The organism is Pseudomonas sp. RIT357, from assembly GCF_000632245.1.
GTDB classification, from domain to species: domain Bacteria; phylum Pseudomonadota; class Gammaproteobacteria; order Pseudomonadales; family Pseudomonadaceae; genus Aquipseudomonas; species Aquipseudomonas sivasensis.
On sequence record NZ_JFYX01000010.1, the window covers coordinates 1 to 105,518 of the forward strand.

The following is a 105,518-nucleotide window of genomic DNA, read 5'->3' on the forward strand; positions in this document are numbered from 1 at the left end:
CCCCAAATCCCTTAATTTCCTACCCCTACCGGAAGCCTCTCCAGGCCCCCGGCTGCGCCCGCTTTTTAACGTTGGGCGCACAGCGCATCCGATTCAAACGGCAGCTGAAAACGGACTTTCTCCTCCACCGTGACTTACCAGGCAGGTTACCCCCATGCAGTTCAGCGAATTATTGGCAGCGATTTCCACTCATGCGATCCGTCTGCAACTGGAAGAGGGCGATCTGATCATCCTCGGTGACGATGAGGCGTTGGATGACCGGCTGTGGGATCAGTTGATCGCTCACAAGCCCCGACTGCTGGCGCTGGTGGCTGAGCATGGCGGTGATTGGCTGAGCCCGGCTTACCGCATCACGCCTGAGATGTTGCCGTTGGTGAGCCTTGATCAGACGGCCATCGACCGTATCGTCGCGGCCATCCCCGGTGGTGTGGCGAATGTGCAGGATATCTACCCATTGGCGCCGTTGCAGGAGGGCATGCTGTATCACCACCTCTCGGCCGGGCAAGGCGATCCTTACGTGCTGCATGCGCAGTTTGTGTTCGACAGCCGCGCGCGCCTGCACGCTTTTGCCGAGGCGCTGCAATGGGTGATCGACCGTCACGATATTTTGCGCACGTCCATGGTCTGGGAGCGCTTGGACGAGCCGCTGCAAGTGGTGTGGCGCAAGGCGACGCTGGCGTGTGAGGAAGCGCATTTCAGCGGTGGCGATGCCCTGGCTCAACTGATCGCCCGCTACGACGCCCGGACTTACCGGATGGACTTGGGTCAGGCGCCGCTGCTGCGCCTGGTGTTTGCCGACGACCCAGGCAATCAGCGGGTAGCCGCGATGTTGCTGTTCCACCACACCATTCTCGACCACACCGCGCTGGATGTGGTGCGCCACGAGATCCAGTTGTACCTGGCCGGCCAGCAAGCCCAGGCCGCTGAGCCGGTGGCGTTTCGCAGCTATATCGCCCAGGTGCGCCATGGCGTCAGCGAGCAGGCCCATGAAGGGTTTTTCCGCGAGATGCTGGGGGACATTGATGAGCCGACCCTGCCGTTTGGCTTGCAGGATGTGCAGGGCGATGGCCAGGGGATCGACGAGGCGCGCATGCCTGTCGACGCTGATCTGAGCCGCCGCCTGCGCAGCCTCGCGCGGCCCTTGGGCGTCAGCGTGGCAAGCATGATGCACGTGGCGCTGGCCCGGGTATTGGGCGTGGTCTCGGGCCGTGAAGCCGTGGTGTTCGGTACCGTGATGCTCGGCCGCATGGGGGCGGGCGAGGGCGGTGAGCGGGCGTTGGGGATGTTTATCAATACCCTGCCGTTGCGGGTGGATGTGGGCGAGCAGAGCGTGCGCGCCGGGGTCAAGGCCACCCATGAGCGGCTCACCACATTGCTCAATCACGAGCATGCATCCCTCGCGCTGGCCCAGCGTTGCAGCGGGGTCGCCGCGCCGACGCCGCTGTTCAGTGCGATGCTCAACTATCGCCACAGTGCCGCGACGGATATGGCCGAGGTGATCGAGGTGGCCGAGGGCATCCAGGTGCTGGGTGCCGAGGAGCGCACTAACTATCCGCTGACGGTGAATGTGGATGACCTGGGCGAAGGCTTCGCGCTGACGGTGATGGTGGACGCCTCCATTGGCGCAACCCGTGTGGCGAGCTACCTGCACACAGCGCTCCACAGCCTGGCCGACGCCCTTGAACAGCGACCGGAGATGCCGCTGAGCGGCCTGAACATCCTGCCTGAGACCGAGCGTCATCACCTGCTGCACCATCTCAATCACACCCCCCGCGCTTACGCCGACACCGCCCTGATCCACCAGCACGTCGAAGCCCACGCCGCGGCCCACCCCGACGCCATCGCGCTGCGTTTCGAGCAGCAACGCCTCAGCTATCGTCAACTCAACGAACGCGCCAACCAGGTTGCCCATCGCCTGCTGGCCCAGGGCGTGCGCCCCGATGACCGCGTGGCGATCTGCGTGGAGCGCGGCCCGGAAATGATCATCGGGCTGCTGGGCATCCTCAAGGCCGGCGCGGGGTATGTGCCGATCGACCCGGCGTATCCGCTGGAACGCATCGCCTACACCCTGCACGACAGCCAACCGCTGGCGGTGCTGGTGCAGGCCAACACCCGTCACTTGGTGGGCGAACTGGCGCAGATCGACCTCAATGGCCTGCGCGGTGAATCCCTGATCAACCCGCACGTTGCGGTCAGCCCGCAGCACCTGGCCTATGTGATCTACACCTCCGGCTCCACCGGCCAGCCCAAGGGCGTGATGATCGAACACCGCCAGGTGGCGCGACTGTTCAGCGCCACTGAGCAGTGGTTCGGCTTCGACCACACCGATGTGTGGGCACTGTTTCATTCCTTTGCGTTCGACTTCTCCGTGTGGGAAATCTGGGGCGCGTTGATGCACGGCGGCCAGTTGCTGATCGTGCCGCAATTGGTCAGCCGCTCGCCGGACGAGTGCTACACGCTGTTGTGCGAAGCGGGCGTGAGCATCCTCAACCAAACGCCAAGCGCCTTCCGCCAGTTGATTGCGGCCCAGGGCAACAGCCCCCAGGCCCACTCGCTGCGCCAAGTGATTTTCGGCGGCGAAGCCCTGGAGCCGGGCATGCTCAAGCCGTGGTACGCCCGGGCGATCAATGCCGGCACCCAACTGGTGAACATGTACGGCATCACCGAAACCACGGTGCACGTGACTTATCGAGCGCTGCACGCGGCGGATGCGCAGTTGGTGGGCGTGAGTCCGATTGGCGTGCGCATTCCCGACCTGCAACTGTATGTGCTGGACGCACAGCGCGAGCCGCTGCCATTGGGCGTGGTCGGCGAGTTGTACGTCGGTGGTGCCGGTGTGGCGCGGGGGTATCTGAACCGCGCCGAATTAACCGCCGAGCGCTTCCTGACGAACCCAACCACCGGCCAGCGCCTCTACAAAACCGGCGACCTCGGCCGCCTGTTGGCCGATGGCAGCGTGGAATACCTGGGACGTAACGACGACCAGGTAAAAATCCGTGGTTTCCGTATCGAGTTGGGCGAAATCCAATCGCGCCTCGCCACCGCTCAAGGTGTGCGCGACGCCGTAGTCATCGCCCGTGAAGACACGCCCGGTGACCAGCGCCTGGTGGCCTATGTGATCGCCGAAGGCGACATCAACGTCGCGATGCTGCGTGATCATTTGCGGCTGAGCCTGGCTGACCATATGGTGCCCAGCGCCTTCGTGTTGCTGGACACCTTCCCGCTGACCCCCAACGGCAAACTCGACCGCAAGGCCTTGCCCGCGCCGGATGCCGACGCGTTGGCCCGACGTGATTACGAGGCTCCACGCGGCCCCGTTGAAGTAGCCATCGCGACCCTCTGGCAAGACCTGCTCAAACTTGAACGCATTGGGCGCGACGACAACTTCTTCGAACTGGGCGGTCATTCCCTGCTGGCAGTCAAGCTGATTGAGCGTATGCGCCAGGTCGACCTCAGCGCCGATGTGCGCGTGTTGTTCGGCCAACCCACTCTGGCCGCACTCGCCGCGGCGGTGGGCGGGCAACGGGAAGTGCGGGTGCCGGTCAACCAGATCCACGCAGACAGCCCCGTCATCACCCCGGACATGCTGCCGCTGATCGAACTCGAACAGGCCGCCATCGACCACATCCTGCAACAGGTGCCCGGCGGCATCGGCAATGTGCAGGACATCTACGGCCTCGCGCCGTTGCAGGCCGGCATCCTGTATCACCACCTGGCAACCACCGACGGAGATCCCTACGTGTTGCAGGTGCAGTTGGGTTTCAACGATCAAGCGGCGTTGGACGCGTTTATCCAGGCGCTGCACAGCGTGATCGAACGCAATGACATCCTGCGCACCGCGATCCTCTGGGAAGGCCTGGACGAACCGGTGCAAGTGGTCTGCCGCCAGGCGCCGTTGGCCGTAGAGCGGGTCGAAACCCCAGGCGTGGATGCCCTGGCCCACCTGCAACAGCGTTTCGACCCACGCCACTACCGCCTCGATCTGTCCCGCGCCTCGTTGATGCGCCTGGCCTACGCCGAAGCGCCGGGCGGCTTCGTCGGCATCCTGCTGCTGCACCATATCCTGCTCGACCACACCGCCCTGCACGTGCTGGTGCAGGAGATGAGCGCCAGCCTGTCCGGGCGCAGCGCGCAACTGCCTGACGCGGTGCAGTACCGCACCTACGTGGCCCAGGCGCGGCTGGGGGTGAGCCAGGCCCAGCATGAAGCGTTCTTCAGCGAGATGCTGGGTGATATCGACGAGCCGACTCTGGCCTTCGGTTTGCAGGATGTACACGGCGACGGCAGCGGCATTGTCGAGGCGCACCTGCCGTTGGACCCGGCCCTGAGCCTGGGCCTGCGCGAACAGGCGCGGCAATTGGGCGTGAGCACGGCGAGTCTGGTGCACCTGGCCTGGGCGCATGTGCTGGGGCAAGTCTCCGGTCAGCAGGACGTGGTGTTCGGCACCGTGCTGTTGGGCCGTATGCAGGGCGGCGAGGGTGCCGACCGCGCCCTGGGGATGTTTATCAACACCTTGCCGCTGCGGGTCAGCGTCGGCGCAGTCGGCGTACAAGCCGCCGTGCGCGCCACCCACGCGCGCCTGGCGCAGTTGCTCGGGCATGAGCACGCGTCGCTGTCCCTGGCCCAGCGTTGCAGCGGGGTGCCGGGCTCATTGCCGTTGTTCAGCACGCTGCTCAACTACCGCCACAGCGCGCCGGATGAAGCGCCGGGAGACAGCCCGTTTGCGGCGTCCGGCATCCAGATCCTGAGCTCCGAGGAGCGCAGCAACTACCCGCTGGTGCTCAACGTCGATGACCTGGGCACAGGCTTCGCGCTGACCGTGCAAGGCGTAGCCACGCTGGACGTGCAGCGTGTCGGCGACTACATGCTCACGGCCTTGCGCCATCTGGTGACCGCGTTGCAACAAGCGCCGACCACGCCAGTGCAAGGCGTATCGATTGTGCCGCCTGCCGAGCGCAACCAACTGTTGGTGGAATTCAACGCCACTGCCCGCGATTACCCATCGCAACTGACCGTGCACCAACTGTTCGAAGCCCAGGCCCTGGCGCGTCCCGAAGCCGTGGCGGCGGTGCAAGGCCAGTTATCCTTGAGCTATCGCGATCTCAATCGCCGCGCCAATCGTCTGGCCCATCACCTGATCAACCAGGGCGTGCAACCGGGGGAAAGCGTGGCGATTGCGTTGCCGCGCTCCCTCGATCTGCTGATCTGCCAACTGGCGATCCTCAAGTGTGGCGCCGTGTACGTGCCCCTGGACGTGAATGCGCCGCTGGAACGCCAGGCGTTTATCGTGCAGGACAGTGGCGCGCAGCGGGTGCTCAACTCCCTGGCCGGGCTGAATCTGGACGCGCTGTCCCCGCGCAACCTCGACTTGGTACTTTCCTCCCACAGCGTGGCGTACATCCTCTACACCTCCGGTTCCACGGGTGCGCCCAAGGGCGTGCAGGTACCACACCGCGCGATCTCGCGCCTTGTGCTCAATAACGGCTACGCCGAGTTCAACCCTCAGGACCGCGTGGCCTTCGCTTCCAACCCGGCGTTCGACGCCAGCACCCTCGACGTGTGGGCGCCGTTGCTCAATGGCGGCTGCGTGGTGGTGGTCGAACAGGCAGTGCTGTTGTCCCAGGCCGCGTTTGCCGCGCTGTTGCAGGAGCAATCCGTCAGCGTGTTGTGGATGACCGCCGGGTTGTTCCACCAGTACGCCGATGCGCTGCTGCCGGTGTTCCCGCAGTTGCGTTATCTGATCGTCGGGGGCGATGTGCTCGACCCGCACGTGATAGGCCGCGTGCTCAAGCACGGCAAGCCCCGGCACTTGCTCAATGGCTACGGGCCGACGGAGGCCACTACGTTCTCCACCACCCATGAAATCACCCACTTGGGCGAGGGCAGTATTCCGATTGGCCGGCCGATGGCGAATGCCCAGGCCTATGTGCTGGATGTGCGCCAGCAACTGTTGCCATTGGGCGCGGTCGGCGAGCTGTATATCGGTGGCGCGGGCGTGGCCAAGGGGTACTTGAACCAGCCGCAACTGACCGCCGAAAAATTTATCCCGAACCCGTTTGGCGAGGGCGTTCTGTACCGCACGGGCGATCTGGCGTGCTGGCAGGCCGACGGCACCTTGCTGTACCAGGGACGCAATGACCTGCAAGTGAAGATTCGCGGGTTCCGCATCGAGCCGGGTGAAATCGAAGCCTGCCTGGGAGCCTTCGCTGGCGTGAACGACGCAGTGGTGCTGGTGCGCGAAGACGAACCCGGCGACAAGCGTCTGGTGGCGTACTACACCGCCGCCGCGCCGCTGCCAATCGAAGCGCTGCGCGCCCACCTGCAAGGCCAGTTGCCGGATTACATGGTGCCGTCGGCCTATGTCTGGCTGGCGCTGATGCCGCTCACCGCCAACGGCAAGCTGGACCGCAAAGGCCTACCGGTGCCGGATGCAGGCGCGCTGCTCAGCCGTGGTTATGAAGCGCCGGAAGGCGAGGTGGAAAGCCTGCTGGCGCAGATCTGGCAGGACCTGCTCAAGCTCGACCGTGTGGGCCGGCATGACCATTTCTTTGAGCTGGGCGGGCACTCGCTGCTGGCGGTCAGCCTGATCGAACGCATGCGTCAGGCGGGCCTGAGCGCGGATGTGCGGGTGCTGTTCAACCAGCCGAGCCTGGCGGCGCTGGCGGCGGCGGTGGGCAGTGGTCGGGAGGTTGTGGTGCCGGCCAATGGCATTCCCTCGGGCTGCACCCACATCACGCCAGCGATGCTGACCCTGGTGCAACTCGACCAAAGCGCCATCGACCGCATCATCGCCAACGTCCCCGGCGGCGCGGCAAACGTGCAGGACATCTACCCGCTGGCGCCCTTGCAGGAAGGCATCCTGTACCACCACATCAGCGCCGAGCAGGGCGACCCGTATCTGCTGCAATCACGCATGGCCTTCGACAGCCTTGAGCGGTTGCACGGTTTTATGGGCGCGCTGCAACAGGTCGCCGCCCGTCACGACATCCTGCGTACCGGCGTGGTCTGGGAAGGCCTGGACAGCCCGGTGCAGGTGGTCTGGCGTGAGGCGCAGCTGGTGGTGCAGGAGGTGAACCTTGATCCCGCCGAGGGCGACATCCTCGAACAGCTGCACGCCCGTTTCGATGCGCGGCATTACCGCCTGGATATCACCCAGGCGCCGCTGTTGCGCATGGTTTACGCCCAGGATCCAGTGAACGGGCATGTGGCAGCTATCCTGCTGTTCCACCACTTGGCGCTGGACCACACCGCCATGGACGTGGTCGGTCAGGAGATGGGTGCGTTTTTGTTCAACCACGGCCAGGACTTGCCGGCGGCCGCGCCATTTCGCAACTACGTGGCTCAGGCGCGCCTGGGTGTGAGCGTCGACGAGCATGAGCGGTTCTTCCGCGAAATGCTTGCCGACATCAATGAGCCCATCTTGCCCTTCGGCGTGCAGGACGTGCAGGGCGACGGCCGTGATATCGAAGAGGCCGAACAGGCCCTGACCATGGCGCTGGCCCAACGCGTACGTGAACAGGCGCGGCGCCTGGGCGTGAGCGCGGCAAGCCTGATGCACTTGGCTTGGGCCCAGGTGCTGGGACTGGTCTGTGGGCGTGACGACGTGGTGTTCGGCACCGTATTGATGGGCCGTATGCAGGCCGGCGACGGTGCGGATCGGGCCTTGGGGATGTTCATCAACACCTTGCCGCTGCGGGTGGACACCGCAGTCAGCGCGGTCGCCGCCGTCAAGGCCACCCATGCACGGTTGAGCGCCTTGCTCGGCCATGAACACGCGTCCCTTGCGCTGGCCCAGCGTTGCAGTGGGGTGGCGGCCTCTACGCCGCTGTTCAGCGCGTTGCTCAACTACCGTCACAGCCATCCCGGCGCCATGGCCCGCGACGGCCAAGGTATTTGGGAAGGCGTGCAGTTGCTGGGCGGTGAAGAGCGCAGCAACTACCCGCTGACCCTGAGCGTCGACGATCTGGGCGAAGGCTTCTGCCTGACCGTGCTGGCCTTGCCCCGCATCGGCGCCCAGCGCCTGTGCGAGTACATGGCCAATGCCGTTGAACACTTGGTCGATAGCCTGGAAAACACCGCGCAAACCCCGCTCAATCAGTTGCCTATTCTCCCCGCCAGCGAACGCGAAACCCTGCTGCGCGAGTTCAACGCCACGGCTGAGGATTTCCCGAGCGGCCACACCGTGCAGGGTGCCTTTGAAATCCAGGCCGACCGTCAACCTCATGCCATAGCCGTGGTGCAGGACGGCGAGTCGCTGACGTATCAGCAGCTCAACCACCGTGCCAACCAGTTGGCCCATCACCTGATCGCACAGGGTGTGCAGCCGGACGACCGCGTCGCCCTGTGCTGCCGTCGAGGGCCGCAGATGCTGGTGGGGTTGCTGGGGATTCTCAAGGCCGGCGCCGGTTATGTGCCGATTGACCCGGCGTATCCCGCCGAGCGCATTGCTTACTTATTGCAGGACAGCGCACCGGTAGCGGTGCTGGCCGAAGCGAGCACCCGCGACTTGCTGGGCGCGGTCACCAGCATCGACGTGCACGCAACCTGGCACCACCCCGTCAGCAATCCGCAACTCGCCGCCCTGACACCGGCCCACCTGGCCTATGTGATCTACACCTCGGGCTCCACCGGCCAGCCCAAGGGCGTGATGGTGGAACACCGCACCGTGGAAAACCTGGTGCATTGGCACTGTGAAGCCTTTGGCCTGCACGCCGTCAGCCACACCAGCAGCGTGGCCGGCTTTGGCTTTGATGCGATGGCCTGGGAGGTATGGCCAGCGCTGTGCGTGGGCGCCACCCTGCACCTGCCGCCGGAGGATGTGGGCAACGAAAACATCGACGAACTGCTCGCCTGGTGGCTGGCGCAGCCCTTGGACGTGAGCTTCCTGCCCACGCCGGTGGCCGAATACGCGTTCAGCAAGGACTTGCAGCACCCCACCTTGCGCATCCTGCTGATCGGCGGCGACCGCCTGCGCCAGTTCAGCCAGGAGCGACGCTTTGCGGTGATCAACAACTACGGCCCCACCGAAGCCACCGTGGTCGCCACCTCGGGCCGCGTGCGTGCCGGGCAGGCGCTGCATATCGGCCGACCTATCGCAAATGCCAGCGTCTACGTGCTGGACGCGCAGTTGCGTCCGGTGCCGGTGGGGGTGGCCGGTGAACTCTATGTGGGCGGCAGCGGCGTGGCGCGGGGTTACCTCAATCGCCCGGACTTGAGCGCTGAACGCTTTCTGCAAGACCCGTTCAATGACGGGCGCATGTACCGCACCGGCGACCTGGTGCGCTGGTTGCCCGATGGCAATATCGAGTACCTGGGACGCAACGATGACCAGGTAAAAATCCGTGGCGTGCGCGTTGAACTGGGCGAAATCGAAAGCCGCCTGGCGGCACTGCAAGGCGTCGGCGACGCGGTGGTGCTGGTGCGCGAAGGCCGCTTGATAGCCTGGTTCACCGAGCAACAGCCGCTGCTGATTGAAAGCCTGCGCGAGCAACTGCAGGCGCAGTTACCGGAGGCTTTGGTGCCGGTGGCCTACGTCAAACTCGACGCGCTGCCCCTGACGGCTAACGGCAAACTCGACCGCGGTGCCTTGCCGGCACCGGATCAGGCCGCGTTGCTGACCCGTGACTACGAAGCGCCTCAGGGTGAAGTGGAAACCACCCTGGCCGTGATCTGGGCTGAGGTGTTGCAGGTTGAGCAGGTGGGTCGCCACGATCATTTCTTTGAGCTGGGCGGCCATTCGTTGCTGGCGGTCAGCCTGATCGAACGCATGCGCCAGGTCGGCCTCAGCGCCGATGTGCGCGTGTTATTCAGCCAGCCGACCCTGGCCGCGCTGGCGGCAGCGGTGGGCAGTGGGCGCGAAGTGCAGGTGCCCGCCAACCGCATCCCGATCGACTGCCAGCGCCTGACCCCGGACCTGTTGTCGCTGGTGGAACTCGACCAATCCACCCTTGATCAAGTGGTGGCCCAGGTGCCCGGTGGCGCAGCCAATGTGCAGGACATCTACCCGTTGGCGCCGTTGCAGGAAGGCATTCTCTACCACTACCTCACCGCCGAGCAGGGCGACCCGTATCTGCTGCAATCGCACCTGGCGTTCGACAGTGTCGAGCGCCTGCACGCCTTCGCCCAGGCGCTGCAACAGGTGATCGACCGCCACGACATCCTGCGTACCGGCGTGGTGTGGGAAGGGCTGGTGCAACCGCTGCAAGTGGTGTGGCGCAAGGCCCGGTTGCCCCTTGAACAGCTGCAGCTTGAAGGCGATGTACTGGCCGGCCTGCATCAACGTTTTGATGCACGCCGCTACCGCCTGGACATCAGCCAAGCGCCGTTGATTCGCCTGGCCTACGCCGACGATCCGGCCAACCAGCGTGTGGTTGTGGTGCTGCTCTATCACCATATCGCCCTCGACCACACCGCCTTTGACGTGGTGCTGCGGGAAATGCAGGGTTATCTGCTGGGCCATCCGGCGCCGACCGCTGCACCGATGCCGTACCGCAACTACGTGGCCCAGGCGCGCTTGGGGGTGAGTGAGCAGGAGCATGAAACGTTCTTCCGCACCCTGCTCGGCGATGTCGACGAGCCAACCCTGCCATTCGGCCTGCAAAACGTGCGCGGCGACGGTAACGCCATCGAAGAGCACCGCCTGCACCTGGACAGCGACCTCAACCGCCGCCTGCGTGCCCAGGCCCGTTTGCTGGGGGTGAGCACCGCGAGCCTGTTCCACCTGGCCTGGGGCCAAGTGCTGGCGGCCACGTCCGGGCGCCAGAGTGTGGTGTTCGGCACTGTGTTGGTGGGGCGTCTGCAAGGCGGTGAAGGGGCCGACCGTGCGCTGGGCGTGTTCATCAATACGTTGCCGCTGCGCCTGGATATCGACGGTCAGGGCGCACGCTCCGCCGTACGCGCCACGCATGCGCGGCTCACCGCTTTGCTCGGTCATGAGCACGCTTCCCTGGCCCTGGCCCAGCGTTGCAGTGGGGTGGCTGCACCTGCGCCGTTGTTCAGCTCAATGCTCAACTATCGCCATCGCGGCGGCGCCACCCGTTCCCAGGAGGCGCAACACGCCTGGGAAGGTATGCAGACCCTGGTCAACGACGGGCGCACCAACTATCCGCTGACCTTGAACGTGGATGACCTGGGTGATGGCTACGACGTGACTGCGTTGGCCCAGGTCGATGCGCAACGCGTCTGCGGGTACCTGCAAGTGGCCCTGTCCGGGCTGGTCGAGGCCCTGGAGCAGGCACCGAACCAGGCGCTCAATCGCCTGCCGATTCTGAGTTCCGAGGAGCGACACACACTGCTGGTGACGTTCAACGCCACGGAGGTGAACTACAACCTCGACCAGACCCTGCACGGGATGTTCGAAGCCCAAGTTCAGCGCACGCCGCACGCCATCGCGGTGAAGGCGGGCGAGCAGCAGCTTACCTACCAACAACTCAACGAGCGTGCCAATCGCCTGGCCCATCATCTGCGCACGCTGGGTGTGCAGCCGGATGCCCGGGTGGGGATTTGCCTGGAGCGGGGCCTGGACATGGTCGTCGGCCTGTTCGCCATCCTCAAGGCCGGTGGCGGTTATGTGCCGCTGGACCCGGCGTACCCGCTGGAGCGTATCGCCTACATGCTGCACGACAGCGCGCCGGTCGTGGTGCTGGCCCAGAACGCCACCGTAGGCTTGCTGGGCGACGTGCCGCTGCTCAATCTGGACCTGGACACCTGGCAGCATCAGCCGCTGAGCAACCCCGAGGTCCCGGGCCTGACCGCCCGGCATCAGGCCTACGTGATCTACACCTCCGGCTCCACTGGCCAGCCCAAAGGCGTGATCAACGAACACGCCGGGGTGGTCAACCGGCTGCTGTGGATGCAGGACGCTTATGGCCTCAACGCCGATGACGCGGTGTTGCAGAAAACCCCGTTCAGTTTCGACGTGTCGGTATGGGAATTCTTCTGGCCGCTGTTCGCCGGCGCACGCTTGGTGATGGCGCGCCCCGGCGGGCATAAAGACCCGGCGTACCTGTGCGAAGTGATCCAGGCGGAGCACATCACCACGTTGCACTTTGTGCCGTCGATGCTTGATGTGTTCCTGGCCCATGGCGATGTGAGCCAGGCGGCTGGGCTGGTGCGGGTGATGTGCAGCGGCGAAGCGCTGCCGGGCAGCCTGGTGCGGCGTTTCAAGGCGCAGTTGCCGGGGATCGGCCTGTACAACCTGTACGGCCCGACTGAAGCGGCGGTGGACGTGACCGCCTGGAACTGCGCACGCCCCGACGTGCCGGACAACACCCCCATCGGCAAGCCCATCGCCAATACGCGCATGTACGTGCTGGATGCGCAGTTGCAGCCGGTGCCGCTGGGTGTGGTCGGCGAGCTGTTTATCGGCGGCGTGCAAGTGGCGCGGGGTTACCTGAACCGCCCTGAGCTGACTGCCGAGCGCTTTCTCGACGACCCGTTCCACGCGGGTCGGATGTACCGCACCGGCGACCTTGGCCGCTACTTGCCCGACGGCACTATCGAATACCTGGGCCGCAATGACGACCAGGTCAAGATCCGTGGCCTGCGTATCGAACTGGGGGAAATCCAGGCGCGTCTGCTTGAGCACTCCCAGGTCAGCGAAGCGGCGGTGGTCGCCCGTGAGGATCGCCTCGTCGCCTACTACACCGGTACGCCAACCGAGATCGAGGCACTGCGCGCTCACCTGCTGCAACACCTGCCGGACTTTATGGTGCCCGCGCTGTTCGTGCACCTCGACGCGCTGCCCTTGAGCCCCAACGGCAAACTCGACCGCAAGGCTTTGCCAGCGCCCGGCCTGCACGCCTTGAACGTGCGTGAGTACGAAGCGCCGGAAGGCGACACCGAAATCCTGCTGGCGCTGCTGTGGGCCGAGTTGCTCAACGTGGAGCGGGTCGGGCGCCAGGATAATTTCTTTGAACTGGGCGGGCACTCGCTGCTTGCCGTGAGCTTGATCGGGCGCTTGCGCCAGGAAGGCATGGAAGCTGACGTCCGGGCGCTGTTCGAACAGCCGACCCTGGCCGGCTACGCCGCAATGACCGAACGAATGGAGATCGTCCTGTGAGCCTCTTAGAGCTGCTGGCAACCCTGAAAACCAAGGACATTCAACTGGCGCTCAAGGGCGAGCAGTTGTCGGTGCAAGGCAACAAGCAAGCGTTGAGTGACCCGGCGATCCTTGCCGCCTTGCGCGAGCACAAACCGGCGCTGATCGAGCTGATTAAGGCCGGCGAGTATTCCGCCACCAAGGCCGGTGAAGTCGACGTACCGGCCAATGGCATCCCGGCCGGCGCCCAGCACATCACACCGGACATGCTGACGTTGTCCAGCCTCAGCCAGGACGAGATCGACCGCATCGTCGCCACCGTCGACGGCGGCGTGGCGAATATCCAGGACATCTACCCGCTGGCACCGTTGCAGGAAGGCATCCTGTTCCACCATGTCAGCGCTGAGCAGGGCGACCCGTACGTCATGCAATCTCAGTTCGCGTTCGACAGCCTGGCGCGCTTCGAGGCGTTCGCCCAGGCGCTGCAAGCGGTGATGGACCGCCATGACATCCTGCGCACCGGCGTGGTCTGGGATGGCCTGCAACAGCCGTCGCAAGTGGTGTGGCGCACGGCGCGCCTGCCGGTGCAGGCCTTGCAACTCGACCCGGCGGATGGCGAGATCGCCGCCCAACTGCACGCCCTGTTCGATGCGCGCCACTATCGCCTCGACGTGACCCAGGCGCCGTTGCTGCGCTTGGTGCGTGCCGATGACCCGGCCAATGGGCGTATCGTCGCCACTTTGCTGTTCCACCACATGGCCCTGGACCATAGCGCCCTGGAAGTGGTGTGCCATGAAATGCAGGCGTGCCTGCTGGGGCAGGGCGCGGCGTTGGGCCAGGCGGTGCCGTTTCGCAACTATGTAGCCCAGGCACGGCTGGGCATCAGCGAGCAGGAACACGAAGGCTTCTTCCGCCAGATGCTTGGCGATATCAGCGAGCCGACCTTGCCGTTTGGCTTGCAGGATGTGCAGGGCGATGCGCGGGGTATCAGCGAGCTCAGCCTGCCCTTGGCGGCGCTATTGAGTCAGCGCTTGCGCACCCAGGCGCGGCAGTTGGGGGTAAGCGCGGCAAGCCTGTTTCACCTGGGCTGGGCGCAGGTGTTGGGAGCATTGGCCGGCAAGCAACAGGTGGTGTTCGGCACGGTGTTGATGGGCCGTATGCAAGGCAGTCATGACACGGACCGCGCCTTGGGCATCTTCATCAACACCTTGCCGTTTCGCGTGGACGTGGACGGCCAGGACGTGCGCGCCGGGGTCAAGGCCACCCATGGTCGGCTCACCACACTGCTGCGCCACGAGCATGCGGCACTGGCCCTGGCCCAGCGCTGCAGTGGGGTGATCGCGCCGACGCCGTTGTTCAGCGCGCTGCTCAACTATCGCCACAGCGCGCCCGCCGCCAGCGCCGAAGCCGTCTCGGCGTGGCAAGGCATCGCCGCCCTCAGTGCTGAAGAACGCACCAACTATCCACTGACCCTGAGCGTCGATGACCTGGGCGAAGGCTTTGGCCTGAGCCTGCTGGCCAGCACCCAGGTGGACCCGCAGCGGGTCTGCGCCTACCTGCAAACTGCCCTGGAAAACCTGGTGACGGCCCTGGAGCAGGCGCCGGACACCGCGCTCAATCAAGTGCCGGTGGTGCCCGCCGTCGAGCAGCGGTTGCTGTTGGAACAGTTCAACGCCACCCAGGCCGAGTTCCCCCAGGGCACCACCTTGCATGGGCGTATCGAAGCCCAGGCCGTTCTCACGCCGCATGCCATCGCGGCGGTGCAGCTTGAACGCTCGCTGACCTACGCTGAGCTCAACGGGCAAGCCAACCTGCTGGCCCATCACTTGCTGGCGCTGGGCGTCAAACCCGATGACCGCGTGGCCATCGTCGCCCGTCGTGGACTGGACACCCTGGCCGGGTTGCTGGCGATCCTTAAAGCCGGCGCCTGCTACGTACCGGTGGACCCGTCCCACCCGGCCGAGCGCCTCGCGTACCTGCTCAGCGACAGCGCCCCAGTGGCGGTGCTGACTCAGCACGCGTTGCTCGAACGCCTGCCCGAGCTGGACGTGCCGGTGATCAACCTGGACCGCTACACCTGGCACCACCACGCGGCGAGCAATCCCAGTGTCGCCGTGACCCCGGCGAACCTCGCCTATGTGATCTACACCTCCGGCTCCACCGGCCTGCCCAAAGGCGTGATGGTGGAACACCACACCGTGACCAACCTGGTGGATTGGCATTGCCGCGCCTTCGACCTCTGCGCCGGGCGCCACACCGCCAGCGTCGCCGGGTTCGGCTTTGATGCCATGGCCTGGGAAGTGTGGCCGGCGCTGTGTGTCGGCGCGACCCTACACCTGCCACCGGCCCACGACGGCCCCGAAGACATCGACGCGTTGCTGGCCTGGTGGTGCGCGCAACCGCTGGATGTGTGCTTCCTGCCGACGCCGGTGGCCGAGTACGCCTTCAGCCAGCACATCGAGCACCCGACGCTGCGCACCTTGCTGGTCGGCGGCGACCGCCTGCGGCAGTTCGGGCGGGCGCAGCGGTTTGAGCTGATCAACAACTACGGCCCTACCGAAGCCACGGTGGTCGCCACCTCCGGAAAGGTCGAGGCGGGGCAGGCGTTGCATATCGGCAAGCCCATCGCCAATGCCACGGTGTACGTGCTGGACGAGCAACAACGGCCGGTGCCGCTGGGCGTGGCGGGCGAGTTGTATGTGGGCGGCAAGGGCGTGGCGCGTGGCTACCTGAACCGTCCGCAACTGACCGCCGAACGCTTCCTGGACGACCCGTTCAACGTCGGACGCATGTACCGCACCGGTGACCTGGTGCGCTGGTTGCCCGACGGCAACCTCGATTACCTGGGCCGCAATGACGATCAGGTGAAAATCCGTGGTGTGCGCATCGAACTGGGGGAAATCGAAACCCAACTCAACCAACTGCCGAGCTTGCAGGAAGTGGTGGTGCTGGTGCGTGACGAGCGGCTGGTGGCGTACTACACCGAAAACCCGCAACTTGACTCATTGGCGGTGGGCGATATCCGCGCCCATCTGGTGGCGCACCTGCCGGACTACATGGTCCCGGTCGCCTTCATGAAGCTTGACGCGCTGCCCTTGACCGCCAACGGCAAACTCGACCACAAGGCCCTGCCGGCGCCGGATAGGGCCGCGGTGTTTCCCCGCCAATACGCGACGCCCGAGGGCGAGATTGAAAGCAGCCTGGCGCAGATCTGGGCCGATGCCTTGCAGGTAGAACGCGTCGGCCGTTACGACCACTTCTTTGAACTGGGCGGGCACTCGCTGCTCGCCATGCGCATGGTGTCCCAAGTGCGCCAACGACTGGGCGTGGAGCTGTTGCTCAGCGACCTGTTTGCCAATGCCGAACTGGCCGCCGTTGCCGACGTGCTGGCCCAGGCCGGTCGCAGCACTTTGCCGGCGATCCTGCCGGCCAACCGCGATGAGCCGGTGCCGCTGTCGTTCGCCCAGCAGCGCTTGTGGTTCCTGGCGTTGATGGAAGGCGCCAACACGGCCTACAACATTCCCATCGGCTTGCGCCTGCGCGGGCAACTGCATGTGCAGGCCTTGCAACGGGCGCTGGCGCGGATCGTTGCGCGGCACGAAACCCTGCGCAGCCGCTTCGCCCAGCACGGTGACGACGCCCAGGTGCTGATCGTCGCGGCCGACGACGTGCTGCCGCTGCAAGTGCAGGACTTGCGCCGCCACCCGCAACCGCAACAGGCGCTGGATGCGTTGATCCACGGCGAAGCGTCGGCGCCGTTCGACCTCGAACGCGGCCCGCTGCTGCGCGGGCGCCTGGTGGTGATGGCCGACGAGCACCATGTGCTGTTGCTGACCCTGCACCATATCGTCTCCGATGGCTGGTCCATGGGCGTACTCACCCGCGAACTGATGGCGCTGTACCAGGCCTTCAGCCATGGGCAGCCCGACCCGTTGCCGCCACTGCCGATCCAATACGGCGACTTTGCCGTGTGGCAACGCTTGTGGCTCAGCGGCGAAGTACTTCACCGCCAGAGCCGATATTGGCAACAGGCCCTGGCTGGTGCGCCAGCGTTGCTCAGCCTGCCCACCGACCGCCCGCGCCCGGCGCAGCAGGACTACGCCGGCAGCAGCGTGGAGATCCGTCTGGACGAGCGCCTCACCGCCGGGCTCAAGGCCTTGAGCCAACGCCATGGCAGCACGCTGTACATGACGGTAATGACCGCCTGGGCGTCCTTGCTCGCGCGGCTCTCGGGGCAGGCAGATGTGGTGATCGGCTCGCCGGTCGCCAACCGTACGCGCACTGAAGTCGAAGGCCTCATCGGCCTGTTCGTCAACACCCTGGCGGTGCGCATCGACACCTCGGGCGCCCCCACTACCGAAGCGCTGCTGGCGCGGGTCAAGGCGCTGACCTTGGCGGCCCAGGCCCATCAAGACCTGCCCTTCGAGCAAGTGGTCGAAATCACCCGGCCGGTACGCAGCCTGGCCCACAGCCCATTGTTCCAAACCCTGTTGGCCTGGCAGGACAGCAGCGCGCCGATCCTGGCCCTGGGCGACCTGGCCCTGGAAGGCATCGTGGAGAACAGCCACTTTGCCAAGTTCGACCTGTCGCTGAACCTCGGCGAAGTGCAGGGCACGATTATCGGCGCGCTGGAATACGCCGTGGCGCTGTTCGATGAAGCGACGATGCAGCGTTACGTCGGCTACTTCACCCGCGTGTTGCAGGCCATGGTCGATAACGACCAGGCGGTGTTGGAGCATGCGCCGCTGCTGGACGAGGGCGAGCGCCGGCACGTGCTGTTCGATTTCAACGCCACCCAGGTGGATTACAACCTCGACCAGACCTTGCACGGCATGTTTGAAGCCCAGGTGGCACGCACGCCCCATGCGATTGCGCTCAAGGCTGGCGAACAGCAACTGACGTACGCCGAGCTCAACGCGCGGGCCAACCAACTCGCCCATCACTTGCTGGCGCTGGGTGTCCAGCCGGATTCGCGGGTGGCGATCTGCGTGGAGCGCGGCCTGGAGATGGTCATCGGCCTGTACGCGATCCTCAAGGCCGGCGCCGCTTATGTGCCGCTGGACCCGGCTTACCCGCTGGAGCGCATCGCCTACATGCTCAGCGACAGCGCACCCGCTGTTGTACTGATCCAGGGCGCTACTCGTGCGCTGGTGGGCGCGGTGCCGGTGGTCGATCTGGACCAACCGAGCTGGCACGCGCAATCCGTGGATAACCCCGCGGTGCAGGGCCTGAGCGCCTATGTGATCTACACCTCCGGCTCCACTGGCCAGCCCAAGGGCGTGATCAACGACCATGGCGGCGTGGTCAATCGCCTGCTGTGGATGCAGGACGAGTATGGGCTCACCGCCCAGGACCGGGTCTTGCAGAAAACCCCGTTCAGCTTTGATGTGTCGGTTTGGGAATTCTTCTGGCCGCTGTTCACCGGCGCCTGCCTGGTGATGGCCCGTCCTGGCGGGCATAAGGACCCGGCATACCTGTGCGAGGTGATCGAGGCCGAACACATCACCACGTTGCACTTTGTGCCGTCGATGCTCGACGTGTTCCTGGCCCATGGCGACGTCAGCCAGGCGGCCGGGCTGGTGCGGGTGATGTGCAGCGGCGAAGCGCTGCCGGGCAGCCTGGTGCGCCGGTTCAAGGCGCAGTTGCCGGGGATCGGCCTGTACAACCTGTATGGCCCGACCGAAGCGGCCGTCGACGTGACGGCATGGAACTGCGCGGGCCCGGTGACGCCGGACAACACGCCCATCGGTAAGCCCATTGCCAACACCCGCATGTACCTGCTGGACGCGCAGTTGCAGCCGGTGCCGCTGGGCGTGGTCGGCGAGCTGTTTATCGGCGGCGTGCAAGTGGCGCGGGGGTACCTGAACCGTGCGGAACTGACCGCCGAACGCTTTCTTCAAGATCCATTTACCAGCGGCCGCATGTACCGCACCGGCGACGTCGGCCGCTACTTGCCCGATGGGAATATTGAGTACCTGGGCCGCAACGACGACCAGGTGAAAATCCGTGGCCTGCGTATCGAACTGGGCGAGATCCAGGCGCGCCTGACCGAGTGCCCAGCAGTCAACGAGGCCGCCGTGATCGCCCGCGAAGACCGTCTGGTGGCGTACTACACCGGAGCCTTCACCGACATCGACGTGCTGCGCAGTCAGTTGCTGCATCACCTGCCTGAATTCATGGTGCCGGCGATCTTCGTTCATCTCGACGCATTGCCCCTGAGTCCCAACGGCAAACTCGACCGCAAGGCGCTGCCCGCGCCGGGCCAGGATTCGGTTGTGGTGCGCGAATACGAAGCGCCCCAGGGCGACACGGAAATCGCCCTGGCCAGCCTGTGGGCCGAGTTGCTCAAGGTGGAACGTGTGGGCCGTCACGATAACTTCTTCGAACTGGGCGGGCATTCGTTGCTGGCGGTGAGCCTGATGGGGCGCATGCGCGGCCTTGGCTTGTCGGCGGACGTAAAAGTGCTGTTTGGTCAGCCAACCTTGTCGGCACTGGCGGCGGCGTTGGGCACTGGTCGTGAAGTGGCGGTGCCGGTCAATGGCATCGTTGACGGTTGCACGTCGATCACGCCGGGCATGTTGCCCCTGATCGCGCTGGAGCCAGTCGCCATCGACCGCCTCGTCGCCTGCATCCCCGGCGGTGCGGCGAATGTGCAGGATATCTACCCCCTGACGCCGTTGCAGGCCGGCATGCTCTATCACCACCGCGCCGTGCAGGAAGGCGATGCCTATGTGTTGCAGGCGCGGTTTGCCTTTGACAGCCGCCAACGTCTGGACGCGTTTGCCCTGGCGTTGCAGGCGGTGATCGAGCGCCACGACATCCTGCGTTCGTCGTTCCACTGGGACGGCCTGGAAGAACCGGTGCAGGTGGTCTGGCGCAAAGCGTCGCTGCGGGTTGAAACCGCGCCGCTGCCGCAACGCCTCGACCTGTCCCAAGCGCCGTTGATGCGCCTGGTGTGCAGCGAAGAAACCCCGCGTGTGGTCGCCACCTTACTGTTCCATCACTTGGTCATGGACCACATCGCCCTGGAGATCCTGCAACACGAGATGCAGGCGTTTCTGTTGGGCACTCAACACCGCCTGGGAACGCCTGTGCCGTATCGCAACTATGTGGCGCAGATGCGCTTGGGCGCAGACGATCACGAAGGGTTTTTCCGCGAAATGCTCGGTCAGATCGACGAACCCACGGAAGTGGCCAAGCTGGGCATTGATGAGCAGGCCCGTCTGACGATTGCTCCCGAATTAAGCCAGCGCCTGCGCACTCAGGCGCGCCAATCCGGCGTCAGCGCCGCCAGCCTGATGCACCTGGGTTGGGCCCAGGTGCTGGGCAAGGTGTCCGGCCGTGAGCAGGTGGTGTTCGGCACCGTGATGCTTGGCCGCTTGCAAGGCGGTGAAGGCGCCGAGCGGGCCATGGGCGTCTTTATCAATACGTTGCCGTTGCGGGTCGACCTGGGCGAGCACTCGGTACGCCACGCCGCGCGTGCCACCCATGGGCGGCTGAGCCAACTGCTCAGCCATGAACACGCGCCGCTGGCATTGGCCCAGCGTTGCAGCGGCGTGCCGGTGACCACGCCGCTGTTCAGTGTGCTATTCAACTATCGGCACAGCGCGCCGCAGGCCGGTGCAGTCGCCGAGGCATGGCAAGGTATTGAGCTGCTCAAGGCCGAGGAACACAGCAACTACGGCCTGTCGATGAGCGTGGATGACCAGGGCGATGGCTTCACGTTGAAAGCCACGGGGCAGGGCGCCCGGCGCCTGTGTGAGTACCTGAATGTGGCCCTGGAGCAACTGGTGCAGGCGCTGGAACAGGGCAGCGATGTCGCCATCAGCCGCTTGCCGATCCTGCCCGCCGCCGAACAGCACCAACTGCGGCTAGCGTTCAATGCCAGCACCCGCGACTTCCCCCGTGAACACACCGTGCAGCGTCTGTTCGAAGCCCAGGCCCAGGCGCGTCCGGACGCAGTGGCCGTGGTGCATGGCGAGCAGCGCCTGAGCTACGGCGAGCTCAATACCCGCGCCAATTGCCTGGCCCATTACCTGTTAGGACTGGGCGTAAAACCTGGCGACAACGTGGCAATCCTGCTGCCGCGTTCTGTTGCGCTGCTGGTCGGCCAACTGGCCGTGTTGAAGTGCGCGGCCGCCTATGTGCCGCTGGACATCAACGCGCCCGCCGAACGTCAGGCGTTCATGGTGCAGGACAGCGGTGCGCGCTGGTTGTTGACCCACAGCGACGCGGTGATCGAATACGCGGCGCAACGCCTGGACGTGGACACCCTGGCCCTCGATCCACAACCTAGCCATAACCCGGATTTGTCGCAGTCTTCGGACAGCGAGGCGTACATCATGTACACCTCCGGCTCCACCGGCGTTCCCAAGGGTGTGCTGGTGCCCCACCGGGGCATTACGCGGTTGGTGCTCAACAACGGCTATGCCGATTTCAATGCCAGCGACCGCGTGGCCTTCGCCTCCAACCCGGCGTTCGACGCCAGCACCATGGATGTATGGGGGCCACTGCTTAATGGCGGGCAAGTGCAGGTGATCGATCACGCCACCTTGCTCGACCCTGTGGCATTCGGCATAGCGTTAAAGGGCGCGACGGTGTTGTTCGTCACCACGGCGCTGTTCAACCAGTACGTGCAACTGATTCCCGACGCGTTGGCGGGTTTGCGCATCCTGCTGTGCGGCGGCGAGCGTGCCGATCCGGCGGCGTTCCGCAGCCTGTTGGCCCAGGCGCCGACGTTGCGCCTGGTGCATTGCTACGGCCCAACGGAAACCACCACCTACGCCACCACCTATGAAGTGCGCGCACTTGCCGACGACGCCGACAGCGTGCCGGTGGGGCGACCGATCTCCAACACCCAGATTTATGTGCTGGATGCGCACTTGCAGCCAGTGCCCCAGGGCGTGACCGGTGAAATCTGCATCGGTGGTGACGGCGTGGCCAAGGGGTACTTGAACCGTCCTGAACTGACCGCTGAAAAGTTTGTGCAGGATCCGTTCAACCCAGGCGCCTTGATGTACCGCACTGGCGACCTCGGCCGCTGGACGGCGCAGGGCCTGCTCGAATGCATCGGGCGCAATGACGATCAGGTGAAAATCCGTGGTTTCCGTATTGAGCTGGGAGAGATCGAAGCGCGCCTGATGACCTGCGTGGGTATTCAGGACGCGGTCGTGTTGGCCCGTGAAGACGCGCCGGGGGATAAGCGCTTGGTGGCGTATTTCACCTGGGCTGCCGAACCGGTCGGCATCGACAACGTACGTGCCCATCTTCAAGGGCAACTGCCGGACTACATGCTGCCATCGGCCTATGTGCCGCTGGACCGCTTGCCGTTGACTGCCAATGGCAAGGTTGACCGCAAAGCCTTGCCGGTGCCGGCTCTGGACGCGCTGGTCAGCCGTGATTTCGAAGCACCGACCGACGCCCTGGAACAGACCTTGGCGCAATTATGGGGCGAGGTGCTGAAGCTGGAGCAGGTGGGCCGGCATGACAGCTTCTTTGAACTGGGCGGGCATTCGCTGTTGGCGATTCGCCTGGTCAACCTGATGGACGAAGCGGGGCTGGCAGTGAGCCTGGCTGAGTTGTTCCAGCACGCCAGCGTGGCGTCGGTGGCGACCATGCTGCGCCAGCGCACTGCTGAGCCGGTGCGCGACAGCTCGGTGATTACGGTGCGCAGCAGCGGCTCGCAAGCGCCGTTGTTCCTGGTGCATGAGTTCAGCGGCATGGACGTGTATTTCCCGGCGCTGGGCCAGCATTTACCGGGTGATTACCCGATCTATGGCCTTCCGGGTGTGGCGCTCGGCGAGGCGCACCTCAACACCCTGGAAGGCTTGGCGGCGCGCATGGTGGGCCTGATTCGCGGCTTGCAGCCCCATGGGCCGTATCGCATCGCCGGCTGGTCATTTGGCGGTGTGCTGGCCTATGAAGTGGCGATGCAACTACTGGGGCTGGATGAACCCGTGGCGTTCCTTGGCTTGATCGACAGCTACGTGCCGCGCCTGACCGACCAGGGCAAGGCGCGTTGGAGCGGGCCAGACGCGCTCAAGCGGCATTTGCTGTTGCAGTGCCGCGCCTATTGGAACGCACAGGGAGGTGTGGATGAGCTGGCAAGGATTGAACAGTTGGACGCGCAGATTGGACAGTTGGACTTTGCAGGTGTGCTGCAACGCTGTCGCGATCAAGGTTTGCTATACGCGCAAATGGCGGCGGCTGCGGATGCGGACCTCTTGAGCTTTATCGAGCGCGAAGTCGGGCATGGGCATGCGCTGGCGCACTACAGCTTGTTTCCGCTGCCGGTGCCTGTGCACCTGTTCAGCGCTATAGAGCGGCCGACCGAGTTGTCGCGGCGCAGTGTGTCGCTGGGTTGGGATGACGCCCTGGCGCCTGGGCAGTTGCGTCAGGTTGAAGTGCCGGGTGATCACCAGAGCATGATGCAGGCGCCGCATATCCGTGCGCTGGGTGCGGCGATGACAGAAGCATTGGCAGGGTGTTCACCGGTGAGGGAAACGGCGCATCAACCGTTGCTGCGGATCCAGAGCGGACGGGCTGGGTATGCGCCGGTGTTCTGCGTGCCGGGGGCAGGGGACAGCGTCACCGGGTTTGTGGGCCTGAGCGAAGCGCTTGGACGGGACTGGCCGTTGTTTGGCTTGCAGCCGCGTGGGTTGGATGGCGAGGCGGTGCCCCACAGCCAGGTGGAAGCGGCAGCGCGCTGTTATCTGCACGCGCTGGAACACGAGTGCCCGCATGGGCCGGTGCATCTGGTCGGGCATTCGTTTGGCGGCTGGGTGGCACTGGAGATGGCGCTGCGGTTGCAGGCGGCTGGACGGGAAGTGGCGTCGTTGACGGTGATCGACAGCGAAGCGCCGGGTAGTGCAGGTCGGGCTTATACGACGACGGCGGCGTTGTTGAGGTTGATCGAGGCGATGCAGCTGGCGGCGGGGAAACCCTTGGGGATTGACCGTGAAACCTTCGCGGTTGGCGACGAAGTGGCGCAGCGCCAGAGCCTGCATGGGGGAATGGTTGGGGTGGGGTTGTTGCCGGCCCGTGCCAGTGTTGATGCGATGGCGGGACCGGCCCGGACTTATGCGGCGGCGTTGCGTACGGAGTATCGGCCGACTCAGCGATATCGCGGGGTGGTGCGGTTGGTGTTGGCGCAGGATCCGGCGTTGGATGCGGTGGGCAATCAGCGGGAGCAGGGGGGGATGATTGAGGGGTGGCGTAAGCAGGGCAGCTCTTTGGAGGTTTGGTATGGGGTGGGGAATCACTTCACATTGCTCAAGGCGCCGAATGTTCACGGGCTGGCGCGGTGGTGGTTGGACACTGCGGTGATTGGGGAGGTGGTTTCGTGAAGAGGGTATACCGCTTTAAATGTGGGAGGGGGCTTGCCCTCTATAGCGATCTTTCGGTGCACATATCCATTCCCGCGGTAACGGCGACTTGTGGTTCCGCTCTTACAGCGGGTTACTTTTGGAAAGGCCGGAATGCCGGCCCAGCCAAAAGTAACCAAAAGGCCTTCGCCTCACCACTCGGCACCTCGCCTAGGCTCGGCGTGCCCTCACTCCGGCTTTGGAACGTGGGCCGCCGCTCCAAAACCTGCGTTCGGCCAGCGTGGTTTTACGGGGCGACCGCGGATCACAAGCAAGAGCGCGGCGGCCTTAGAGCCGACCGGTTTATTGAGTCGAACTGCTTTCACAGGTGGGAGGGGGCTTGCCCCCGATAGCGATCTTTCGGTGTGCATTTCCATTCCTGCAGAAACGGATATGTACCCAATCAAAAAAAGCCCAACCCAATAGGCCGGGCCAAACCACTTTCTATGGTCATCTATGCAAAACTCTAAATTCCGCAAAATCGGCATATTCACCGTACTGGCCGTAGCCATCAGCCTAATCATCTACACCGTCCAGGCACCGGCCGACGCACCGCTGTACCTCACCGCCACCGCCGAACGCGGCGACATCGAAAACGCCGTCCTGGCCACCGGCCTACTCGAAGGCATCAAGCAAGTCGACGTCGGCGCCCAAGTCTCCGGCCAGTTAAAGTCACTCAAGGTCAAAGTGGGCGACAAGGTAAAAAAGGGCCAATGGCTCGCCGAAATCGACCCGTTGATCCTGCAAAACACCCTGCGCAAAGCCCAAGTGGATGAGGAAAACCTCCAGGCCCAGCGCAGGGCCACGGCGGCTCAGCTCAAGCAGGCCAAGTCGGTGTATGAACGCTACAAAGGCTTGCAGGATGACGAGTCGGTATCGCGCCAGGACTTTGAAGATGCCGAATCGACCTTCCAGGTGCAGCAGGCCAATCTGTTGGCCCTGGATGCGCAGATCAAAAGCGCACATATTCAGATCGACACCGCCAAGATCAACCTGGATTACACCCGCATCAATGCGCCCATCGACGGCGATGTGGTGGGCATCGTCACCCAGGAAGGCCAGACGGTGATCGCCAGCCAACTGGCGCCGGTGCTGCTCAAGTTGGCGGACCTGGACACCATGACGGTCAAGGCCCAGGTGTCGGAGGCGGATGTGATTCATATCAGCCCCGGCCAGCAGGTGTATTTCACCATCCTCGGTGAAGCCGACAAACGCTACTACGCCAAGCTGCGCGGCACCGAGCCGGCACCGCAGAACTTCCTTGAAACCCAGACCGCCGGCACGCCCAAGCAGAACACGGCGGTGTTCTACAACGCGTTGTTCGATGTGCCCAACCCCGACCATCGCCTGCGCATCGCCATGACCGCCCAGGTGCGTATCGTGCTCGACACCGCCCAGGCCGCGTTGATGGTGCCGGTGGCGGCGCTCGGGGCGCGCAATAACGACGGCAGTTACGCGCTGCGGGTGCTGGATGCCAAGGGCAAGGCGGTGTCCCGTGATGTAAAAACCGGCATCAACAACAACGTCAAGGTGCAGATCCTGGAGGGCCTGGCCGAGGGCGATAAAGTGGTGATCGGTGATGCGTCGCCTGCTGTGGCGGGGAACTGACGGATGAGCCAGCCACTGTTGGAACTCAAGGGCATCACCCGCAGTTTCATGGCCGGCGAGCGTGAGTTCATTGCGCTCAAGGGTATCGACCTGACGATTCAGGCCGGGGAAATGATCGCGATTATCGGTGCGTCCGGTTCCGGTAAATCCACCTTAATGAATATCCTTGGCGGCCTGGATTACGCCACTGCCGGCAGTTACAAGATCAATGGCATCGAAACCCGTTCGTTGGGTGATGAACAACTGGCGGAACTGCGCCGCGATTATTTCGGGTTCATCTTCCAGCGCTACCACTTGCTGGCGCACCTCAGTGCTTTGCACAACGTGGAAATGCCGGCGATTTACGCGGGCACCCCACAGACTCAACGCCACAGTCGCGCACGGGAGTTGCTCGAACGCCTGGGGCTGGCCAGCCACACCACCCACCGTCCCAGCCAGTTGTCGGGCGGGCAGCAGCAACGGGTGAGTATCGCCCGGGCCTTGATGAATGGCGGTGAAGTGATCCTCGCTGACGAACCCACCGGCGCCCTCGACACCCACAGCGGCAAGGAGGTGATGCGTATCCTCGCCGAGCTGCACGCGGCCGGGCACACGGTGATTATCGTCACGCACGATCCCAAGGTGGCGGCGAATGCCCAGCGTATTGTCGAGGTCTGCGACGGCGAGATCATCAGTGACAAGGCCAACACCCGCAGTGGATTGGACGCGCCTGCCGAGGCGCCGATAGAGCCCCGGCGCAGCGGCGCACGGCGGTTGGTGGCGAGCCTTGGGTTGTTCAAGGAAGCGTTCAACATGGCCTGGGTCGCGCTGGTGTCCCATCGCATGCGCACCTTGCTGACCATGCTCGGCATTGTCATCGGCATCACCTCGGTGGTGTCGATCTCGGCCATCGGCGAAGGCGCCAAGCGCTATGTGCTCAAGGACATCCAGGCGATTGGCAGCAACACCATCGATATCTTTTCCGGCACCAGTTTCGGCGACAGCCGCGCCTCGGCCATCGAAACCCTGATGCCGTCGGATGTGGACGCGTTGAACCAGTTGTACTACGTGGACAGTGCCACGCCGGTGGTGGGCCGCAGCCTGTTGCTGCGCTATGGCAATATTGATCTGGATGCCCAAGTCAATGGCGTCAGCGACCGCTACTTCAAGGTCAAGGGGCTGAAGCTTGAAGCCGGTATTGCCTTCAGCGAAAGCGATGCACGGCGCCAGGCCCAGGTGGTGGTGATCGACCACAACACCCGGCACCGTCTGTTCGGGCCGAACGTGGACCCGTTGGGCCAGGTGATCCTGGTGGGCAACCTGCCGTGCACAGTGATTGGCGTGACGGCCGACAACAAAAACATGTTCGCCGCCAGCAAGGCGCTCAACGTGTGGGTGCCTTACGAAACAGCGGCGGGGCGTCTTTTAGGCCAGCGCCACTTGGACAGCATCACCGTGCGCATCAAGGACGGTCAGCCGAGCAAGGTGGTGGAAGACAACGTCAACAAGCTCATGCTGCAACGCCACGGCACCAAGGATTTTTTCACCAACAACCTCGACAGCATCATGCAGACGGTGCAAAAAACCAGCCGCTCCCTGGCGCTGCTGTTGTCGTTGATCGCAGTGATTTCATTGCTGGTGGGGGGGATTGGCGTGATGAATATCATGCTGGTGTCGGTCACCGAGCGTACTCGTGAGATCGGTATTCGCATGGCAGTGGGCGCGCGGCAGTCGGACATTCGTCAGCAGTTTTTAGTGGAAGCGGTGATGGTGTGCCTGATCGGCGGCTTGATTGGTATCTCGCTGTCCTACGCGCTGGGGTTTCTGTTTTCGCTGTTTGTGAAGGAATGGGAAATGGTGTTTTCGGTCGGCTCAATCGTCACAGCCTTCGCCTGTTCGACGCTGATCGGCATTGTGTTCGGCTTTGTGCCAGCGCGGAACGCGGCGCGGCTGGACCCGATTGAGGCATTGGCCAGGGACTGATTTCTGTTGGCCGGTGAAGATCAAGTGTGGGAGGGGGCTTGCCCCCGATGAGGGACTGTCAGTTGATGCATCTATGGCTGACACACCGCTATCGGGGGCAAGCCCCCTCCCACCGGTTTAACTGGTGATGTCGTCCGTGGAATACATCCAGCGCAACAACGAATGCCGTCCGCTGATCCCCAGTTTGATCGCCGCCCGCTTGAGGTAGCTTTCAATCGTGTTGACCTTCAATGCCAGTTGCTCCGCCAACTCCGGCGCCGTCCGCCCGGCCAGCAGGCCCACACACACTTCCAGCTCGCGGTTGGACAGGGTCAGGCCCGATTGCACCAGGCGTTCTTCAATGCGTCGGCGCAGGGTGTCGATGCCCTGGTTTTGCGGCTCCCTCGGATCGCTGTCCTGGCGGCAGGGCTGGATCGCGGCGATGTGTTTTTCCACCATCGGCAGCAGCAGGGTGGAGAAGTCCTGCAGCATGCTGCGCTCCTGAGGCGAAAAGCTTTCGGACTGGTGCGAGCGGTACACCGACAGCACGTAGCGCACGTCGTCTTTGCGGCGTGTGAGGTGCAGTTGTGCGGCGGGTTGTGCTTCGCCCAGGGCCGCCACCGAATCGGTGTAGACCGGGCTGATCTTGCGGCGGGTGTGCCCTTCGGGGCTCACGCGCATTTGGGTGATATGGGTGGCGTCCACTGCCAGTTGGGTGAGAATCAGGTCATGCAGCATGCGTGGGAAATGGCGACTGCCGGTGCTGGCGATGACCTTGCCTATATGTGGGAACAGGTTTGAGTTCATCAGTTCGTCCATGAATGTCGAGTGCAGGACGTATGCTAGTACAGCCTGGCGGCGGGATGGGGATCCAATTGGGAAAAAAACCAGATTAAGCACGGCCAACGGCGGCCGGACCTGTCCGACCGCCGCCAGCGCAAAACAAAACTCATCTCACCGCATGCGCCGCCATCAGCGTTCGGCGCGGCAAGGCGCGCGTGCATGTGGCCAGTGCTTGCTGCACATCCGCCAGCAGGTCGGCAACGTCCTCAAGCCCGACCGATAAACGCACCAGGCCTTCGCTGATGCCGTGGTGCGCGCGCTGTTCCGGGGTGTAGGTGGAATGGGTCATGCTCGCCGGATGCTGGGCCAGGGATTCAGCGTCGCCGAGGCTGACCGCGCGGGTGAACAGCTTGAGGGCATTCATGAAGCGCCGACCGCTATCGATCCCGCCCTTGAGCTCGAAAGCAATCATGCCGCCCGACTGGCTCATTTGCCGCGCCGCCAGTTCGTATTGCGGGAAAGAGGGCAGCCCCGGATACGTGACCCACTCCACCGCCGGGTGCGCCTGCAACGCTTCGGCCACGGCCTGGGCGTTGCTGCAGTGGCGGTCCATGCGCAGGGCCAGGGTCTTGAGCCCGCGCATCAGCAGCGACGCGTCCTGGGGCGACATCACCGCGCCGGTCAGGTCCTTGAGACCTTGCAGGCGAATGCGCTGGGCCGTGGCCAGGTTGCTGACGGCGATGCCGGCGGTGATGTCGCCGTGGCCGCTGAGGTACTTGGTGGCCGAGTGCACCACCACATCGGCACCCAGTTCCAGCGGGCGTTGCAGGTACGGCGTGCAGTAGGTGTTGTCGATCACCACCGTCACGTTTGGCTGTTGATGGGCGAGGGCGGCCACGGCTGTGATGTCCACCAATTGCAGGGTGGGGTTGGCCGGGGTTTCACAGTAGATCATACGAGTGGCAGGGCTGAGCGCCGCTCGCAGGGCGGCCAGGTCGGTGAGGTCCACATGGCGCACCTTGATGCCGAACTCACCAATGCCGTGGTGCAGCAGAGCGAAGGTGCAGCCGTAGAGGGTCTGGCTGACGATCACCTCATCGCCTGGCCGCAGCAGGGTCCAGAACGTCGCGGCAATTGCGCCCATGCCGGAGCTGAACGCCACTGCCGCCTCGCCGTTTTCCAGGGTGGCCATGCGCGATTCCAGCAGCGCCAGAGTCGGGTTGGAAATGCGTGTATAGAAGTGGCCGTCGGCTTCGCCGGCAAAACAGGCGGCGCCGTATTCGGCAGTGGGAAACGCAAACGTGGCTGACAGGTAGGTCGGCGGCACGAGCGCGCCGTGGTGGTCCTTGGGGTCGTAGCCGTGGTGGATGGCGCGGGTAGAAAAGCCGAATGCATTATGTTTATTGTTCATGTCGGGCGCTCCTTATTTCCTACAATGCTATGCTCATAACCAAGGCTGAATTTTCCAAACTTTGCCGACAAATCCCGCGTTAAGGGATGAAAAAACCCTAAAAATAATGAACAGAGGCAAATCATGCCCGTCACCTTGGACCGCACCGACAAAGCGTTATTGAACGCCCTGCAAGGCAATGCCCGTTTAACCGTGGCCGAACTCGCCGAACGCGTGTCCCTGACCACGTCACCGTGCTGGCGTCGGGTCCGTCACCTGGAGGAGAGCGGGGTGATCAGCGGTTACCAGGCGATTCTTTCGCCCAAGGCGCTGGGGTATGGGGTGACGGCGTTTGTCAGCATCATGATGGAAAGCCACACCCAGGATATCGCCCGGGCGTTTGAGCAGCGGTTGTTGGAGATTCCGGAAATCGTGGCCTGTCATAACGTATCGGGGCGCTATGACTTTTTGCTCGAAGTGGTCGCCAAGGACTTGGAGTCGTTTGGCGAGTTTGCGCGGGAGGTGTTGCAGACGCTGCCGTGCGTCAAAGAGATCTATTCGAGTTTTTCTTATAAGTCGGTGCGGCCGTTGCGGGTGATTCCGTTGCCGGGCTGATGCATTGGCTACCTGATCTTCCCCGGAATTGGATATTCCTGACGGCCGCGACGGTGACTAACCTAGCCACCAATCCCACCGTTCTGGAGTTCCACCATGCAATCCCGTACCGACTTCTACACCGCTTCCCCGGACGCCATGAAAGCCATGCTTGCCCTTGAAGCGGCGGTCGGCAAACTCTCCATCGAGTTGCCGTTGCTGGAATTGATCCGCCTGCGTGTGTCGCAGATCAACGGCTGCGCCTTCTGCCTGGACATGCACACCGCCGATGCCCGCAAGGGCGGCGAAACCGAGCGTCGCCTCTACACCCTGTCAGCCTGGCGTGAAACGCCGTTCTTCACCCCCCGTGAACGTGCGGCGCTGGCCTGGGCTGAAAGCCTGACGCTGATCAGCCAGACCCACGCTCCGGACGAAGACTTCAACGTGCTGGCCGCTGAATTCAGCGCCCAAGAGCAGATCGACCTGAGCGTGGCGATCGCGACCATCAACAGCTGGAACCGTCTGGCGGTGGGTTTTCGCAAGATGCCCAAGTAAGCGTCAGAAGTTGACTGAGGCACTCAGGCGCGCCGTCAGTGGCGCGCCTTGGAACAGATAGTCATCGCCCATGTACTCACCCGCGTCGCGCCAGTAGCGCTTGTCGAACAGGTTGTCGACGCTCAGGCGGAACACCGTCTCGTAGCCGTCGACCTTGGTGGTGTAGCGGCTGCCGACGTTGACCACCGCATAATCTCCCACCTCCACATTGCCGCTGCGGTTGGCGTACTTCTTGGCGCTGTATTGCACGCCGCCGAGCACCGCCAACCCATTCACCCACGGCAACGCGTAGTCGGCGTAGACACTGGCGCGCAGCTTCGGCACGTTGATCGCCTGATGCGCTTCGTATTGCGGCGTGCCGCTGCCGGTCACCCGTGCGCGAATCGCCGCCACGCTGGTGGAGATTTGCAGGCGTTCAGTGGCCCAGCCGTTGGCCGAGAGTTCTAATCCGGTGTTTTTCTGCTCGCCCTGCTGCACATAGGTGAAGTCGCCGGCAGCACCGGGCTTGGCGTACTGGTAGGCCTGGCGGGTCTGGAACACGGCAGCGGCGAAGCTGATGCGGCGCCAGTCGTATTTCACCCCGGCTTCGATCTGGCGTGAGGTGGTGGGTGCCAGGGTTTCAGCAGCGTTGGTGGCGAACCACGGCGCGGTGCCGCCCAGGGACAGGCCCTTGCTGTAGCTGGTGTACAGCGAGAGGTTTTCAATGGGTGTGTAGATCAGCGAAGCCTGGGGCAGGAACACGTATTGCTGGGTATGGCGTGTCTGGTCGCCGCTGACAGCGTCGAAGGCTTTTTCATCCAGGCGCACTTCGCGGCCACCGAGGATGGTTTGCCATTGCTCATTGAAACGGATGCGGTCGGTGACGAACACGCCGTATTGGCGGCTGTCGAGGTTGCGGTGGCTTGGATTCAGCGGTTTGTCGGTGGGGGTGAACGTCGGCGTGTCTTCGTCGATGTTGCTGGTGCCGATGTACTCGTTGACCGGGTTGCGCTTGTCGATCACCCGACGGAACGCGCTGGTGCCAAAGGTCAGCTCATGGCCGATGCCTGCGGTGTCGAACAACCCGGTCATGGCCGCCTGCACTTCGTCGTCGCGGCGGGTGTCGTCGGGGCTGCGGTAGTCGTAGACGTCGTAGTTTCCTTCGGGGCTGAAGGTGTTCGGCACGCTTGAGGTGCAACTGGTCGAGCCATAGCAGCCCCAGGCGAACGAGCTGTAATCATCGATCACCACCTTGCTGCGCGCGGCGCTGACGCTGCCTTTCCACTGGTCGCTGAAGCGGTATTCAAACCTGCCGTTGAGGTTCAACGAGTCGATGCCGACTTGCTTGGAGCCGCTCTGGTGGCCCAGCAGTTTTTTCGGCGAGGCGTCGTGGGGCACCTCAGTGCCGCCCAGTAACTGGTAGCCCGGTACCGAGCGTTGTTGCTTGTTCTGGTATTCCGCGTCCAGTTGCAGCACCGCGTCGGGGCCGATGTTCCAGTCGAAGGCCAGGGACACAAAGTCGCGCTGGCCGTTGGCATGCTCCACGTAGGAATTGAGGTCTTCATGGGCGACGTTGGCGCGCAGCCCGAATTGCTGCTCGCTGCCAAACCAGCCGCCGACGTCGGTGGCGATATAGCCACTGCCGCGGTCATCGGTGGACACCGTGACCGAGCGCACATCCTCAGGGCGCTTGGTCACATAGTTGATCACGCCGCTGGGCTCGGAAATCCCGCTTTGCAGGCCGGCCAGGCCCTTGAGCACTTCGACCTGTTGCTTGTTTTCCAGGGCCACGTTCTGTTCGCCGGTGATGGTGCGCCCGTTGATCTTGTAACTGCTTGCCGCATTCAGCGAGAAGCCGCGCACCACGAAGTTTTCGTAGTAGCCGATGGGCGCATAGCTGTCGCCTACCGAGGCGTCGTTGCGCAGCACCTCACTGAGCAGTCGCGCTTGCTGGTCCTTGATCAGGTCGGCGTTGAACACGCTGATCGACGCCGGGGTTTCCAGCAGCGGTGCTTCAGTGAAGCCGCCGACCGAGGCGGTATCGGCGCGATAACCTGACTCATCCTGGCCCTGAACCTTCACGGCCGGCAGTTCGATCTCTGCCGCGAGGCTGTTGCCAATACCGCCGCTGAGCAACAGGCCGAGGGCGAAACGTGAACTAACGACGGGACGAAAACGCAAAACCATGGGGGCAGGGCCTTAAAGCGCAGGGCGGGGGGCGCATAAACTAGGCATTACGGCGCGGTTTTACAAGTTATCGAGAATGGTTCTTTCACCTCACCCGCAACGGTGGAAGCTGGCTTAGGGATTAGATTTCAGCAAGAACGCCTAAAGGTGTTGTGTTCGCCGCTGCTTGAGGGAGTTGATGCATTGAGGCGCGTGGCGTGGCAGTCTGGACGACGTTTTCCTACGACTTGGAGATTTACCGTGGCAACAGCATCTGCAGTGATTGAAATCCCGGTATCGGCCGACACGGTCTGGCAATTGGTTGGCGGCTTCAACAGCCTGCCGGACTGGTTGCCGCTGATCGCCAAGAGCGAGCCAGGCGAAGGCGGCCGCTTGCGTCACCTGACCACTGGCGACGGTGGTGTGATCGTAGAACGTTTGCAGACCTTTGATAACGTGGCGCGCACCTACAGCTACACCATCGAGGAATCGTCATTTCCTGTGACTGCGTACCTGGCGACGTTGCAGGTTGAAGCGCTGAGCGAATCGTCGGCGAAGGTAACCTGGTCGGGCGTATTCACACCGGCGGCGGGCACCACGGATGCTGCGGTCGAAGAGTTATTTGCTGGGGTTTACAAGGGCGGGGTTGAGGCGCTGCGGGCGAATTTCTGACCTCATGAGCGCGCTTCTGTAGTGAGCGGGCTTGCCCCGCGCCGGGCTGCGAAGCGGCCCCAATAAACGCACCGCGTAGTATCAGGCAGCGTCCGGGTCGCCTGGTTTGGGGCGGCTTCGCCACCCAGCGCGGGGCAAGCCCGCTCACCACAGATAACTGGCACTACAGACAACTGTCACCACAGACAACTGTCACCACAGATAACTGTCACCACAGATAACTGTCGCCACAGATAACTGTCGCCATAGATAACTGTCATCACAGACAACTGGCACTCCAATTTGCCGGGGTTTACAAGGGCGGTGTTGAGGCGCTGCGGGCGAATTTCTGACCTCATGAGCGCGCTTCTGTAGTGAGCGGGCTTGTCCCGCGCCGGGCTGCGAAGCGGCCCCAATAAGCGCACCGCGTAGTATCAGGCAGCGTCCGGGTCGCCTGGTTTGGGGCGGCTTCGCCACCCAGCGCGGGGCAAGCCCGCTCACCACAGATAACTGTCACTACAGGCAACTGGTACTACAGACAACTGTCACCACAGATAGCTGTCACCACAGATAGCTGTCACTACAGATAGCTGTCACCGCAGACAACTGGCACCACGGGATAGCTGGTACAGCAAGATAACGGGTACAGCAGAATAATGAATGGCGCACCACAACACGCACATTCACTCGGTTAAGGCTATTCGGGCATAAGCTGTTGGCGGCACTCCAATACCAACCGCGCGCCCCCGCTTGCACTGCTGCCTACTTCCAACTTGAATCCGTGCAAGTTGATGATCGCCGCCACAATCGACAAGCCCAACCCGAACCCACCTTGTTGGTCGCTCTCATCCACGCGATAAAACCGTTGGAACACTGCTTTGCGTTCTGCCGCCGGTATGCCCGGTCCGGAGTCGTGCACTTCGATGCGCGTGCTGCCGCCATCGTTGACCGCGCGCAAAATCACTTCGCCTCCCGCAGGGGAGAATTTGATTGAGTTGCTCAGCAGGTTGGCCAGGGCTTCGAACAGCAGTGCGCGGTCGCCGGTGATCCACGGCAAGGATTCCGGGGTGTCGAGCACCAGATGCAGCTCGCCTTCTTCGGCCAGGGGCAGGTAGAAGTCGTGTAACTCGCGCAGCAGCGGCAGTGGGTCCATCACCAGAAAGCCTGAGCGGCGCTGGTGGTCTTCCAGCTCCGAGATACGCAATAGCCCGCGAAAGCGCGCCATCAGGGTGTCGGTTTCGGCGATGGCGTCGTCCAGTTGCAACGCATGCGCCGACTCGGCTTCGGCCTGCTGCTTGATGCGGTACAACTGCGCGCGCAGGCGGGTGAGCGGGGTGCGCAGGTCGTGGGCAATGTTGTCGCACACACCCTTGACCTCGTTCATCAGCTTCTCGATGCGGTCGAGCATGGCGTTGACGATGGCCGCGAGCATGTCCAGTTCGTCACGGCGGTTGGACAATGGCAAGCGGTGCGTGAGGTCGCCGGCGACGATGGCTTCGGCGCTGGCCTGGATCCCGCGAATCCGCCGTAACGGACGGCGACGGAGCAAATGCCAGCCGGCAGCGCCGGGGATGATCGTCAGGGACAATGCCCACAGCAATGCATGCCAGATGATCCGCGTCACACCAAACAGCGAACCGTTGGCGCGCACCAGCACCAGCCAGCGGCCTTCGTCGGTGTGGGTGGCGACGGCGTCGCAGCTGTCCTTGGGCAGTTTGGGATCGTCGGAGTCGACGCAATTGGTCAGGGTGTGGATCTTGCCGTCCAGGGGCAAGTCGGGTGGTATCGCGCGGATCGGCCCGCTCAAGGGTCGAAATTGCTCGTCGAACAGGCCGTAGGCGTCCACACCCTTCATGTCGAAGGTCATGCTGGTGGTCAGCGCTTCAACCAGTTCTTCACCGTCGAAACGCTGGAACAGGTGCTGGCGCTGCATCAGCGAGTGGCGCGAGAGGTCGCTCAGGTAACCGGAGACTTCGTAATACAGCACCCCCATGAGGATGCAACTCCAGGCCACGAACAGCGAACTGTACAGCGCCAGCAGACGGCTACTGGAAGAACGCCAGCCCTTAGAGGGGTTCAGCAATGACATAACCGGAACCTCGTACCGTGCGGATCAGCGGCGTGAGGCCCGGTGGATCGATTTTCTTGCGCAGGCGGCCGATGTGCACGTCGATCAGGTTGGTGCCTGGGTCAAAGTGATAGCCCCAGACTTCCTCGAAGATCATCATCCGCGACAGGATCTGCCCGGTGTTACGCATCAAAAATTCCAGCAGTTTGTATTCGGTGGGCAACAGGCTCAGGGGCTGATCGGCGCGACTGGCTTCGCGGCTGATCAGGTTGAGTTCCAGGTCGGCCACGCGCAGGGCGGTTTCGAACTCCTTGACCGTGCTTTTGCGGCGCAGCAGCACTTCGACGCGGGCGGCCATTTCATCGGAGGCGAACGGCTTGGTCAGGTAGTCATCACCCCCGGCGCGCAGGCCGCGTACGCGTTCGTCGACATCGGAGAGGGCGCTGATCATCAGGATCGGCGTCGACACCCCAATGGTGCGCAGGGTGGTGACGATGGCCAAGCCATCGAGTTCGGGCAGCATGCGGTCGAGGGTGATCAGATCGTAATCACCACTCACGGCGCGGACCAGGCCTTCGCGGCCGTTGTCCACCCAATCTACGTCCAGTCCATGGCTACTCAGCTCGGCGACGATCTCGCGGGCCGTTACGGCGTCATCCTCGATGGTCAAAATGCGGGTCATAGGATTACCTGGTGAGCGATTCACACTAGAAGTGGGGGCATTTTGCCAAGAAATGGCTGAACGCTTCCTAAATAAAACTTCATGTTTCTGAAGCTCACCCTGTTTCCACGGTTGGCGCTCATAAAGGGGGGCAGGGCTTGCATAACGCCCGCTGGTGAAAGCCCTATCTTGCAACTTGCATGGTTCGGTTAAGTTCAATCGAGTTAACGTGTTGAATTTAAACGATTTTAATTTTATTGCCGGGTGGCATGGTGCCTGCACTGTCCCTTTTGAGACTTGTAACACTATTTTTCCTGCCGGGAGCAAAACAACAATGATCACATCCTCATCCACGCTGCAAGAGTCGAGCACGCTCTCCGGGGTTTCCTGGGGGGCTATTTTTGCAGGGGCCGCGGCGGCAGCTGCGCTGTCGCTGATTTTGGTACTGCTGGGTTTCGGCCTGGGCTTTTCGGCGGTGTCGCCGTGGGCCGATAGCGGTATCAGTGCCAAGGGGCTTGGCATTTCCACCATTGTCTGGCTGGCGTTTACCCAGATCGTTGCGTCCGGCTTGGGTGGCTATATCGCCGGCCGGTTACGTGTGAAGTGGGCCGGGATGCATGGCGACGAGGTGTACTTTCGCGACACAGCCCATGGCTTCCTGGCCTGGGCGGTAGCCACGTTGGTTACCGCAGTGCTGGTGGTCGGTTCGGTCAGCAGTGTTGTCAGCGGTGGCGTCAAAGCCGGTGCCAGCGTGGCGGCGGGTGCTGCCAGCGGAATCACTCAAGCGGCGGGCAGTGCGGCTAAAGGCGTGAACGGCGGCGACTTCGACTATTACGTCGACAGCCTATTTCGCGATGACCGCCCAGTTGCCGTCAGCGATGACGCGGCCCACGGCGTAGTCGCTCGCATCTTCACCCGCACCCTGAGCAACGACGGCCAACTGGCCGCTGAAGACCGTGCCTACCTGGCCCAGTTGATCAGCCAGCGCACCAACCTCAGCCAGGCCGACGCCGAAGCGCGTATCGACAAGGTTTACGGCGATGCCCGTAAAGCCGTCGAAGACGCCAAGCTCAAAGCCAAACAGGCTGCTGATACCGCCGCCAAGGTCGCCGCTTACACCTCGCTTTGGACCTTTGTTGCCCTGTTGATCGGTGCGTTCTTTGCCAGCTTCGCTGCGACCTTTGGTGGTCGTCGTCGCGATGCCGTGGTGTACGTCGAAACCGAAAACTACGTTCGTTAATTCAAGGAGAACAACATGCGCTCATTACTGCTTTGGTTCCTCGGCGTGCCGATCCCGGTGATCATCCTGATCGCGATTTTCATGCACTGATCCGGACCCAGCTCGGTCCATTGTGGGAGGGGGCTTGCTCCCGATAGCGAAGTGTCAGTCGACAGCAACATCGACTGTTCCAACGCCATCGGGGGCAAGCCCCCTCCCACATTTGCTTTGCGGTGTTTGATAGTCAGTCGTCGAACCCGACTTGCTCGTGAATTTCGTCCACCTTCAACTCCAACCGATACGCCACCGCAATAAACAGCGCCTGGCACAGGCAGAGGGTCGCGCTCAATGAGCGGAAGGCAAACGACGAGCCTTCATTCACCAACAACACTGCGTTCGCCCGCTTGGCCAGGGGCGACAGGTTGCTGTCGGTGATGATCAGGGTCTTTGCCTGGTGGTGTTGCGCAATGCGCAGGCAGTGCTGGGTCTCTTTGCCGTAGGGCGTGAAGCTGATGGCGATCACCAGATCATTGGCGCGCACGCTGCGCATCTGCTCGCGGTAGCTGCCGCCCAGACCCGAGATCAGATGGATACGCTTGTTGGTGTGCTGCAGGTTGTAGACCAAGTAATCGGCCACCGCGAACGAACGGCGAACACCTACTACATAGATATTGTCGGCATTGACCACCAAGTCCACGGCTTTGTCGAACGCGACGTCATCCAACTCCAGCCCCAGACGCTCAATACCCGACAGCGTGGCGTTGACGCATTCGCGCGCCAGGTCGCCGCCGCTGGCCTTCTGGGATTTGTTGGCAATCATGCTGCGAATGCGCTGCTGGTAGTTCTGTACCGGCGTGGTCTTGTGGGTGTAGGCCTCGCGAAACAGTGCCTGCATTTCACTGAACCCACTGAAGCCGAAACGCTGGGAAAACCGCACGATCGCCGAGGGATGCACTTCGCATTCGCGGGCGATGTCGCTGATGCGGTCGACCATGATGCGGTCGCTCTGTTGGCTCATGTAGCTGGCAATGCGCTTGAGTTGCCGAGGCAGGCTTTCATATTCGTCGGTGATCAGCTGCAACAGGCGTTCGGCATTGACCGGAGGGCTGGCGAGAGGGGCTTCCAGGGTGGTCTCGGGATCGGTGCGGGACATGGGCAATCCTTCTGGCGTGTTCGTCTGATGCGCTGATGGGTGGCGCAAGTCTACAGGGTAGGCGCAAAAAAATACCCCGGCATCACGGCCCCGGTGGGCTGCTGAAACGATGCACGCGGGCTAGGGTGCCATTATGCTGGCTTATTGGAAAAAATATTCCACTAAAAATAATTCTGGAATAAATATTGATTGAGCCCGCTGAACGTTCTAGTCTGCTCTCACCAAGAGCGTGAGCCGTCACCACGGCGGCACCACGCAGGCTGATAAAAATAACAGGAGCCAGCATGGGCCAGACTCGTTTTGCCAGTGGGCGTCAATTGGATCTGATTTGCCTCGGGCGCCTGGGCGTCGACCTCTACGCACAGCAAGTAGGTGCGCGGCTTGAGGACGTGTCCAGCTTCGCCAAATACCTCGGCGGTTCCTCCGCCAACATCGCCTTCGGCACTGCGCGGTTAGGCCTTAAGTCGGCGATGCTGAGCCGCGTGGGTGACGATCATATGGGTCGCTTCCTGGTGGAATCCCTGGCCCGCGAAGGCTGTGATGTCAGCGGCATCAAGGTCGACCCGGAACGGCTCACTGCCCTGGTGCTGCTGGGCCTCAAGGACCGCGAAACCTTCCCGTTGGTGTTCTACCGCGAAAACTGCGCCGACATGGCCCTGCGCGCCGAAGACATCAGCGAAGCCTTTATTGCCTCCAGCAAAGCGCTGCTGATTACCGGCACGCATTTCTCCACCGACGGTGTGTACAAGGCCAGCATCCAAGCGCTGGACTATGCGGCCAAGCACAACGTCAAGCGCGTGTTGGATATCGACTACCGCCCTGTGCTGTGGGGCCTGGCAGGCAAGGCAGATGGCGAGACGCGTTTTGTCGCGGACCAGAATGTCAGCCAGCATGTGCAGAAAATCCTGCCGCGTTTCGACCTGATCGTCGGCACCGAAGAAGAATTCCTGATCGCTGGCGGCAGCGAAGACCTGCTCACCGCGCTGCGCACCGTGCGCGAACTTACGCCTGCCACGTTGGTGGTCAAGCTCGGACCGCAGGGGTGCACGGTCATCCACGGTGCGATTCCTGCGCGCTTGGAAGACGGCGCGATCTACCCTGGCGTGCGTGTGGAAGTGCTCAATGTGCTGGGCGCCGGCGATGCATTTATGTCGGGCTTTCTCAGCGGCTGGATCAATGACGCCAGCGACGAACGTTGCAGCCAACTGGCCAATGCCTGTGGCGGCCTGGTGGTCTCGCGCCACGCTTGCGCTCCGGCCATGCCGACGCCAGCCGAGCTTGATTACCTGTTCAACAGCCCGGTGCCGATCACTCGGCCGGACCAGGACGTGACCCTGCAACGTCTGCACCGTGTCAGCGTGCCGCGCAAGCAATGGAAGCAACTGTTTATTTTCGCCTTTGACCACCGCTGGCAATTGGTCGACTTGGCGCAAAGAGGCGGCCAGGATCCAGCACGCATCAGCGATATCAAGCAGCTGTTTATCCAGGCCATCGAACGCGTGGAAAAAAAGCTCGCCGAGCAGGGCGTTGCCGCCGATGTGGGGTTGTTGGCCGACCAGCGTTTTGGTCAGGACGCGCTCAACGCCGCCAGCGGTCGTGGCTGGTGGATCGCCCGCCCGGTGGAAGTGCAGAACTCGCGGCCCTTGGCTTTCGAGCATGGCCGTTCGATTGGCAGCAACCTGATTGCCTGGCCTCAGGAACAGATCATCAAGTGCCTGGTGCAATTCCACCCCGATGACGAACCCTTGCTGCGCCTGGAACAGGAAGCCCAGCTCAAGGCGGTGTACGAGGCGTCCCTGGTCAGCGGCCATGAATTGCTGCTGGAAGTCATCCCGCCCAAGGATCACCCGTCCACCTACCCGGACGCGCTCTACCGCAGCCTCAAGCGCCTGTACAACCTGGGCATCTACCCGGCGTGGTGGAAAATAGAGGCGCAGTCGGCCGAGGACTGGAAAAAGCTCGACGAGCTGATCCAGGAGCGTGACCCGTACTGCCGTGGCGTGGTGTTGCTGGGCTTGAATGCCTCGGCTGAGTTTCTCGCTGACGGCTTCCAGCAAGCCAGCCAAAGCACCACCTGCCGTGGGTTTGCCGTGGGCCGCACGATCTTCCAGGAACCGAGCCGTTTGTGGATGGCGGGGGAGATTGATGATGAGACGTTGATTCAGCAGGTACAGGCGACCTTTGAGCAATTGATCAACGCCTGGCGCAGTGCGCGAGGCTAAACCCAGTTCCTAATTTGAAATGCAATCCAATGTGGGAGGGGCGGTGCGACGATTCGACTTGCCCCCGATGGCTGAGTGTCAGACAGCACTTCTGTAACTGAACTACCGCTATCGGGGGCAAGCCCCTCCCACATAAAGCAGAAAGCAGATCTCAGTGATACCTGAAAATAATAAAGGTGCAGCCATGCCCGCAATCCGAATTGGCATCAACCCGATCTCCTGGAGTAACGACGACCTTCCGGCCCTCGGCGGTGAAACTCCGCTGAGCACTGCCCTGAGCGAAGGTAAGGAAATCGGCTACGAAGGTTTCGAACTTAACGGCAAATTCCCCAAGGATGCCAAGGGCGTCGGCGACGTATTGCGCCCCTATGACTTAGCGCTGGTCTCCGGCTGGTATTCCAGCCGTCTGGCGCGCCGCTCGGTGGCTGAAGAAATCGAAGCCATTGCCGGCCACGTCGAACTGCTGAAACAAAACGGCGCCAAGGTGCTGGTGTACGGCGAGGTGGCCGATTCGATCCAGGGCTCGCGCATTCGCCTGATCGAACGCCCGCGCTTTCATAGCGAGCAGGCCTGGCAGGAATACGCCGACAAGCTCACTGAGTTAGCGCGTTTTACCTTGTCCCAAGGCGTGCGACTGGCGTACCACCACCATATGGGCGCGTACGTCGAATCCCCGCAAGACATCGACGAGTTGATGCGCCGCACCGGGCCGGAAGTCGGCCTGCTGTTCGATTCGGGCCACTGCTACATGGGCGGCGGCGAACCCCTCGACGTGCTGCGCAAACACATTGACCGCGTGTGCCACGTGCATTTCAAGGACGTGCGCAAACCGGTGGTGCAACTGGCGCGCAACCAGATGTGGAGCTTCCCCGACTGCATCGTCAACGGCACTTTCACCGTGCCCGGCGATGGCGATATCGATTTTGCCGAGTTGCTCGATGTGCTGCTGGCCGCCAAATACGAAGGTTGGCTGGTGGTGGAAGCCGAGCAGGATCCGGCGGTGGCGCCCAGCTATATCTACGCGAAAAAGGGCTATGACACCTTGCGTGCTCTTCTCACTGAGAGGGTTGGACAATGAGTCTGTTGGTCAAAAGCAACAAACGCGGGCAAACCGTGGTTGCCTTGGAAGAGGGGCGTCTGGAATACGTAGGGTTCAAAGCCTACCGTCTGAGTCTCGGTGAAACCTTGCCGGTCAGCGCCGGCGATAAAGAGCTGTGCCTGGTGCTGCTCAGCGGTCGGGTGAATATCGACGGCGAGGGCTTCAACTGGCAGAACCTTGGTGATCGCCAGTCAGTGTTCGAGGAAAAGTCCCCGTTCGCCGCCTACTTGCCGCCGGGCACCGATGCCCAGGTCGCCGCCTTGAGCGACGTACAAATTGCCGTCTGCGCTGCTCCCGGTGCCGGCGGTTACGAACCGCGCCTGATCCGCCCGCAAGACTGCAAGCGCAGCGTACGTGGCAAAGGCGCCAACACCCGTTACGTGTGCGACATCCTGCCCGACACCTCACCGGCCCATTCGCTGCTGGTGGTGGAAGTACGCACGCCGTCGGGTCATTCGTCGAGCTACCCGCCGCACAAGCACGACACCGACGATCTGCCGCACCAAAGCTTTCTTGAAGAGACCTACTACCACCAGATCAACCCGCCCCAGGGTTTTGTGTTCCAGCGGGTCTACACCGACGACCGCAGCATCGACCAAGCCATGGCCGTGGAAAACAGTGACTTGGTGGTGGTGCCCAAGGGCTATCACCCGGTCAGTGTGCCGTACGGCTACGAGTCTTATTACCTGAACGTCATGGCCGGCCCCAAGCGCGCCTGGCATTTCCACAACGACCCGCAGCACAGTTGGCTGCTTGACCTTTAAAACGGTTCTAGACGGAGAACAACAATGAAGTCGCCTCTACGCTTTGCCCTGAACCGCATGGTCGCGCCCAACCTGTCCCTGCCGGATTTCATCCAATTATCGGCGGCGCTCCAGTGCGATGCCATCGAAATTCGCAATGACCTCAAAAACCGTGAAATCGAATACGGCACCCCGGCCAGTCGCGTGCGTGAGTTATGCGCGGTGCAGGGCATTACGGTGCTGTCGATCAACGCGCTGTACCCCTTTGATGTGTGGAACGACGAGCGCCGCGCCCAGGCGATCAAACTCGCTACCTACGCCCGTGAATGCGGCGCCCAAGGCCTGGTGATGTGCCCGCTCAATGAACCGGGCGACACGCGCAACGATGCCCAGCGCGCCGCCGGTTTGCGCACTGCATTGAGTGAGCTGGCGCCGATCCTGCGCGAGTACGGGATTCTCGGTTTCGTCGAACCCCTGGGCTTCGAAGAGTCTGCCCTGCGCCGCAAGCGTGTGGCGGTGGACGCAATCAAGTCCATTGGCGGCCTGGATGTGTTCCGCGTGGTGCACGACACCTTCCACCACCACTTGGCCAATGAACATGAGTTCTTCCCGGAGTTGACCGGCCTGGTGCATATCTCCGGCGTGGAAGATGCCGAGGCGCCGCTCAACTCGATCCGCGACGGCCACCGCGTGCTGGTCGGCGAGGGCGACATCCTCGGCAATGCCGCACAGATCGACACGTTGCTCAGCACCGGTTACAGCGGCTACCTGTCGTTCGAGCCATTTGCCACAAGCGTGCATGAGTTGGCGGATATACAGCAGGCGTTGGGGGCAAGCATCGCCCACCTGCAAAATCGTTAAGGGGCGCGACATGACCACAACACGACTGACCATGGCCCAGGCCCTGGTGAAGTTCCTGGATAACCAATACATCGAAGTTGATGGCGTGCAGAGCAAGTTTGTCGCCGGCGTGTTTACCATTTTCGGCCACGGCAATGTGTTGGGCCTCGGCCAGGCGCTGGAGCAGGACAGCGGCGATTTGGTGGTGCACCAGGGCCGCAACGAGCAGGGCATGGCCCACGCCGCCATCGGTTTTGCCAAGCAGCACCTGCGCCGCAAGATCTACGCGTGCACCGCCTCTGTCGGCCCTGGCGCGGCGAATATGCTGACCGCTGCGGCGACCGCCACCGCCAACCGTATCCCGTTGCTGCTGTTGCCCGGTGATGTCTACGCCAGCCGCCAGCCCGACCCGGTGTTGCAACAGATCGAGCAGTTCCACGACCTGAGCATCAGTACCAACGACGCGTTCCGCTCGGTGAGCAAATACTGGGACCGTATCAACCGTCCTGAGCAACTGATGACCGCCGCAATTCACGCCATGCGCGTGCTCACTGACCCTGCTGAAACCGGCGCGGTAACCCTGGCGCTGCCTCAGGATGTGCAGGCCGAAGCCTGGGACTACCCTGATTATTTCTTGCAAAAACGCGTGCACCGTATCGACCGCCGTCCGGCCACCGCCTCGATGATTGGCGATGCGTTGGCGGCTTTCCGAGGCAAGCGCAAGCCGCTGATTATCTGTGGCGGCGGCGTAAAGTACTCCGGCGCGAATGCTGCGTTGCAGGCGTTTGCCGAGCGTTTTGATATTCCGTTCGCTGAAACCCAGGCGGGCAAAAGTGCGGTGGTCTCAAGCCATCCGCTGAACGTGGGCGGTATCGGTGAAACCGGCTGCCTGGCCGCCAACCTGCTGGCGCCAGAGGCCGACTTGATCATCGGTATCGGTACCCGCTATACCGACTTCACCACCTCATCCAAGTCACTGTTCAAACATGGCGAGGTGACGTTTCTCAACTTGAATATCAGCCCCGCCGACGCCTTGAAGCTGGACGGCGTGCAGGTGTTGGCCGATGCCAAATTGGCCCTGCAAGCGCTGGCCGATGCCCTCGGCGATTATCGCTCCGGTTGGGGCTCGCAGATCAGTGAGGCCAAGGCGCAGTTGGACGCCGAAGTGGACCGTGTGCACCAGGTGGAATACCAGGGTGATGACTTTGTGCCTGAGGTCGATGACCACCTGGACCGCGCTGTACTGCGCGAATTTATCGAGCTGACTGGCTCGTGCCTGACCCAAAGTCGCGTACTCGGCGTGCTCAATCAAACCCTGGCCGATGACGCGATCATCGTGGCCGCCGCCGGCAGTTTGCCTGGCGACTTGCAGCGCGCCTGGCGCAGCAAGGGCGTCAACACCTACCACGTCGAATACGGCTACTCGTGCATGGGCTACGAGATCAATGCTGCGCTGGGCGTGAAGCTGGCCGAGCCGACCAAAGAGGTCTACGCGCTGGTCGGCGATGGCTCCTACATGATGCTGCACTCGGAGCTGGCCACCTCCATCCAGGAGCGACGCAAGATCAACGTAGTGCTGCTGGACAACATGGCCTTCGGCTGCATCAACAACCTGCAGATCGGCAATGGCATGGACAGCTTCGGTACCGAATTCCGCTACCGCAACCCCGAGAGCGGCAAGCTCGACGGTGGCCTGGTGCCGGTGGATTTCGCCATGAGTGCGGCGGCCTACGGCTGCAAGACCTACAAGGTCAGCACCGTGGAGCAGCTTGAAGCGGCCCTGGCCGATGCGCGCACGCAAACCGTCTCGACCCTGATCGACATCAAAGTGCTGCCCAAGACCATGATCCACGGCTACCTGTCGTGGTGGCGGGTAGGCGTGGCGCAGGTTTCCACCAGTGAGCGCACCAACGCAGCGGCGAAAAAACTCAATGAACACCTGGCGAAGGCCCGGCAGTACTAATAACAAGAGGAGTGTTTGTATGTCTTTGAAGCTTGGAGTGATCGGTACCGGCGCCATTGGCCGCGACCATATTCGTCGTTGCAGCCAGACCTTGCTCAACAGCCAGGTGGTGGCGGTGACCGATATCAACCTTGAGCAGGCCGCCAAGGTGGTTGCGGAGTTGAAGCTGGACGCCGAGGTGTATCCGGACGGCCACGCGCTGATCAACTCGCCGCAGGTGGAAGCGGTGCTGGTGACCTCGTGGGGCCCGAGCCATGAAGAATTCGTGCTCGCGGCCATCGCCGCCGGCAAGCCGGTGTTCTGTGAAAAGCCGCTGGCGGTGACTGCCGAAGGCTGCCGCAAGATCGTCGAGGCCGAAGTGGCCCACGGCAAGCGCCTGGTGCAGGTGGGCTTCATGCGCCCGTATGACGAAGGCTATCGCGCCCTCAAGGCCGTGATCGACAGCGGCCAGATCGGCGAGCCGTTGATGCTGCATTGCGCGCACCGCAACCCGACGGTGGGCGAGAACTACAAGACCGATATGGCGATCACCGACACCCTGATCCACGAGTTGGACGTGCTGCGCTGGTTGCTCAACGACGACTACGTATCAGTGCAAGTGGTGTTTCCACGCAAGACCAGCAAGGCCTTGGCCCACCTGCGTGACCCGCAGATCGTGCTGCTGGAAACCGCCAAGGGCACCCGTATCGATGTGGAAGTGTTTGTGAACTGCCAGTACGGCTACGACATCCAGTGCGAAGTGGTAGGGGAGACCGGCATCGCCAAATTGCCGGAGCCTTCACAAGTGCAATTGCGCAGCGGTGCCAAACTGTCGAACGCAATTTTGATGGACTGGAAGGACCGTTTTATCGGTGCCTATGACGTGGAGTTGCAGGCCTTCATTGATAGCGTGCGCGCTGGGCAGGTCGGTGGGCCGTCGGCGTGGGATGGGTTTGCGGCGGCGGTGGCAGCGGATGCGTGTATTGAGGCGCAGGGCAGTGAGCAGATTGTGAAGGTGAGCTTGCCGGATCGTCCGCACTTCTACGGCTAACACTCGGTCAATGTGGGAGGGGGCTTGCCCCCGATAGCGGTGGGTCAGCAATAAATTTGTTTCTGATCCACCGCTATCGGGGGCAAGCCCCCTCCCACAGTTGATTGGGTTTCCAATTCAACTCAGGAGTTGATCATGCGAATCGGACTAGTCGGCTACGGCCACGGAGGGCGCTTTTTTCATGCGCCGCTGATTGCGACTTTGCCGGGTGCGACGTTTGTCGGCGTGGTGACGCGCTCACCAGAGCGGCGCCAGCAATTAAGTACTGATCTTCCAGGTGTGAAGGCCTTTGACAGCATTGGCCAGATCGTCGAAGCCGGTGTCGATGCGCTGGTCATTTCCACCACCCTCAAGGGCCGCCCGGCGCTGGTGCTGGAAGCCATCGAACACGGTGTGGCGGTGGTCAGCGACAAACCCTTTGCCGCCAACGCCGAACAGGCCCAGGCGCTGATCACCGCTGCCGAACGCCATGAAGTGTTGCTCAGCGTCTACCAGAACCGGCGCTGGGACTCGGATTATCTGACCTTGCGCAAGCTCATCGACGCCGGTGCACTGGGCACCATCACTCGTTTCGAATCCCGCGTGGAACGCTTCAGCCCTCAAGCGGTGGGCAATGCCAGTGGCGGGGGTTGGCTGCGTGATCTGGGCAGTCATCTGGTGGACCAGGCGCTGCAATTGTTTGGCCCGGTGGACCGGGTGTTCGCACAATTGCACTACACCGCCGAACACCCCAGCGTCGACCACGGTTTCTTCGTCTCCCTGACCCATGCCAACGGGGTTATTTCCCATCTCTGGGGCAACGCCCTGCAAAACAGCCAGGCCCCGCGCTTTCGGGTGAGTGGCACCTTGGGTTGTTACACGGTGGACGGGCTGGATGGCCAGGAAGAAGCGCTGATGGCGGGCAAATCGCCGAAAACCGAAGGCGAGCACTGGGGCGCCGAGGAGCACCGCCGCTGGGGCTGGTTTGAGCAAGGTGATGAGCGTGAACGGGTGCCTTCAGAAAAGGGCTGCTGGACGCAGTTTTACCGGCAACTGCAAGCGGCCGTGCAAGGGCAGGGACCCTTGCCGGTAGATGCCTATGACGCGCTGGAAACCACCCGTATATTGGACGCCGCACGCCTGAGCGCCGAGCGTCAGCAGGTGGTTTCAACAAAAATAGAATAAAATTCTAAAACAGGTTGATATGGAAATTATTTTCCAATAAAGTCTTTTCCAGGTTGCATAAAGTACGTCTTGGGCTCGACCCCGGCGACTCAACAAAAACAAGATCAAAAACAACCAGGTACCGTCAGATGAAAATCTTCAACGCTGTACTGCGAGTTTTACGCCCTGCCCACACGCCCCGCGGTCTGCCCCGCGCCCGGCCGTTCTACTTCTCCTTCCTTAATGTGCTGTGCGTCGAAAACCAAGGCGCGCTGGTCTGCTGCATTCCTGGCGCCCCGGTCGTTCGACTGCCCGCCGAGCTCTGATAAACGCAACGTCCAAAAAACCAACAAGAAAGTGGAGACAGACCGTTCATGAAGACCCCGATCCGTTTTACCGCGCTGGCTTTATCCATGATGCTGGCCAGCGGTTTTGCTAGCGCCGCCGACATCAAGGACGGCGTGAGCATGTCCGCGTTCGATGACACCTTCCTCACTTACCTGCGCGAAGACATGGATAAGCAAGCCAAGTCCTATCCCAAGGGCGACGGCGTGCAGTTGCAGTTCGAAGACGCCCGCGCCGATGTGGTCAAGCAACTGAGCCAGGTCGAGAACTTTATCAGTCAGAAAGTCGACGCCATCATCGTCAACCCGGTCGACACGGCTTCCACCAAAAACATCATCAACGCCGCGACCAAGGCGGGCATCCCGCTGGTGTTCGTCAACCGCCGTCCGGACCAGAAAGACCTGCCCAAGGACGTAGTGGCCGTAACCTCCGATGACGTCGAGGCCGGCAAGCTGCAAATGCAGTACATCGCTGAAAAACTCGGCGGCAAGGGCAAGATCGTGATCCTGCTGGGCGACCTGGCGAACAACTCCACCACCAATCGCACCAAGGGCGTGAAGGAAGTGTTGGCCAAGTACCCGGACATCAAGATCGAACAGGAACAGACCGGCATCTGGCTGCGGGACAAAGGCATGACCCTGGTCAATGACTGGCTGACCCAAGGCCGCGAGTTCAACGCGGTGTTGGCCAACAACGATGAGATGGCGATCGGCGCATCCATGGCCTTGAAATCGGCTGGCAAGGAAAAAGGCAGTGTGCTGATCGCCGGGGTCGACGGTACGCCGGACGGCTTGAATGCGATCACCAAGGGTGACATGGCCGCCTCTGCGTTCCAGGACGCCAAGGGCCAGGCGGTGGGCTCGGTGGAAGCGGCGCGCAAGATGGCCAAGAAAGAGCCGGTCGAGCAGAACGTGATCATCCCGTTCCAACTGATCACTCCGGAAAACGTCGCCAAGTTCAAGTAGCCCAGACATAACAACAATGAACCGGCAGGGCGGTCGTGCCCGCCCTGCTGATGGAGTACCTCCCTATGCTCGCTCAAGCCGTTGTCTCGCAGCCTCCCGGTATCCAGCCGCTGGCGCAGGAAGAACCCTACCTGCTGGAAATCGTCAACATCAGCAAAGGCTTTCCCGGCGTCGTCGCCTTGGCCGACGTACAACTGCGTGTGCGCCCCGGCACGGTGCTGGCGCTGATGGGCGAGAATGGTGCGGGTAAATCGACCTTGATGAAAATCATCGCCGGTATCTATCAGCCGGATGCTGGCGAAATCCGTCTGCGCGGCAAGCCCATCGTCTTTGAAACACCCCTGGCGGCCCAGAAAGCCGGGATCGCGATGATCCACCAGGAACTCAACCTGATGCCCCATATGAGCATCGCCGAAAACATCTGGATCGGCCGCGAGCAGCTCAACAGCCTGCACATGGTCAACCACCGCGAAATGCACCGCTGCACCGCCGAGTTGCTGGCGCGCCTGCGCATCAACCTGGACCCCGAGGAACACGTGGGTAACCTGAGCATCGCCGAACGGCAGATGGTCGAGATTGCCAAGGCCGTGTCCTACGACTCCGACATCCTGATCATGGATGAGCCGACTTCGGCCATTACCGAAAAGGAAGTGGCCCACCTGTTTTCGATCATTGCCGACCTCAAGTCGCAGGGCAAAGGCATCGTCTACATCACGCACAAAATGAACGAAGTGTTTGCCATCGCCGATGAAGTGGCGGTGTTCCGCGACGGCCATTACATCGGCCTGCAACGTGCCGACAGCATGAACAGCGACAGCTTGATCTCGATGATGGTGGGGCGCGAGCTGAGCCAGCTGTTCCCGGTGCGCGAGACGCCTATCGGCGAATTGCTGATGTCGGTGCGCGACTTGACCCTGGATGGCGTGTTCAAGGACGTCTCCTTCGACCTGCATGCTGGCGAGATCCTCGGTATTGCCGGGTTGATGGGCTCGGGCCGTACCAACGTGGCGGAAACCATCTTTGGCATCACCCCAAGCAGCAGCGGGCAGATCACCCTGGATGGCGCGCCGGTACGCATTACCGACCCGCACATGGCCATCGAGAAAGGCTTTGCGCTGCTGACTGAGGACCGCAAGCTCAGCGGCCTGTTCCCGTGCCTGTCGGTGCTGGAAAACATGGAGATGGCGGTACTGCCGCACTATTCGGGTAACGGTTTTATCCAGCAGAAAGCCCTGCGTGCGCTGTGCGAAGACATGTGCAAGAAGCTGCGGGTGAAAACCCCGTCTCTTGAGCAGTGCATCGACACCTTATCCGGTGGCAATCAGCAGAAAGCCTTGCTCGCCCGGTGGTTGATGACCAATCCGCGGTTGCTGATCCTGGATGAGCCGACCCGAGGCATCGACGTCGGTGCCAAGGCCGAGATTTATCGCCTGATCTCCTTCCTCGCCAGCGAAGGCATGGCGGTGATCATGATTTCCTCGGAGCTGCCTGAAGTGCTGGGCATGAGCGACCGGGTGATGGTGATGCACGAGGGTGAACTGATGGGCACCCTGGACCGTGCGGATGCGACCCAGGAAAAAGTCATGCAGTTGGCCTCCGGTATGACCGTAGTCCACTGACGAACAGCCGTGCGGGCCTGCGGTTGGTCCGCACCATAGAATAAGAAGGTGATTGGCTATGAACGCGATAACAGACAACAAGCCTGCCACGGCACCGGTCAAGAACCGGCGGCGACTGCCCACCGAGCTGAGTATCTTCCTCGTGCTGATCGGCATCGGGCTGGTGTTTGAGTTGTTCGGCTGGATCGTGCGTGACCAGAGCTTTTTGATGAACTCCCAGCGGCTGGTGCTGATGATCCTGCAAGTATCGATCATCGGCCTGCTGGCCATCGGGGTGACGCAGGTAATCATCACCACGGGGATCGACCTGTCTTCGGGCTCGGTGCTGGCGCTGTCGGCGATGATTGCCGCCAGTTTGGCTCAGACTTCTGACTTTTCCCGGGCGGTGTTCCCGTCGCTGACCGATCTGCCCGTGTGGATTCCGGTGGCGATGGGGTTGGGTGTGGGGCTGCTGGCAGGGGCGATCAACGGCAGCATCATTGCTGTCACCGGTATCCCGCCGTTTATCGCGACACTGGGCATGATGGTTTCGGCCCGTGGTCTGGCGCGTTATTACACGGAAGGCCAGCCGGTGAGCATGCTCTCGGACTCGTACACGGCTATTGGTCATGGCGCGATGCCGGTGATCATCTTCCTGGTGGTGGCGGTAATCTTCCATATCGCCCTGCGCTACACCAAGTACGGCAAGTACACCTACGCCATCGGCGGCAACATGCAGGCGGCGCGGACCTCGGGGATCAACGTCAAGCGTCACCTGATCATCGTCTACAGCATCGCCGGCCTCCTGGCAGGCCTGGCAGGTGTGGTGGCTTCGGCACGCGCCGCCACGGGGCAGGCGGGCATGGGCATGTCTTATGAGCTGGACGCGATTGCGGCAGCGGTCATCGGCGGCACCAGCCTGGCGGGCGGGGTAGGGCGTATTACCGGTACGGTGATCGGCGCGCTTATCCTTGGGGTGATGGCCAGCGGGTTTACCTTTGTGGGGGTGGATGCGTATATCCAGGACATCATCAAAGGCTTGATCATCGTGGTGGCGGTGGTGATCGACCAGTACCGCAACAAACGCAAACTCAAACGCTGACGCGGTACAAACTGTGGGAGGTGCGGTGCGACGATTTGACTGAGGGCAAGTCGAATCGTCGCACCGCACCTCCCACATTTAATCATCAACAGTCTGTTTCAACCGTTTGTCTTCTATATAGCTCCACAACACTGAATTTCTTGCTATAAACGCACTCCGATAACCATTCGCCAAGCCCGTCCTGGTGCCTTTTGGGGTTGTATCGGTAAAAATGCCTGTCTTTTCAGTTGCTGCGCCCTCAAGTCGGCCTTAGACTGCCGCCCCTCGTAAATTGAGTGCCGGGTGGCGCTTGGAATGGATGGCGCCCTTCCGAGACCTGCAGAGGTCGGCCGGAACGCTCCCTTATTCGCCTTAATGCACGTATTTTTTATAGAGAAATCAATGACAAAGGAAAAGTTGCTGGCCATGCCGGCGGATGACTACATGAATGCCGAACAGCACGCTTTTTTTGAGCAATTGCTGCAAGACATGAAAGTGGAGCACCACGAGCGCATTGAACAGAACCGTATCGCCATTGAAAGCCTGGACACTCCGGCTGACCCGGCCGACGCCGCTTCCGTTGAAGAAGAGCGCACCTGGCTGGTAAACGCCATCGACCGCGACCAGCGCATGCTGCCGCAGCTTGAGCGTGCACTGGAACGCATCAAGGAAGATTCCTTTGGCTGGTGCGATGACAGCGGTGAGCCTATCGGCCTCAAGCGCCTGTTGATCAGCCCGACCACCAAGTACTGCATCGAAGCGCAAGAGCGCCACGAGCAGATCGACAAGCATCAGCGCCAAGCCTGATGCGGTGAAGCTGGGGGCCGCCCGCGCGGTTCCCCAGAGAAAGACCCCCGTTACGCCCGTCTATTGATCTGCTGCAGCCCACCCCACTAAAGGCCCATGGATAATGGCCCGATAGTGGCGTTAAATGCAGACACAATAACGACAAGCAGTGGGGTAATGAAGATGGCTGGAGACGGAACTCTGATGGGCGCAGCAGTGCCACCCCAAGCGGTGGTGCGCGGGTTGCCCGGCTGGTTGATGCCGCTCTTGCAGAGCACTGCCCTGGTGCTGGTACTGCTGGGCCTTGCTTATGCCAGCCTGCCGCTGTACCTCTGCCTGCCACTGGCCTTGCTGGTCATCTGGTTGCCCCGCCTGAAAAGTCCCAAGCCTGTGATCGAGCAGTCTGCCGCCGTCGATGCGATAGGCGAGCTGACCCGCGACCTGTCCTATACCACCAGCCATAACGCACTGTCCGCCGCCGGAGTGGCGTATTCGGTCAAGCAGCTGGCTGCGCGCGTGCAATCGCAATTGAGCGCCGCCAAGCAGATTGTCAGCAGTGCCGAAGTGATGATCGGCACCGAAAAAGTCACTTCCCAACTGAGCCGCGAGGCTTTGGATGCTGCCAGCCAAGCCCATCAGCGCAGCACCGAAGGTCGTGAAGTTCTGGCCCAGTCGATCATCCGCATGCACCAGCTCAGCCAACGTGCCAATGCCAGCCGCGAGTTGATCGAGGCCTTGAGCCAGCGCAGCGAAGAAATCCAGCGCGTCACCCTGGTGATCCAGTCCATCGCCAGCCAGACCAACCTGCTGGCGCTTAACGCCGCCATTGAAGCGGCGCGGGCGGGCGAGCATGGGCGCGGGTTTGCCGTGGTGGCGGACGAAGTGCGTGGCCTGGCCGGTCGTACGGCCACCGCCACCGATGAAGTTGGGTTGATGGTGGCGGATATCCAGCAGCGCACGGCTCAGGTGGTGGAGCAGATTCGCCAGCTGTCGGCGGACTTGCACACCGGTGTCGAGCAGGTGGAGCAGGCTGGCGAACAACTTCACAGCATCGCCAGCCTGGCAGCGGATGTGGAAGGGCAGGTCAATGAGATCGCCCAGGGCGCCGACACCAACCGCGCCCAACTCGACAGCCTATTCCACGCCGTTGAACAGATGCGCAGCGACCTGGATATAAGCGACCAGCAAACCCGCCAATTGGCCGACGCCGCTGTGCAAATGGAAGGGCAGGCGGAAACCATCAGCGAGCGCCTCGCCGAGGTCGGGCTCGATGACTATCACCAGCGTGTCTACGACCTGGCGCGGGAGGGGGCTGGCCGCATTGCCGAGCAGTTCGAGGCGGATGTGCAGCAAAACCGCATCAGCCTGGACGACCTGTTCGACCGCAGCTACACGCTGATCCCCAAAACCAGCCCGAGCAAGTACCACACGCGGTTCGACGGTTATACCGACCAGGTGTTGCCGGCGATTCAGGAAGCGCTGCTGCCACGTCACGAAGGGTTAGTGTTTGCGATTGCCTGCACGCCCCAAGGCTATGTGCCGACCCACAACAACGCGTTTTCCCAGGCGCTGACCGGTGATACCCAAGTAGACGCGGTGCAGAATCGCACCAAGCGCAAGTTCGACGACCGCACCGGGATTCGTTGCGGCAGCCATCAACAAGCGGTGTTGTTGCAGACCTACACCCGCGATACCGGCGAGTTGATGCACGATTTGTCGGTACCTATCATGGTCCGTGGGCGGCATTGGGGTGGCTTGCGTCTGGGCTATAAGCCGGAGGCGGCGAAGGCTGTGCGTTAGGCACAGTTACAGGTAGGGCAAGCGCCTGCGAGCCGCAGGCCGCCTGCGTCGAGTGGGTTACTGCGGTTGATGCAGGCGCTGGTTGAGCTCATCTACGGGGATGGCCCAGTCAGCGTCTTCACGCAGTTCTTCCTTCAGAAACTGAGCCTGTTGCGGCGTCCAGAACGGTGCGTCGATCAACTTCACGTCGTCACTCAGCGGGTGCGCGACAATGAAGGCGTCGATGGCTTGCGGCGACGAGTCCAGGCCCAGTTGTTCGAATAACGTTTCGAGTGTAGGTATTGGCGCGTCCATATCGGTCTCCCTGCAGGTTTCTGGATGGTTATGCATGGGAGGCTTGTGGCGCGGTAGAGTTCGATCGGATTGTCAGGAGGTCAGCGCGCCTGAATCCACCGCAGTCTTGAGCGCCTGGGCGGATTCTTTTCCAGCGATGGCGGCGGAATCCAGCGTCTTGAACCAACGGTCCTTTTCCACCTGATGCGTGGTGACAGTGGTCAACGGTGGCTTGGCGCGCATCACGATCACTGCTTGAAACTCACCGTCTACTTCCCTTGCGTCGCCGTGGATGAAAAATTCGCCAATATCAAATTCCGTCACGTATAGCCTTCCCTTCGAGGTAACCAACTGCACTGATGAAACCCGACCCGAACGGGGCCAATTTCAATGGACAGGCCAGTATGGCAGTTGTTGAGGGGTGGCGGCGCAGTAAAGTCATCCGGGTGACGAAACGATCCCCCCGAGCAGGGAGGCCTCCAGCCGCTTGGCCAGTTCACAGGCCTCGATGTGGTCGCTGCGAAAGCCTTTGATCCTGCCGCTGGTCACTTCGCGGATATGAAAGAAGTTTCTTCCGGCGGGTACTACTTGGTAAAGAACTGATTGAGGGTACCCGTTGGGACTGTGCAAGCAGTAGTATGGATGTTCGTCCTGCCATGATGAACGAGTGCTGGAAGGCATAGCGTTGTATTGGCGTCGTTGCATGGTCAGCTCCTGTCGATCGATCTTTGTTGACCCAGCAGCAGCGTTACAGGTGGTTTTAACCTGTGTTGCTGTTTTAGTATTGTCGTCGGCAGTTGGCGTCTGGTTCCACGCCGAGGCGTTTTTTGTTTGTATACGCTGTCGGAAACTGCGTTTTTAATAGTGTTATTTTCTGAAGCGGGTCGACCAGTATTCTCTGGTTATTGAACCTGTGATCTCCTGCGATTCGCGATGACCTTGCATGAGGCCCATCGTGTGCGTCTGCACTAGTCTCCTGGAGCGCAGCCGCGAGATCTTCTTCAGTTTTTTCTATGATTGTGTTGTGTGATCGAGCCGAGATGGCCGTTTTTTTGTGCTGCCCGCTCTGGCGGACAGCGCTCTTTTCGATGTGGGGGCGTTTCCTTGGCAGTCAGTAATCTGGATATGCACGCGTTGTTCGTGCTGGGTGATTTGCGCGCAAAGTTGGTCAAACAGTTTCAATCCCGTTTCGTTTACATCACTGAGCAGACGCCGGAAGGCATCTATATCGCCGAAATAGACACGGAAGCGGCGATGGTCGTAGATGACAAGCCGCGCTTGGAACTCAAGGTGGGTGACCATTTTCGTGCCGCGGTATTGCCCAGTCGCGAAGGTGGCAAGTTCGAACTCAAGTTCCGCGACATCAAGTTGACGGTGTATGGCCTGGGCGACTATGCCTTTGTGTCGACGGCCGAAGGTCACGGCATCGTCTTCAAGGAAGGCCATAGCGTGATGCTGGTGTTTGCGGCCAATGAACAACTGCAGGAAGGCCTGACCAAAACCCTCAAAGCCGTGACCGGCAAGGCCGCCAAATGGCGCAAGGGTGAGCTGGTAACGTTCAAGGCCAGCGAATAGCCAACAAATACTGCGAACATCTCCTATCTCCCGGAACCTCTACTACAGTTGAGTTGACTTAACTATTCAGAGGCTTCGCGCATAGCAGCAAAGCCGTCCGCTGTTTGCTGCGATATCGCGAGGTGCAAGGGCATGAAAGGATTGAGAACGCTGTTGGCTGCGTCGTTTACGGCCCTGAGTCTGTCTGTCTCGGCCGCGCAGGCGCCGGTACACTTTGCCGACCTGAACTGGGAAAGCGGCAGCCTGATCACCGAAATACTGCGGGTGATTGTCGAGAAGGGTTACGACCTGCCCACCGACACCTTGCCCGGTACCACTATTACGCTGGAAACCGCCCTGGCCAAGAACGACATTCAGGTCATCGGCGAAGAGTGGGCAGGGCGCAGCCCGGTGTGGGTGAAGGCCGAGGCCGAAGGCAAGGTTGTCGGCCTGGGCGATACGGTCAAAGGTGCCACCGAGGGTTGGTGGGTGCCGGAATACGTGGTCAAGGGCGATCCCGCCAAAGGCATCAAGCCTCTGGCACCGGACCTTAAAAGCGTAAAAGACCTGGCTCGTTACAAGGACGTGTTCAAAGACCCGGAATCCCCAGGCAAAGGACGCTTCCTTAACAGCCCCATCGGCTGGACCTCGGAAGTGGTCAACAAGCAGAAGCTCAAGGCCTATGGCCTTGACGACAGTTATGTGAACTTTCGCAGTGGTTCGGGGGCGGCACTGGATGCCGAAATTGCCTCGTCGATCCGCCGTGGCAAGCCGGTGCTGTTCTACTACTGGTCGCCGACGCCCTTGATGGGCCGCTATAAGTTGATCCAGCTGGAAGAACCACCGTTCGATGCCGAGGCCTGGAAAACGCTGACGGATGCGGATAATCCTGATCCGAAGCCTACGCGGTCTTTGGCGTCCAAGTTGAGCATCGGTGTGTCTACTCCGTTCCAGAAGGAACACCCGCAGATTGCGGCGTTTTTCGAGAAGGTCGAGTTTCCGATTCAGCCGCTGAACAAAGCCTTGGCGACCATGAGCGAGAACCACACACCGCCACGTGACGTGGCTCAGGCGTTTATGAAAGAACACCCTGAAGTGTGGAAGGCTTGGTTGACGGAGGATGTGGCGGGGAAAGTTGAAGCCAGCCTGAAATGATCCGTAATGTGGGAGGGAGCAAGCCGAATCGTCGCACCGCACCTCCCACATTGTGAACACGTTGCTGTTTAGAACTTGGTTTGCACCGCCACTTCAAAGGTCCTCGGCGAACCGAGGTAGTAAGCCGGCGATACATGCGCAAACTCGGCATACACCTCATTGGTCAAGTTGCGCACCCGCCCAGTCACCGACGTGTGCGCATCCACGTTGTAGCGCAGGAACGTCCCGAACAGGGTGTAGGCAGGGACGGTCATCGTGTTGGCATTATCTGCGTACACCTCGGCGACATACCGCGCATCCACGCCGCCTTGCCAGTCCTCGGCGAAATCATAAGTCATCCACACATTCCCCACGCGCTTGGGCACGTTGGTCGGCGTGTTGCCTTTACGCGAAACCACTGCGCCGCTGGCGATTTTCTCGTTGAACTCGTCGTACTCCGCATCCACCCAGGCGAAGTTGCCCTCTGCCAGAAGCTTTGGTGTGATGCGCAGCGAACTCGCCAACTCGATGCCCTTGGACGACTGCGCGCCGACCGGGATGCTGGTGGTCGGGTCCTGTGGGTCGGTGACGGCAAAATCCTTGCGCTCAATCCTGTAGGCGGCCACGGTCGCCGAGCCACGCCCGTCCAAGTAGTCAAACTTGCTGCCCACTTCCCACTGCTTGCCGGTCGAGACGTCGAACACCTGAGTGGTGGTAGTGGGCTGCTCGGCGGCGGTGCTGTATTGCACGTAGACATTGGCTGAGGGGATGAACTGGTACGTCAGGCCCACGCGGCCTGTCACTGGCTCCCAACGGCGCTTGAAGTGCCGTGGGTTAGTAGCCGTGACAACGCGGTGGTTGGTCACATCCAGATCGATGGCGTCGTAACGCAGGCCGCTGAGCAGCGAGAGTTTATCGGTTAGGCCCAGTCGGTTTTCCACGAACAGTGCTTTGGTGGTGACTTCATTAGTCTTGTCCTTACCGAACTTTTCCTGGGTTCGCGGGATGTCGTAGAAGTGCCCGGGATTGAAGTCGTTTGGATCCACCGTGCTGTTACCCGGCATATTCCAGGGCGTGCTGGTGGTGCTGTTGACCTTGTACTCAAAGCCGCCGGACCAAGTGGTCGACAGGCCGAACAGGCTGTCGTCATGGCGCAGCTCGAACTGGTTGCCGTTCTGTTCGCCTTGATGGCGCACTTGGTAGGCTGTGGACCGGTTCACCGCGCTGTTATTGGTGGTGTACTGGTAGGTCTCCAGGTTGCGGTAGTCGCGCTGGCTGTCGAGGTGGTAGAGGGTGTTTTTCAGCGTGGTGCTGTCGTTGATCCGGTAGTCGATGATCGAGCGTGCCCACAGCGTGCGCTGTTCATAACGACCGTCTGCCACGTTGTAGTTGTTGAAGCGGTTGTGTGTGTCGATCTTCAGCTCGCCTGCCTTGGGGTTGAGCACCGGTGTACCCCAATACGGGCTGTCTTCGTGTTCATCCTGATACTCCAGGGCCAGGGTGTGTGACAGGTCGGGAGTGAGGTCACTGAGCAGGGAAAACGCCAGGCTCCAGGCATCGCGCTGAGCGCGGTCGATGTAGCTGTGATTGGTATTGCGGCTGACATCCAGGCGCGCATAGTGCTGCACCTCGGCACCCGGTTCGGTCAACGCTTGGTTCACGCCAAAAGCCATGCCGGCCGTGTCGTAGCTGCCATAGGTCAGTTGGCCTTCGGCGGCTTGATCCTCACGGGTCGCTAACTTGGTGACGTAGTTCAGTGAGCCGCCCACGGAGCCAGCGCCGTTGATCAAGGAGGAGGGGCCGCCGACCAGTTCCACCCGGTCATAGATCCACGCATCCACGGGACGCGCCAGGCCGGTGGCGACGTTGATCCCATTGAACATTTGGGTGATCTGGCTGCTGGTAAATCCACGATAAGACACAAACCCACCGAAACCCGGCGGTGCGCTGGCGTTGACGCCGGGCAGGGTGTTGGCTGCATCGCGGAAGGTCTTGGCGCCATGACGCTCGATATCGTTGCGATTGGCTATGGCCACCGACGCCGGGGTTTCCCGCACGCTCAATCCCAAGCGCGAAGCCACGCCGCTGGACTGATCCAGGGACAGGCCAGGCTCGGCAGTTGATTCTCCATCAATGGTGGTCGGGGCCAGCTCAATGGCCCAGGCGCAGACAGGCAGGCAGCCGAACAGGCCCGCCAACAGGGGTAAATGTTTCATGGTTGAATCCTGAAAAACTTGGCTTGAAAGCAATGCACAGCCGTCCGTATCTCCTTGGAAAAACGGTGGCCGGTGCAGATCGGAAAGCGAAGGGATCAGGCGAAGGCAGGGGGCGCGCGCGGGTTAGCCGCGGGCCAGGTGAAGCGAGCAGGGATGTCGGCGGCCAGCACAATGGCCGGCGGTGGCGCATGGGGTTGCGGCAACACCGCCACATTCAGGCTGGAACTGAGCGCCGGTCCCATCCCGCCGGAGGAGCACAGCGGACAACCAAACGCCTTGGACAGCGTGGGCAGGTTCTCATCGGTGGAGTTGGACGGCTGGGGCGCCTGGGTACGCGGGTCCACGGTACAGAACTGACCGCCGATGCCATTGAGCTTCATCCCCACCATCTGCCCATGACCAATACTGCAGACGAACACATTGAACAGGACGCAGCAATACAGCATCCAGGCAATGAGCGAGCGGTCGGCACGGGCGAATTTCATGGGGCGGCACTTTAGCATCAGCTGCCGACGAAATGCCTGCAAAAAATCTCTGGGCGACTATCCTGTTTCGCACCTTTAAGGAGAGCCAGCCATGAGCTTTGTCATCGCGCGGTGGATTGTCGGCATTTTTACCTGCATCAGCATGGTCCACCTGTACTGGGCGGCGGGAGGCAAACTCGGTAGCCTCGCCGCCATCCCCCAACTCCCCGGCGAATTCGCCAGCGGGCCACGCCCGGCGTTTAAACCGTCGGCATTGGGCACTTTTCTGGTGGCGATGGGGCTGGTGGCGATTGCGCTGCTCGTGTGTCTTCGGGCTGGGCTTTATTTCTCGCCAGTGTCCCATGGGGCATTGCAGTGGGGGATCAGCGCGATTGCCTTGGTGATGTTTGCCAGGGCGATTGGGGACTCGGAGTTGGTCGGGTTTTTCAAGAAAGTCAGTGGGTCGCGGTTTGCGAGTATGGACACGTGGTTTTATTCGCCTTTGTGCCTGGCGTTGGGGGTAGGGTTGTTGGTGGTGGCGTGGGGGTGATGGACGGATCGCTTTTTCAGATCCCTGGATCATGACTGGATGAAGTACCAGTTTTGAACCAGAGAAATTCGTGGGAGCCCACCCATGTCTCGGCAGAGGGCTACACAAAAAAGCGGTCCAACTGATTGCATCAGTACACGGGGAAAACTTTCTCAAATAAAAAACGATCTCATTCCTGCCCGATTTGCGGACATGGCCGTCATGGTTAATAGAACCTCTATTACGCAGGATTTCCCATGTCGCGCCTCGCTCGTCCCGTGCATCCACTGGCTCTGTCAGTGGCGATGGCTTTTGCCGCAGTGCCGTTGCTGAATGTCCAATCCGCCGTTGCCGAAGAAAGCAGCCGCGCTGTGCGTAGCTTCCAGATCCCGGCCGGTGACTTGAGCCAGGCCCTCAATAGCCTGGCCGAGCAGGCGGGGCTGGTGTTGGCCTTTGATGCAAGCTTGACTCGGGGCAAACGTAGCAATGGCTTGAGCGGGCAATACGACACCGATGTGGCCCTGAACCAACTGCTGGCCGGCAACGGCCTGCAAGCCTTGAAGATTTCCGCCGACCGCTACCGCCTGGAAGCTATCCCGGATAACGGCGGCGCCATGGAGTTGCAGCCCACCACCATCAGCGCTGCCTACCAGGCTGAAAGCCCCACTGGGCCGGTGTCCGGCTATGTGGCCACGCGCAGCCTGTCGGGAACCAAGACCGACACCGCGCTGATTGAAACCCCGCAGTCGATCTCCATCGTGACCAGAGACCAGATGCGTGCGCAGAACGCCGAGAGCCTCAACCAGATCCTGCGCTACAGCGCCGCTGTGGTCCCGGAAACCCGTGGCGCTACCGCCTCGCGTCTGGACCAATTGACCATCCGCGGATTTGCTCCGGCCACCTACCTTGATGGCCTGCGGATGCCATCGAGTCGTGATGCCTTGCCGCAAAAAGACGCCTTCGACCTGGAGCGTGTTGAAGTGCTACGCGGTCCGGCGTCGGTGCTCTACGGTCAGGGCACACCGAGCGGGGTAATTAACATGGTCACCAAGCGCCCGCTGGACACGCCGTTTCATGAAGTGGGCGTCGAATACGGCACCTTCGACAAGAAACGCACCACCTTCGATTTGAGCGGGCCGATAGACGATCAGGGCGTGTACTCGTACCGTGTTGCCGGACTTTTCGACGATGCCGATGGTCAGGTCGAACACACCGAGACCCGCCGCCAGTCGCTGTCGACCGCGTTCACCTGGCGCCCGGACGATGCCACGTCGCTGACGCTGCTCGGGCATTTTCAAAAGGACCCCAAGGGCGCGTCCTACGGATCAGTGCCCGCCTGGGGCTCGGTATTGCACAGTCCAACCGGGCGCAGCATTGATGTGGATTTCTACGACGGTGAAAAGAGCTTTGAGAAGAGCGACCGCGAGTATTACTCCATCGGTTACGCCTTCGAACATCACTTCGATGACGTGTGGACCGTACGCCAAAACGCGCGTTACCTGCGCAGTGAAGGCCAATACCGTAGCCTCTACAGCAACTACCTGCTGACGGATTATCGGACTATCCGCCGTTCGACTATCGCCACTGATGTGGACATGGACGCTTATACCCTCGACAACCAGGTCCAGGCCAAATTCGACACGGGCCCGTTTCAGCACACCTTGCTGATGGGGCTCGATTATCAGAACACCAGCACCGACACCCTGTCCGGCTCAGGCACCTACACTGCCGGGCCAACCCTGGATATTTTCAACCCGGTCTACGGCGCAGCCGTTGCGGTACCGGCGTACACCACCGACGGCACGTCGCGTAGCGAACAGACCGGCGTCTACCTGCAAGAGCAGATGAAGTGGGATAAGTGGGTGTTGCTGCTGGGTGGTCGTTATGACTGGGCCAGCACCGAGAGCAGCACCAAAACTCTTCGCACGGGCGTCAAGAGTCAATCCTCGCTGGACAGCAAAGCCTTCACAGGTCGTGTCGGCCTGGTCTATCTCTTCGATAATGGCTTGGCGCCGTATGCCAGCTATTCGGAATCCTTCAACCCGCAGTCGGGCACCGGGTATGGCGGCTCGGTGTTCAAGCCGACCGAAGGTAAACAGTATGAAATCGGCATCAAATACCAGCCGCCGGGCAGTAACAGCTTTATCACGGCGGCGATCTTTGACCTGCGCCAGAGCAACGTACTGACGACCGATCCGGACCCTACGCACCTGTGCGGCACCGGTCGTTGCCAGAGCCAGGACGGCGAAGTGCAATCCCGTGGTTTTGAGTTGGAAGGTAAGGCCAGCCTCAATGACAACTTGGACATCACTGCGGCGTACGCGTACCTGGATAACCGCATCAGCAAGTCCAACAATACCGTGCGCTATGCACCCATCAGCGACATCGGCGTAGGCCCGGCCATCAACGCAGAGGGCACCACCACTTACGCGGTTCCGCGTCACACCGCCTCGGCGTGGGCGGACTACACCTTCCATGACGGCAACCTCAAGGGTTTTGGTGCCGGCGCCGGTGCGCGTTATGTCGGCTCTTCGTGGGGCGATACGGCTAACACCCTGAAAGTACCGGGCTACACCTTGTTCGATGCGGCGGTGCACTACGACATCAAGAACATCGTCAACCTCAAGGACAACCTGCGCCTGGCGCTGAACGCTACCAACCTGGCGAATAAAGAGTATGTCGCGTCGTGCTATTCCTACTCGTGGTGCTGGTATGGCTCGCAGCGCACGGTGCAGGCGAGTGCGACTTATCAGTGGTGACTGCCTGCAACGTTGTAATGGGTGAACGCTGTGAGGCGAGCGTGCTCGCCAACAACCCGTTCACTCGATAAGGCAATTTAATGGCCCCTTTGTAACAAAACTCTCGCCAGAATCACTTTTATTTTCAGGTGGTTAGGCGGGGATGCAAATGCGCAATGTTGGAATCATGCTGATCGCCTGCTCCCTGGCAGGGGGCGCGGCTGTCGTGCAGGCACGGGAGCTGCGCGAGGGTGACAAGTACATGTGCAGTTGGGGCGCTGGCACCGCTGCCAGGGCCCAGGAACTCAAGCTGTCGGGGGTGTCGTTGTACGCCGCTCGGCAGAAGATCCAGACCCTCAAGTTCAACAAATCCTGGATGCGCATGATGGCCATGGGCATCACCGAGCAGACCTACGACAGCCGTTCACGCCTCAAGCCGGAGGCGATCCGCCAAAGCTTCTACCAGGACTGCGTACGCTACAAAGTGGCGCGTAAATAGGCCTCGGCCACCAGCACTCGGCTTACAAAACCATCCCAACCCCTGGCTTCTCATTTGTCTACAATTGCGCCTTTATCCAAGGACAGGGAGCCAGTATGCAAACCACTATCCGGGTAGCGACGCAGGACGATGTCGCCACGCTCTTCGCCATCCGTACGTCTGTGGTGCAAAACCATTTGAGCGTTGCGCAGATGGCCGACCTGGGCATTACGCCCCAAGTTCTGGCCGAGAGCATTCGTGACGCGCCCTGTGCATGGATCGCTGAGGTAGACGGTCAACCTGCAGCCTTTGCGATGGTCGACCTGGCCGAAGGCGAAGTGTTTGCGATGTTCGTACTGCCGACTCACGAGCGTCTCGGCCTCGGTCGGAAACTGATGGCTGTTGCCGAAGCCGTGTTGTTTGAACACCACACCACACTGTTTCTGATCACCGACGGGCGTGACCACATTCGTGCAAACGGTTTTTACCAACGCCTGGGCTGGTCGAAAGTAGGGCAGGTTGAGTGTGACGACGTACGCTACGAAAAAAACAGGGTGTAATCACGCGTGGACCCATCGAAGGATGCGTCGTTATTTTTATTAATAACCCTTTTTTATAAGTGGAAATATACCCGGTAGTTGCACCAAAAAGTGGCACTTATATCCGTCACTACCCTAAAAAACATGTGGTTATTGAAGGACTTACAACACTTCCAATCCGACGAAAGGATTGAAATAGTCTTGTTACACGTTTTTACAGTCGTTACTATAGCCGGGCGTTCACCTCCCACGGTTTATGCATTTTTAAATCCCAAGTTTCCATCAGCTACTTGGGATTTTTTTTGCCCGCGATTTGACCTCCGCGTCAAACTTCACCCTCGGCAAACTCCGCGCGCATCCGTCCATTGCGTTTGGCCTGGTAGAGCAATTTGTCGACACCCTCGACAAATTCCAGCATCGGACTCTCTGGTGTGACGATACGTGTACCGACGCCCAGGCTCATGGTCAGCAGGTTCGAAACCGCCGAAAAACCATGCTCGATCTGCTGCTGGCAGATCAGGTGCAGGCAACGTCGTGCTACCTGTTTGGCCGACGCCGCGTCGGTTTCCGGTAGTAGCCATACAAACTCTTCACCGCCGATCCGCGCGATGAAATCCCGTGGCCGGTTGGCTGCCAGCGACAGGGTACGTGCGACCTGGCGCAAGCATTCGTCGCCCTTGATATGGCCGTAGTGATCGTTGTACTGCTTGAAAAAATCGATATCCAGGATGATCAACGACAGCGGCAACTGGCTGCGCTGGGCGCTGGCCCATTCGCGCTCAAGCACGGTGTCGAACATGCGTCGGTTGGCGATGCCGGTCAGGCCGTCCTGGTAGGAATATTCCTCAAGTTGCTTTTGCAGGCGTACCAAGTGCTCTTCGGTCTTCTTGCGTTCGCTGATATCGAACATAAAGCCGATCAGGGCTTCGACCTCGCCGTCCTTGCGCACCACGTGCACCACGTCACGAATCCACACGTAGTCGCCGTTGACCGTCAGTGCCCGGTAATCCGCCTCATGGTCCACGCCGGCGCGGGACTGCGACACACAGAAATTCACCACGTATTCACGGTCATCCGGGTGCATGCGCTCGACCCAGTCGTCCACGCTGACCCAGCTCTGCGGGGTCCAGCCCAGCAATGTTTCGATCTGCGGGCCGATGTAGCTGAACGTCATGGTTTGCCAATCGATACGCCAGGGGATGGCTTTGGTCGACTCCAACAGCGTTCGGTACACGTCACTGTCGGGCTGGCTAGGGTGATCGATGCTCATGGGAGTGCTCGGGGATGATGGCGAATAGCCAAGAGCCTCTTTTGATCGTCGCTTGGAGTCAAGCGTAAGCCGAGGCAGCAGACGAGAGGTCGTGAAAGAGGCTTTTTGGCGCGGGTGTTTCGGCGTTTTCGCTACAAATAGACGCTGGATTTTTGAACACTGACAGTACCGTTGGTGCAGGCAGCCGCTGCCGCGTTCGTCAAATCCTTTGTCGAACGGCAGAGAGCAAATGGCTTGGTGATACGAGGGGTGTTGGCCAGCGACCAGAGCGCCGATTTACAGGCGGCGTAGAAAGGATTTGACGATGTGTTTGGTGGCGTCGGTGGTGTCCAACTGGTCGAGCGCGCCATAAGCGTGCCACTGGCAGTCGACAATCTCGTTACAGGGTCGCGCGTCCGCGATGTTCACCACTGACGCTTCGAACACATGATGCAGCGTGTCGCGGGCTTTGAGTTCCTGCAGATAGAGCAGGCCGTCCACGTTCAATCCGGTTTCTTCTTCCAGCTCGCGTTCGGCGGCGCCCACCGGGCGTTCGTCGCGTTCGACCTTGCCACCCGGCAACGCCCATTTTGATCTGGCCTTGCGCACGAAGAGGATATGCCCCTCGTGTTCGCATATGACCGTTGCCCTGATTTTCATCGTCTGTGTCCCGCAGCGGCATGAATGTCATAAAAGTGTAATGCAATTGTCATGCTAAGTGGTTATGGCGCGCAGGGATGGGTATGTGGATACTGCCCGACTGAACAAAACGCACGAGGAAAACAGATGAGCACCGTACGTTGGGGCATGATCGGCTGTGGCAGTGTCGCTGAATTGAAGAGTGGGCCCGCTTTCTACAAAGCGCCAGGTTCGGCCCTGGTGGCCGTGATGGGGCGTCGCGAGGCCGCCGTGCGCGATTATGCAACACGCCATGGCATTGCCCGTTCCTATACCGACGCCCAGGCGCTGATCAACGACCCTGAGGTGGACGCGGTCTACATCGCCACACCGCCCGACAGCCACTTGGAATACAGCCTGATGGTGGCCGCGGCCGGCAAGCATTGCTGCGTCGAGAAACCCATGGCGCTGAATGCCGAGCAAAGCGCATTGATGCAACGTACCTTCGAGCGTGCCGGGCTGCATTTGTTTGTCTCCTACTACCGCCGTTCGCTGCCGCGCTTTCAGCAAGTTCGCGATTGGCTGCGGGATGGGCGCATCGGCGAGCTGCGTCAGCTTACCTGGACCCTGTGCAAACCACCGGCTGCCGAGGACGCCAGCGCCGCCAACTGGCGCACCGACCCGCTGATCGCCGGTGGTGGCTACTTTGCCGACCTGGCCAGCCACGGTTTTGACCTGTTCCAGTACCTGGCCGGGGATATCGTCGAGGTGTCCGGTTTTACCGCACGCCAGGCAGGTCGCTATGCGGCCGAGGACGCGGTTACAGCTTGCTGGACCTTCAGCTCGGGCGCGCTGGGCATGGGTTGCTGGAACTTTGTTGCCGACCGACGGGAAGACAACGTCGAGCTGATCGGCAGTAAGGGTCGCATTACGTTTGCCGTTTTCGAAGACCAACCGCTGCGCCTTGAAGGCGAGACCAACGAAGTGCTGGACGTGCCGTGCCACGCGCATATCCAGTGGCACCACGTGTTGGCCATGAACGCGCATATCCGTGGTGAATCCGAGCATCCTTCGCTGGCCATCGAGGCATTGAAAACCGACCGGATTCTGGACAAGGTGCTGCAGCGCAACCCCCATCATCCCGGCTAGATGCGATATACGTGTTTTTTCTCAAGGAATAGACGGATGAGATACTGGATGGTGTTGTGCCTTGTGTTCGCTACAGGCGCAATGGCGGCCCCAAGAAGTCAGGGCACGCCTGGAGAGTTTGATTTCTACGTGTTGTCGCTGTCATGGTCGCCGACGTTTTGCCTGACGCACCCGGATAACGAACAGTGTTCAGGTAAAGGCTACGGTTTTGTGCTTCACGGTCTGTGGCCGCAATACGCGAAGGGCGGGTGGCCGGCGTCCTGTGATTCCCAGTCACGCTTGTCTCGCGAAGAGATGGACAAGGGCGCGGCGCTGTTTCCCACGCGTTCCCTGCTCAAGCACGAATGGGCCAAGCACGGTACTTGCAGTGGGCTGGATCCAATGGCGTATCTGGAAAAGACCGATGTGGCACTGGGCGTTGTCGCCATTCCGCCGCAACTGCAACCGTTCAATACACCGCCTTCGTTGCCTGCCCGTGAGATCGAGGCGTTGTTTCGCGAGAGCAACCCGCGCATGGGCAATCATGGGTTGGCCGTGATCTGCAAAGGCAAGGTGCTGTCGGAAGTGCGCGTCTGCCTGACCAAGGAGCTGGCGTTCGCCGGCTGCCCGCGCAGTGTGAAAACCCAATGCCGGGAGGGCGATATCCGCATTCCTGCGCAGCGCTGAGGCAGCCTCGCCACGAGACTGGGGGCCAGGGTGATTTTGTTCAATACCGTTTCGGCTCGGCCTTATACCGTGGATCCCTCTTCATGCATCACCATAAAAAGGGATCCGCAATGAGCTTGATTATTTCCATGGCCGCCTTCGCTCTGGCCACCTCTATCACACCGGGACCGGTCAATGTCGTGGCCCTGAGTTCCGGCGCGCGCTTCGGTTTTGCCGCCAGCCAGAAACACGTGTTCGGTGCTGCCGTCGGTTTCACCCTGCTGTTGGTGCTGATCGGCCTGGGCCTGCATGAAGTGTTGGTGCGCTGGCCAATCCTGACCCAATTGATTCAATGGGGCGGCGTGGCCTTTTTGCTGTACATGGCCTGGAAACTGGCCGTCGATGATGGCCGCCTGGACGCCGAGGGCACCGCCACTGCGCCATCAATGCTTTACGGCGCCATTATGCAATGGCTCAACCCCAAGGCCTGGCTGGCTTGTGTGGCGGGAATGGGCCTGTTCGTGGCTGATGGCGACGCCGGTCAGGTGTGGCTGTTTGCAAGCCTCTATCTGGTGATCTGTTACCTGTCGGTGGCGTGCTGGGCCTATGCGGGCACCTTCCTGCGCCGCTACTTGAGTAACCCTCAGGGCGTGCGCGTGTTCAACCGCTCAATGGCCGCGTTGCTGGTGGCCAGTGTGGGTTATTTGCTGATGGCTTGAGCCGGTCGCGGTACTGGCCGGGCGTGGCGGCGAAGTGCTGTTTGAAGGCACGCTGGAAATGCGCTTGGTCGGCAAAGCCTGCGGCCAGGGCCACATCGGCGATCAGTTCGCCCTGGCGTAGTTGGCTGCGGGCAAACTGGATACGCTCATTGACCAAAAACGCATGGGGCGTCAGCCCGTAATACTGCTTGAACGCGCGGATCAGGTACGACGGCGACAGCTCGGCCGCCTGGCAAATATCTTCCAGTTTCAACGCAAGGGTGCAGTGCGCGCGGATGAATTCGGCGGCGCGTTCCAGCTTGTGGTTCACCTCCCGCACTGGCGTAAGCGATGGGTTCAGGCGCTGCTGAACTTCACTGAAATAACTGATCAATGCACTTTGCTTTTGCAGCAGTTCGGCCTGTTCGTCCACCAATGTGCTGTACAGCGCCAACAGGCCGCTGAACAACACCGGGTCACGGGTATGGGGCGTATTGAATGGCCGGTAACCCTGTTCGGTACTGAAGCCCAGTTGGTATTGCAGGTTCGTGAGCCACGGGGTATCGAGGTAGAGCATATGGTAGGACCAATGCTCGTTCTCAATAGGGTTGCAGGCATGCACGTCGCCAGGGTTCATCAATACCACCGTGCCGACGCTGATCTGGAAGGTCTCGGCGCCGTAGTGGTAATAGCTGCGTCCGGTGGTGATCGCGCCGATAGAAAAATGCTCATGGGCGTGACGGGTGTAAGTGACCTTGCGCCCGTCGGCGATGGTCCGCGCTTCTATGAACGGCAAGCGCTCGTCACGCCAGAAGCGGGGCGAGTGTGTCGCGCAAGTGTCCGGTGACATAGCGGTGGCTCCATCCCTTGGAAGAACGAGGGATGATCATTACACACGCCGCCAATGGCGTCAGCTTAGAAGTCCCACTTGGTCGCCAGCTGCAGGCTGCGCGGTTCGCCGTAGAAACCAGTGCCGAAGTTGCCGAGGCCCGTGTAGTACTTTTTGTCGAACAGGTTCTTCACGTTCAACGTGGTGCTCAGGTGCTCGTTGAAGCGGTAGCGCGCCATCAGGTCTACCAGGTAGTAGCTGTCCTGGGTGATGCGCGAGTCGTGGCCGAAGTTGACGGTATCGCTCGGATCGGGCTGGAACACGTTGCCGAAGAACGCGCTCTGCCAGTTCACGCCACCGCCCACGGTGACATTTTCCAGTGCGCCGGGCAGGCGATAGGAACTGAACAGGCGCACCACTTGCTGTGGCGTGGTGGTCTGCAGCACCGAGCTGTACACGTAGCCGTCATCGGCATCGCGGGTGTGCTGGTAGGTGTAGCCGGCGGCGATATTCCAGCCGTCCAGCACCTCGCCCGACAGTTCGGCTTCAAAGCCCTTGGTGGTCGCGCCGGCGATGGGGCGGTAAATCGAGTCGGTATCGAAGCCTGAGACATACTCGGCCACGTTGTCCTGTTCGATGCGGAACGCGGCGAAGCTGGCGTTCAAGCGACCGTCGTAGAACGCGGCCTTGAGCCCGGCTTCGTAGGTTTGGCCTTCCACGGGGTCGAGTAATTTGCGGTCAGCGTCTTTGCTGGTTTGTGGTCGGTAGATTTGGGTGTAGCTGGTGTACACCGACCAGGTGTCGTTGAGGTCATAGACGATCCCGGCGTACGGCGTGACCACGCCACTCTGGTGGTAGGTGGTGCGGTTGTCGGTCTGGGTCGGGTCGTAGAAGTCGGTGCTGTCGGTGCCGCTGAAATTGCTCACGCGGGTGCCGAGAATCACCGACAGGTCATCGGTGGGCTTCAGGCGAGTGGCCAGGTAGGCACCCGTCTGGCGTTGCACGATATCGTTCTGGCCACTGCGTGGGATGTTCGGTTTGGCGTATTCACCTTGCCAGTCGAAGATGCTGCCGCCCACGCCGGGGTAGATCGAGCCGTACACCGGCACATCCTGTTTCGAGCGGGTGGCCATGAAGCCCATGATCAACTCATGCTCGCGGCCGAACAGGCTGAACGGTCCACTGAGATTGACGTCCAGGGTGTTCTGCACCTGGTCGCCCTTGTACTTGCCCATGAACATGTACATGCCGTCGCCGGTGACCGGGTCCGGGTTGCCGCCGCTGGCGGAGGCCAAAAGAGTGTCGTGCTGGCTGCGTTTGCGGTCGAGACTGACTTTGAGCGACCAGTCATTGGCCAGTTTGTGCTGTACCGAGGCGAAGAGCGTCTGGTTTTGGAAGTCACGGCGGCTCCAGTCGGCGGCCGGGTTGAACGAGCGCGAGAAATTCGTGCGCGAGCCGTCGCTGAAGTACATCGGGAAACCGGTCCAACTGGCGCCGCGCGAGCGAGTGTTCTGCTGGTCGATGCCAAAGGTCAGCAGGGTGTCGGGCGTCAGGTCCGCTTCCAGGATGCCGTAGGCGATGTCCTTGGTGTTCTGGTAATGGTCCAGGTAGGACTGGCGGTCCTGATACACGCCGACAAAGCGCCCGCGTACATTGCCAGACTCGGTCAAAGAGCCGGAGATATCGCCTTCGGTGCGGTAGTTGTCCCAAGAGCCGAACGTCTGGGTGACCGAGGCCTTGAAGTCCTTGGTGGGCTTTTTGCGGATCAGGTTGACGGTGGCGGACGGGTCGCCGGAGCCGCTTAACAGGCCAGCCGAACCTTTGATGATTTCCAGGTGGTCGTACACCGCCATGTCGGTGCTGGTGGTGCCGTAGTCGTACACGCCGTCGTAGGTGGAGTTGACGCCGTCGTACTGGAAATTGGTGATCGGCAGGCCACGGCTGGAGAACTCCCAGCGCTCGCTGTCGTAGTTCTGCACGCTCACGCCAGGGGCGCGGCGCAGGGTATCGGCAATGCTATTGGAACCCTGATCGTCCATCTGCTGGCGGGTGATCACGGTGACCGATTGCGGGGTTTCACGCATTGATAACGGTAGACCGGTGGCCGAGGCCATCGAGCCTGTGGTGTAGGAGTGGGTGTCTTCAGTGGTAGCGCCCAAGTCCTGGCCAGAAATGGTGGTAGCGCCCAGCTCCAGGGCCCCGGTGCTGGCCGGGATCAGTTCCAGCACGTAGCCATTGTTGCCCTGGGGCAGGGCCTGCAAGCCGCTGCCTCGCAGGACGTGTTGCAAACCACTGGCGGCGGTGTAGTTGCCCGACAGGCCAGGGCTGGTCTTGCCGGCGGCCAGGCTGTTGTGGCCGGCAATGAAAATGCCCGACTGCTCGGCAAAGCGGTTCAGCACACTGATCAGCGAACCAGCAGCGATGCGGTAGCTGCGCGTGGTCTCCTGGGTCGAAGGCGATTCGGCGGCATGCACCACCGGCACACCGAGGCAAAACAGCGAAGTGGCCAGCGCCAATGGGCGCAGCGCGAAGCGAGCAGGTTGCGACATGAATGTTTCCCTTTGGATCAAGTCGATCGGCGAATTGAAAGCGTCTACAGGGTTAACCGAACGAGTTTTGAAAAAGGGAACTGGCGGCGGGGAAAAACTTACCGTGGGCCGACGGTGACCCACCATGGCATCATCCGATCGACCCGAACCGGCAGCGCGGCTTGCAGCAGATGCAGGGCGTGGTCACTGTCCATCAGCGGGAATGAACCCATCACCGGCAAGTGCGCCACCGCCGGATCACAGCCCAGGTGGCCGGGGCGATAGCGGTTGAGCTCGGCCACCAACTGACCCAGGGGCAAATTGTCGGCCAGCAGCACGCCACGGCTCCAGGCTTCACGCGCGGGGGATACCGGGGTGGTTGGGTTGAAGCCATCGCGGTTGAACGCGATTTGCTGGCCGGCGTCGATGATGCGCACCTGCTGGCTGGCGGTGCGCACGTGCACCCGGCCCTCAAAGACGTTGAGCTCAGTGTGGTCTTCGCCTTGCAACACACTGAAGTGAGTGCCCAGGGCCTGCAGGCGGCCGTGTTCGGTGTCTACCAGGAAGGGCCGGCCGGCGTCCTTGGCCGTATCAATCAGCACTTCGCCAAAGCGTAGGTGCAACAGGCGTTGCAGGGGATCGAAGCGTACATCCAGCGCGCTCAGGGCGTTGAGCCATACATGACTGCCATCGGCCAGCACGGCATCGCGGGTCTCGCCGCTGCCGGTGGCGTAGTCGGCGCTCCAGCCGCCCACCAGCCGGGGCAGGGCGGTGTTGCGCCAAGTGCCCCACGCCAGGGTTGAACCGGCACACAACACCAGCAATGTTTTGAGTGTCTGGCGCCGCGAACTGCGCAAGGCGCGGCTGGCGCTCGGGGCTTGGTCCATCAGCGGCGCGAAACGCTGGCTGACGCGCTCCACATACTGCCAGGCCGCCAGATGCTCCGGGTTCTGCGCCATCCAGGCCTGCCAGCGTTGCTGCTCCTGGGCGCTGCCTTGGTCCTGCAGGCGCACGTACCAGTGCGCGGCCTGTTCCAGGCTGGTATGGCTGAGCTTGCCGGGGGTATTCATTGCACCAGCATCCCATCCAGCTCGGCTTCGAGGATCGCGCAATGCAGCAAGGCCTGGGCCATGTATTTCTTGACCATGCGTTCGCCCACGCCCAGTTGCTCGCCAATGGCTTTGTAGGGCAGGCCATGCAGTTGGGCCAGCAGGAATGCTTCGCGAACCTTGCTCGGCAGGCGGGCGAGCATGGCGTCCACTTCGTAGAGGGTTTCGACGATGACTGCCCGCTGTTCCGGCGACGGCTGGGTACTTTCGGGACGCAGGGCGAGGCTGTCGAGCCAGGCTTTTTCCAGTTGGCGACGTCGCCAATGGTCGATGCACAAACCACGGGCGATGGTGGCCAGGTAGGAGCGCTGGCGCGCGTGATCGGTCTCGGTCGGTGGGCGGCTGAGTAAGCGGATAAAGGTGTCGTGGGCCAGGTCGGCGGCATCCCAGCGGTCGTTCAGGCGTCTGCGCAACAGACCGAGCAGCCAGCCGTGGTGGGTGCCGTAGAGGTGGGTGAAGGAGGTCGACACACTAGCCATCCAGCGCGAGAGAAACGGTGTAAATAAGAATTGGTCGCGATTAAAGCAAAAGGATGGGGTGAGCGCAAATGATATTGGTTCGCTACTAGGCAGGCTTAAAGGAGTAGGGCTGAAGGTGGGAGGGGGGGCTCTCGATTGTTGTGGGTCAGCCACAGCTGCATCAGCTGACAATCCCTCATCGGGGGCAAGCCCCCTCCCACATTAGGTCTGCTTGCATTCAGGCAGGAACGAGGAACGCCGCTTCCAGCAACTGCCGGGTATACGCGTGCTGCGGATCAGCAAAAATCGCCCGCGCATCGCCTTGTTCCACCACCTGGCCATGCTTGACCACCATCAATTGGTGACTCAATGCCTTCACGACCGCCAGGTCATGGCTGATGAACAGGTAGGTCAGGTTGTACTTGGCCTGCAGGCTGCGCAGCAATTCCACGACCTGGCGTTGCACCGTGCGGTCCAGCGCCGAGGTAGGTTCGTCCAGCAGGATCAGGCGCGGCTTGAGCACCAACGCGCGGGCGATAGCGATGCGTTGGCGTTGCCCGCCGGAAAATTCGTGGGGGTAGCGATGGCGGGACTCCGGGTCCAGGCCCACTTCCTTGAGCGCCGCGATAATCGCCGCTTCCTGCTCGGCCGGCGTGCCCATTTTGTGAATGCGCAGACCTTCACCAACGATCTCACTGACGCTCATGCGCGGGCTCAGGCTGCCGAACGGGTCCTGGAACACCACCTGCATTTCCCGGCGCAGCGGGCGCACCTGCTGTTGCGTCAGGCGGTCAAGCTGCTGGCCCTCGAAGCGAATCCCACCTTTGCTTCCGATCAAGCGCAAAATCGCCAGACCGAGGGTTGATTTGCCCGAACCACTTTCGCCGACGATGCCCAGGGTTTGCCCTTGGGGCAGGCTAAAGTTGATGCCATCGACCGCCTTGACGTAATCGACGGTGTTGCGCAAAAAGCCCTTCTTGATCGGGAACCACACCTTCAGGTCATCGACCTCCAGCAGCGGCGGCCCGACCACATTATTGGCCGGTCCACCGCTGGGTTCGGCCGCCAGCAATTCCTGGGTGTACGGGTGTTGCGGCGACTGGAACAGCGTCTCGCATTCGGCCTGCTCGACGATGCAACCTTTCTGCATCACACAGACGCGATGGGCAATGCGCCGCACCAGGTTCAGGTCGTGGCTGATCAGCAGCAAGGCCATGCCCAGACGTGCCTGCAACTCCTTGAGCAGCTCCAGAATTTTTAACTGCACGGTCACGTCGAGGGCCGTGGTCGGCTCGTCGGCGATCAACAGTTCCGGCTCGTTGGCCAATGCCATGGCAATCATTACCCGCTGGCGCTGACCGCCGGACAACTCGTGAGGCAGGGCCTTTAGGCGCTTGTGCGGTTCGGGAATGCCCACCAGTTCGAGCAATTCCAGGGTGCGCTGCGTGGCAACCTTGCCGGTCAGCCCCTTGTGCAGGCCGAGCACTTCGTTGATCTGCTTCTCGATGGAGTGCAGTGGGTTCAACGAGGTCATCGGCTCCTGGAAGATCATTGCGATGCGGTTACCGCGAATGTGCCGCAGGGTCTTTTCCTTGAGGGTCAGCAAGTCTTGTCCGGCGTACTGGATGATGCCGCTCGGGTGCCGTGCCAAGGGGTAGGGCAGCAGGCGCAGGATCGAGTGGGCGGTCACCGACTTGCCAGAGCCGCTTTCGCCGACCAGCGCGATGGTTTCGCCGCGTTTGATGTCGAAGCTGACGTTGTTGACCACCCTGTGGTGATGCTCGCCGGTGACAAACTCGACGCTGAGGTCGCGGATTTCGATCAGATTGTCCTGATTCATCTCATTTCCTCGGGTCGAAGGCATCGCGAGCGGACTCGCCGATAAACACCAGCAAGCTCAACATGATCGCCAGCACGGCAAACGCGCTCATGCCCAGCCACGGTGCTTGCAGGTTGGATTTGCCCTGGGCTACCAGTTCACCCAGGGACGGCGAGCCGGCTGGCAGACCAAAGCCAAGGAAGTCCAGTGCGGTCAGGGTGCCGATAGCGCCGGTGAGAATGAACGGCATAAAGGTCATGGTTGAGACCATGGCGTTGGGCAGGATGTGGCGGAACATGATCGCGCCGTTCTGCATCCCCAGTGCCCGGGCTGCACGCACGTATTCAAGGTTGCGCCCACGCAGGAACTCGGCGCGCACCACATCCACCAGGCTCATCCAGGAAAACAGCAGCATGATGCCCAGCAGCCACCAGAAATTGGGCTGCACGAAGCTGGCGAGGATGATCAGCAAATACAGCACCGGCAGCCCGGACCAGATTTCCAGGAAACGCTGCCCGGCCAGGTCGACCCAGCCGCCATAGAAACCCTGCAAGGCTCCGGCGATCACGCCAATGATCGAGCTTAGGATGGTCAGGGTCAGGGCAAACAGCACCGAAACCCGGAACCCGTAGATCACCCGCGCCAGTACATCGCGGCCTTGGTCATCGGTGCCCAGCAGGTTGACGCTCGAAGGCGGCGCGGGGGCCGGCACTTTCAGGTCGTAGTTGATGCTCTGGTAGCTGAACGGGATCGGTGCCCACAGAGTCCAGGCGTCCTTGGCCTTGAGCAGCTCCTGGATATACGGGCTCTTGTAGTTGGCTTCCAGTGGGAATTCGCCGCCGAAGGTGGTTTCCGGGTAGCGCTTGAGCGCCGGGAAATACCAGTCGCCGTCGTAGTGCACGGCCAGCGGCTTGTCGTTGGCGATCAGCTCCGCGCCCAGACTCAGCCCGAACAGGATCAGGAACAGCCACAGCGACCACCAGCCACGTTTGTTGGCCTTGAAACGCTCGAACCGACGGCGATTGAGGGGGGATAGATTCATCTCAATGCTCCCGGCTGGCGAAGTCGATGCGCGGATCGACCAGGGTGTAGGTAAGGTCGCCGATCAGTTTCACGATCAGCCCCAGCAGGGTGAAGATAAACAGCGTGCCAAACACCACCGGGTAGTCGCGGTTGATCGCCGCTTCAAAGCTCATCAGGCCCAGGCCGTCGAGGGAGAAGATCACTTCCACCAGCAACGAGCCGGTGAAGAAAATCCCGATGAACGCGGACGGAAACCCGGCGATCACCAGCAGCATCGCGTTACGGAACACATGGCCGTAGAGCACGCGGTGGTTGGTCAGGCCCTTGGCCTTGGCGGTGACCACGTACTGCTTGTTGATCTCGTCGAGAAAGCTGTTTTTGGTGAGCAGCGTCATGGTTGCGAAGTTGCCGATGACCAGCGCAGTGATGGGCAATGCCAGGTGCCAGAAGTAGTCAAGGATCTTGCCGCCCCAGCTCAACTCGTCGAAGTTGTTGGAGGTGAGCCCGCGCAACGGGAACCAGTCGAAGTAACTGCCGCCGGCAAATACCACGATCAGCAGGATGGCGAACAAAAACGCCGGGATCGCGTAGCCGACGATGATCGCCGAACTGGTCCACACGTCGAAATGGCTGCCATGCCGCGTGGCCTTGGCGATCCCCAGGGGGATCGACACCAGGTACATGATCAGCGTGCTCCATAGCCCGAGGGAGATGGACACCGGCATCTTTTCCTTGATCAGGTCGATGACCTTGGCGTCACGGAAGAAGCTGTCGCCAAAATCCAGCTGGGCGTAGTTCTTGACCATGATCCACAAGCGTTCCGGCGCCGACTTGTCGAAGCCGTACATCTTTTCGATTTCCTTGATCAGCGCCGGGTCCAAACCTTGGGCGCCGCGATAGCTGCTGGAACCGGCCACCGAGACTTCCGCGCCTCCGCCGGCAATGCGGCTGGTGGCGCCTTCAAAGCCCTCAAGCTTGGCGATCATCTGTTCCACCGGACCACCGGGGGCGGCCTGGATAATGATGAAGTTGATCAGCAGGATCCCGAACAGCGTGGGGATGATCAGCAACAGGCGGCGAACAATATAGGCCAGCATTTAATCGCCTCCACTCGCCGAATCGGCGTTCGTGTCTGTGTCCAAGGTGACGGCAGGTCTGACGTTGGGTTTGCTCCACCAGGTGGCTGTGCCCACGTCGTAGCGCGGCGGGACTTTGGGGTGCCCCAGGTGGTCCCAATACGCCACGCGGAACGTCTTGATGTGCCAGTTGGGGATCACGTAGTAGCCAAACTGCAGCACGCGATCCAGCGCTTTGGCATGGGCCACGAGGCTTTTGCGCGAATCGGCGTCGATCAGTTCTTCCACCAACTGGTCCACCGCTGGGTCCTTGAGGCCCATGTAGTTGCGGCTGCCAGGCTTGTCGGCGCTGGAAGACTTCCAGAACTCCCGTTGTTCGTTACCTGGCGAAGTGGACTGCGGGAAGCTGCCCACCATCATGTCGAAGTCCCGAGAGCGGACACGGTTGACGAACTGCGAGACGTCCACCCGACGGATTACCAGGTCGATGCCCAGGTCCGCCAGGTTGCGCTTGAAGGGCAGCAGGATGCGTTCGAACTCGGTCTGTGCCAGCAGGAACTCGATGGTCACAGGTTTACCCGTGGTGTCGACCATCTTGTCATCAACGATGCGCCAGCCGGCCTCCTGCAGCAGTTGGTAGGCCTCGCGTTGCTGGGCGCGGATCATGCCGCTTCCGTCGGTTCTGGCCGGCTCGAAGGCCTGGGTGAAGACTTCGGCCGGGATTTTGTCGCGCAGGGGCTCGAGGATTTTCAGCTCATCCGGGCCGGGGAGGCCGGTGGCGGCCATTTCAGAGTTTTCGAAGTAACTGCGGGTGCGGGTGTAGGCGCCGTTGAACAGCTGTTTGTTGCTCCACTCGAAGTCCAGCAACAGGCTGATGGCCTTGCGCACGCGCACGTCCTGGAACATCGCCTTGCGCGTATTGAACACAAAACCTTGCATGCCCGTGGGATTGCCGTTGGGGATCTCTTCCTTGATCAACCGGCCCTGGGTCACTGCCGGAATGTTGTAGGCGTTGGCCCAGTTCTTGGCGCTGAATTCCAGCCAGTAGTCGAACTGCCCGGCCTTCAACGCTTCCAGGGACACGGTGCTGTCGCGGTAGTAGTCCGTGATGCGGTTATCGAAATTGTAGAAACCCTTGGTGATCGGCAGGTCCTTGGCCCAGTAGTCTTTGACCCGCTCGTAGCGGATCATGCGCCCGGCCTTGACCTCGGCCACCTTGTACGGCCCGCTGCCCAGCGGCACCTCCAGGTTGCCCTTGGCGAAGTCCCGCGTGGCCCACCAATGCTTGGGCAGTACCGGCAGTTGTCCGAGGATCAGTGGCAACTCGCGGTTGTTGGTGCGCTTGAATTTGAACAACACCCGCAGCGGGTCTTCGGCGACCACTTCATCGACATCGGCGTAGTAGGTGCGGTAGATCGGCGAGCCTTCCTTCATCAGTTCCTGGAACGTGAACACCACGTCTTCGGCGCGGATCGGGTGGCCGTCATGGAACCGCGCTTCGGGGCGCAGGTAGAAACGCACCCAGCTGTTGTCCGGGGCTTTTTCGATCTTGCCGGCGACCAGGCCGTATTCGGTGATGGGTTCGTCCAGGCTCTGCATGGCCAGGGTGTCGTAGATCAGACTGATGTTGTCGGCCGGCACGCCCTTGCTGATAAACGGGTTGAGGCTGTCGAAGCCGCCCATGCTCGATTCGCGGAAGGTGCCGCCCTTGGGGGCATCCGGGTTCACATAGTCGAAGTGCTTGAAGTCGGCGGGGTATTTCGGCGGCTCGTTGTAGAGCGTCAGCGCATGTTGCGGCGCCGCGTGGGCTGCGGAGCACAGCAACAGGCCGGCAAACAGTGAAGTACGCAAAGACATCATTGGGCTTTCTCCGACGCTTTCAGCCACCACGCGCTCAGGCCCAGGCTGTAGGGCGGCGTGGTGACAAAGGCGAACCGGTTACGGTACGCCAGGCGATGATAGTTGAGGTACCAGTTGGGAATGCTGTAGTGCTGCCACAGGAGCACTCGGTCCAGGGCGCGGCCGGCGGCCAGTTGTTCTTCGCGGGTCTGGGCGGCCAGCAGTTGTTCCAGCAGGTGATCGACAATGGGGTTGGCGATGCCCGCGTAGTTCTTGCTGCCCTTGATTGCGGCCTGGCTGGAGTGGAAGTACTGCCACTGCTCAAGGCCGGGGCTCAGGGTCTGATTGAGGGTGATCAGGATCATGTCGAAGTCGAACTGATCCAGGCGCTGCTTGTACTGCGCGCGGTCAACGGTGCGCAGCCGCGCGTCGATGCCGATGCTGATCAGGTTCTCGACATAGGGCTGCAGGATGCGCTCCAGGTTCGGATTGACCAGCAGAATCTCGAAGCGCAGCGGTTGCCCGTCCTTGTTGAGCAGGCGTTGGCCCGACAACTTCCACCCGGCTTCGCCCAGCAGCGACAGGGCGCGGCGCATGTTTTCACGGGGGATGCCGCGCCCGTCGGTCTGCGGCAGGCTGAAGGCTTGGGTAAACAGGTTCGCCGGCAATTGCTCGCGGTACGGCGAGAGCATCAGCCATTCGTGGCCCACGGGTACGCCGGTCGCCGCGAACTCGCTGTTGGGGTAGTAGCTCAAAGTGCGTTTGTAGGCGTTGCTGAACAGCGTGCGGTTGGTCCATTCGAAGTCGAACATCAGCCCCAGGGCTTCGCGCACCTTGGTCTGGCTGAAGGTCGGCCGGCGGGTGTTCATGAACAGGCCCTGGCTCTGGGTGGGGATCTGGTGAGCGATCTGCGCCTTGATCACGTCACCCCGGTTCACCGCCGGGAAGTTGTAACCATTCGCCCAATTCTTGGCCTGGTGCTCGATATAGATGTCGAATTCGCCGGCCTTGAAGGCTTCGAAGGCCACGTCGCTGTCGCGGTAGAACTCCACCTCGACCTTGTCGTAGTTATAGAAACCCTGGTTGACTGGCAGGTCCTTGCCCCAGTAATCCTTGACCCGTTCGAACACCAATTGGCGCCCAGGCGTGACCTTGCTGATACGGTAAGGCCCACTGCCCAGCGGCGGTTCGAAGGTGGTCGCCTTGAAATCGCGGTTTTTCCAATAGTGTTGGGGCAGCACCGGTAACTCGCCCAGGCGCAGGATCAGCAGCGGGTTGCCGGCGCGCTTGAATACAAAGCGGATGCGGTGACGGTTGAGGATGTCCACCCGCGCCACTTCCTGCAGGTTGGTGCGGTACTGCGGGTGGCCTTCGGTCAGCAGGGTGCGATAGGAAAACGCCACGTCATACGCGGTGATCGGCTTGCCGTCGTGAAAACGTGCTTCCGGGCGCAGGTTGAACACTACCCAACTGCGGTCCTCGCTGTACTCCACCGATTGGGCAATCAATCCGTAACTTGAGGTGGGCTCATCGCCGGATGGCGCGTACTGGCCGGTGCCGACCATCAATGGTTCATTGAGCTCATTGACGCCGTATTGCAGGAAGTTGGGGGTTGAAACCGGGCTTGAGCCTTTGAACGTGTAGGGGTTGAGCGTATCGAAGGTGCCAAATGCCATGACCCGCAAGGTCCCGCCTTTCGGCGCTGCAGGATTTACCCAATCGAAGTGGGTGAATTTGGCTGGGTATTTGAGCCTGCCGAACTGCGTATACCCGTGGCTCTCGGTAATCGTCGCGTTCGCACCAAAGCTCAAGGCCAGACTTATTAGTAGAAGGAGGGGACGCTTCAAGTCAGAGATCCGATCCAGGCGGCTTGGGCTTTATGGTCGGTACAGTAACAGCTTGTTCCGGTTGGAAAAAGCCGGTTGGGAACACTGGATATTCAGTGTAGGAGGGGGCTTGCCCCCGATAGCAGTTTGTCAGCCACCAGATTCATTGGATGATCCACCGATATCGGGGGCAAGCCCCCTCCCACATTGGTTCTACAGTGTTCTGAAAGCCTTAGCGCGGCCCGGAAACTACCAGCATCTGCCCCGGCTTCAATGCCTGGCCAGTACGCGGGTTCCAACGCTTGAGATGTTGCATCTCGACGTTGAAACGCTTGGCGACGATGTACAGCGAGTCGCCTTTCTTGACCTTGTACTGCACCGGCTTCTTGCTGCTGGCTACTGCGCGGCGGGTGTCCTGCATCACCAGGGTCTGACCAACCTTGAGGGCCTGGCCGTTAAGCTTGTTCCAGCGTTGCAGGTCATGCACATCGACCTTGTTGGCCTTGGCAATCAGCGTGAGGTTGTCGCCGCTGCGCACCTTGTAGCTTCGGCTGCGGCCGGCAACCCGTGCGGTCTCAACTTCGTCGAAGACCTGTTTCTTCGGGCGCATCGCCAGTAATTCTTCAGGCTTCATCGTCGAAAGGGTGCTGGTCAGCAACTGCGCCTTGGAACTCGGTACCAACAGATGCTGCGGGCCATCCAGGGTGGTGCGTTGTTTGAGGGCCGGGTTGAGCTGGAACAGCTCGTCTTCGTCGATCTCCGCCAGCGCGGCGACCCGGGACAGGTCCATGCTTTGTTTGACTTCTACGACTTCGAAGTAAGGCGTGTTGGCAATCGGGTTCAGGTTGACGCCGTAGGCCTCAGGGGCCAGCACCACCTGGGACAGCGCCAGGAACTTGGGCACGTAATCCTTGGTTTCCTGGGGCAGGGGCAGGTTCCAGTAGTCGGTGGGCAGACCGAGCTTCTCGTTGCGCTCGATCGCCCGGCTCACCGTGCCTTCGCCGGCGTTATAGGCTGCCAGCGCCAGCAGCCAGTCGCCGTTGAACATGTCGTGCAGACGGGTCAGGTAGTCTAGGGCGGCGGTGGTGGAGGCGGTAATGTCGCGGCGGCCATCATAGGCGCGGGTCTGGCGCAGGTTGAAGTAGCGCCCGGTGGAGGGGATGAACTGCCACAAGCCGACGGCATCGCTGCGCGAATAGGCCATTGGGTTGTAGGCACTTTCGATCACTGGCAGCAGCGCCAGCTCCAGGGGCATGTTGCGTTCTTCAAGGCGTTCGACGATGTAATGAATGTAGAGACTGCCGCGTTCGCCGGCGTTCTCCAGGAAGGACGGGTTGCTGGCGAACCACAGGCGCTGTTGCTCGATGCGCGGGTTGACGCCAACGTTGTCCTGCAATTGAAAGCCCCGTCGCATGCGTTCCCAGACATCCTGCGGTACTTCGGGAGCAGGCTTTTCTGAAAGCCAGATGACGGGTTTCTGTTTGATTTTGGCGGTAAGGTTGGGCTTGGGTTGCACGGTGGATTGTGCAGTGAAATTGGTCGATTGGCAGCCCGCCAGTGTTGCGGACACAGCCACCGCCACAGCTTGAGCCAGGCGGGTCAATGCGTCTGAATGGTTGGATTTACGAATAGATGACGACATTGGCTGGAAGTAAGTTCCGGGCAAAAATGTCGGGCGATTCTAGAAAGCACTTTGGTTCCGGTCAACCATTCAGAAATTACGTATCAGATTGCATCGTCTTAGAACTTATCTTTCCAAGCCCTCAAGCTAGCAAACACCTCGGCCCCAGAGCGGTTGTCGCGGCCATTCCGTTCGTCCGCTTTTTGTTTAACGGATGTTTCAGAAGTACGCAGAAAAGGGTTGGTGCGTTTTTCCAATGCCAGGTTGGAGGGCAGTGTTATCTCACCACGGGCCCTGAGTTGGCGGACGATTTCCACCCGTTCGGCGATGTCGGCGTTGTCCGGTTCCACTGCCTGGGCGAACTTGAGGTTACTTTGTGTGTATTCGTGGGTGCAGTACACCAGCGTGTCGGCGGGCAGTGCGGCCAGGCGCTCAAGGGAAGTGTGCATCTGCTCCGGCGTGCCTTCGAACAGGCGGCCGCAGCCAGCGGCGAACAGGGTGTCGCCACAGAACAGCGCGCCCTGGTGATAGAAGGCGATGTGGCCGAGGGTGTGACCTGGCACGGTATAGATGTCAAAGTCCCAGCCGAGCACGTTGATGCGATCGTTATCCTGCAGGGCGACGTCCCGCGCCGGGATCTGCTCGTTGGCCGGTCCGTAGACCTTGGCTTCGGTCACTCGCTTGAGTTGCTCGACGCCACCCACGTGATCATGGTGATGGTGGGTGATCAGGATGTCGCTCAGGGTCCACTCCGGATGTTGCGTAAGCCAGCCCAGTACCGGCGCGGCATCGCCGGGATCGACCACCGCGCAACGTTGGGTATGCGGGTCCTGTAGCAACCATATGTAGTTATCGGTGAAGGCGGGCAGAGCACTGATCTGTATCATTCTTCGATTCGCCAAGCTGAACACATTGGTGCATCTTAGAACGTCTAGGCGAGTTGGAGAATGCAATGACTGATAAAGCGTTCGCCCAGGCCGATCCTGAGTGGCTGGCCCTGATCGGCGCGGCCCGCGAATGGTTGTCCGGGCCCATCGGGCAATTTTTGCTGGATGAAGAACGGCGCATGCTCGAAGACGAGTTGGGTCGTTTCTTTGGTGGCTACCTCGTGCATTACGGTCCCTCGGCACAGACGCCGCCCTCTGCGCCGCAGGTGCAGCGCAATGTGCGCCTGGGTGCTCCGTTGCCGGGCGTAGAGATCGTTTGTGAGGAACAGGCCTGGCCGTTGAGCGAGCACGCTGCCGATGTGGTGGTGTTGCAGCATGGCCTGGATTTCTGCCTGTCGCCTCACGGGTTGCTGCGCGAGGCGGCGAGCAGCGTGCGCCCTGGTGGCCATTTGCTGATTGTTGGTATCAACCCCTGGAGCAGTTGGGGGCTGCGCCATGTGTTCGCTCATGATGGCCTTCGCCAGGCGCGCTGCATCTCGCCGTCGCGGGTGGCGGACTGGTTGAACCTGCTGGGCTTCGCGCTGGAGAAACGCCGCTTCGGGTGCTATCGTCCGCCGCTCGCCTCGACCAAGTGGCAGGCGCGCCTGGCCGGCTGGGAACGCCGCGCGGGTGCCTGGCAACTGTCGGGCGGCGGCTTCTATTTATTAGTAGCGCGCAAGATTGTGGTCGGGCTGCGGCCAGTGCGCCAGGTGCCCCGCCAGCCCATGGGCAAGCTGGTGCCGATGCCGATGGCCAAGGTCAATCGCAAGCAAAGCGAACCGTAAAACCTTTTTGATTTCAGATCCCGCCTGTTTTGATGGATGTAACCGATGACCGATACCGTAGAACTCTTCACCGATGGCGCCTGCAAGGGCAACCCAGGCCCCGGCGGCTGGGGCGCGTTGCTGGTGTGCAAGGGCGTCGAGAAGGAACTGTGGGGCGGCGAAGCCAACACCACCAACAACCGCATGGAATTGATGGGCGCGATTCGCGGCCTTGAAGAACTCAAGCGCCGTTGCAACGTACTGCTGGTGACCGACTCGCAGTACGTGATGAAGGGCATCAACGAGTGGATGGTCAACTGGAAAAAGCGCGGTTGGAAGACCGCCGCCAAAGAACCGGTCAAGAATGCCGACCTATGGCAACTGCTCGATGAGCAATGCAATCGCCATGACATCACTTGGAAGTGGGTACGTGGTCACATCGGCCACCCCGGCAACGAGCGTGCCGACCAGTTGGCCAACCGTGGCGTGGATGAAGTGCGGGGCTACAAGCAAAGCTGATGCCGTCTGACGTGTTAACATCCCGCCCTTTGACGCACACCACCACCCCGTTGAGAGCTGAACCCTGATGGCCATCCGATCTGTTGTACTCGATACCGAAACCACCGGCATGCCGGTGACTGACGGCCACCGGATCATTGAAATCGGCTGTGTCGAACTCATGGGTCGGCGCCTCACCGGGCGTCACTTCCACGTCTACCTGCAACCGGATCGCGACAGTGACGAAGGCGCCATCGGCGTCCACGGCATCACCGACGAGTTCCTCAAGGGCAAGCCGCGTTTTGCCGAGGTGGCCGATGAGTTCTTCGAATTCATCAACGGCGCCCAGTTGATCATCCATAACGCGGCGTTCGACGTCGGCTTCATCAACAACGAATTTGCCCTCATGGGGCAGACGGATCGCGCGGATATTTCCCAGCACTGCTCGATCCTCGACACCTTGATGATGGCCAGGGAGCGTCACCCTGGCCAGCGCAACAGCCTGGATGCGTTGTGCAAGCGGTATGGCGTCGACAACTCCGGCCGAGAACTCCACGGCGCCTTGCTCGACTCCGAGATTCTCGCCGACGTCTACCTGACCATGACCGGCGGGCAGACCAGCCTATCCCTGGCCGGCAATGCTTCCGATGGCAGCGGCTCTGCGGAAGGCTCGGGCAATCGTCCTTCGGAAATCCGGCGTCTGCCGGCAGATCGCAAGCCGACCACCATTCTCCGCGCCAGCGAGCAGGACATGGTCGAGCATGCGCAACGCCTGGAAGCGATTGCCAAGTCGGCGGGCGCGCCGGCGCTGTGGACCCAGTTGACACAACAATAGCCCTGCGTGGGTCCGATCAACCTGTGCGAGGGGGCTCGCCCCCGATAGCGGTGGATCAGCCAATCAACTATTAGCTGACACACCGTGATCGGGAGAAAGCCACCTCCCACAGTTGATCTGCATAGCTTTCAAAATCTTCATTCGCGTCATCGCTTCCCAGCTTCTACCCTGAGTGAATAGCCCTCAGGACTCCCACGCCCTCATGTACAAAGACCTGAAGTTCCCTATCCTTATCGTGCACCGCGACATCAAGGCCGACACCGTTGCCGGCGACCGGGTCCGCGGCATTGCCAGGGAGTTGGAACAAGAGGGCTTCAGTGTTTTTTCCGCCGTGGACTACGCCGAAGGTCGGCTAGTGGCGTCTACCCATCACGGCTTGGCCTGCATGTTGATCGCCGCCGAAGGCGCTGGCGAAAATACCCATCTGCTGCAAAACATGGTTGAGCTGATTCGCTTGGCGCGGGTACGGGCACCGAACCTGCCGATCTTTGCCTTGGGCGAGCAAGTCACCCTGGAAAACGCCCCGGCCGATGCCATGAGCGAACTCAATCAACTGCGTGGCATCCTTTATCTGTTCGAAGACACCGTGCCATTCCTGGCCCGGCAAGTGGCCCGCGCTGCGCGCACTTACCTGGATGGCTTGTTGCCGCCATTCTTCAAGGCCTTGGTGCAGCACACCGCTGATTCAAATTATTCCTGGCACACCCCCGGCCATGGCGGTGGCGTGGCCTACCGCAAAAGCCCGGTGGGGCAGGCATTTCATCAGTTCTTTGGGGAAAACACCCTGCGTTCGGATTTGTCGGTCTCTGTGCCCGAATTGGGCTCGCTGCTGGACCACACTGGCCCCCTGGCCGAAGCAGAGGCTCGTGCTGCCCGTAATTTTGGCGCTGACCACACCTTCTTTGTGATCAACGGCACTTCCACCGCCAACAAGATTGTCTGGCACTCGATGGTCGCCCGCGATGATTTGGTGCTGGTGGACCGCAACTGCCACAAGTCGGTATTGCACTCGATCATCATGACCGGCGCGATCCCGCTGTACCTGTGCCCGGAGCGCAACGAACTGGGCATTATCGGCCCGATCCCCCTGAGTGAATTCAGCCCCGAGTCGATCCGCGCCAAGATCGACGCCAGTCCGTTGACCCGTGGCCGGCCAGCGAAAGTGAAGTTGGCCGTGGTCACCAACTCCACCTATGACGGCCTGTGCTACAACGCCGAGCTGATCAAGCAGCAATTGGGCAACAGCGTCGAGGTGCTGCACTTTGACGAAGCCTGGTACGCCTACGCGGCGTTCCACGAATTCTTTGCCGGGCGCTATGGCATGGGCACCTCGCGCACTCCGGACAGCCCACTGGTGTTCACCACTCACTCCACTCACAAGTTGTTGGCCGCGTTCAGCCAGGCCTCGATGATCCATGTACAGGACGGCGGCGCCCGTCAGTTGGACCGTGACCGTTTCAACGAAGCGTTCATGATGCACATCTCCACCTCGCCTCAGTACAGCATCATCGCGTCGCTGGACGTGGCTTCGGCGATGATGGAAGGCCCTGCCGGGCGTTCGTTGCTCCAGGAAATGTTCGACGAAGCCCTGAGTTTTCGCCGCGCGCTGGCTAACCTCCGCCAGCATATCGCCGCTGAAGATTGGTGGTTCTCGATCTGGCAGCCGCCGTCGGTGGCGGGCATCGACCGCGTCGCCACGGAAGATTGGCTGTTGCAGCCGCAGGATGACTGGCATGGCTTTGGGGATGTGGCCGAAGATTATGTGTTGTTGGACCCGATCAAAGTGACGCTGGTCATGCCCGGTCTCAATGCCGGCGGCGCCTTGAGCGATTGTGGGATCCCTGCCGCCGTGGTCAGTAAGTTCCTCTGGGAGCGCGGGTTGGTGGTGGAGAAGACCGGGTTGTATTCCTTCCTCGTGTTGTTTTCCATGGGCATCACCAAAGGCAAATGGAGTACGTTGCTCACCGAGTTGTTGGAATTCAAACGCAGCTACGACGCGAATGTCAGCCTGGCCAGTTGTTTGCCCTCGGTGTTTGCCCAAGGCCCGGCGCGTTATCAGGGCCTGGGTTTGCGCGACCTGTGCGACCAATTGCACAGCTGTTACCGCAGCAACGCCACCGCCAAACACCTCAAGCGCATGTACACCGTACTACCGGAGATTGCGATGAAACCGGCGCACGCCTACGACCAATTGGTAAGGGGTGAAGTGGAAGCAGTGTCGATTGATGCCTTGCCAGGACGCGTCGCAGCCGTGATGCTGGTGCCGTATCCGCCTGGTATTCCGTTGATCATGCCCGGCGAGCGCTTTACCGAGAGCACCCGCTCGATCATCGACTACCTGGCATTTGCCCGTACGTTCGATAGCAGTTTTCCCGGTTTTTTTGCCGATGTTCACGGGTTACAACACGAAGATGACGGCAGTGGTCGTTGTTACACCGTCGACTGCATCAAGGGTTAAGGATGTTTATGCAAGCTGTAATGAACCCGAAGTATCCAGGGCTCAGTGTGCGAGTCGCCGACGAAGGTTTTGATGCCTACGTGTGGGGCAATGACTTCAGTTTCGAGGTCAGCGCCTACAGCGTGCCGGAGATGGGCAAGCGCGTCGATCAATGGCCGCTGGAGCGTATCCTGCCGTACCGCAAATGTTATGGGATTGATCCTGAGGAGTTCGCCAGTTTCCGCGATGCCCCAGACAGTGCGATCTTCATGGCCTATCTGGACGATCGACCTGTGGGGCATGTCGTGGTCAGCACCAACTGGAATGGCTTTGCCCATGTGGATGAACTGGCGGTGGTCTTGCCGGCGCGGCGGCACGGTGTAGCGAAGGCATTACTGGATGTAGCGCAGTTCTGGAGCCGCAAGAAAAACCTGCCGGGCATGATGCTCGAAACCCAGAACAACAACCTCGGCGCCTGCCGCCTCTATGAGCGATGCGGCTATGTGATGGGCGGGATCGACCACCTGCGCTATCGCGGCATTGACCCGCAAACTCGCGAAGTGGCGATTTTCTGGTATCGGCTGTTCAAGGCCGAAGTCGACAAGGCTTAACTCAGCAGCAGGCTTTCAGCCTTCTGCGTGACAATCTCCAGCAATGCATTCATCGCTGGAGAGGCCGCGCCATCCTTGAGGGTCAGCGCGTACAGGCTGACCATCATCGGCGGCGACACCGGGCACGCATCCAGCCCGGCCTCTTGCGCGCCAAATGCAGTGAAGGGGTCGACAATCGCCAAGCCTTCTCCCGCTTCTACCATGCTGCGCATCATCTGGTAGGTCTGCACCCGCGTCTGCACCACCGGAAGCGGCCGTAGGGCTTGCAGCTTGGCGTCCAGCAGGCGGCTGAGCGGGTCTTGCCCCTCCAACCCGATCATCGACTGGCCGGCCAGGTCCTGTAGTGCAATGTACTTCTGCTTGGGCTTGAGCCAGCCGTGGGGCGCCAGCAACTGCAGTTTGCCTTGAGCCAGCACGGTGCTGACGATTTGCGGGTGTTCCGGGTCATGCAGGCTCAAGCCGACATCGGCCTCATGCAGCAACAGGCTCCTGACGATCTCCCTTGTGGGCTGGCTCGATAGGTTGCACGGGGTGTCCTGAAAGCGTCGACGCAGCACCGCGATACTTTGCGGCAGCAGTTGATTGGCCAGGGGCGGGGTACAGAGCGCACGCAAGGGCGGGGCGTGATGGTGTTTCAAACGGCTGGCCAGGCGTTGCACCGGTTCCAGCGCTTCGTATATATGGGCGATTTCTGCCTGCAGTTCGAGGGTTTCCCGTGTTGCCTGCAAGCGCCCGCGCACGCTGGCAAACAGCATAAAGCCCAGTTGCTGCTCGGCTTCCTTCAGCGCCGCGTCCACATCGCCCACGGGGAGTTGCAACCATTCGGCGGCCGTGCCGAGGTGTCCGGTCTGCAAGATGGCCTGAATCACTTCGATATGACGTAAACGCATGGCCGGAGTCTATGTGCAGTGTGGTGGGGTTTCAATGGTGCAAGCGGTCGTGCGCAAAAAAGACGGTGCAGGTCGCCTATGCCACTGGCGTTCAGCCACGACCTTACTAAAATGGCTCGTCTGATCATCAGCGACCAAAGCCGGGTACCGGCACTACAACAAAAACAGGTCTGGTCTCGAATGCCTATTCCCTCGACGTTCTTCGGGGTAACGGCCAAGCAACTCATGGTTCTGGTGACCGTGGGGTGCGCGGCGGCTTATCTCTTCAATAATCACGACAACAACACACCGGAAAGCCTGGCGCTCGAAGCGTTTATCCGTGCCCAGGAACAGGTCGGCGAACAAGTGGGGGCGGTGTTGGGGGTGACCTTGATCAGGCAGGTGGAGGCGTATCCCGCGTACAACACGTCGGGCTACACGCGCTCGATGTACGCCGTGGAAGGGGAGCGGGGGCACTTGCTGGTGACGCTCAAGCAAGGCGAGCAGGGCATCGAAGTGACGGAAATCCGCAGCCCCTGATCACCCCAGCCCAGTCAACGCCAGCAATGGCCAGGACTGAGCAGGTCATCAAGGCGAGATCTTATGAAGCGAGGGTGGTTTGCGATTCGCGGACAATAATGATGCCCGACTGGATCAGTTTGAACTCATCGCCTTCCAGTTTTTCTACACGGTCGCCAATGGCCAGCTTGTAGGTTGTGGTGGGCGCCGAGCCAGCCAGGTCGCCTTGCGCCGGGTTGGATTCCTGGAACTCATGCACGGAATAAACGCGGCCTTCCGCGTCTCTGGCATGGAACTGTCCGACAAGTACTGCTGCCATCTGTTTAGAACCTCTGGAGATAAACACTCGATTTGCGGTTCTGTAGACCGTAATAAAGAGGGGTAGTTTGCCTACGGAAAAAAAATACTATTCGCTGGGATTTTACGACGCCTCCTACGCAGAGAGGTGCGAGGCAAACGTCTGGAGGATTCTCAAAACCTTCTGGTGAACCTGTCGTGAAGCCTCTATAACTACAAGCTCCTTTAGTCAGACATCGGGAAAACCTCAATGAGCAAGGTCTACACGATTGCCGTCCTGGTTGGCAGCTTGAGAAAACAGTCGATCAACCGCAAGGTCGCGTTGGCATTGGCCGAACTGGCCCCAGCCAATCTGAAGTTGAACATCGTCGAAATTGGCGATTTGCCGCTCTACAACGAAGACATCGACGCTGATTCACCGCCGGCAGCCTACAGTACTTTCCGCAAACAGGTGAGTTCATCCGACGCGGTGTTGTTCGTGACCCCGGAATACAACCGCTCGGTGCCGGCCCCGTTGAAGAACGCGATTGATGTGGGTTCCCGTCCTTATGGGCAAAGCGCCTGGAGCGGCAAGCCGGGTGCGATCATCAGTGTGTCGCCTGGCGCTATCGGAGGCTTTGGCGCCAACCACCATCTGCGTCAGTCCCTGGTGTTCCTTGATGTGTGGTGCATGCAGCAGCCCGAAGCCTACCTGGGTGGGGCGGGCAGTGTGTTTGATGAGTCGGGCAAAGTGTCGGAAAAGACCAAGCCGTTTTTGCAGGCGTTTATCGATGCCTATGGGCAGTGGGTAGAAAAACAAACGGCTTGAGTTGGCAATAGCGTAAAGCGTGGGAAGGGGGTTGCCCCCTCCCACATGTTTAGATCAGCGCAGCCAGTTGGTCCGCGCCAGCTCGATTACCTCATCGCCACGCCCACTCATCACCGCCTTGAGCATGTACAAGCTAAACCCCTTGGCCTGCTCCAGCTTGATGCTCGGTGGCATCACCAGTTCCTGGGTGGCAGTCACCACGTCCACCAGCACCGGGCCATCGTGGGCCAGGGCGCGGCGCAGGGCCGGCTCCAGGTCTTCGGACTGCTCCACACGAATGCCGAGGATACCCATGGCATTGGACATCGCCGCGAAATCCGGGTTTTTCAGTTCGGTGCCCGCGTCCAGATAACCCGCCGCCTTCATCTCCATGGCGACGAACCCCAGTGACGAGTTATCAAACACGATGACTTTCACCGGCAACTTCAGCTGCGCCAGCGAGATGAAATCCCCCATCAACATGGCGAACCCGCCATCGCCGGACATCGAAATCACTTGCCGCCCCGGGAATGCTGCCTGCGCGCCAATGGCCTGGGGCATGGCGTTGGCCATGGAGCCGTGGTTGAACGAGCCGATCAGGCGGCGTTTACCGTTCATCTTCAGGTAGCGCGCCGCCCAGACCGTGGGCGAACCGACATCGGCGGTAAAGATCGCATCATCGTCGGCCAGTTCACTGAGCAATCGCGCGACGTATTGCGGATGGATCGGCCGGTTGGCTTTTGAAGGTTGCGCAAGGTCATCGAGCCCCTGGCGGGCTTTCACGTAATGCTTCAATGAAGTCTCAAGGAAGCTGCGATCCGTCTTGCGGGTCAAGCGCGGAAGGAGGGCGTCGATGGTTTCGCCCACATCTGCGGCGATGCCCAAGTCCAAGGTAGCGCGACGACCCAATGCCTGTGGGTTGCGGTCGACCTGGATGATTTTTGCGTCCGTAGGGTAGAACTGGCGATATGGAAAGTCCGTGCCGAGCATGATCAGCGTGTCGCAGTCGAGCATGGCGTGGTAACCGGAGCTGAAGCCGATCAGGCCAGTCATGCCCACATCAAACGGGTTATCCCATTCCACATGTTCTTTGCCGCGCAGGGCGTGCACCACCGGCGCACCCAGCGTATCGGCCAGGGCCACCACTTGCGCATGGGCGCCCGCACAGCCGCTGCCACAGAGCAGCGTGACTTTTTCACTGTCCTTGAGGATCTCGCTCAAGTGCAGCAGATCGGCCTCCGCAGGCAGTGTGCGTGGCGCGTGCAGGGCCGGCCACGGCTTGAGGGTGTCTTCGACTTCCAGCAGCGACACATCCCCCGGAATCACCACCACTGCTACGCCGCGATTGAGGATCGCCGAGCGCATGGCGCGGTGCAGCACTTGGGGCATCTGCGCGGGGTTGGTGACTAGCTCGATGAAGTGGCTGCATTCCTTGAACAGTTCCTGGGGATGGGTCTCCTGGAAGTAGTTCAGGCCAATTTCCGAAGACGGAATCTGCGCGGCAATCGCCAGCACTGGCACATGGTTGCGATGGCAGTCGAACAGACCATTGATCAAGTGCAGGTTGCCCGGCCCGCAGCTGCCTGCGCACACCGTCAACTCGCCGGTGGCTGCTGCTTCGGCACCGGCGGCAAATGCTGCGACTTCTTCGTGGCGCACATGCATCCACTCAATGCTGTCCATGGTGCGTAAGGCGTCGGTGAGGCCGTTGAGGCTGTCGCCGGTCAGGCCCCAAATGCGCTTGATGCCCGCCTGTTCAAGGGTGGTCGCCAGTTGCTGGGCCAGGTTGATTTTCGCCATGAAGCACTCCAATCGTCAGTGAGGTTAAAAAACTGCTGATCAATAGGGGACAGCTCGATCACGGCGAATGCTCCGTCTTTAATGTGAAGATTGCGTCATGGCCGCACGGTACTGCCGAGTGCGCCGAGCGATAAACCATTGGTCACACGCCAGGGCCAGCCAGGGGATAACCTTGGGGTTGGGCAAACGACCACGGCTGAGGCGGCGCATCTGGCCGCGCACCACGGCGAGCGTAGCGAGTGAGGCCAGGGGCTTGCGCTTCCAATCGATCGGTTTGAGTTGCGGGTTGAGGTCGCGTCCTTCGCGCCAATGCTTGATCAATTGTGGTTCCAGGGTCAGGGCGGTGGCGATACCGGCCATGGCGACGCCGCTGTCCAGTACCTGCTTCACGATAGGCAGTCGGCGAATGCCACCGGTGACCATCACGGGCATGGTGGCGACGCTGGCCATTTCTGCGGCAAATTCTAGGAAATACGCCTCACGGGCCAGGGTGCGACCATCCCGCGCTTCGCCTTGCATGGCGGGCGCCTCGTAGCTGCCACCGGACAATTCCAACAAGTCGATGGGCAACGGGTTGAGCATTTCGACCACCGCGCGCGCATCGGTTTCATCGAAGCCGCCACGCTGGAAATCCGCCGAGTTGAGTTTGACCGCCACGCAAAACGACGGGCTGACACTGGCGCGCACGGCGTGAATCACTTCCAGCAGCAGGCGCGCGCGATTTTCCAGCGAGCCGCCCCAACGGTCGCTGCGGTGGTTGCTCAAGGGCGAGAGAAATTGACTCAGCAAATAGCCGTGGGCGCCGTGGATCTGCACCCCGGTAAAGCCAGCTTTCTCGGCCAGGCGTGCGCTGGTTGCGAAGCGCCGGATCACGTCCTGAATATCGTCTTCGGTCATCGCTTTTGGTGTGGCGAACATCTTGGAAAAGCTGCCCAGGTCCAGCGCAATGGCAGACGGTGCCAAGGCTTGTTGGCCGAGATTGGCCATGGTCTGGCGCCCTGGATGGCTGAGCTGCATCCAGAAGTGCACGCCCTTGTTACGGGCTACATCGGCCCATTCGCGAAAGCTGTCCAGGTGCTCCTCGTTTTCCAGGGCCACGCCGCCGGGGCCGGTCATGGCGTGGCGGTCGATCATCACATTGCCGGTCAGCAGCAGGCCGGGTTCGCCGTCTGCCCAGGCCTTGTACAACTGCTTCAATTCGCGGGACGGCGCTTGGTTGATATCGGCCATGTTCTCTTCCATCGCAGCCTTGGCGATGCGATTGGCGATGATTTGGCCGTTGGGCAGTTGCAGGGCTTCAAAAGGTGACATGAGTTGACTCCTGAGCGGGGGAGGGCTCAGGCTAAGCTTAAAGTTAACTTTAATGTCAAGCAGGCGTTGTGATGAATATTGGTGAGCTGGCAAAACAGAGCGGTCTGGCCGCTTCACGCATTCGTTTTTACGAGAGCGAAGGGTTGATCAGTCAGGTCGGACGCCAGTCCAACGGATACCGGCGTTATGCGCCAGAGGCCTTGCAGACTCTGCAATTGATTCAGAGTGCGCAGCAGGCTGGGTTTACCTTGCAGGAACTCAAGGCGCTGATGCCCGCGCCTGGAGAGCACAAGCGCGACGAGTTGATCGAGGCCCTGGAGCGCAAAGTGGCACAGATCGAAGTGATGCAAGCGCAATTGGCCCACAGCAAAGCGCAGTTGCTGGGCGTGATCGAGGCCGTGCGGGCGCAGCCGGAAGGCGTGCCATGCTCCATGGGGCAGAAGCAGGTGCTGGCGTCGATAAAACTTCAACCATAAAAAAAGCCCTGGCATGCCAGGGCTTTTTCATGTCCGCAGACTTAGCGCCGGCGAAACAGCGGCAACGGCTCATCGGTTGCAGCCTGGTACGTTACCGAGAAGTCCTTGAGGCTTTCCAATGCTTCGTACGGGTCTTTGTCTGCGCGCAGCGCAAAGGCATCGAACCCGCAACGGCGCAGGTAGAACAACTGGTCGCGCAGCACATCGCCGATCGCCCGCAGCTCACCTTTGTAACCATAACGGTCACGCAGCAAGCGTGCGTTGGAGTAGTTGCGACCGTCGGTGAAGGCCGGGAAATTCAGGGCGATGACCTGGAAGTGTTCCACGTCAGGACCGATCTCCTCGGCTTCTTCATCGGCGTCCAGCCACACACCTAGGCCGCCGTCGCGGGCCTTGAGCGCGTGGCCATGCTCGCGCCACAGGGCCAGCGGCACGATCAGGTCGTCGCAGTTGGAAATGCCGTCGAAGCTCGCGTCCTTGGGCAGCAGGTGCCAGGTTTCGTCGAGGACTTCGTTGTTCTTAATGATTCGCTGCATAGACGCGCTCCTTGAACAGGTCAATGCCGATGCGCTGGTAGGTGTCGATGAAACGCTCATCTTCGGTGCGCTGTTCGATGTACACATCGATCAGTTTGCCGATCACCTCGGGCATGGCTTCCTGGGCGAAGGACGGGCCGAGGATCTTGCCCAGGCTCGCATCGCGGCTGGCGCTGCCACCCAGGGACACTTGGTAGAATTCTTCGCCTTTCTTGTCCACGCCCAGGATGCCGATGTGGCCGACGTGGTGGTGACCACAGGCGTTCATGCAACCGGAAATGTTCAGGTCCAGCTCGCCGATGTCGAACAGGTAGTCCAGGTCGTCGAAACGGCGCTGGATCGATTCGGCAATCGGGATCGACTTGGCGTTGGCCAGGGAGCAGAAATCACCGCCTGGGCAGCAGATGATGTCGGTCAGCAGGCCAATGTTCGGCGTGGCGAAACCGCCTTCGCGCAGTTCGCCCCACAGGGTGAACAGTTGGCTTTGCTCCACATCCGCGAGAATGATGTTCTGCTCGTGGGAGGTGCGCAGTTGACCGAAGCTGTAACGGTCGGCCAGGTCGGCAACGGCGTCCAGCTGCTTGTCGGTGATATCACCTGGGGCAACACCGGTAGGCTTGAGCGACAGGGTTACGGCCACATAGCCCGGCTTTTTGTGCGCCAGGGTGTTGCGCGTACGCCAGCGGGCGAAGCCCGGGTGCTGCTGGTCGAGTGCGGCGAGTTCGGCGTCCTGATTGCTCAGGGCCTTGTACTCGGGGTCGACGAAGTGCTTGGCGACGCGGTGCACTTCGGCTTCGGTCAGGGTGGTCTGGCCGCCGCGCAGGTGTTCCATCTCGGCATCGACTTTCTGGGCGAATACCTCAGGGGTCAGCGCCTTGACCAGGATCTTGATCCGGGCCTTGTACTTGTTGTCACGACGGCCATAGCGGTTGTAGACACGCAGGATGGCGTCGAGGTAGCTCAGCAAGTCTTGCCACGGCAGGAACTCGTTGATAAACGCACCAACTACCGGGGTACGGCCCAGGCCGCCACCCACCAGCACACGGAAGCCCAGCTCGCCAGCGGCGTTGTAGACCGGCTCCAGGCCGATGTCGTGGACTTCGATGGCCGCGCGGTCCGAGGTCGAGCCGTTGACGGCGATCTTGAACTTGCGCGGCAGGTAGGCGAACTCGGGGTGGAAGGTAGTCCATTGACGGACGATTTCGCACCATGGGCGTGGGTCAATCAACTCATCGGCGGCAACACCGGCGAATTGGTCGGTGGTCACGTTGCGCAGGCAGTTACCGCTGGTCTGAATGGCGTGCATCTGCACGGTGGCCAGCTCGGCGAGGATGTCCGGCACATCTTCCAGCGCCGGCCAGTTGAACTGTACGTTCTGGCGGGTACTGATGTGGGCATAGCCTTTGTCGAAGTCGCGGGCAATCTTGGCCATCATGCGCATCTGGCGCGAAGTCAGTTGGCCATAAGGCACGGCCACCCGCAGCATCGGCGCAAAGCGCTGAACATAAAGGCCATTTTGCAGGCGCAGAGGGCGGAACTCTTCTTCGCTCAGTTCACCTGCTAAGTAGCGTCGGGTCTGATCACGGAACTGCTTAACGCGGTCCTCGATGATGCGCTGATCGTATTCGTCGTATACGTACATATAGGTCCTGTTCTCGGCAAATCTGCGCGCACGGCCGCGCACTCCCAACGGAGCCGGCGCACGATACCAGTTTGCGTTTATGCGCAAAAGTGATGTTTGAGTATATGCAAATAACCAAAATGACTAATGAGAACAGTTATCGCGATATCCACATTTGTCATGCGGGCAATCATCAACTTTACTGTGAGCGAGTCTTAGTGCAATCACCTATAAAACCGACAAGAGGCGATGCGATGAGCAATCCGACAAAAGCCCGTAAACCCGACAGTACCGTGGATGCGTGGGCCATTCTGTTCTTGATCATTTTGGTGGTGGGAACTGCCGTGTTTTGGGTAAGCCACCAATAAAGGTGGTTGATCGAACCTCGATTGGTTTGGGCATTGCTACTATCATGGCGGCCTATTTTCGAGGCTCAGGCATCTATGTTGAAGGTGTTGATTACGTGTGTCTGGTTGCTGGGATCGACGTATGGAGTGATGGCTCATGCAACGTCGGTGGTCTTTCTCAATCCGGGCGTATCGACGGAAACCTTCTGGGTCAGCTACACGCACTTCATGCAGGCCGCCGCCAAGGACCTCGGCCTGGAGTTGCGTGTGCGTTATGGCGAGCGTAATCCCGACAATACGCTGCTTCAGGCGCGTGAGGTGCTGCAAGGCAGCCAGCGACCTGATTACCTGGTGCTGGTGAATGAGCAATACGTTGCACCGCAGATCCTGCGCATGGCCGAGGGCAGTGGCGTCAAGCTGCTGTTGGTGAACAGCGCGCTGACCCCCGACCAGATGCATTTGCTGGGAACCCGCAGTGGCATCCGTTTGATCGGCAGCCTGGTCGCTGACGATGAAGAGGCTGGCTACCTGATGCTCCGCGACTTGCTGCGCCAGCACGGACCGGTTGCGCCCGGTCAATCCATCGACCTGTTGGCCTTTTCCGGCGTCAAGACCACGCCGGGCGCGCAATTGCGTGAGCGGGGCATGCGTCGGGCGCTGGCCGAGCATCCCGAGGTGCGCCTGCGTCAGTTGGTCTACGGTGAATGGAGCCGCGAGCGCGCCTTCGAGCAAGCGACGCAACTGTTCAAGCGCTACCCGCAGACGGCGCTGGTGTGGTCGGCCAACGATCAGATGGCGCTGGGCGCCATGCAGGCGCTGCAGGCCAGCGGGCGGTTACCGGGTAAGGACGTGCTGTTCAGCGCGATCAACAGCTCGCCGGAGATTTTGCAGGCTCGACTGGACGGACGCTTGTCGTCCCTGGTCGCCGGGCATTTCACTGTCGGCGGCTGGGCCATGGTGTTGGTTCATGATGATGCCAAGGGCCTGGACATTGGCGCATACGGTGGGCGCGACCGGCAGTTGACGTTGTTCCAATTGATCGATGCCGGCCAGGCGCGGCGTTTGTTGGGGCCGACACCGTCGGTGAATTTTCGCGTGCTGTCGGCCCAGGGCAAGCCCGAGTCCTATCGCTACCCATTCAGCCTACGTCTGTTGCTGCGCTAGACGCCGGCCAGGTGCAGCACCAGCTTGACGATTCCAAACAAGGTCAAGGCAAACACCGCCGTAAACAGGATGCCCAGGATCACAAAGTGGCTGGGCTTGCCATGGGTGAAGTCGCGGGCCCGATTCTTGCCGCTCTGCACGCCAAACGCAGCGGCCACCACACTGTGGAGCATCTGCCAGAAGGTAGGGGGCTTGTAGTTGGCTGGATCGTCCATACGTCCCTCGACACAAGGTGTGTGAGGGATAGCATAGACGATTGCCCGAGGCGGGTTCGGGGAGGCGACGCGCAGTGTCACGGGCTGCATGCCCGCGTTGAGCGTGGGCACGTTTCTCCGTCAGGGCTTAGTTGTCATAACCCAGGTTCGGCGCCAGCCAGCGCTCGGTCACGGCCAGGTCCTGGTTCTTGCGGGCGGTGTAACTGGCGACCTGATCCTTGTCGACCTTGCCCACGGCAAAGTACTGCGCTTGCGGGTGGGCGAAGTACCAGCCGCTGACCGCCGCCGCCGGGAACATCGCGTAGTGTTCGGTAAGGAATACACCGCTGCGCCCGGCGTGCATTTCGCGGGCCTCGGGGTCGAGCAGTTGGAACAACTGGGCTTTCTCGGTGTGATCCGGGCACGCCGGGTAGCCGGGAGCAGGGCGGATACCGCTGTATTGCTCTTTGATCAGCGCCTCGTTGTCCAGTTGCTCGTCCTTGGCGTAGCCCCAGTGCTCTTTACGCACTTGCTGGTGCAGCCACTCGGCGCAGGCTTCGGCCAGACGGTCGGCCAGGGCCTTGACCATGATCGAGTTGTAATCGTCGCCGGCATCCTGGTAGGCCTTGGCCACTTCTTCGGCGCCGATGCCGGCGGTGGTGATAAAGCCACCGATGTAGTCGGTCACGCCGCTGTCTTTAGGCGCGACGAAGTCGGCCAGGGAGAAGTTCGGCTTGCCGTCGGTCTTGATGATCTGTTGGCGCAGGTGGTGCAGTTTGGCAATTGGCTGGCCGTCGTCGCCGTACACTTCAAGGTCATCGTCCTGCACCTGGTTGGTCGGCCAGAAACCAAACACCGCACGTGCGCTGATCAGCTTTTCATCGATCAGCTTCTTGAGCATTTCCTGGGCATCCGCGTACAGCGCGGTGGCGGCTTCGCCCACCACTTCATCGGTGAGGATGCGTGGGAATTTGCCGGCCAGGTCCCAGGAGATAAAGAACGGAGTCCAGTCGATGTACTCGGCCAGGACGTTGAGGTCGATATTGTCCAGCACCTTGGCACCGGTAAACGTCGGCACCACCGGTGTGTAGTTGCTCCAGTCGAACTGCGGCTTCTTGGCGATGGCCGCCGGGTAGCTCAGGCGTTCGGTGCGCGCACTGCGGTTGGAGGTGCGCTCACGCACATCGATGTATTCCAGGCGGGTCTTCTCGACGAAGCCGGCTTTCAACTCCTTGGACAGCAACTGCGTGGCCACGCCCACCGCGCGTGAGGCGTCGGTGACGTAGATCACCGCGTCGTTGCTGTACTTAGGCTCGATCTTCACCGCCGTGTGCGCCTTGGAGGTGGTCGCGCCGCCGATCATCAGGGGCAGGTGGAAGTCCTGACGCTGCATCTCGCGGGCCACATGCACCATCTCGTCCAGGGACGGCGTGATCAGGCCGGACAGCCCGATAATGTCGCACTTCTGCTCCTTGGCCACCTGCAGGATCTTCTCCGCCGGCACCATCACACCCAGGTCGACGATGTCATAACCGTTGCAACCGAGCACTACGCCGACGATGTTTTTGCCGATGTCATGCACGTCGCCCTTCACCGTGGCCATCAGGATCTTGCCCTTGGCTTCCGGCTTGTCACCTTTTTCCAGCTCAATGAACGGGATCAAGTGAGCCACGGCCTGCTTCATCACACGGGCGGATTTCACCACCTGGGGCAGGAACATTTTGCCCGCGCCGAACAGGTCGCCGACGATGTTCATGCCGGACATCAGCGGGCCTTCGATCACTTCGATCGGGCGCGCGAACGACTGCCGGGATTCCTCGGTGTCTTCAACAATGTGGGTGGTGATGCCCTTGACCAGCGCGTGTTCCAGGCGCTTGTTCACCGGCCAACCGCGCCATTCCTCGGTCTCGGCCTCTTTTACGCTGCCGTCGCCCTTGTATTTGTCGGCGATGGCGAGGAGGGCGTCGGTGCCTTCCGGGGTGCGGTTGAGGACTACATCTTCAACGGCTTCGCGCAGCTCGGCCGGGATCTGGTCGTAGATCTCCAACTGGCCGGCGTTGACGATACCCATGGTCAGGCCGTTGCGGATCGCATACAGCAGGAACACCGAGTGGATCGCTTCGCGCACCGGGTTGTTGCCACGGAACGAGAACGACACGTTGGACACGCCGCCGGAGGTCAGCGCATACGGCAGCTCGTCGCGGATGTAGGCACAGGCGTTGATGAAATCGACGGCATAGTTGTTGTGCTCTTCGATACCGGTGGCGACCGCAAAAATGTTCGGGTCGAAGATGATGTCTTCCGGCGGAAAGCCGACTTCATTTACCAGGATGTCGTAGGAGCGTTTGCAGATTTCTTTCTTGCGCGCTTCGGTGTCGGCCTGGCCGGCTTCGTCGAACGCCATCACCACCACGGCGGCGCCGTAGCGCTTGCACAGCTTGGCGTGGTGAATGAACTGCTCGACGCCTTCCTTCATGCTGATGGAGTTGACGATGCCCTTGCCCTGGATGCACTTGAGGCCGGCTTCGATCACTTCCCACTTGGAGGAGTCGATCATGATCGGTACGCGGGAGATGTCCGGCTCGCCGGCGATCAGGTTGAGGAAGGTCACCATGGCCTTCTTCGAATCCAGCATGCCTTCGTCCATGTTGATGTCGATCACCTGGGCGCCGGCTTCCACCTGCTGCAGGGCGACTTCCAGGGCTTCGGTGTAGTTGTCTTCGCGGATCAAGCGGGCAAAGCGTGCGGAGCCGGTGATGTTAGTGCGTTCGCCGACGTTGACGAACAGCGAGCTGCGATCAATGGTGAACGGCTCCAGGCCCGACAGGCGGCAGGCCTTGGGAATATCCGGGATCGGGCGCGGCGCATAACCGGCCACGGCCTTGGCGATGGCTTCAATATGACCAGGCGTAGTGCCGCAGCAGCCGCCGACGATATTGAGGAAGCCGCTCTGGGCAAACTCTTCGATGACTTTGGCGGTTTCCGAAGGCAGCTCGTCGTACTCGCCGAATTCGTTGGGCAGGCCGGCGTTCGGGTGCGCCGACACATGGGTGTTGGCCTTGTTGGACAACTCTTCCAGGTACGGGCGCAGCTCGCTGGCACCCAGGGCGCAGTTCAGGCCCACGGAAATCGGCTTGGCGTGGGCGACCGAGTTCCAGAATGCTTCGGTGGTCTGGCCCGAGAGGGTACGGCCGGAGGCGTCGGTGATGGTGCCGGAGATCATGATCGGCAATTCGATGCCGAGCTCTTCGAACACACCCTGCACGGCGAAGATCGCGGCCTTGGCGTTGAGGGTGTCAAAGATGGTTTCGATCAGGATCAGGTCCGCACCGCCTTCGATCAGGCCTTTGGTGGCCTCGGTGTAGTTTTCCACCAGTTCATCGAAGGTTACGTTGCGGTAGCCGGGGTTGTTCACGTCGGGCGACAGCGAGCAGGTACGGCTGGTCGGGCCCAGGACGCCGGCAACGAAGCGTGGCTTGTCCGGGTTCTCGGCGGTCTTGGCGTCCGCGATCTTGCGCGCCAGGCGTGCGCCTTCGACGTTCAGTTCATAGGCCAGCTCTTCCATGCCGTAATCGGCCATGGAAATGCGCGTGGCGTTGAAGGTGTTGGTTTCGAGGATGTCGGCGCCGGCATCCAGGTAGGCCTTCTCGATGCCGCCGATCACGTCCGGGCGGGTAATCACCAACAGGTCGTTGTTACCCTTGACGTCGCTCGGCCAGTCGGCAAAGCGTTTGCCACGGTAGTCGTGCTCTTCCAGTTTATAGCTCTGGATCATCGTGCCCATGCCGCCGTCGAGGATCAGGATGCGTTCCTTGAGGGCGTGGTGGAGGGCTTGCAGACGAGCGCTACGATCGGACATGGGACTACTCTGGTCAGGCATTACGGAGGGCGTGGATCATAGCAAACCTGTGCGGATTTGCGGCATGTCCGGCTTTTGCATGAATATCGCTCACGTTGTGAGGTGCGATGGCCCGGTAGAATCACCGGCAATTTTTCAGCGCACGCATTGAATCGGGACCGGATACATGTCACTTCGTCTTATCGTCAGCGCCGTCCTGGCATTGATTGCCAGTACTGCCCAGGCAGAAGGTCCCGCCCCGGCGATCTCCTACACCCGCGACATCCAACCGATTTTCACCGAGAAGTGCGTGGCCTGCCATGCCTGCTATGACTCCGCCTGCCAGCTCAACCTGGGCAGTGCCGAGGGCGCCGCCCGAGGCGCGAGCAAAGTGCCTGTGTACGACGGCGAGCGCAGCCAGGCTGCGCCGACTACGCGCTTGTTCTATGACGCATTCGGCAAGCAAGCCTGGCAGCAGAAGGGCTTCTATTCGGTGCTGGACGCCCAAGGCAGCCAGGCCGCGTTGATGGCACGCATGCTGGAACTGGGGCATAACGCACCGCTGCAGCCCAACGCCAAGCTGCCGGACGACATTGTGCTGGGCCTGAACCGCGAAAACATGTGCGCCACCCCCGGCGAATTCAATGCCTACGCAGGCAGTCATCCTAAGGAAGGCATGCCACTGGCGGTCACCGGCCTGACCGACCAGCAATACCAGACGCTGCAGCGCTGGCTGGCGTCCGGCGCGCCGATCGATGAGCAGGGCCTGGCACCGAGTGCCAAGGAAGCCTTGCAGGTGCAGCAGTGGGAAAACCTGCTCAACCAGCCCGGCGCCCGAGAAAGCCTGGTGGCCCGCTGGTTGTTCGAGCACTTGTTCCTGGCCCATATCTATTTCGAGAACGGCGAGCCGGGGCATTTCTTCCAGTGGGTGCGCTCGCGCACGCCGAGTGGGCAGCCCATCGACCTGATCAGCACCCGTCGCCCCAATGACGATCCGGGCACGCGGGTGTACTACCGTCTGTGGCCGGTGCAGGGCGTGATCGTGCACAAGACTCACATTACCTATCCGTTCAGCGCTGCCAAAATGGCGCGGATCAAAGCGCTGTTTTACACCGGTGATTGGCAGGTCAGCGCCTTGCCGGGTTACGGGCCTGGACGTCGCGCCAATCCGTTCGACACCTTTGAGGCAATCCCCGCCAAGGCGCGTTACCAGTTCATGCTGGATAACGCCGAGTACTTTGTACGCACCTTTATTCGCGGGCCGGTGTGCCGTGGGCAGATCGCCACGGACGTGATCCGCGACAACTTCTGGGCCCTGTTCCAGGACCCGGACCACGACCTGTACATCACCGATGCACGTTATCGCGGACAGGCCACGCCGTTGCTCGCCATGCCGGGGCAGAACGATGATGTAGGCAGCGTGTTGAGCCTGTGGCTGGCTTATCGCGACAAGCGCAATCAGTACGAAGCGCTGCGCCGGGACAGTTATGCCGATTTGCCGCCACCCAGTTGGTCGAGCCTGTGGGCGGGCAATGACAACGCCTTGCTGAGTATCTTCCGCCACTTTGACAGTGCGTCGGTCAACAAAGGCCTGATCGGCGAAGTGCCTCAAACGATGTGGCTGTTCGACTATCCGTTGCTGGAACGGACTTATTACCAGTTGGCGGTGAATTTCGATGTGTTTGGCAACGTCTCGCACCAGGCCCAGACTCGCCTTTACTTCGACTTGATCCGTAACGGTGCCGAGCAGAACTTCCTGCGCCTGATGCCGGCGGACTCTCGTGAAGACTTTATGGACGACTGGTACCAGAACAGCGGCAAGATCAAGCTGTGGCTGGATTACGAAGCCATTGATGACGATAAGCCTACAGGCTTGCACCTCAATGAACAGGATCCCAAGCGGGACTTTGCCAACCAGTTGATTGCCCGTTACGGCGATCTGAATGCGAGCCCGGACCCGATCAATCGCTGTTCTGGTGCTTATTGTTCGCGTGACGGTATTGAGCCTGCCTTGCAGGATGCTGAGCAGGCGCTTAGCCGGCTGACCTTGCGTCCGGCGGCTGGTCTCAAGGTGATAGATCAGTTGCCTGAGGCGACGATGTTGCGTGTTGAGACTGCCAGTGGGACGCGTGTGGTTTACAGCCTGCTGCGTAATAGGGCTCACAGTAATGTGGCGTTTTTGCTGGGTGAGGCGTACCGCTATCAGCCGGGGCTGGATACGGTGACTGTTTACCCTGGGGTGCTCAGTAGTTATCCGAACTTCATGTTCAATATTCCAGCGCAGGAAGTGCCTGTTTTTGTGGCGCAGATGGAGCAGGTCAAGGACGCCGCGCAGTTTGAGAAGATTGTGGATCGTTGGGGGGTGAGGCGTAGTCATCCGCTGTTTTGGCGGTATTTCCACGACTTGTCGGAGTATGTTCGGGAGACTACGCCGGTTGAGGCGGGGGTCCTGGATATGAATCGGTATGAGAATTTGTGAGTGGTTGGGGGG

Annotated in this window: 73 protein-coding genes; 40 read left to right on the forward strand and 33 right to left on the reverse strand. The window is 61.2% G+C overall.

Annotated features, from left to right (window positions below; all coding sequences use genetic code 11):
* The first annotated feature begins 154 nt into the window (after positions 1-154).
* The 4 genes from BW43_RS18945 (at position 155) to BW43_RS18930 (ending at position 27,972) form a co-directional block, all read left to right on the forward strand.
* On the forward strand, positions 155-13,060 hold the full coding sequence (locus BW43_RS18945) for a non-ribosomal peptide synthetase (RefSeq protein WP_032885757.1): 12,906 nt from the start codon (positions 155-157) through the stop codon (positions 13,058-13,060).
* The gene (locus tag BW43_RS18940; RefSeq protein ID WP_032885758.1) at positions 13,057-24,384 is read left to right on the forward strand and encodes a non-ribosomal peptide synthetase; all 11,328 of its coding nucleotides are present in this window, start codon (positions 13,057-13,059) and stop codon (positions 24,382-24,384) included. Before BW43_RS18945 ends, BW43_RS18940 begins: the two co-directional genes overlap by 4 nt.
* Before the next feature lie 474 nt (positions 24,385-24,858).
* Positions 24,859-26,010 carry a macrolide transporter subunit MacA gene (gene macA / locus BW43_RS18935; RefSeq protein ID WP_032885759.1) on the forward strand — a complete coding sequence of 384 codons (1,152 nt, stop codon included), beginning with the start codon at positions 24,859-24,861 and terminating at the stop codon, positions 26,008-26,010.
* Positions 26,011-26,013: 3 nt separating this feature from the next.
* The gene (locus BW43_RS18930) at positions 26,014-27,972 is read left to right on the forward strand and encodes a MacB family efflux pump subunit (protein ID WP_032885760.1); all 1,959 of its coding nucleotides are present in this window, start codon (positions 26,014-26,016) and stop codon (positions 27,970-27,972) included.
* Between the two features lie 117 nt (positions 27,973-28,089).
* On the opposite strand, the gene BW43_RS18925 is transcribed toward BW43_RS18930, so the two are convergent.
* Positions 28,090-28,758, reverse strand: coding sequence for a response regulator transcription factor (locus BW43_RS18925; protein ID WP_177326421.1), 669 nt, complete (start codon positions 28,756-28,758; stop codon positions 28,090-28,092).
* A gap of 142 nt (positions 28,759-28,900) precedes the next feature.
* Positions 28,901-30,145 carry a methionine gamma-lyase gene (locus BW43_RS18920; protein WP_032885763.1) on the reverse strand — a complete coding sequence of 415 codons (1,245 nt, stop codon included), beginning with the start codon at positions 30,143-30,145 and terminating at the stop codon, positions 28,901-28,903.
* A 123-nt stretch (positions 30,146-30,268) separates the two neighbouring features.
* Between BW43_RS18920 and BW43_RS18915 the strand changes: the two genes are divergently transcribed.
* The gene (locus BW43_RS18915; protein ID WP_032885766.1) at positions 30,269-30,739 is read left to right on the forward strand and encodes an Lrp/AsnC family transcriptional regulator; all 471 of its coding nucleotides are present in this window, start codon (positions 30,269-30,271) and stop codon (positions 30,737-30,739) included.
* Positions 30,740-30,835: 96 nt separating this feature from the next.
* The gene (locus tag BW43_RS18910) at positions 30,836-31,273 is read left to right on the forward strand and encodes a carboxymuconolactone decarboxylase family protein (RefSeq protein ID WP_032885767.1); all 438 of its coding nucleotides are present in this window, start codon (positions 30,836-30,838) and stop codon (positions 31,271-31,273) included.
* A gap of 3 nt (positions 31,274-31,276) precedes the next feature.
* On the opposite strand, the gene BW43_RS18905 is transcribed toward BW43_RS18910, so the two are convergent.
* Positions 31,277-33,439, reverse strand: coding sequence for a TonB-dependent siderophore receptor (locus tag BW43_RS18905; RefSeq protein ID WP_032885769.1), 2,163 nt, complete (start codon positions 33,437-33,439; stop codon positions 31,277-31,279).
* A 240-nt stretch (positions 33,440-33,679) separates the two neighbouring features.
* On the opposite strand from BW43_RS18905, the gene BW43_RS18900 reads away from it, so the two are divergent.
* A complete protein-coding gene (locus tag BW43_RS18900) occupies positions 33,680-34,090 on the forward strand; it encodes an SRPBCC family protein (RefSeq protein WP_032885770.1) in 411 nt (136 codons plus the stop codon).
* 676 nt (positions 34,091-34,766) lie between these two features.
* Here the strand turns inward: BW43_RS18900 and BW43_RS18895 are convergent.
* Both BW43_RS18895 and BW43_RS18890 read right to left on the reverse strand, forming a co-directional pair.
* The gene (locus BW43_RS18895; RefSeq protein ID WP_032885772.1) at positions 34,767-36,158 is read right to left on the reverse strand and encodes a HAMP domain-containing sensor histidine kinase; all 1,392 of its coding nucleotides are present in this window, start codon (positions 36,156-36,158) and stop codon (positions 34,767-34,769) included.
* Positions 36,136-36,819, reverse strand: coding sequence for a response regulator transcription factor (locus BW43_RS18890; protein WP_010564812.1), 684 nt, complete (start codon positions 36,817-36,819; stop codon positions 36,136-36,138). The genes BW43_RS18895 and BW43_RS18890 overlap by 23 nt, the downstream gene beginning before the upstream one ends.
* Positions 36,820-37,132: 313 nt before the next feature.
* Between BW43_RS18890 and BW43_RS18885 the strand changes: the two genes are divergently transcribed.
* Positions 37,133-38,038, forward strand: a complete 906-nt coding sequence (locus BW43_RS18885; RefSeq protein WP_032885773.1) for a hypothetical protein — start codon at positions 37,133-37,135, stop codon at positions 38,036-38,038.
* A 223-nt stretch (positions 38,039-38,261) separates the two neighbouring features.
* On the opposite strand, the gene BW43_RS18880 is transcribed toward BW43_RS18885, so the two are convergent.
* On the reverse strand, positions 38,262-39,170 hold the full coding sequence (locus tag BW43_RS18880; RefSeq protein ID WP_032885775.1) for a MurR/RpiR family transcriptional regulator: 909 nt from the start codon (positions 39,168-39,170) through the stop codon (positions 38,262-38,264).
* Positions 39,171-39,252: 82 nt separating this feature from the next.
* Positions 39,253-39,456 carry a hypothetical protein gene (locus BW43_RS28760; protein WP_143499427.1) on the reverse strand — a complete coding sequence of 68 codons (204 nt, stop codon included), beginning with the start codon at positions 39,454-39,456 and terminating at the stop codon, positions 39,253-39,255.
* Here BW43_RS28760 and iolC point away from each other — a divergent pair.
* From iolC to BW43_RS18820, 13 genes are all read left to right on the forward strand, one after another.
* Complete coding sequence (iolC, locus tag BW43_RS18875) at positions 39,455-41,392, forward strand: 5-dehydro-2-deoxygluconokinase (RefSeq protein ID WP_032885777.1); 1,938 nt, start codon at positions 39,455-39,457, stop codon at positions 41,390-41,392. The two genes, BW43_RS28760 and iolC, sit on opposite strands and share 2 nt — an antisense overlap.
* A 184-nt stretch (positions 41,393-41,576) precedes the next feature.
* Positions 41,577-42,470, forward strand: a complete 894-nt coding sequence (gene iolE / locus BW43_RS18870) for a myo-inosose-2 dehydratase (RefSeq protein ID WP_032885779.1) — start codon at positions 41,577-41,579, stop codon at positions 42,468-42,470.
* Positions 42,467-43,255, forward strand: a complete 789-nt coding sequence (gene iolB, locus BW43_RS18865) for a 5-deoxy-glucuronate isomerase (protein WP_032885780.1) — start codon at positions 42,467-42,469, stop codon at positions 43,253-43,255. Before iolE ends, iolB begins: the two co-directional genes overlap by 4 nt.
* Before the next feature lie 24 nt (positions 43,256-43,279).
* Positions 43,280-44,095: a TIM barrel protein gene (locus BW43_RS18860; RefSeq protein WP_032885781.1), complete on the forward strand. Its 816-nt coding sequence runs from the start codon at positions 43,280-43,282 to the stop codon at positions 44,093-44,095.
* 10 nt (positions 44,096-44,105) lie between these two features.
* Positions 44,106-46,037: a 3D-(3,5/4)-trihydroxycyclohexane-1,2-dione acylhydrolase (decyclizing) gene (iolD, locus tag BW43_RS18855; RefSeq protein ID WP_032885782.1), complete on the forward strand. Its 1,932-nt coding sequence runs from the start codon at positions 44,106-44,108 to the stop codon at positions 46,035-46,037.
* Between the two features lie 19 nt (positions 46,038-46,056).
* Positions 46,057-47,067: a Gfo/Idh/MocA family protein gene (locus BW43_RS18850; protein WP_032885784.1), complete on the forward strand. Its 1,011-nt coding sequence runs from the start codon at positions 46,057-46,059 to the stop codon at positions 47,065-47,067.
* A gap of 135 nt (positions 47,068-47,202) precedes the next feature.
* A complete protein-coding gene (locus tag BW43_RS18845; RefSeq protein WP_032885785.1) occupies positions 47,203-48,231 on the forward strand; it encodes a Gfo/Idh/MocA family oxidoreductase in 1,029 nt (342 codons plus the stop codon).
* Positions 48,232-48,359: 128 nt separating this feature from the next.
* On the forward strand, positions 48,360-48,536 hold the full coding sequence (locus BW43_RS28925) for a hypothetical protein (protein ID WP_163033238.1): 177 nt from the start codon (positions 48,360-48,362) through the stop codon (positions 48,534-48,536).
* 48 nt (positions 48,537-48,584) lie between these two features.
* Positions 48,585-49,520, forward strand: coding sequence for a sugar ABC transporter substrate-binding protein (locus tag BW43_RS18840; RefSeq protein WP_032885786.1), 936 nt, complete (start codon positions 48,585-48,587; stop codon positions 49,518-49,520).
* 65 nt (positions 49,521-49,585) lie between these two features.
* Complete coding sequence (locus BW43_RS18835) at positions 49,586-51,139, forward strand: sugar ABC transporter ATP-binding protein (protein WP_032885787.1); 1,554 nt, start codon at positions 49,586-49,588, stop codon at positions 51,137-51,139.
* Positions 51,140-51,197: 58 nt separating this feature from the next.
* The gene (locus tag BW43_RS18830) at positions 51,198-52,220 is read left to right on the forward strand and encodes an ABC transporter permease (protein WP_032885788.1); all 1,023 of its coding nucleotides are present in this window, start codon (positions 51,198-51,200) and stop codon (positions 52,218-52,220) included.
* Positions 52,221-52,601: 381 nt separating this feature from the next.
* Positions 52,602-53,006, forward strand: a complete 405-nt coding sequence (locus tag BW43_RS18825; RefSeq protein ID WP_010564800.1) for a TraR/DksA C4-type zinc finger protein — start codon at positions 52,602-52,604, stop codon at positions 53,004-53,006.
* 546 nt (positions 53,007-53,552) lie between these two features.
* Positions 53,553-54,785 carry a methyl-accepting chemotaxis protein gene (locus BW43_RS18820; RefSeq protein ID WP_371260699.1) on the forward strand — a complete coding sequence of 411 codons (1,233 nt, stop codon included), beginning with the start codon at positions 53,553-53,555 and terminating at the stop codon, positions 54,783-54,785.
* Positions 54,786-54,842: 57 nt separating this feature from the next.
* On the opposite strand, the gene BW43_RS18815 is transcribed toward BW43_RS18820, so the two are convergent.
* From BW43_RS18815 to BW43_RS28250, 3 genes are all read right to left on the reverse strand, one after another.
* A complete protein-coding gene (locus tag BW43_RS18815; protein ID WP_032885790.1) occupies positions 54,843-55,079 on the reverse strand; it encodes a DUF2789 domain-containing protein in 237 nt (78 codons plus the stop codon).
* A 72-nt stretch (positions 55,080-55,151) separates the two neighbouring features.
* The gene (locus BW43_RS18810) at positions 55,152-55,382 is read right to left on the reverse strand and encodes a hypothetical protein (protein WP_032885791.1); all 231 of its coding nucleotides are present in this window, start codon (positions 55,380-55,382) and stop codon (positions 55,152-55,154) included.
* A gap of 114 nt (positions 55,383-55,496) precedes the next feature.
* Positions 55,497-55,763, reverse strand: a complete 267-nt coding sequence (locus BW43_RS28250) for a hypothetical protein (protein WP_163033237.1) — start codon at positions 55,761-55,763, stop codon at positions 55,497-55,499.
* A gap of 420 nt (positions 55,764-56,183) precedes the next feature.
* Here BW43_RS28250 and BW43_RS18805 point away from each other — a divergent pair, with 420 nt between their 5' ends.
* Positions 56,184-56,633: a hypothetical protein gene (locus tag BW43_RS18805; RefSeq protein ID WP_032885792.1), complete on the forward strand. Its 450-nt coding sequence runs from the start codon at positions 56,184-56,186 to the stop codon at positions 56,631-56,633.
* 132 nt (positions 56,634-56,765) lie between these two features.
* Entirely contained in the window at positions 56,766-57,767 is a 1,002-nt protein-coding gene (locus BW43_RS18800; protein ID WP_032885793.1) for an ABC transporter substrate-binding protein, read from the forward strand.
* 68 nt (positions 57,768-57,835) lie between these two features.
* Here BW43_RS18800 and BW43_RS18795 read toward each other — a convergent pair whose 3' ends face one another.
* Together BW43_RS18795 and BW43_RS18790 are read right to left on the reverse strand one after the other, a co-directional pair.
* Positions 57,836-59,962: a TonB-dependent siderophore receptor gene (locus BW43_RS18795; protein WP_032885795.1), complete on the reverse strand. Its 2,127-nt coding sequence runs from the start codon at positions 59,960-59,962 to the stop codon at positions 57,836-57,838.
* A 95-nt stretch (positions 59,963-60,057) separates the two neighbouring features.
* Entirely contained in the window at positions 60,058-60,447 is a 390-nt protein-coding gene (locus BW43_RS18790; protein WP_032885796.1) for a DUF2946 domain-containing protein, read from the reverse strand.
* A gap of 91 nt (positions 60,448-60,538) precedes the next feature.
* Here BW43_RS18790 and BW43_RS18785 point away from each other — a divergent pair, with 91 nt between their 5' ends.
* From BW43_RS18785 to BW43_RS18770, 4 genes are all read left to right on the forward strand, one after another.
* Positions 60,539-60,976 (forward strand): DUF3995 domain-containing protein, encoded by a 438-nt coding sequence (locus BW43_RS18785; RefSeq protein ID WP_032885797.1) that lies wholly within the window; start codon positions 60,539-60,541, stop codon positions 60,974-60,976.
* Positions 60,977-61,212: 236 nt separating this feature from the next.
* The gene (locus tag BW43_RS18780; protein WP_032885799.1) at positions 61,213-63,714 is read left to right on the forward strand and encodes a TonB-dependent siderophore receptor; all 2,502 of its coding nucleotides are present in this window, start codon (positions 61,213-61,215) and stop codon (positions 63,712-63,714) included.
* Between the two features lie 148 nt (positions 63,715-63,862).
* Positions 63,863-64,192, forward strand: coding sequence for a hypothetical protein (locus tag BW43_RS18775; RefSeq protein WP_032885840.1), 330 nt, complete (start codon positions 63,863-63,865; stop codon positions 64,190-64,192).
* Positions 64,193-64,287: 95 nt separating this feature from the next.
* A complete protein-coding gene (locus BW43_RS18770) occupies positions 64,288-64,731 on the forward strand; it encodes a GNAT family N-acetyltransferase (protein ID WP_032885800.1) in 444 nt (147 codons plus the stop codon).
* 304 nt (positions 64,732-65,035) lie between these two features.
* Here BW43_RS18770 and BW43_RS18765 read toward each other — a convergent pair whose 3' ends face one another.
* Both BW43_RS18765 and BW43_RS18760 read right to left on the reverse strand, forming a co-directional pair.
* Entirely contained in the window at positions 65,036-65,980 is a 945-nt protein-coding gene (locus BW43_RS18765; protein WP_032885801.1) for a diguanylate cyclase, read from the reverse strand.
* Positions 65,981-66,256: 276 nt separating this feature from the next.
* Entirely contained in the window at positions 66,257-66,619 is a 363-nt protein-coding gene (locus BW43_RS18760) for an NUDIX hydrolase (protein WP_032885802.1), read from the reverse strand.
* Positions 66,620-66,745: 126 nt separating this feature from the next.
* Here BW43_RS18760 and BW43_RS18755 point away from each other — a divergent pair, with 126 nt between their 5' ends.
* The 3 genes from BW43_RS18755 (at position 66,746) to BW43_RS18745 (ending at position 69,090) form a co-directional block, all read left to right on the forward strand.
* Positions 66,746-67,726, forward strand: a complete 981-nt coding sequence (locus BW43_RS18755) for a Gfo/Idh/MocA family protein (protein WP_032885803.1) — start codon at positions 66,746-66,748, stop codon at positions 67,724-67,726.
* A 36-nt stretch (positions 67,727-67,762) separates the two neighbouring features.
* On the forward strand, positions 67,763-68,392 hold the full coding sequence (locus BW43_RS18750) for a ribonuclease T2 (RefSeq protein ID WP_032885804.1): 630 nt from the start codon (positions 67,763-67,765) through the stop codon (positions 68,390-68,392).
* A gap of 110 nt (positions 68,393-68,502) precedes the next feature.
* Positions 68,503-69,090 carry a LysE family translocator gene (locus tag BW43_RS18745; protein ID WP_032885806.1) on the forward strand — a complete coding sequence of 196 codons (588 nt, stop codon included), beginning with the start codon at positions 68,503-68,505 and terminating at the stop codon, positions 69,088-69,090.
* Here BW43_RS18745 and BW43_RS18740 read toward each other — a convergent pair.
* From BW43_RS18740 to gloB, 11 genes are all read right to left on the reverse strand, one after another.
* Positions 69,032-69,919 (reverse strand): AraC family transcriptional regulator, encoded by an 888-nt coding sequence (locus BW43_RS18740; RefSeq protein WP_032885808.1) that lies wholly within the window; start codon positions 69,917-69,919, stop codon positions 69,032-69,034. The genes BW43_RS18745 and BW43_RS18740 overlap by 59 nt on opposite strands.
* Positions 69,920-69,984: 65 nt before the next feature.
* Positions 69,985-72,447 (reverse strand): TonB-dependent receptor, encoded by a 2,463-nt coding sequence (locus BW43_RS18735; protein ID WP_032885810.1) that lies wholly within the window; start codon positions 72,445-72,447, stop codon positions 69,985-69,987.
* A gap of 98 nt (positions 72,448-72,545) precedes the next feature.
* Positions 72,546-73,496 (reverse strand): FecR domain-containing protein, encoded by a 951-nt coding sequence (locus BW43_RS18730; protein ID WP_032885811.1) that lies wholly within the window; start codon positions 73,494-73,496, stop codon positions 72,546-72,548.
* Positions 73,493-74,014, reverse strand: coding sequence for a sigma-70 family RNA polymerase sigma factor (locus BW43_RS18725; RefSeq protein ID WP_032885812.1), 522 nt, complete (start codon positions 74,012-74,014; stop codon positions 73,493-73,495). Before BW43_RS18725 ends, BW43_RS18730 begins: the two co-directional genes overlap by 4 nt.
* 217 nt (positions 74,015-74,231) lie before the next feature.
* Complete coding sequence (locus BW43_RS18720) at positions 74,232-75,833, reverse strand: ABC transporter ATP-binding protein (RefSeq protein WP_032885813.1); 1,602 nt, start codon at positions 75,831-75,833, stop codon at positions 74,232-74,234.
* A 1-nt stretch (position 75,834) separates the two neighbouring features.
* Entirely contained in the window at positions 75,835-76,854 is a 1,020-nt protein-coding gene (locus BW43_RS18715) for an ABC transporter permease (protein ID WP_032885814.1), read from the reverse strand.
* A gap of 1 nt (position 76,855) precedes the next feature.
* Positions 76,856-77,932 (reverse strand): microcin C ABC transporter permease YejB, encoded by a 1,077-nt coding sequence (locus BW43_RS18710; RefSeq protein ID WP_032885816.1) that lies wholly within the window; start codon positions 77,930-77,932, stop codon positions 76,856-76,858.
* Positions 77,933-79,771: an extracellular solute-binding protein gene (locus BW43_RS18705; RefSeq protein ID WP_032885818.1), complete on the reverse strand. Its 1,839-nt coding sequence runs from the start codon at positions 79,769-79,771 to the stop codon at positions 77,933-77,935.
* Positions 79,768-81,597, reverse strand: a complete 1,830-nt coding sequence (locus tag BW43_RS18700; RefSeq protein WP_032885819.1) for an extracellular solute-binding protein — start codon at positions 81,595-81,597, stop codon at positions 79,768-79,770. The genes BW43_RS18705 and BW43_RS18700 overlap by 4 nt, the downstream gene beginning before the upstream one ends.
* Positions 81,598-81,808: 211 nt before the next feature.
* Positions 81,809-83,218 (reverse strand): lytic transglycosylase domain-containing protein, encoded by a 1,410-nt coding sequence (locus BW43_RS18695; protein WP_032885820.1) that lies wholly within the window; start codon positions 83,216-83,218, stop codon positions 81,809-81,811.
* 98 nt (positions 83,219-83,316) lie between these two features.
* The gene (gloB, locus tag BW43_RS18690) at positions 83,317-84,084 is read right to left on the reverse strand and encodes a hydroxyacylglutathione hydrolase (RefSeq protein ID WP_032885821.1); all 768 of its coding nucleotides are present in this window, start codon (positions 84,082-84,084) and stop codon (positions 83,317-83,319) included.
* 65 nt (positions 84,085-84,149) lie between these two features.
* Here gloB and BW43_RS18685 point away from each other — a divergent pair, with 65 nt between their 5' ends.
* From BW43_RS18685 to BW43_RS18665, 5 genes are all read left to right on the forward strand, one after another.
* Complete coding sequence (locus tag BW43_RS18685; RefSeq protein WP_032885822.1) at positions 84,150-84,908, forward strand: class I SAM-dependent methyltransferase; 759 nt, start codon at positions 84,150-84,152, stop codon at positions 84,906-84,908.
* A gap of 45 nt (positions 84,909-84,953) precedes the next feature.
* A complete protein-coding gene (rnhA, locus tag BW43_RS18680) occupies positions 84,954-85,406 on the forward strand; it encodes a ribonuclease HI (protein ID WP_017738572.1) in 453 nt (150 codons plus the stop codon).
* A gap of 73 nt (positions 85,407-85,479) precedes the next feature.
* Positions 85,480-86,220: a DNA polymerase III subunit epsilon gene (gene dnaQ / locus BW43_RS18675; protein WP_163033241.1), complete on the forward strand. Its 741-nt coding sequence runs from the start codon at positions 85,480-85,482 to the stop codon at positions 86,218-86,220.
* Positions 86,221-86,422: 202 nt separating this feature from the next.
* Positions 86,423-88,678 carry an Orn/Lys/Arg decarboxylase N-terminal domain-containing protein gene (locus BW43_RS18670; protein WP_032885824.1) on the forward strand — a complete coding sequence of 752 codons (2,256 nt, stop codon included), beginning with the start codon at positions 86,423-86,425 and terminating at the stop codon, positions 88,676-88,678.
* 20 nt (positions 88,679-88,698) lie between these two features.
* On the forward strand, positions 88,699-89,268 hold the full coding sequence (locus BW43_RS18665; RefSeq protein ID WP_032885825.1) for a GNAT family N-acetyltransferase: 570 nt from the start codon (positions 88,699-88,701) through the stop codon (positions 89,266-89,268).
* Here the strand turns inward: BW43_RS18665 and BW43_RS18660 are convergent.
* On the reverse strand, positions 89,265-90,158 hold the full coding sequence (locus BW43_RS18660) for a LysR substrate-binding domain-containing protein (RefSeq protein ID WP_032885827.1): 894 nt from the start codon (positions 90,156-90,158) through the stop codon (positions 89,265-89,267). The two genes, BW43_RS18665 and BW43_RS18660, sit on opposite strands and share 4 nt — an antisense overlap.
* 180 nt (positions 90,159-90,338) lie before the next feature.
* Between BW43_RS18660 and BW43_RS0127365 the strand changes: the two genes are divergently transcribed.
* Positions 90,339-90,677, forward strand: coding sequence for a hypothetical protein (locus BW43_RS0127365; protein WP_032885841.1), 339 nt, complete (start codon positions 90,339-90,341; stop codon positions 90,675-90,677).
* Positions 90,678-90,738: 61 nt separating this feature from the next.
* Here the strand turns inward: BW43_RS0127365 and BW43_RS18655 are convergent, their stop codons facing one another.
* Entirely contained in the window at positions 90,739-90,975 is a 237-nt protein-coding gene (locus tag BW43_RS18655; protein ID WP_032885828.1) for a hypothetical protein, read from the reverse strand.
* Between the two features lie 228 nt (positions 90,976-91,203).
* Between BW43_RS18655 and BW43_RS18650 the strand changes: the two genes are divergently transcribed.
* The gene (locus BW43_RS18650) at positions 91,204-91,761 is read left to right on the forward strand and encodes an NADPH-dependent FMN reductase (RefSeq protein WP_032885829.1); all 558 of its coding nucleotides are present in this window, start codon (positions 91,204-91,206) and stop codon (positions 91,759-91,761) included.
* Between the two features lie 54 nt (positions 91,762-91,815).
* Here the strand turns inward: BW43_RS18650 and poxB are convergent, their stop codons facing one another.
* Together poxB and BW43_RS18640 are read right to left on the reverse strand one after the other, a co-directional pair.
* Positions 91,816-93,540 carry a ubiquinone-dependent pyruvate dehydrogenase gene (poxB, locus tag BW43_RS18645; protein WP_032885830.1) on the reverse strand — a complete coding sequence of 575 codons (1,725 nt, stop codon included), beginning with the start codon at positions 93,538-93,540 and terminating at the stop codon, positions 91,816-91,818.
* A gap of 78 nt (positions 93,541-93,618) precedes the next feature.
* Positions 93,619-94,851 carry an NADH:flavin oxidoreductase/NADH oxidase family protein gene (locus tag BW43_RS18640; RefSeq protein WP_032885831.1) on the reverse strand — a complete coding sequence of 411 codons (1,233 nt, stop codon included), beginning with the start codon at positions 94,849-94,851 and terminating at the stop codon, positions 93,619-93,621.
* A gap of 71 nt (positions 94,852-94,922) precedes the next feature.
* On the opposite strand from BW43_RS18640, the gene BW43_RS18635 reads away from it, so the two are divergent.
* On the forward strand, positions 94,923-95,327 hold the full coding sequence (locus BW43_RS18635) for a MerR family transcriptional regulator (protein ID WP_032885832.1): 405 nt from the start codon (positions 94,923-94,925) through the stop codon (positions 95,325-95,327).
* 41 nt (positions 95,328-95,368) lie between these two features.
* Here BW43_RS18635 and BW43_RS18630 read toward each other — a convergent pair whose 3' ends face one another.
* Together BW43_RS18630 and BW43_RS18625 are read right to left on the reverse strand one after the other, a co-directional pair.
* Positions 95,369-95,863 (reverse strand): DUF934 domain-containing protein, encoded by a 495-nt coding sequence (locus tag BW43_RS18630; RefSeq protein ID WP_032885833.1) that lies wholly within the window; start codon positions 95,861-95,863, stop codon positions 95,369-95,371.
* Positions 95,847-97,505 carry a nitrite/sulfite reductase gene (locus BW43_RS18625; protein ID WP_032885834.1) on the reverse strand — a complete coding sequence of 553 codons (1,659 nt, stop codon included), beginning with the start codon at positions 97,503-97,505 and terminating at the stop codon, positions 95,847-95,849. Before BW43_RS18625 ends, BW43_RS18630 begins: the two co-directional genes overlap by 17 nt.
* A gap of 422 nt (positions 97,506-97,927) precedes the next feature.
* Between BW43_RS18625 and BW43_RS18620 the strand changes: the two genes are divergently transcribed.
* On the forward strand, positions 97,928-98,995 hold the full coding sequence (locus tag BW43_RS18620; protein ID WP_032885835.1) for an ABC transporter substrate-binding protein: 1,068 nt from the start codon (positions 97,928-97,930) through the stop codon (positions 98,993-98,995).
* Here BW43_RS18620 and BW43_RS18615 read toward each other — a convergent pair.
* On the reverse strand, positions 98,992-99,210 hold the full coding sequence (locus tag BW43_RS18615; RefSeq protein WP_032885836.1) for a DUF2970 domain-containing protein: 219 nt from the start codon (positions 99,208-99,210) through the stop codon (positions 98,992-98,994). The two genes, BW43_RS18620 and BW43_RS18615, sit on opposite strands and share 4 nt — an antisense overlap.
* 127 nt (positions 99,211-99,337) lie before the next feature.
* On the reverse strand, positions 99,338-103,048 hold the full coding sequence (gene metH / locus BW43_RS18610; RefSeq protein ID WP_032885838.1) for a methionine synthase: 3,711 nt from the start codon (positions 103,046-103,048) through the stop codon (positions 99,338-99,340).
* 166 nt (positions 103,049-103,214) lie between these two features.
* On the opposite strand from metH, the gene BW43_RS18605 reads away from it, so the two are divergent.
* Positions 103,215-105,506, forward strand: coding sequence for a fatty acid cis/trans isomerase (locus tag BW43_RS18605; RefSeq protein WP_032885839.1), 2,292 nt, complete (start codon positions 103,215-103,217; stop codon positions 105,504-105,506).
* Positions 105,507-105,518 lie beyond the last annotated feature (12 nt).

Bases quoted from the DNA above. Each gene is read 5' to 3' on its own strand.
- BW43_RS18660 (WP_032885827.1), bottom strand. From the start codon at position 90,158: ATGCGTTTACGTCATATCGAAGTGATTCAGGCCATCTTGCAGACCGGA.
- BW43_RS18820 (WP_371260699.1), top strand. From the start codon at position 53,553: ATGATCGGCACCGAAAAAGTCACTTCCCAACTGAGCCGCGAGGCTTTG.
- BW43_RS18910 (WP_032885767.1), top strand. From the start codon at position 30,836: ATGCAATCCCGTACCGACTTCTACACCGCTTCCCCGGACGCCATGAAA.
- BW43_RS18860 (WP_032885781.1), top strand. From the start codon at position 43,280: ATGAAGTCGCCTCTACGCTTTGCCCTGAACCGCATGGTCGCGCCCAAC.
- BW43_RS18715 (WP_032885814.1), bottom strand. From the start codon at position 76,854: ATGAATCTATCCCCCCTCAATCGCCGTCGGTTCGAGCGTTTCAAGGCC.
- BW43_RS18650 (WP_032885829.1), top strand. From the start codon at position 91,204: ATGAGCAAGGTCTACACGATTGCCGTCCTGGTTGGCAGCTTGAGAAAA.
- BW43_RS18925 (WP_177326421.1), bottom strand. From the start codon at position 28,758: ATGAACTCAAACCTGTTCCCACATATAGGCAAGGTCATCGCCAGCACC.
- BW43_RS18915 (WP_032885766.1), top strand. From the start codon at position 30,269: ATGCCCGTCACCTTGGACCGCACCGACAAAGCGTTATTGAACGCCCTG.
- macA (WP_032885759.1), top strand. From the start codon at position 24,859: ATGCAAAACTCTAAATTCCGCAAAATCGGCATATTCACCGTACTGGCC.
- BW43_RS18775 (WP_032885840.1), top strand. From the start codon at position 63,863: ATGCGCAATGTTGGAATCATGCTGATCGCCTGCTCCCTGGCAGGGGGC.
- BW43_RS18670 (WP_032885824.1), top strand. From the start codon at position 86,423: ATGTACAAAGACCTGAAGTTCCCTATCCTTATCGTGCACCGCGACATC.
- BW43_RS18745 (WP_032885806.1), top strand. From the start codon at position 68,503: ATGAGCTTGATTATTTCCATGGCCGCCTTCGCTCTGGCCACCTCTATC.
- BW43_RS18750 (WP_032885804.1), top strand. From the start codon at position 67,763: ATGAGATACTGGATGGTGTTGTGCCTTGTGTTCGCTACAGGCGCAATG.
- BW43_RS18740 (WP_032885808.1), bottom strand. From the start codon at position 69,919: ATGTCACCGGACACTTGCGCGACACACTCGCCCCGCTTCTGGCGTGAC.
- BW43_RS18735 (WP_032885810.1), bottom strand. From the start codon at position 72,447: ATGTCGCAACCTGCTCGCTTCGCGCTGCGCCCATTGGCGCTGGCCACT.
- BW43_RS18605 (WP_032885839.1), top strand. From the start codon at position 103,215: ATGTCACTTCGTCTTATCGTCAGCGCCGTCCTGGCATTGATTGCCAGT.
- BW43_RS18625 (WP_032885834.1), bottom strand. From the start codon at position 97,505: ATGTACGTATACGACGAATACGATCAGCGCATCATCGAGGACCGCGTT.
- BW43_RS18920 (WP_032885763.1), bottom strand. From the start codon at position 30,145: ATGAACAATAAACATAATGCATTCGGCTTTTCTACCCGCGCCATCCAC.
- BW43_RS18620 (WP_032885835.1), top strand. From the start codon at position 97,928: ATGTTGAAGGTGTTGATTACGTGTGTCTGGTTGCTGGGATCGACGTAT.
- BW43_RS18630 (WP_032885833.1), bottom strand. From the start codon at position 95,863: ATGCAGCGAATCATTAAGAACAACGAAGTCCTCGACGAAACCTGGCAC.
- BW43_RS18905 (WP_032885769.1), bottom strand. From the start codon at position 33,439: ATGGTTTTGCGTTTTCGTCCCGTCGTTAGTTCACGTTTCGCCCTCGGC.
- BW43_RS18815 (WP_032885790.1), bottom strand. From the start codon at position 55,079: ATGGACGCGCCAATACCTACACTCGAAACGTTATTCGAACAACTGGGC.
- BW43_RS18825 (WP_010564800.1), top strand. From the start codon at position 52,602: ATGACAAAGGAAAAGTTGCTGGCCATGCCGGCGGATGACTACATGAAT.
- BW43_RS18795 (WP_032885795.1), bottom strand. From the start codon at position 59,962: ATGAAACATTTACCCCTGTTGGCGGGCCTGTTCGGCTGCCTGCCTGTC.
- BW43_RS18665 (WP_032885825.1), top strand. From the start codon at position 88,699: ATGAACCCGAAGTATCCAGGGCTCAGTGTGCGAGTCGCCGACGAAGGT.
- BW43_RS18835 (WP_032885787.1), top strand. From the start codon at position 49,586: ATGCTCGCTCAAGCCGTTGTCTCGCAGCCTCCCGGTATCCAGCCGCTG.
- BW43_RS28760 (WP_143499427.1), bottom strand. From the start codon at position 39,456: ATGCTGGCTCCTGTTATTTTTATCAGCCTGCGTGGTGCCGCCGTGGTG.
- BW43_RS18640 (WP_032885831.1), bottom strand. From the start codon at position 94,851: ATGTCACCTTTTGAAGCCCTGCAACTGCCCAACGGCCAAATCATCGCC.
- BW43_RS18685 (WP_032885822.1), top strand. From the start codon at position 84,150: ATGACTGATAAAGCGTTCGCCCAGGCCGATCCTGAGTGGCTGGCCCTG.
- BW43_RS18895 (WP_032885772.1), bottom strand. From the start codon at position 36,158: ATGTCATTGCTGAACCCCTCTAAGGGCTGGCGTTCTTCCAGTAGCCGT.
- BW43_RS18710 (WP_032885816.1), bottom strand. From the start codon at position 77,932: ATGCTGGCCTATATTGTTCGCCGCCTGTTGCTGATCATCCCCACGCTG.
- BW43_RS18945 (WP_032885757.1), top strand. From the start codon at position 155: ATGCAGTTCAGCGAATTATTGGCAGCGATTTCCACTCATGCGATCCGT.
- iolB (WP_032885780.1), top strand. From the start codon at position 42,467: ATGAGTCTGTTGGTCAAAAGCAACAAACGCGGGCAAACCGTGGTTGCC.
- BW43_RS18705 (WP_032885818.1), bottom strand. From the start codon at position 79,771: ATGATGTCTTTGCGTACTTCACTGTTTGCCGGCCTGTTGCTGTGCTCC.
- BW43_RS18755 (WP_032885803.1), top strand. From the start codon at position 66,746: ATGAGCACCGTACGTTGGGGCATGATCGGCTGTGGCAGTGTCGCTGAA.
- BW43_RS18890 (WP_010564812.1), bottom strand. From the start codon at position 36,819: ATGACCCGCATTTTGACCATCGAGGATGACGCCGTAACGGCCCGCGAG.
- BW43_RS18765 (WP_032885801.1), bottom strand. From the start codon at position 65,980: ATGAGCATCGATCACCCTAGCCAGCCCGACAGTGACGTGTACCGAACG.
- gloB (WP_032885821.1), bottom strand. From the start codon at position 84,084: ATGATACAGATCAGTGCTCTGCCCGCCTTCACCGATAACTACATATGG.
- BW43_RS18785 (WP_032885797.1), top strand. From the start codon at position 60,539: ATGAGCTTTGTCATCGCGCGGTGGATTGTCGGCATTTTTACCTGCATC.
- BW43_RS18695 (WP_032885820.1), bottom strand. From the start codon at position 83,218: ATGTCGTCATCTATTCGTAAATCCAACCATTCAGACGCATTGACCCGC.
- BW43_RS18725 (WP_032885812.1), bottom strand. From the start codon at position 74,014: ATGGCTAGTGTGTCGACCTCCTTCACCCACCTCTACGGCACCCACCAC.
- BW43_RS18615 (WP_032885836.1), bottom strand. From the start codon at position 99,210: ATGGACGATCCAGCCAACTACAAGCCCCCTACCTTCTGGCAGATGCTC.
- BW43_RS28250 (WP_163033237.1), bottom strand. From the start codon at position 55,763: ATGCAACGACGCCAATACAACGCTATGCCTTCCAGCACTCGTTCATCA.
- metH (WP_032885838.1), bottom strand. From the start codon at position 103,048: ATGTCCGATCGTAGCGCTCGTCTGCAAGCCCTCCACCACGCCCTCAAG.
- iolE (WP_032885779.1), top strand. From the start codon at position 41,577: ATGCCCGCAATCCGAATTGGCATCAACCCGATCTCCTGGAGTAACGAC.
- BW43_RS18800 (WP_032885793.1), top strand. From the start codon at position 56,766: ATGAAAGGATTGAGAACGCTGTTGGCTGCGTCGTTTACGGCCCTGAGT.
- BW43_RS18840 (WP_032885786.1), top strand. From the start codon at position 48,585: ATGAAGACCCCGATCCGTTTTACCGCGCTGGCTTTATCCATGATGCTG.
- BW43_RS18930 (WP_032885760.1), top strand. From the start codon at position 26,014: ATGAGCCAGCCACTGTTGGAACTCAAGGGCATCACCCGCAGTTTCATG.
- BW43_RS18880 (WP_032885775.1), bottom strand. From the start codon at position 39,170: ATGTCCCGCACCGATCCCGAGACCACCCTGGAAGCCCCTCTCGCCAGC.
- BW43_RS18850 (WP_032885784.1), top strand. From the start codon at position 46,057: ATGTCTTTGAAGCTTGGAGTGATCGGTACCGGCGCCATTGGCCGCGAC.
- BW43_RS28925 (WP_163033238.1), top strand. From the start codon at position 48,360: ATGAAAATCTTCAACGCTGTACTGCGAGTTTTACGCCCTGCCCACACG.
- BW43_RS0127365 (WP_032885841.1), top strand. From the start codon at position 90,339: ATGCCTATTCCCTCGACGTTCTTCGGGGTAACGGCCAAGCAACTCATG.
- BW43_RS18720 (WP_032885813.1), bottom strand. From the start codon at position 75,833: ATGAATCAGGACAATCTGATCGAAATCCGCGACCTCAGCGTCGAGTTT.
- iolC (WP_032885777.1), top strand. From the start codon at position 39,455: ATGGGCCAGACTCGTTTTGCCAGTGGGCGTCAATTGGATCTGATTTGC.
- BW43_RS18655 (WP_032885828.1), bottom strand. From the start codon at position 90,975: ATGGCAGCAGTACTTGTCGGACAGTTCCATGCCAGAGACGCGGAAGGC.
- BW43_RS18770 (WP_032885800.1), top strand. From the start codon at position 64,288: ATGCAAACCACTATCCGGGTAGCGACGCAGGACGATGTCGCCACGCTC.
- BW43_RS18730 (WP_032885811.1), bottom strand. From the start codon at position 73,496: ATGAATACCCCCGGCAAGCTCAGCCATACCAGCCTGGAACAGGCCGCG.
- BW43_RS18635 (WP_032885832.1), top strand. From the start codon at position 94,923: ATGAATATTGGTGAGCTGGCAAAACAGAGCGGTCTGGCCGCTTCACGC.
- BW43_RS18805 (WP_032885792.1), top strand. From the start codon at position 56,184: ATGCACGCGTTGTTCGTGCTGGGTGATTTGCGCGCAAAGTTGGTCAAA.
- poxB (WP_032885830.1), bottom strand. From the start codon at position 93,540: ATGGCGAAAATCAACCTGGCCCAGCAACTGGCGACCACCCTTGAACAG.
- BW43_RS18790 (WP_032885796.1), bottom strand. From the start codon at position 60,447: ATGAAATTCGCCCGTGCCGACCGCTCGCTCATTGCCTGGATGCTGTAT.
- BW43_RS18780 (WP_032885799.1), top strand. From the start codon at position 61,213: ATGTCGCGCCTCGCTCGTCCCGTGCATCCACTGGCTCTGTCAGTGGCG.
- BW43_RS18760 (WP_032885802.1), bottom strand. From the start codon at position 66,619: ATGAAAATCAGGGCAACGGTCATATGCGAACACGAGGGGCATATCCTC.
- iolD (WP_032885782.1), top strand. From the start codon at position 44,106: ATGACCACAACACGACTGACCATGGCCCAGGCCCTGGTGAAGTTCCTG.
- BW43_RS18830 (WP_032885788.1), top strand. From the start codon at position 51,198: ATGAACGCGATAACAGACAACAAGCCTGCCACGGCACCGGTCAAGAAC.
- BW43_RS18845 (WP_032885785.1), top strand. From the start codon at position 47,203: ATGCGAATCGGACTAGTCGGCTACGGCCACGGAGGGCGCTTTTTTCAT.
- rnhA (WP_017738572.1), top strand. From the start codon at position 84,954: ATGACCGATACCGTAGAACTCTTCACCGATGGCGCCTGCAAGGGCAAC.
- BW43_RS18885 (WP_032885773.1), top strand. From the start codon at position 37,133: ATGATCACATCCTCATCCACGCTGCAAGAGTCGAGCACGCTCTCCGGG.